The 113877-nt window shown below is 58.7% G+C and carries 106 protein-coding genes, 4 tRNA genes and 2 pseudogenes (1 of these 112 only partly in view); 55 read left to right on the forward strand and 57 right to left on the reverse strand.

Going from position 1 to position 113877, the window contains the following annotated elements; genetic code table 11:
• Window positions 1–347: pseudogene (locus tag GOW31_RS06195) on the forward strand (hypothetical protein); the annotation flags it as partial.
• Between the two features lie 295 nt (window positions 348–642).
• Here GOW31_RS06195 and GOW31_RS06200 read toward each other — a convergent pair.
• On the reverse strand, window positions 643–1197 hold the full coding sequence (locus GOW31_RS06200) for a cupin domain-containing protein (RefSeq protein ID WP_171120957.1): 555 nt from the start codon (window positions 1195–1197) through the stop codon (window positions 643–645).
• Window positions 1198–1352: 155 nt separating this feature from the next.
• Between GOW31_RS06200 and GOW31_RS06205 the strand changes: the two genes are divergently transcribed.
• From GOW31_RS06205 to GOW31_RS06240, 8 genes are all read left to right on the forward strand, one after another.
• Entirely contained in the window at window positions 1353–2675 is a 1323-nt protein-coding gene (locus tag GOW31_RS06205; protein ID WP_171168719.1) for an aspartate aminotransferase family protein, read from the forward strand.
• Between the two features lie 34 nt (window positions 2676–2709).
• Entirely contained in the window at window positions 2710–4221 is a 1512-nt protein-coding gene (locus tag GOW31_RS06210) for a CoA-acylating methylmalonate-semialdehyde dehydrogenase (RefSeq protein WP_171168721.1), read from the forward strand.
• Window positions 4222–4246: 25 nt separating this feature from the next.
• Window positions 4247–5356: an alanine dehydrogenase gene (ald, locus tag GOW31_RS06215; RefSeq protein ID WP_171168723.1), complete on the forward strand. Its 1110-nt coding sequence runs from the start codon at window positions 4247–4249 to the stop codon at window positions 5354–5356.
• A 104-nt stretch (window positions 5357–5460) separates the two neighbouring features.
• On the forward strand, window positions 5461–6450 hold the full coding sequence (gene dctP, locus GOW31_RS06220) for a TRAP transporter substrate-binding protein DctP (RefSeq protein ID WP_171169283.1): 990 nt from the start codon (window positions 5461–5463) through the stop codon (window positions 6448–6450).
• Between the two features lie 99 nt (window positions 6451–6549).
• Window positions 6550–7137: a TRAP transporter small permease gene (locus tag GOW31_RS06225; RefSeq protein ID WP_171168725.1), complete on the forward strand. Its 588-nt coding sequence runs from the start codon at window positions 6550–6552 to the stop codon at window positions 7135–7137.
• Window positions 7134–8426: a TRAP transporter large permease gene (locus tag GOW31_RS06230; RefSeq protein WP_171168727.1), complete on the forward strand. Its 1293-nt coding sequence runs from the start codon at window positions 7134–7136 to the stop codon at window positions 8424–8426. Before GOW31_RS06225 ends, GOW31_RS06230 begins: the two co-directional genes overlap by 4 nt.
• A 139-nt stretch (window positions 8427–8565) precedes the next feature.
• A complete protein-coding gene (locus GOW31_RS06235) occupies window positions 8566–8976 on the forward strand; it encodes a universal stress protein (RefSeq protein WP_171168729.1) in 411 nt (136 codons plus the stop codon).
• Between the two features lie 228 nt (window positions 8977–9204).
• Window positions 9205–9837, forward strand: coding sequence for a tyrosine-type recombinase/integrase (locus tag GOW31_RS06240; RefSeq protein ID WP_171120940.1), 633 nt, complete (start codon window positions 9205–9207; stop codon window positions 9835–9837).
• A 197-nt stretch (window positions 9838–10034) separates the two neighbouring features.
• Here GOW31_RS06240 and GOW31_RS06245 read toward each other — a convergent pair whose 3' ends face one another.
• Both GOW31_RS06245 and GOW31_RS06250 read right to left on the reverse strand, forming a co-directional pair.
• The gene (locus GOW31_RS06245; RefSeq protein ID WP_171168731.1) at window positions 10035–11669 is read right to left on the reverse strand and encodes a sulfatase-like hydrolase/transferase; all 1635 of its coding nucleotides are present in this window, start codon (window positions 11667–11669) and stop codon (window positions 10035–10037) included.
• A 15-nt stretch (window positions 11670–11684) separates the two neighbouring features.
• Window positions 11685–11864 (reverse strand): hypothetical protein, encoded by a 180-nt coding sequence (locus tag GOW31_RS06250; RefSeq protein WP_171168733.1) that lies wholly within the window; start codon window positions 11862–11864, stop codon window positions 11685–11687.
• Window positions 11865–11928: 64 nt separating this feature from the next.
• Between GOW31_RS06250 and GOW31_RS06255 the strand changes: the two genes are divergently transcribed.
• The 3 genes from GOW31_RS06255 to GOW31_RS06265 all read left to right on the forward strand — a co-directional run bounded on the left by GOW31_RS06255 (window position 11929) and on the right by GOW31_RS06265 (window position 15879).
• Entirely contained in the window at window positions 11929–13377 is a 1449-nt protein-coding gene (locus GOW31_RS06255; protein WP_171168736.1) for a tetratricopeptide repeat protein, read from the forward strand.
• Window positions 13378–13696: 319 nt separating this feature from the next.
• Window positions 13697–15217, forward strand: coding sequence for a serine protease (locus GOW31_RS06260; RefSeq protein WP_171168737.1), 1521 nt, complete (start codon window positions 13697–13699; stop codon window positions 15215–15217).
• 266 nt (window positions 15218–15483) lie between these two features.
• Window positions 15484–15879 (forward strand): nuclear transport factor 2 family protein, encoded by a 396-nt coding sequence (locus GOW31_RS06265; protein WP_171168740.1) that lies wholly within the window; start codon window positions 15484–15486, stop codon window positions 15877–15879.
• Between the two features lie 629 nt (window positions 15880–16508).
• Here GOW31_RS06265 and GOW31_RS06270 read toward each other — a convergent pair.
• The 16 genes from GOW31_RS06270 to GOW31_RS06345 form a co-directional block, all read right to left on the reverse strand.
• Window positions 16509–16583: transfer RNA gene (locus GOW31_RS06270), tRNA-Phe, on the reverse strand.
• A gap of 79 nt (window positions 16584–16662) precedes the next feature.
• Window positions 16663–16845, reverse strand: a complete 183-nt coding sequence (locus tag GOW31_RS06275; protein WP_171168742.1) for a DNA gyrase inhibitor YacG — start codon at window positions 16843–16845, stop codon at window positions 16663–16665.
• Window positions 16842–17864, reverse strand: coding sequence for a ribonuclease E/G (locus GOW31_RS06280; protein ID WP_171168744.1), 1023 nt, complete (start codon window positions 17862–17864; stop codon window positions 16842–16844). The genes GOW31_RS06275 and GOW31_RS06280 overlap by 4 nt, the downstream gene beginning before the upstream one ends.
• On the reverse strand, window positions 17861–18439 hold the full coding sequence (locus GOW31_RS06285) for a nucleoside triphosphate pyrophosphatase (RefSeq protein WP_171168746.1): 579 nt from the start codon (window positions 18437–18439) through the stop codon (window positions 17861–17863). Before GOW31_RS06285 ends, GOW31_RS06280 begins: the two co-directional genes overlap by 4 nt.
• Before the next feature lie 11 nt (window positions 18440–18450).
• Entirely contained in the window at window positions 18451–18669 is a 219-nt protein-coding gene (infA, locus tag GOW31_RS06290) for a translation initiation factor IF-1 (protein ID WP_005978431.1), read from the reverse strand.
• Window positions 18670–18760: 91 nt separating this feature from the next.
• A complete protein-coding gene (locus tag GOW31_RS06295) occupies window positions 18761–19636 on the reverse strand; it encodes a carbon-nitrogen hydrolase family protein (RefSeq protein WP_171168748.1) in 876 nt (291 codons plus the stop codon).
• Between the two features lie 67 nt (window positions 19637–19703).
• Window positions 19704–19973, reverse strand: coding sequence for a DUF4242 domain-containing protein (locus GOW31_RS06300; protein ID WP_152458857.1), 270 nt, complete (start codon window positions 19971–19973; stop codon window positions 19704–19706).
• 63 nt (window positions 19974–20036) lie between these two features.
• On the reverse strand, window positions 20037–20630 hold the full coding sequence (locus tag GOW31_RS06305) for a GNAT family N-acetyltransferase (RefSeq protein WP_171168750.1): 594 nt from the start codon (window positions 20628–20630) through the stop codon (window positions 20037–20039).
• On the reverse strand, window positions 20623–21021 hold the full coding sequence (locus GOW31_RS06310) for a ketosteroid isomerase-related protein (protein ID WP_171168752.1): 399 nt from the start codon (window positions 21019–21021) through the stop codon (window positions 20623–20625). The genes GOW31_RS06305 and GOW31_RS06310 overlap by 8 nt, the downstream gene beginning before the upstream one ends.
• 2 nt (window positions 21022–21023) lie before the next feature.
• Window positions 21024–21476 (reverse strand): low molecular weight phosphatase family protein, encoded by a 453-nt coding sequence (locus tag GOW31_RS06315; protein ID WP_171118521.1) that lies wholly within the window; start codon window positions 21474–21476, stop codon window positions 21024–21026.
• Window positions 21477–21479: 3 nt separating this feature from the next.
• Complete coding sequence (locus GOW31_RS06320) at window positions 21480–21959, reverse strand: UPF0262 family protein (RefSeq protein WP_171168754.1); 480 nt, start codon at window positions 21957–21959, stop codon at window positions 21480–21482.
• A 98-nt stretch (window positions 21960–22057) separates the two neighbouring features.
• Window positions 22058–23359, reverse strand: a complete 1302-nt coding sequence (gene hisD / locus GOW31_RS06325; protein WP_171168756.1) for a histidinol dehydrogenase — start codon at window positions 23357–23359, stop codon at window positions 22058–22060.
• Window positions 23360–23420: 61 nt separating this feature from the next.
• Window positions 23421–23942, reverse strand: a complete 522-nt coding sequence (locus GOW31_RS06330) for a GNAT family N-acetyltransferase (RefSeq protein ID WP_171168758.1) — start codon at window positions 23940–23942, stop codon at window positions 23421–23423.
• On the reverse strand, window positions 23943–24419 hold the full coding sequence (locus GOW31_RS06335) for a DUF2948 family protein (RefSeq protein ID WP_152458869.1): 477 nt from the start codon (window positions 24417–24419) through the stop codon (window positions 23943–23945). It lies immediately after the preceding gene.
• Window positions 24416–25684 carry a UDP-N-acetylglucosamine 1-carboxyvinyltransferase gene (gene murA, locus GOW31_RS06340; RefSeq protein ID WP_171168760.1) on the reverse strand — a complete coding sequence of 423 codons (1269 nt, stop codon included), beginning with the start codon at window positions 25682–25684 and terminating at the stop codon, window positions 24416–24418. Before murA ends, GOW31_RS06335 begins: the two co-directional genes overlap by 4 nt.
• Before the next feature lie 6 nt (window positions 25685–25690).
• Complete coding sequence (locus GOW31_RS06345; protein WP_171118532.1) at window positions 25691–25846, reverse strand: hypothetical protein; 156 nt, start codon at window positions 25844–25846, stop codon at window positions 25691–25693.
• Between the two features lie 83 nt (window positions 25847–25929).
• Here GOW31_RS06345 and GOW31_RS06350 point away from each other — a divergent pair.
• From GOW31_RS06350 to GOW31_RS06360, 3 genes are all read left to right on the forward strand, one after another.
• Window positions 25930–26004: transfer RNA gene (locus GOW31_RS06350), tRNA-Thr, on the forward strand.
• Between the two features lie 79 nt (window positions 26005–26083).
• The gene (locus tag GOW31_RS06355; RefSeq protein WP_171168762.1) at window positions 26084–26713 is read left to right on the forward strand and encodes a DUF6538 domain-containing protein; all 630 of its coding nucleotides are present in this window, start codon (window positions 26084–26086) and stop codon (window positions 26711–26713) included.
• Window positions 26714–27205: 492 nt separating this feature from the next.
• Entirely contained in the window at window positions 27206–27475 is a 270-nt protein-coding gene (locus GOW31_RS06360) for an HlyU family transcriptional regulator (RefSeq protein ID WP_171168764.1), read from the forward strand.
• A 323-nt stretch (window positions 27476–27798) separates the two neighbouring features.
• Here the strand turns inward: GOW31_RS06360 and GOW31_RS06365 are convergent, their stop codons facing one another.
• Window positions 27799–29514 carry an adenylate/guanylate cyclase domain-containing protein gene (locus GOW31_RS06365; protein WP_254441653.1) on the reverse strand — a complete coding sequence of 572 codons (1716 nt, stop codon included), beginning with the start codon at window positions 29512–29514 and terminating at the stop codon, window positions 27799–27801.
• A gap of 366 nt (window positions 29515–29880) precedes the next feature.
• Here GOW31_RS06365 and GOW31_RS06370 point away from each other — a divergent pair, with 366 nt between their 5' ends.
• The 3 genes from GOW31_RS06370 (at window position 29881) to GOW31_RS06380 (ending at window position 33546) form a co-directional block, all read left to right on the forward strand.
• Window positions 29881–30186, forward strand: a complete 306-nt coding sequence (locus GOW31_RS06370; RefSeq protein WP_171168766.1) for a hypothetical protein — start codon at window positions 29881–29883, stop codon at window positions 30184–30186.
• A 343-nt stretch (window positions 30187–30529) separates the two neighbouring features.
• On the forward strand, window positions 30530–31849 hold the full coding sequence (locus GOW31_RS06375; RefSeq protein WP_171168768.1) for a hypothetical protein: 1320 nt from the start codon (window positions 30530–30532) through the stop codon (window positions 31847–31849).
• A 1079-nt stretch (window positions 31850–32928) separates the two neighbouring features.
• Window positions 32929–33546 carry a DUF4329 domain-containing protein gene (locus tag GOW31_RS06380; RefSeq protein ID WP_171168769.1) on the forward strand — a complete coding sequence of 206 codons (618 nt, stop codon included), beginning with the start codon at window positions 32929–32931 and terminating at the stop codon, window positions 33544–33546.
• Between the two features lie 560 nt (window positions 33547–34106).
• On the opposite strand, the gene GOW31_RS06385 is transcribed toward GOW31_RS06380, so the two are convergent.
• The 4 genes from GOW31_RS06385 to GOW31_RS06400 all read right to left on the reverse strand — a co-directional run bounded on the left by GOW31_RS06385 (window position 34107) and on the right by GOW31_RS06400 (window position 37030).
• Complete coding sequence (locus tag GOW31_RS06385) at window positions 34107–34343, reverse strand: hypothetical protein (RefSeq protein WP_171168771.1); 237 nt, start codon at window positions 34341–34343, stop codon at window positions 34107–34109.
• A 78-nt stretch (window positions 34344–34421) separates the two neighbouring features.
• A tRNA-Met gene (locus GOW31_RS06390) sits at window positions 34422–34498 on the reverse strand.
• A 72-nt stretch (window positions 34499–34570) separates the two neighbouring features.
• On the reverse strand, window positions 34571–35557 hold the full coding sequence (locus tag GOW31_RS06395; protein ID WP_171168773.1) for an alpha/beta fold hydrolase: 987 nt from the start codon (window positions 35555–35557) through the stop codon (window positions 34571–34573).
• Complete coding sequence (locus GOW31_RS06400) at window positions 35558–37030, reverse strand: NAD(P)/FAD-dependent oxidoreductase (protein ID WP_171168775.1); 1473 nt, start codon at window positions 37028–37030, stop codon at window positions 35558–35560. It abuts the gene before it with no gap.
• A gap of 225 nt (window positions 37031–37255) precedes the next feature.
• Between GOW31_RS06400 and GOW31_RS06405 the strand changes: the two genes are divergently transcribed.
• The 4 genes from GOW31_RS06405 to GOW31_RS06420 all read left to right on the forward strand — a co-directional run bounded on the left by GOW31_RS06405 (window position 37256) and on the right by GOW31_RS06420 (window position 41457).
• The gene (locus GOW31_RS06405) at window positions 37256–38803 is read left to right on the forward strand and encodes a trimethylamine methyltransferase family protein (RefSeq protein WP_256368781.1); all 1548 of its coding nucleotides are present in this window, start codon (window positions 37256–37258) and stop codon (window positions 38801–38803) included.
• A 72-nt stretch (window positions 38804–38875) separates the two neighbouring features.
• Entirely contained in the window at window positions 38876–39979 is a 1104-nt protein-coding gene (locus tag GOW31_RS06410) for a mandelate racemase/muconate lactonizing enzyme family protein (protein WP_171168779.1), read from the forward strand.
• Between the two features lie 15 nt (window positions 39980–39994).
• Window positions 39995–40726 carry an SDR family NAD(P)-dependent oxidoreductase gene (locus GOW31_RS06415; protein ID WP_171169286.1) on the forward strand — a complete coding sequence of 244 codons (732 nt, stop codon included), beginning with the start codon at window positions 39995–39997 and terminating at the stop codon, window positions 40724–40726.
• Complete coding sequence (locus GOW31_RS06420) at window positions 40723–41457, forward strand: SDR family NAD(P)-dependent oxidoreductase (RefSeq protein ID WP_171168781.1); 735 nt, start codon at window positions 40723–40725, stop codon at window positions 41455–41457. The genes GOW31_RS06415 and GOW31_RS06420 overlap by 4 nt, the downstream gene beginning before the upstream one ends.
• Before the next feature lie 10 nt (window positions 41458–41467).
• On the opposite strand, the gene GOW31_RS06425 is transcribed toward GOW31_RS06420, so the two are convergent.
• The 5 genes from GOW31_RS06425 to GOW31_RS06445 are packed head-to-tail and all read right to left on the reverse strand — an operon-like array spanning window position 41468 to window position 46112.
• Window positions 41468–42808: an FAD-binding oxidoreductase gene (locus tag GOW31_RS06425; protein ID WP_171168783.1), complete on the reverse strand. Its 1341-nt coding sequence runs from the start codon at window positions 42806–42808 to the stop codon at window positions 41468–41470.
• Window positions 42805–44301 (reverse strand): aldehyde dehydrogenase, encoded by a 1497-nt coding sequence (locus GOW31_RS06430; RefSeq protein WP_171118561.1) that lies wholly within the window; start codon window positions 44299–44301, stop codon window positions 42805–42807. Before GOW31_RS06430 ends, GOW31_RS06425 begins: the two co-directional genes overlap by 4 nt.
• Before the next feature lie 5 nt (window positions 44302–44306).
• Window positions 44307–45224 (reverse strand): dihydrodipicolinate synthase family protein, encoded by a 918-nt coding sequence (locus GOW31_RS06435; RefSeq protein ID WP_152458886.1) that lies wholly within the window; start codon window positions 45222–45224, stop codon window positions 44307–44309.
• A gap of 7 nt (window positions 45225–45231) precedes the next feature.
• The gene (locus tag GOW31_RS06440) at window positions 45232–45942 is read right to left on the reverse strand and encodes a GntR family transcriptional regulator (protein ID WP_171118563.1); all 711 of its coding nucleotides are present in this window, start codon (window positions 45940–45942) and stop codon (window positions 45232–45234) included.
• A complete protein-coding gene (locus GOW31_RS06445) occupies window positions 45939–46112 on the reverse strand; it encodes a hypothetical protein (protein WP_171168785.1) in 174 nt (57 codons plus the stop codon). The genes GOW31_RS06440 and GOW31_RS06445 overlap by 4 nt, the downstream gene beginning before the upstream one ends.
• Between GOW31_RS06445 and GOW31_RS06450 the strand changes: the two genes are divergently transcribed.
• Entirely contained in the window at window positions 46111–47061 is a 951-nt protein-coding gene (locus GOW31_RS06450) for a GlxA family transcriptional regulator (RefSeq protein ID WP_171168787.1), read from the forward strand. The two genes, GOW31_RS06445 and GOW31_RS06450, sit on opposite strands and share 2 nt — an antisense overlap.
• 464 nt (window positions 47062–47525) lie before the next feature.
• On the opposite strand, the gene GOW31_RS06455 is transcribed toward GOW31_RS06450, so the two are convergent.
• Window positions 47526–48095: a DUF2796 domain-containing protein gene (locus GOW31_RS06455; RefSeq protein ID WP_171168789.1), complete on the reverse strand. Its 570-nt coding sequence runs from the start codon at window positions 48093–48095 to the stop codon at window positions 47526–47528.
• Window positions 48096–48344: 249 nt separating this feature from the next.
• On the opposite strand from GOW31_RS06455, the gene GOW31_RS06460 reads away from it, so the two are divergent.
• From GOW31_RS06460 to speB, 10 genes are all read left to right on the forward strand, one after another.
• Entirely contained in the window at window positions 48345–49616 is a 1272-nt protein-coding gene (locus tag GOW31_RS06460; protein ID WP_171168791.1) for an imelysin family protein, read from the forward strand.
• A gap of 86 nt (window positions 49617–49702) precedes the next feature.
• The gene (locus tag GOW31_RS06465) at window positions 49703–49996 is read left to right on the forward strand and encodes a bacterioferritin-associated ferredoxin (RefSeq protein ID WP_171168793.1); all 294 of its coding nucleotides are present in this window, start codon (window positions 49703–49705) and stop codon (window positions 49994–49996) included.
• On the forward strand, window positions 49944–50429 hold the full coding sequence (gene bfr / locus GOW31_RS06470) for a bacterioferritin (RefSeq protein WP_152458892.1): 486 nt from the start codon (window positions 49944–49946) through the stop codon (window positions 50427–50429). The genes GOW31_RS06465 and bfr overlap by 53 nt, the downstream gene beginning before the upstream one ends.
• A 16-nt stretch (window positions 50430–50445) precedes the next feature.
• The gene (locus GOW31_RS06475) at window positions 50446–51936 is read left to right on the forward strand and encodes a di-heme oxidoredictase family protein (protein WP_371813718.1); all 1491 of its coding nucleotides are present in this window, start codon (window positions 50446–50448) and stop codon (window positions 51934–51936) included.
• Window positions 51937–51939: 3 nt separating this feature from the next.
• On the forward strand, window positions 51940–52950 hold the full coding sequence (locus GOW31_RS06480; RefSeq protein ID WP_171168797.1) for an imelysin family protein: 1011 nt from the start codon (window positions 51940–51942) through the stop codon (window positions 52948–52950).
• Window positions 52951–52952: 2 nt separating this feature from the next.
• The gene (locus GOW31_RS06485) at window positions 52953–54038 is read left to right on the forward strand and encodes a DUF1513 domain-containing protein (RefSeq protein WP_171168799.1); all 1086 of its coding nucleotides are present in this window, start codon (window positions 52953–52955) and stop codon (window positions 54036–54038) included.
• Window positions 54039–54139: 101 nt separating this feature from the next.
• A complete protein-coding gene (gene speA, locus GOW31_RS06490; protein ID WP_171168801.1) occupies window positions 54140–56029 on the forward strand; it encodes a biosynthetic arginine decarboxylase in 1890 nt (629 codons plus the stop codon).
• Window positions 56030–56054: 25 nt separating this feature from the next.
• Window positions 56055–57278, forward strand: coding sequence for a saccharopine dehydrogenase family protein (locus GOW31_RS06495; protein WP_171168804.1), 1224 nt, complete (start codon window positions 56055–56057; stop codon window positions 57276–57278).
• A 106-nt stretch (window positions 57279–57384) separates the two neighbouring features.
• Entirely contained in the window at window positions 57385–58554 is a 1170-nt protein-coding gene (gene nspC, locus GOW31_RS06500; RefSeq protein WP_171168806.1) for a carboxynorspermidine decarboxylase, read from the forward strand.
• Complete coding sequence (gene speB / locus GOW31_RS06505) at window positions 58551–59393, forward strand: agmatinase (RefSeq protein ID WP_171168809.1); 843 nt, start codon at window positions 58551–58553, stop codon at window positions 59391–59393. Before nspC ends, speB begins: the two co-directional genes overlap by 4 nt.
• A gap of 39 nt (window positions 59394–59432) precedes the next feature.
• On the opposite strand, the gene GOW31_RS06510 is transcribed toward speB, so the two are convergent.
• Entirely contained in the window at window positions 59433–60035 is a 603-nt protein-coding gene (locus GOW31_RS06510) for an HD domain-containing protein (protein WP_152458899.1), read from the reverse strand.
• A gap of 101 nt (window positions 60036–60136) precedes the next feature.
• On the opposite strand from GOW31_RS06510, the gene GOW31_RS06515 reads away from it, so the two are divergent.
• On the forward strand, window positions 60137–60970 hold the full coding sequence (locus tag GOW31_RS06515) for a LysR family transcriptional regulator (RefSeq protein ID WP_171168811.1): 834 nt from the start codon (window positions 60137–60139) through the stop codon (window positions 60968–60970).
• Between the two features lie 3 nt (window positions 60971–60973).
• Here GOW31_RS06515 and lptF read toward each other — a convergent pair whose 3' ends face one another.
• The gene (gene lptF / locus GOW31_RS06520; RefSeq protein ID WP_171168813.1) at window positions 60974–62113 is read right to left on the reverse strand and encodes an LPS export ABC transporter permease LptF; all 1140 of its coding nucleotides are present in this window, start codon (window positions 62111–62113) and stop codon (window positions 60974–60976) included.
• A gap of 218 nt (window positions 62114–62331) precedes the next feature.
• Here lptF and GOW31_RS06525 point away from each other — a divergent pair, with 218 nt between their 5' ends.
• The gene (locus GOW31_RS06525; protein WP_171168815.1) at window positions 62332–63258 is read left to right on the forward strand and encodes an alpha/beta fold hydrolase; all 927 of its coding nucleotides are present in this window, start codon (window positions 62332–62334) and stop codon (window positions 63256–63258) included.
• Between the two features lie 427 nt (window positions 63259–63685).
• On the opposite strand, the gene GOW31_RS06530 is transcribed toward GOW31_RS06525, so the two are convergent.
• Window positions 63686–63761: transfer RNA gene (locus GOW31_RS06530), tRNA-Trp, on the reverse strand.
• Window positions 63762–63902: 141 nt separating this feature from the next.
• On the opposite strand from GOW31_RS06530, the gene GOW31_RS06535 reads away from it, so the two are divergent.
• Entirely contained in the window at window positions 63903–64607 is a 705-nt protein-coding gene (locus GOW31_RS06535; RefSeq protein WP_171168817.1) for a DUF374 domain-containing protein, read from the forward strand.
• On the opposite strand, the gene GOW31_RS06540 is transcribed toward GOW31_RS06535, so the two are convergent.
• The 5 genes from GOW31_RS06540 to GOW31_RS06560 form a co-directional block, all read right to left on the reverse strand.
• The gene (locus GOW31_RS06540) at window positions 64604–64849 is read right to left on the reverse strand and encodes a MoaD/ThiS family protein (protein ID WP_152458904.1); all 246 of its coding nucleotides are present in this window, start codon (window positions 64847–64849) and stop codon (window positions 64604–64606) included. The two genes, GOW31_RS06535 and GOW31_RS06540, sit on opposite strands and share 4 nt — an antisense overlap.
• Window positions 64842–67097, reverse strand: coding sequence for a xanthine dehydrogenase family protein molybdopterin-binding subunit (locus tag GOW31_RS06545; protein ID WP_171168819.1), 2256 nt, complete (start codon window positions 67095–67097; stop codon window positions 64842–64844). The genes GOW31_RS06540 and GOW31_RS06545 overlap by 8 nt, the downstream gene beginning before the upstream one ends.
• Window positions 67097–67576 carry a (2Fe-2S)-binding protein gene (locus GOW31_RS06550; protein WP_152458906.1) on the reverse strand — a complete coding sequence of 160 codons (480 nt, stop codon included), beginning with the start codon at window positions 67574–67576 and terminating at the stop codon, window positions 67097–67099. The genes GOW31_RS06545 and GOW31_RS06550 overlap by 1 nt, the downstream gene beginning before the upstream one ends.
• Complete coding sequence (locus GOW31_RS06555) at window positions 67573–68439, reverse strand: xanthine dehydrogenase family protein subunit M (protein WP_171168821.1); 867 nt, start codon at window positions 68437–68439, stop codon at window positions 67573–67575. The genes GOW31_RS06550 and GOW31_RS06555 overlap by 4 nt, the downstream gene beginning before the upstream one ends.
• A gap of 125 nt (window positions 68440–68564) precedes the next feature.
• Window positions 68565–71777, reverse strand: coding sequence for a reductive dehalogenase (locus tag GOW31_RS06560; protein WP_171168823.1), 3213 nt, complete (start codon window positions 71775–71777; stop codon window positions 68565–68567).
• Between the two features lie 75 nt (window positions 71778–71852).
• Between GOW31_RS06560 and GOW31_RS06565 the strand changes: the two genes are divergently transcribed.
• Entirely contained in the window at window positions 71853–72755 is a 903-nt protein-coding gene (locus GOW31_RS06565) for a LysR family transcriptional regulator (protein ID WP_171168825.1), read from the forward strand.
• On the opposite strand, the gene GOW31_RS06570 is transcribed toward GOW31_RS06565, so the two are convergent.
• The gene (locus tag GOW31_RS06570) at window positions 72746–73597 is read right to left on the reverse strand and encodes a LysR substrate-binding domain-containing protein (RefSeq protein WP_171168827.1); all 852 of its coding nucleotides are present in this window, start codon (window positions 73595–73597) and stop codon (window positions 72746–72748) included. The two genes, GOW31_RS06565 and GOW31_RS06570, sit on opposite strands and share 10 nt — an antisense overlap.
• 103 nt (window positions 73598–73700) lie before the next feature.
• Here GOW31_RS06570 and GOW31_RS06575 point away from each other — a divergent pair, with 103 nt between their 5' ends.
• Window positions 73701–74402, forward strand: a complete 702-nt coding sequence (locus GOW31_RS06575; protein ID WP_171168829.1) for an SDR family oxidoreductase — start codon at window positions 73701–73703, stop codon at window positions 74400–74402.
• A gap of 2 nt (window positions 74403–74404) precedes the next feature.
• On the opposite strand, the gene GOW31_RS06580 is transcribed toward GOW31_RS06575, so the two are convergent.
• From GOW31_RS06580 to GOW31_RS06590, 3 genes are all read right to left on the reverse strand, one after another.
• Window positions 74405–75676 (reverse strand): FAD-binding oxidoreductase, encoded by a 1272-nt coding sequence (locus GOW31_RS06580; protein ID WP_171168831.1) that lies wholly within the window; start codon window positions 75674–75676, stop codon window positions 74405–74407.
• A gap of 190 nt (window positions 75677–75866) precedes the next feature.
• Window positions 75867–77024, reverse strand: a complete 1158-nt coding sequence (locus GOW31_RS06585) for an acyl-CoA dehydrogenase family protein (protein WP_171118646.1) — start codon at window positions 77022–77024, stop codon at window positions 75867–75869.
• Between the two features lie 139 nt (window positions 77025–77163).
• Window positions 77164–77727, reverse strand: a complete 564-nt coding sequence (locus tag GOW31_RS06590) for a TetR/AcrR family transcriptional regulator (protein WP_171168833.1) — start codon at window positions 77725–77727, stop codon at window positions 77164–77166.
• A gap of 292 nt (window positions 77728–78019) precedes the next feature.
• Between GOW31_RS06590 and GOW31_RS06595 the strand changes: the two genes are divergently transcribed.
• Entirely contained in the window at window positions 78020–78484 is a 465-nt protein-coding gene (locus GOW31_RS06595; RefSeq protein ID WP_170346132.1) for a nuclear transport factor 2 family protein, read from the forward strand.
• A gap of 10 nt (window positions 78485–78494) precedes the next feature.
• Window positions 78495–79115, forward strand: coding sequence for a pyridoxamine 5'-phosphate oxidase family protein (locus GOW31_RS06600; RefSeq protein ID WP_171168835.1), 621 nt, complete (start codon window positions 78495–78497; stop codon window positions 79113–79115).
• Between the two features lie 388 nt (window positions 79116–79503).
• On the opposite strand, the gene GOW31_RS06605 is transcribed toward GOW31_RS06600, so the two are convergent.
• Entirely contained in the window at window positions 79504–80199 is a 696-nt protein-coding gene (locus GOW31_RS06605; RefSeq protein ID WP_171168837.1) for a THxN family PEP-CTERM protein, read from the reverse strand.
• 256 nt (window positions 80200–80455) lie between these two features.
• Window positions 80456–81115, reverse strand: coding sequence for a TetR/AcrR family transcriptional regulator (locus GOW31_RS06610; protein WP_171168839.1), 660 nt, complete (start codon window positions 81113–81115; stop codon window positions 80456–80458).
• Window positions 81116–81180: 65 nt separating this feature from the next.
• On the opposite strand from GOW31_RS06610, the gene GOW31_RS06615 reads away from it, so the two are divergent.
• The 8 genes and pseudogenes from GOW31_RS06615 (at window position 81181) to GOW31_RS06650 (ending at window position 92161) form a co-directional block, all read left to right on the forward strand.
• On the forward strand, window positions 81181–82497 hold the full coding sequence (locus GOW31_RS06615; RefSeq protein WP_171168841.1) for an NAD(P)/FAD-dependent oxidoreductase: 1317 nt from the start codon (window positions 81181–81183) through the stop codon (window positions 82495–82497).
• On the forward strand, window positions 82494–83396 hold the full coding sequence (locus tag GOW31_RS06620) for a bile acid:sodium symporter family protein (protein ID WP_171168843.1): 903 nt from the start codon (window positions 82494–82496) through the stop codon (window positions 83394–83396). The genes GOW31_RS06615 and GOW31_RS06620 overlap by 4 nt, the downstream gene beginning before the upstream one ends.
• Entirely contained in the window at window positions 83393–84325 is a 933-nt protein-coding gene (locus tag GOW31_RS06625) for an SDR family oxidoreductase (protein WP_171168845.1), read from the forward strand. The genes GOW31_RS06620 and GOW31_RS06625 overlap by 4 nt, the downstream gene beginning before the upstream one ends.
• Window positions 84322–85086 carry an SDR family oxidoreductase gene (locus GOW31_RS06630; RefSeq protein WP_171168846.1) on the forward strand — a complete coding sequence of 255 codons (765 nt, stop codon included), beginning with the start codon at window positions 84322–84324 and terminating at the stop codon, window positions 85084–85086. Before GOW31_RS06625 ends, GOW31_RS06630 begins: the two co-directional genes overlap by 4 nt.
• 78 nt (window positions 85087–85164) lie before the next feature.
• Window positions 85165–87633: a heavy metal translocating P-type ATPase gene (locus tag GOW31_RS06635; protein ID WP_171168848.1), complete on the forward strand. Its 2469-nt coding sequence runs from the start codon at window positions 85165–85167 to the stop codon at window positions 87631–87633.
• Window positions 87630–88019 (forward strand): Cu(I)-responsive transcriptional regulator, encoded by a 390-nt coding sequence (gene cueR / locus GOW31_RS06640; RefSeq protein ID WP_171118663.1) that lies wholly within the window; start codon window positions 87630–87632, stop codon window positions 88017–88019. Before GOW31_RS06635 ends, cueR begins: the two co-directional genes overlap by 4 nt.
• A gap of 95 nt (window positions 88020–88114) precedes the next feature.
• Window positions 88115–88993, forward strand: a pseudogene (locus GOW31_RS06645) (NAD(P)-dependent oxidoreductase); the annotation flags it as partial.
• 102 nt (window positions 88994–89095) lie between these two features.
• Window positions 89096–92161: an aminotransferase class III-fold pyridoxal phosphate-dependent enzyme gene (locus tag GOW31_RS06650; protein WP_171168851.1), complete on the forward strand. Its 3066-nt coding sequence runs from the start codon at window positions 89096–89098 to the stop codon at window positions 92159–92161.
• A gap of 50 nt (window positions 92162–92211) precedes the next feature.
• Here the strand turns inward: GOW31_RS06650 and GOW31_RS06655 are convergent, their stop codons facing one another.
• Window positions 92212–92688 carry a hypothetical protein gene (locus tag GOW31_RS06655; RefSeq protein ID WP_171118670.1) on the reverse strand — a complete coding sequence of 159 codons (477 nt, stop codon included), beginning with the start codon at window positions 92686–92688 and terminating at the stop codon, window positions 92212–92214.
• Window positions 92685–92852 carry a hemin uptake protein HemP gene (gene hemP / locus GOW31_RS06660; protein ID WP_083445319.1) on the reverse strand — a complete coding sequence of 56 codons (168 nt, stop codon included), beginning with the start codon at window positions 92850–92852 and terminating at the stop codon, window positions 92685–92687. Before hemP ends, GOW31_RS06655 begins: the two co-directional genes overlap by 4 nt.
• 206 nt (window positions 92853–93058) lie before the next feature.
• Here hemP and gph point away from each other — a divergent pair, with 206 nt between their 5' ends.
• Window positions 93059–93718: a phosphoglycolate phosphatase gene (gph, locus tag GOW31_RS06665; protein WP_171168853.1), complete on the forward strand. Its 660-nt coding sequence runs from the start codon at window positions 93059–93061 to the stop codon at window positions 93716–93718.
• A gap of 754 nt (window positions 93719–94472) precedes the next feature.
• Here the strand turns inward: gph and dld are convergent.
• From dld to GOW31_RS06685, 4 genes are all read right to left on the reverse strand, one after another.
• The gene (dld, locus tag GOW31_RS06670) at window positions 94473–96152 is read right to left on the reverse strand and encodes a D-lactate dehydrogenase (protein ID WP_171168855.1); all 1680 of its coding nucleotides are present in this window, start codon (window positions 96150–96152) and stop codon (window positions 94473–94475) included.
• A gap of 18 nt (window positions 96153–96170) precedes the next feature.
• On the reverse strand, window positions 96171–97322 hold the full coding sequence (locus GOW31_RS06675; protein WP_171118676.1) for an alpha-hydroxy acid oxidase: 1152 nt from the start codon (window positions 97320–97322) through the stop codon (window positions 96171–96173).
• Window positions 97323–97334: 12 nt separating this feature from the next.
• Window positions 97335–99404: a TRAP transporter large permease subunit gene (locus GOW31_RS06680; RefSeq protein WP_371813720.1), complete on the reverse strand. Its 2070-nt coding sequence runs from the start codon at window positions 99402–99404 to the stop codon at window positions 97335–97337.
• A gap of 114 nt (window positions 99405–99518) precedes the next feature.
• Window positions 99519–100568, reverse strand: coding sequence for a TRAP transporter substrate-binding protein (locus GOW31_RS06685; RefSeq protein WP_152458932.1), 1050 nt, complete (start codon window positions 100566–100568; stop codon window positions 99519–99521).
• A gap of 334 nt (window positions 100569–100902) precedes the next feature.
• Between GOW31_RS06685 and GOW31_RS06690 the strand changes: the two genes are divergently transcribed.
• On the forward strand, window positions 100903–101676 hold the full coding sequence (locus GOW31_RS06690; RefSeq protein ID WP_152458933.1) for a FadR/GntR family transcriptional regulator: 774 nt from the start codon (window positions 100903–100905) through the stop codon (window positions 101674–101676).
• Window positions 101677–101790: 114 nt separating this feature from the next.
• On the opposite strand, the gene GOW31_RS06695 is transcribed toward GOW31_RS06690, so the two are convergent.
• Window positions 101791–102303 (reverse strand): hypothetical protein, encoded by a 513-nt coding sequence (locus GOW31_RS06695; protein ID WP_254441664.1) that lies wholly within the window; start codon window positions 102301–102303, stop codon window positions 101791–101793.
• 84 nt (window positions 102304–102387) lie between these two features.
• Complete coding sequence (locus GOW31_RS06700) at window positions 102388–102870, reverse strand: Lrp/AsnC family transcriptional regulator (protein WP_152458934.1); 483 nt, start codon at window positions 102868–102870, stop codon at window positions 102388–102390.
• Window positions 102871–102978: 108 nt separating this feature from the next.
• On the opposite strand from GOW31_RS06700, the gene putA reads away from it, so the two are divergent.
• Together putA and GOW31_RS06710 are read left to right on the forward strand one after the other, a co-directional pair.
• Window positions 102979–106377, forward strand: a complete 3399-nt coding sequence (gene putA, locus GOW31_RS06705) for a bifunctional proline dehydrogenase/L-glutamate gamma-semialdehyde dehydrogenase PutA (RefSeq protein ID WP_171168856.1) — start codon at window positions 102979–102981, stop codon at window positions 106375–106377.
• A 42-nt stretch (window positions 106378–106419) separates the two neighbouring features.
• A complete protein-coding gene (locus tag GOW31_RS06710; RefSeq protein WP_171168858.1) occupies window positions 106420–107163 on the forward strand; it encodes a rhomboid family intramembrane serine protease in 744 nt (247 codons plus the stop codon).
• Window positions 107164–107181: 18 nt separating this feature from the next.
• Here the strand turns inward: GOW31_RS06710 and GOW31_RS06715 are convergent, their stop codons facing one another.
• A complete protein-coding gene (locus GOW31_RS06715; RefSeq protein ID WP_171118687.1) occupies window positions 107182–107967 on the reverse strand; it encodes an inositol monophosphatase family protein in 786 nt (261 codons plus the stop codon).
• Window positions 107968–108065: 98 nt separating this feature from the next.
• Entirely contained in the window at window positions 108066–108971 is a 906-nt protein-coding gene (locus GOW31_RS06720) for a LysR family transcriptional regulator (RefSeq protein WP_171119037.1), read from the reverse strand.
• 94 nt (window positions 108972–109065) lie between these two features.
• On the opposite strand from GOW31_RS06720, the gene metF reads away from it, so the two are divergent.
• A complete protein-coding gene (gene metF / locus GOW31_RS06725) occupies window positions 109066–109932 on the forward strand; it encodes a methylenetetrahydrofolate reductase [NAD(P)H] (protein ID WP_171168860.1) in 867 nt (288 codons plus the stop codon).
• Between the two features lie 230 nt (window positions 109933–110162).
• The gene (locus GOW31_RS06730) at window positions 110163–110828 is read left to right on the forward strand and encodes a J domain-containing protein (RefSeq protein WP_171168862.1); all 666 of its coding nucleotides are present in this window, start codon (window positions 110163–110165) and stop codon (window positions 110826–110828) included.
• A gap of 49 nt (window positions 110829–110877) precedes the next feature.
• On the opposite strand, the gene GOW31_RS06735 is transcribed toward GOW31_RS06730, so the two are convergent.
• On the reverse strand, window positions 110878–111396 hold the full coding sequence (locus GOW31_RS06735; RefSeq protein WP_171118692.1) for a YHS domain-containing (seleno)protein: 519 nt from the start codon (window positions 111394–111396) through the stop codon (window positions 110878–110880).
• 235 nt (window positions 111397–111631) lie between these two features.
• On the opposite strand from GOW31_RS06735, the gene yghU reads away from it, so the two are divergent.
• Window positions 111632–112510, forward strand: coding sequence for a glutathione-dependent disulfide-bond oxidoreductase (gene yghU / locus GOW31_RS06740; protein ID WP_171168863.1), 879 nt, complete (start codon window positions 111632–111634; stop codon window positions 112508–112510).
• Window positions 112511–112570: 60 nt separating this feature from the next.
• Here yghU and GOW31_RS06745 read toward each other — a convergent pair whose 3' ends face one another.
• Window positions 112571–113359, reverse strand: coding sequence for an SseB family protein (locus GOW31_RS06745; RefSeq protein ID WP_171168865.1), 789 nt, complete (start codon window positions 113357–113359; stop codon window positions 112571–112573).
• Window positions 113352–113877: the 3' portion of a uracil-DNA glycosylase family protein gene (locus GOW31_RS06750; RefSeq protein WP_253283471.1), read on the reverse strand. 86 nt of this gene lie beyond the right edge of the window; only the last 526 of its 612 coding nucleotides appear in the window; its start codon lies beyond the right edge, outside the window — the gene reads right to left on this strand; it ends in the stop codon at window positions 113352–113354. Before GOW31_RS06750 ends, GOW31_RS06745 begins: the two co-directional genes overlap by 8 nt.

Consider the following 113877-nt stretch of genomic DNA (forward strand, 5'->3'; position numbering starts at 1 on the left):
AGATGGACGACTTTTACGCCGCCCGCAGCAAGATCATCCCGCCGCTACCGTGGTCGACTTTCTCACCGCCGTTCTCACCCAATGCCGAGGACATCATCGCTGGCGTAACCTCGACAAGTCAGAAAGAGCTGGAGGCCGGCGCAAAACGAAACACCGAGATCATCGCGCGTGTCCTAGAGCCGTATTCGAGCGCGATTGAAAGCTGTGACCTGACTGTTGATCAGTACGCGGACTTCATCCAGCGTTCTTCAACAGCGGCCAAGTACAGCGCAAAGAACAAGAAACACTTGATAGAATTGCTGTCCGCTTTGCGAATGTCGGCGTTGAAAGTAACCAGCAGCGATTAGACGGGCTCGGCCCCAAGCAGACCTCGAACAGAAAACTGAAATTCTGCGTTAGCAGCCCACACAGGACCTTCACCGAACACACAAATTGCCGGAGCCGCGCCCGCATTCCAGTCATTTCAGTCATTCGTTACAAGAGCGAAATCCGACAAGAGTTCGCCGTTCGGGACCGCGCAAGAAAACCGACAAATGGCCCCTAGTTGTAAATGTCGACTTCATCTCGACATTCCGAGTCTGTTGTCGAAATTGACCATCCTGCGAAATATTGAAAACGCTCACAAAGAGCTCTTTCATTTAGTCAGAACGACGAAGGAGTGCAGGCGCTGATCACTTTGCATGGCGTATCGCCGGCATTCCGAAACCTGTGTGGCAATATGCTTGAGAAGTAGTACGCGTCCCCGGGACCCAGAACCCTGGACTGCCCATCTACCGTTACTTCAAGACGGCCCTCTATCACAACCGCACATTCCTCTCCTTCATGCGACAGTTCAGATCGACCCGAGTCGGCACCGACATCGTACTCTTCTATGAGCATCTGGAGCTTTCTGTCTCGGCGCTCACCTGCGACAAGTAAATAGGAGACTCCAGGTGATCCTAGGTCGCGCATTCTTTCGTGCGGGTAATAAAACGACTCCTCGTTTTGTAATTCAAAACTGAAAAAAAAGCCCAAATTGACGTCTACTGAGGCAAGAATCTTCTTTAGCAAAGCCACAGAAGGTTGGGTCGAACCGCTTTCGATTTGAGAAATCGTCCCGCTACCCACTCCCGCGCGTTTGGCCATTTCACGTTGACTGAGGCCTTTGGTCGTCCGAATCAACTTTAGACGACGGGCTGTTTCGAGATCTGATGACAAAACCGTTACTCTAGTGCTTTCTTGCTTTGGATCGAAAGCATTCTAGGGGCGCAATGATTTTTTTCAATAACTTACAGATTAAAATAAAACCGGATGTGCGGAAGGTCTGAACTCTGCAAGAATTTGTCATCAAATGAAAATCTGCTTCGCGAGGAATGGACGTGCTCGATCAACCCAACACAATGTCATCGTTCTGGATGCCGTTTTCGGCCAATCGTGATTTCCTTCGCGAGCCCCGAATGATCCAGGCGGCCGAGGGGATGTATTACACCAGTTCTGATGGCCGGAAGGTCTTGGATGGTACCGCCGGGCTGTGGTGCGTCAACGCGGGTCACCGGGATCCACTGATCGTAGAAGCCGTGCAAAAACAAGTGCACGAGCTGGATTATGCCCCGAACTTCCAGTTCTCCCACCCTCAGGCGTTTGAGTTGTCAGCAAAGCTGACAGCGATGATGCCTGAGGGAATGAACCACGCTTTCTTCACAAATTCTGGTTCCGAGTCCGTCGATACGGCTCTCAAAATCGCGCTGCATTACCACCGGATGCGCGGCGATGGCACACGCACACGTTTGATCGGGCGCGAGCGTGGTTACCACGGTACCGGCTTCGGCGGCATTTCAGTGGGCGGCATCGTGAAGAACCGGATGCATTTCGGGACGCTCCTGACAGGGGTGGATCATCTGCGCCACACGCATGATCCAGAGAAAAACGCCTTTTCACGCGGCTGCCCGGATCACGGCGCTGAACTGGCGGATGATCTGGAACGGTTGGTCGCGCTTCACGATGCATCGACCATTGCGGCAGTGATCGTTGAGCCGATGGCCGGGTCCACCGGTGTGCTTCTGCCGCCGAAAGGATACCTGCAGCGGCTACGCGAAATCTGCGACCGCCATGGCATCCTGCTGATTTTCGACGAGGTCATCACCGCCTTTGGTCGTTTGGGGGCCGCGACAGCATCGGAGTATTTCGATGTGAAGCCGGACATCATCACGACGGCCAAAGGCCTGACCAACGGTGTCATTCCGATGGGAGCGGTCATCGTATCCGAAAAGATATATGACTCGGCGATGGAAAACGCCGATGCGTCGATTGAGCTGTTTCATGGCTATACCTATTCCGCCAACCCGGTGTCCTGTGCCGCCGCGCTGGCTACGCTGGAAAGCTACAAACAGAACGATCTTTTCCGCCGCGCTGCGTTGCTGTCGGGGCCTTGGGAGGATCAGCTTCACAGCCTCAGGGATCTGCCGAATGTCATCGATATTCGCAATCTGGGACTGGTGGGCGCGGTCGAGCTGGCACCACGAGAGGGCGCACCGGGTGCGCGAGGCTATGATGCGATGAAACGGGCCTGGGACGCGGGAATAATGATCCGTGTCACAGGTGACATCATCGCCTTGTCGCCACCACTAATCATCTCGGAGCCCGAAATAACGACACTTTGTCAAACACTTGGAGAGGTATTGGCTGACTTGCCATAACCCCTGACTTCTAACCCCAAAAAGGACTGACATCATGAAAGATGCATCCCCGATCGCTTTGATCGGCCACTACATTAATGGCCAAATCACTGCTCCTTCCGGTGAGAATACTCAGCCGGTTTTCAATCCCGCAACCGGAACGCAAACCGGTGAGGTGTCGCTGGCGACTGTACAGACCGTCGACGACGCAGTGGCTGCAGCAAAAGCCGTGTTCCCGAAGTGGTCGAACACGCCTCCGATCCGCCGTGCCCGCCTGATGAACAACTTTCTAGCGCTGGTACGCGAGCACAAAGACGAACTGGCGCGCGCCATCACGGTTGAGCATGGCAAGGTGTTCACCGACGCCCAAGGCGAAGTTGAGCGTGGTATTGATATCATCGAGTTTGCCTGCGGCATTCCGCAACTCCTCAAGGGCGATTACACGGAGCAGGTCTCCACTGGCATGGACAACTGGACAACGCGTCAGGCGTTGGGCGTTGTGGCTGGGATCACTCCCTTCAACTTCCCGGTCATGGTGCCGATGTGGATGTTCCCGATCGCCATCGCCGCAGGCAATACCTTTATCCTGAAGCCGTCTCCGACCGATCCGTCGGCCTCTCTGCTGTACGCGGATCTGATGCAGAAAGCCGGTTTCCCCGACGGAGTGTTCAACGTGGTTCAGGGTGACAAGGTTGCCGTGGATGCGTTGCTGGAGAACGACGACGTCAAAGCCGTGTCCTTCGTCGGCTCGACGCCAATTGCGAACTACATCTACGAGGTCGGTGCGCGCCACGGCAAGCGCGTTCAGGCTCTGGGCGGCGCGAAGAACCATATGCTGGTGATGCCGGATGCCGACATGAACAAAGCCGCCGACGCCCTGATCGGCGCGGCCTATGGTTCGGCCGGAGAGCGTTGCATGGCCATCTCGGTTGCCCTGCTGGTTGGCGATGCCGCCGACAAGCTGATGCCTGTCCTGAAAGAACGCGCCGAAACCTTGAAGGTCAAGAACGGTCTTGAGTTGGACGCCGAGATGGGCCCGATTGTCACCGCCGCCGCGCGGGATCGGATCAAAGGGTACATCGACTCTGGTGTCGAAGAAGGTGCGGATCTGCTGGTCGATGGCCGCGACTACGCTGTCGAAGGGCACGAGGAAGGCTATTTCCTTGGCGGCACCCTGTTCGACAACGTCACCCCCGACATGAAGATCTACAAGGAAGAGATCTTTGGCCCGGTCCTGTCCTGTGTCCGCGTTTCGAGTTTTGCTGAAGGTCTGCAACTGATCAACGACCACGAGTTCGGCAACGGCGTGTCGTTGTTCACCCGTGACGGCAACGTTGCGCGTGAGTTCGGCAAGCAGGTTCAGGTCGGCATGGTCGGTGTAAATGTTCCGATCCCGGTTCCCATGGCCTGGCACGGCTTTGGCGGCTGGAAGAAGAGCCTGTTCGGCGACATGCACGCCTATGGCGAAGAGGGCGTTCGTTTCTACACCAAGCAGAAATCCATCATGCAGCGCTGGCCCGAAAGCATCTCGGAAGGTGCCGAATTCGTCATGCCGACGGCAAAATGATCATCCGATCCAAGGAGTGAAGAACATGTTCATTGGTGTTCCCAAGGAAATCAAGAACCACGAATACCGTGTTGGCCTGACCCCTGAAAGCGTCGCCGAACTGGTTTCTCATGGTCACAACGTCATCGTCGAGACCAACGCCGGCACAGGCATTGGGGCTGATGATGATGCCTATCGTGCCGCTGGCGCGGAGATTGCCGAAACCGCAGCGGATATCTTTGCCAATGCGGAGATGATTGTGAAGGTGAAGGAACCTCAGGCTGTTGAACGCGCTATGCTGCGGGAAGGTCAGATCCTTTACACCTATCTGCATCTGGCCCCCGACCCGGAACAGACCAAAGATCTGGTCGACTCGGGCGCTGTCTGCATCGCTTATGAAACCGTCACCGACGACAATGGCGGTCTGCCCCTGCTGAAACCGATGAGCCAAGTTGCCGGTCGCATGTCGATCCAGGCCGGTGCCGGTGCGTTGGAGAAAGCAAAGGGAGGCCTGGGCGTGCTGCTGGGCGGTGTGCCTGGTGTGAAACCAGGCAAGGTCGTGATCATCGGTGGCGGTGTTGTTGGGTTCAATGCAGCTCAGATGGCCGTCGGCTTGCACGCGGACGTGACCATTCTGGACCGCAATCCGGCAGTTCTTGAGAAATTGGAGAACCATTTCGAGGCGTCGGCCAAGGGTGTCTATTCGACCAAAGCCGCATTGGAGGAAGAAGTCACCAATGCCGATCTGGTTGTTGGTGCGGTTCTGATCCCGGGTGCTGCTGCTCCCAAGCTGGTCACACGCGAACTGATCTCAAAAATGAAACCCGGTGCGGTCGTCGTGGACGTGGCGATTGACCAGGGCGGCTGCTTTGAAACGTCCAAAGCCACCACTCACGCCGAGCCCACATATGTTGTCGACGATGTTGTTCACTACTGTGTCGCCAACATGCCGGGCGCAGTCGCCCGAACGTCAACCTACGCGCTCAACAACGTCACGCTGCCGCACGCTCTGGCTATTGCCAACAATGGTTGGAAGCAGGCGCTTGCGGACAACCGTCATCTTATGAACGGCCTGAACGTGGCCCACGGCAAGGTGACGTACAAGGCTGTGGCCGATGATCTCGGATACGAGTTCGTCGCCCCGGAACTTTGCTGAATTGAAGCAAAGAATTGTCCCGTCGCGCGCAATGCGGCGGGACGCACACCACTGAGGAGGAAACCTTAATGATTACGAAGATTAACCGCCGCGCCCTCGGCGCGATGGGTGGCGCTGTTTTGCTTGCTGCAACCACACTCTCAACAGCAGCCGCAGCGGAAGACATTACACTGCGCTTTGCCGGCGTGTTCCCGATTGACCATCAGGGCACGAAAATGATGGAGCAGGTCGCAGCGGATGTCGCGGCAGCAGACGTTGGCCTGAAGATCGAAGTATTCCCGGCAAACCAACTGGGTTCGGGTGAGGCGCTGTTCGAAGATGTTGCACGCGGCAATATCGACCTGGCATCGGCGTTCATCTATGCCGATACCGATCCACGCCTGGAATTCCTGTCAATGCCGTTCCTGCTGGGCGGCTGGGATGACATGGAAAGCACGCTTCTCAACATGGATTCCGAGTTTAACGCCATCCTGCAAGAGATCACCGACGAATACGGTGTGCGGGTAATGGCGCAGAACCCCGAAGGGTTCATCGGCATCGTTTCGTCGCAAGAACCTGAAAACTGGAACACCTTTGACGACAAGGGCATGAACATTCGCGTCTGGTCGTCCAGCGTCGTGAAATCAATGGTTGAAGAACTAGGGTATCAAGCGACAACCATGGCATGGGGCGACATTTTCCCCGCACTTCAGGCCGGCATTGTCGATGGAGCAATCTGCTGCACCAAGACCGCGACCTATTCCATCTTCGCCAAATCAGATGTTGGCACCCACTTTGTCGAGTACAACTCAATCTCAGAACTGACGACTTTCTACGCGTCGCAGCGGACACTCGACAAGCTGAACGACGAACAGCGCGCCGCGCTTCAGGCCGCGATGACAAAGGCGTCCGAAGACTTCTTTGCCTACAATCGTGAAAATGACGAAGTGTTCGGCCAGAAATTGCTCGACAAAGGCTATACCATCCTGCGCCTGAGCGACGAAGAACAAGCTGCGATGGCCGCTCATGTCCAGGAAACGGTCTGGCCCGCGATGGCACAAAACGTCGGTCAGGACATCATCGACCGCCTGCTGGCAGCAAAAGAACAGCAATAAACACTGAGATGAAGGGCCAGCTAATCAGTTGGCCCTTTTTTCGTCTCTAGCTCAACAAAGGGAGGGAGAAAGATGTCTAGCACTGAAGCAGAGCGTCCGTTGGTCGTCGAAAGCGCGGAAAAGAAGAGCTCGCAAAAAATCACCGATGAGCTACCAGTTGTTATTGGGTATCCACTGAAAGCAGTGGCTTTTGCCATGAGGCAGATCGTTATGTTTGCCGGTTTCCTGATGGCGTTCACATTTGGGGCAGTTGTTGTCATCCGGTATGGATTTGGCGGTGATCTGTTTGCCTACGAAGAATGGCTTTTGGGCATTAGCATCATCGGCTTTTTTGCAGGTGCTGTTCTGGCCTCTGCCCGCAACCTGCACATCAACGCGGACATTCTTGGCATTGTGATCCAAAACCCTCGGTTGATTTGGTGGCGCGGCTTTGTCGTGCTGACCGTCGAGATCCTGGTGATCCTATTCCTCATGTACGCCTGTTATGTCTCGCTGCTTGATGACTTCTCATTCCCCCGGCTGCGCGCAACCCCGGTGCTGCGCATTCCGTTTGTCACCTGGCGGATTGCGATCATGATTGCCTTTGGCTTCATGGCAATGTTCACGGCGGCATATTTGTACGTGCATATCCGCAAGGGACTTGGTCTTCCCTTGAGATCAGAAATGCAAAAAGGAGAAACCCAATGATCATCGGAGGAAGTCTCCTTATCGTCTGCTTTATGCTGCTGTTGGGCGTCAGCGTTTATGTAGCATTCGGATCGGTTTTGATTTTCATCGCCCTTGTCGGAGATCAATCCATCACCGGCTACTTGCCCACCGGCTCTACAGGTATCCGCTCACTTGTACTTCTGGCGATCCCACTCTTCATGATCGCCGGAGGCATCATGGAGAAAGGTAAAATCGCGGCCCCTCTTGTCTCTCTGGCTGAAATGTTCATTGGCCATATCAAAGGAGGACTGAGCGCGGCTGGGGTGTTGGCCTGCGGTGTGTTCGGCTCCATTTCCGGCAGTGCAAACGCAACGCTGACCTGCATAGGCGGCATCATGATGCCCCATCTGAAAAAGGCCAACTATCCGGGTGGGCAATCTGCGGCTTTGATCGTCGCGGCCAGCCCCTTGGGTCTGTTGATCCCACCGAGTTCGTCGCACATCCTTTATGGTTGGGTTGCACAGCAGCATGTACTAAAGTGCTTCTTGTCCACCGTCATTCCGGCGATCATCCTGATCACCCTTTTGATCGTCGTAAATCAGTTCCTGCTTCGGAAGTATGACGACATAAACCTGACGGAACGTCCTAAACCATTTCTGCCGACATTCGGAGTACAGGCGCGCCTGGCCGGGCCTGCGCTTATGATGCCACTGATCATTCTGGGCGGAATCTATGGCGGCATTATGACGCCAACCGAGGCTGCGGGTATCGCAGTGGTCTACTCGATCCCGATCGCGATCTACTTCTACCGTGGACTGACCTGGAAAACACTGGCTCAGACAATCCAGAATTCCGGTGTTACGATTGGCGTGGTCATGGTCATGATCTTCATGGTTCTGATCGTGTCAGACAACCTGATCTCACAGGGTGCACCTCAGTTGGCCAAAGATCTGGTTTATTCCGTTTCGGACAATCCAGTTGTGATCCTTCTGATGATCAACGTCGTGATGATCCTGATCGGAATGCTCATGGATGATATCTCCGGTCTGCTTTTGGCAACACCAATCCTACTGCCCATCGCGCAGAGCACCGGCATGGATCCTATCCATTTCGCGGCCGTTATTGGCGTAAACTTAGGTATGGCGAACATCACCCCTCCGACTGCACCTCTGCTCTATCTTGGTGCGCAGGTCTGTGATGAACCGGTTTCGCGCATGCTGTGGCCGACTTTGATCTTCATAGTCTTTGCCTGGCTCCCAACGCTGATGTTGACAACTTTTGTACCAGAGTTGGCCCTGTTCCTGCCGGACCTCCTGCTCAGCAAATAATGGGCGGAAAGCGCCAACGCACAAGACAAAATGCACGCACCCCATTCCAATGAGTGGGGTGCCAGAGCGCTCTCTCAACGATGACGTGGGAGAGACTAGTTCGCAGCAGAAATCCTAAACCTAAAAATAGAGGTCTGAAATGTACAAAAACATCCTAGTCGCGCTGTCTCTGGAACACGGCATCAGTGAACACGCAATGTCGGCGGCGCATGCTCTAGTATCCGAAGGCGGAAAAATCACTGCCGCGCACATCCATGAGCCCCCAAACAGACAGATAATGTACTATATGGATGAAGGGATCGCAGAAAAATCTCTCCAAAAAGCAAAGGCGCGTTTAGCCGAGCGCTTAAAAAACGAAACCGAGGTTTCCTCTGTCTTGATCGAGAGCCAATCGGCTGGGCGGGCTATCACCGAATACGCCAACAAATATGGCATCGACTGTATCGTCCTTGCTTCGCATAAACCTGGGATGAAAGAATTCTTTTTGGGTTCAACAGCCGCTCTCGTCGTTCGACACGCTCAGTGTTCGGTGCATGTACTCCGAGTGTGACGCTGGCGCCTGCAACATGCCAGTAACTTTGCCCTGTGAATTCTGCGGTGATAAGCAGGTCTCACCGCGACCAAGGTCTGCTTTGCCGTCTACAAGAATTTCACTTTGCGGCATTTAAGAGGTAGGGCTCGCAGCCGACCTCGGCGGCAACGCGGCATCCTGTGATATCCTCTCTCGTCAACGTCGGGTTGTCGTTGTGGGCGGGCATGGCGGATCGGAGGATCAGTTATGGAAACACCAAACTTACCTGCCATTCGCGCTCTTCGCCCAGCTTGGAACAAGGGACGCATCGTCGGTCAGAAACGGCCGTTGAAACCCAAACACGTCTGGGCAATTCGAGTAAGGTTAGAACTCGCAGAAAACCATCGCGACCTCGCTCTCTTCAATATGGCCATCGACAGTAAGTTGCGCGGCTGTGACTTGGTGAAAATGAAAGTCGTAGACATCATGGCTTCTGGTCAGATCAAGGCGCGGGCTTCGGTGTTACAAAGCAAAACTCAGAAGCCTGTCCGCTTCGAGATTTCTGAAGGAACTCGAAGCTCAGTCGAGAGGTGGATGGAAGACGAGCTCATGGTCGGGTCTGAATACCTTTGGCCAGGACGTTTCCATGAGCGTTTACACATTTCAACGCGCCAGTATGCGCGGATCGTGCGTGATTGGGTCACGTCTATAGGTTTGGAAGCAAGCGCTTATGGCACACATTCAATGCGGCGGACCAAGGTCACCCAAATTTACAAAAAGACGGGCAATCTGCGTGCGGTGCAGCTCCTACTCGGGCACACGAAGATGGACAGTACTGTTCGGTATCTCGGTGTTGAACTTGAGGATGCACTTGCAATAGCAGAGGCCATTGAAATCTGAATACTGCGGGTCGCTCTCGCGGGCGGCCCATAGCCGACCTTCATGGTGGTTCTGTGAATCTGCGGCCGCAACCCGCATAGCCGCCTTTCGCCGCGACTGCTCGAATTCGATAGTGACCAAGGTCTCAAGTGCAAACCAAGCAGACATTTTGTTGATGGAGCCATTTGCAATGGCTCCAAGCTTCCCTTAAACGAAACTTACCAGTCCACTGTCTTTTGTGGCGTATACTGCGGCGTCAGTTCGGGATCGAAGGACGTGTCAAAATCACGGTAGAAACTGCTCACTGACCGATGCGGATAATCTTCGATCAGCAGCATGTGTTCCTGAATCATCTTGGTGATGCCCGGGCCCGCCCAAATTCCGTTTTGCGCCTCATTTGGGAACCGCTCGGCGGGATCATGATACAAATTGAAAACCTCGTAGAAATGAAAGTTGGGATTCCTCGGCTTCAGGTTCAGTTTGACCTGATCCTTGCGCACCGCCTCCAAGTTTTGGCGATTGTAGTGGAAGACATAGTCGCGACGCCCGTTGCCCTCTCCAAGCAGGAACAAACCAGATTGGTCGACACCGTCGATCACCCGGTCGCCGGGCACCTCCGAGAGCACGCCACCGATGCTTGCCCATGTGGTAAAGAAGTCCGTGATCTGGACGATGTCGAGCGGGTCTTGCCCCGGCTCGATCATGCCGGGCCACCACGCGATCGCCGGCACGCGGATGCCGCCTTCCCGCGTTTCCCCCTTGCCTCCTTGGAGTAAGGAGTAACCGCCGTGCGGGTGCACCGTGTACATGGGTCCATTGTCCGAACTCCAAACCACCAAGGTGTTCTCTGCGATCCCAAGATCGACCAGCGTTTTCAGAACGCGCCCGACATTGTAGTCATGTTCCACCATTTGAGCTGCGGTATTGGTTTCAGCAGGTGTGTCGCGAAAACCCGGGTGAGCGCCCCAGAAATGATTACCCTTGCCCCAGAAGTTCACAAAGAACGGCTGATCCGTGTTGGCGCGGCGCGTGATGAACTCGATGACGTTATCCGCGACCTCCGTGTCGTAAGTATTGTACCTTTCCATTGAGTATTCATAGACAGGTTCCGGCTCCTCGCCTTTCTTTGCCCGCATGACGCCGCCGGTGTCATAGGGAAATCCCTCAGGGCCGGGCGAGTGCATCAAAGCGCGCTGTGTGAATCCGCCAATATCGTCATCTTTGGAAGCGTTCTTGTTGTTAACCCACCAAGGAGGATTTCCTTCCGACCATTCCGCCTCGTCGAAACCTTGTTCTGTCGGATGGTTGCCGTCGTCGTCGCCCAGATGCCACTTGCCGAAAAAACCAGTGTAGTAACCCGCGTCCGACAGCAACTCGGCGATTGTCACCTCATCACTGTGCAAACCAGTTCCGCTCTCGCCCGGTAGCGTGATGTTATAGACGCCGTTTCGGATGGGATGACGCCCGGTCAGAACCGCGCCACGCGACGGCGAGCATTCGACCTCCGAATAGAAGGACAGAAACTTCATGCCCTCTTCCGCCATACGGTCCAGGCTGGCTGTTGGCGCTCCACGAATTTTGCCGCCGCCATACACGCCAAGTTCTGTGTACCCGACGTCGTCGGCCATGATGTAGACAATGTTGGGTTTCTTTCCGAACCGCGCTTCGAGAGCCACCAGCTTTTCGCGCACAGTGGCGTCATCGTCAGCCCAGGCGAGACCGAATTCCTGCTCCATCCGGACAAACTCTGCGTCATGGACGATTTGATCTGCCGCCATCGCTGCAAAGGCCGCGCCACTTATCGCTATCGACAAGCCCAAAGCAGGCTGGGTTCTGTTTCGTATGATCCACATCGTGCAATCTCTCCTTCAATCGTTGTCTCGTATTTCAACGGCCTCTATTCGCCGCTGGAGTTCTTCGATCAATTCCGAAACGATGGAGGTGGCGGGTTCGTCTTTTGAAACTTCGTCAAACCCGTACGATCCGGCAATCTCTTCCAAATCGTCGAAGACTTCACCAATGCGACTGTCGAACTGACGGCTCTTCACATACTTTACAAAAAGTCCTGGGTTATATCGTTCAAGAAAGGTCACGTGCCTCCAAATCGTCTGGTTGGACACGCTCAGACTTGCGGGTAAAATATCCGTCAGGGAAGTAACTTACCCTAAAATCGCCAGTAAGCTCACGCACTATCTGTTTGAAAATATGACCGAAACCAAAGGAAACAGCACCTGCCGCGACAAGAGCGGAAACGACCTCAGTGTCGAAGAAAAACGTGCTGCTGTGGCTTCGGTGGTGGAAAGTCGGATATTCGCGAACTCGCCGCGTCTCAAGGAATTCCTGATTTACGTGACGGAGAAATCTCTGTCCGAGGAGGGGGCGGACCTCAGCGCCAAGTCCATAGGGTTCCATCTCTACGGACGGGATACCGTCGACGAGACAAACTCCGCTAACTTCGTTCGCGTTGAGGCGGGACGGTTGAGAAGGTCATTAGATGACTACTACGACAGCGATGGCCGAGCGGACGCGGTTCGCGTTCAAATACGCAAAGGCGGCTACGCACCCACATTCGAGCGTCACGTCGTTTCAGCGCAATCTCCGGCCGCCGACGGCACAGCCAGACCACTTCTCAGTGGAGGTCCGAAAAAACTTCGCTTAGTGCTTTTTGCGTGCGTACTGCTGGCGGTAATCGCACTCGGAGTTTTTGAGGTGCTCCGTCCCGGTCCGCGTCCGGACGATGCCGAACTCGCGGCCCGCGTCGAGCGTCAGGCGCTCATGGAGCAATCGCCTGCGGCATTGGAAGCCGCCAATATGGCCTTGCAGGCCAGAGGTCTAATCTATCCTATTTTCGACGCGCATCGACAAATGTTGACCACGGAATTGTTCCGCGCCGCGATTGAGATCGATCCGAACTCCGCGTTGCCCTATGCGGGGGCGGCCCAGACTCTCGGCTCGCTTGCGCTTCTGTCAATCGCTGGCGCCAGGCACGACAATTTTTTGGCTGAAGCCCGCGAAATGCGCGATCGGGCGTTAGAACTCGACGCGGATCACGAATGGGTGCAATCAGCAGCAGGCTGGGTGGCGTTTGTGGAACGCGATTTCGAAAGTGCCATGAGGTATTCCGAACGCGCACTGTCGCTCGCACCTGAAAATGGCAACGTGCTGGACTTCTATGGCGTTGTCGCAGTCGCGTCTGGAGAGTTCGAAAAAGGATTACAAGCAGGCGACCGTGATCGCCCAAGAGAAGGTGAAAACACGCGTTTTGCGTACTTGAACATACTGGGAGCGGCATATTTTCATCTTGGCCTATACCACGAAGCAATCTCTGCATTTGAAGAGGGTAACGCAAGTGGTGGTCCGGTTTCCGCTCTTGGGGTCGTGTACTTGGCCGCTGCTTACTCCTCCGTCGGTAGGGAGCAGGACGGGCGCCGCATGATCGATCAAATCGAAAAAAGTTGGCCGGGGTTTCCAATAGAAGAGTTTTTGACGCGACTTCATCGCGAGCCAGACACAGCGCGACAGTTGGTCAAAAAGCTGCGCTCTGTCGGATGGTCGGAGTAGCTTTGGCAATTGCCAAGCGAACCACCCTGGCGTAGGCTTGAAGGGGGTCGACAAGAATGACCACTCTCGGCTCGTTTCAGATATCCAAGGCAGCGCGGCATCTCTCGGCCATGACACATTGGCCTCGCCGCTGGCGGCCCTTAGCCGACATTGGGTTTGATGTTCGGATGCTGCGTTAGCAGCTCACTTAGCTGACATTCGTCCACGGTGCAGCATTTCAATTGGAACCCAAGTCAGCACCGCAGACCTAAGTGGCAATCCACTATTGAAACGTGGATCAGCCTTTGGTTGACTGAAACACCAGCGGCTACGCATTTTAATGGGTTCGCAAATTAACCCAAAATCGGATTTCTCAATGACAGGCACCGAAAGCGACGGCCAAACATATTCAGCTCCCATAATCGATACAAATCCGAAGATAGCAAATCTGGCACTTTCTTGGCGCACCCCGCGATATAGTGCCGAGGATGGGCTCGGCCCCATGGGTAGTATGCATGAAGCGGGCTCGTCGCTTGTTGCGATCAGCAAAGAAACCCCAGCAGGCACCACCGTCATCGGAAGCGGTGTAATGGTTGCCCGAGGACTGTTGCTGACGGCCACTCATGTTTTGGATGAGTTCAGAGGGTTAGGGTTTGGTCCGGTGTGTATGAGCTTTTTACCTAAGGGCCCTCGCGTATGGTTGCCATACGCGTCAACAACAGTGAGCGGCCAGAGCAAATATGATCCTAACCATAGCGTCGTCTCTGACATTTCCCTTGTTAGCTGCACCCTAAACTCGGATGCCATACCGGAGGAACCGCTCATGCTGACGCCCATGCGAGTGGCATTGCCGCTCATCAGGCAACGCCTCTGGGCCTTTGGTTTCCGTCATCAGGCCATTTCGGAAAATATCCCGTTAGTCACCCCCTTTGTATCTTCAGGTCGCGTGTCAGGGGCGTTTCCCTATGGGCGCGGCGAGCGCATGCCTTCGCCTTGCATCGAAGTAGACATGGACACACTCGGCGGAATGAGCGGTGGGCCGGTTGTGAATGATAAGGGCGAATTGATTGGAATCGTGTCATCATCCTGGGAAGGCGGGCCTTCCTATGTCACGTTAATCTGGGACGTGCTTAGAACAACAGTTGATACACCACCGGGTCTATTTGAACGCTTTGAAGAAATCAGCTTGATAGGCGCGTCAAAGCTGCGGGCCGCGCGGGTTTTGGGCGAAGTTCAAAATAAGCCTTGGGGGGATGTGATTATTAAATTCTCCGAGGAAGAGAGCGACCTTTTTGAGCAATCGAAATCCTATTTTGCCAATGATGAAGCGCTTCCGAAGGACCCGCACAGGTTCACTTCAGCCAAAGTGGAAGGTTTTGCAGAGAGGTATGATGAACAACTTGAAGAATTCGTCGAGCAGGCAGCTGAAGCCGAACTCTTGGCACTTCCACTTGCAGCATGTTTGTCCTTCCTTAAAGCAGGCGACGTTCCGGCACGCTTTCTAGATAGTATTTCGCAGGTCACGGCGGAGGTGTTGGAGGGGATCGAGGACTTTGAAATTATTTCCATCCGTGACGAGGGCAGCGGTTTCCTGAAATTGCGCTGCTATTTTCATCTTCGCACCGTTGCATGGACTGCCTCTATGCCCCAGCGGGCCTATGAAACACTCGACAATTCGTTCAGCGATAGATTTATGTTGGCGCAGGGGCATGCAGACAATGTCGATTTGGAGCTTATACAACGATGCGTGTTTCAGGCAGAAATGAACTTTAAGCTTGCCACCGAAGCATTCAGTTCATTCAATCTCATTTGGCTTGGGGTGCGTCATCGGAAAAAAATAGTAGTAAAGGGCAGTCCATAGCGCCGCAAACGAACGGTATCCGCCGCCTGCTCTACGTTCTGATGCGGCCCACAGCCGACATTCGGTATCTCTCAGATTTCACCTATCGGCTTCCCGAAAGCTGCCGTTCGTTCAAAACGCAGAAATTTCAATGAGCGGATGGCCGTGAGGCAAACAAACCTGCCATCGTTGAGAAGCGCTGTTAAGCAAACTTGATTGCTTTCAGAGGCCCGACTAACGTTTCTGCAACCATGTGTTTTCGCGATTTTTAGGACATGTAAATATAGATGATACCGGATGTACAAACCGCCCGCCGCATAGCTCAAGATCATTGCGCTGCATGGACAAACCAGGCGCCTGGCGCTGTTGCCGGAAGATATGCTGAACTTGCAATCATGATAATGAACGGTGGCGACCCAATGAGGAGCCGGACGGAGATTGGCGACATGGCGGCGGGTTTTATGGCTGACTTCCCTGACCTCGTTCTTAACCTCGACATGGTTCTCGTCGCCGATCACCACATGGTTTATGCGTGGACTTTCGAAGGCCATCATAAAGAGACTGGTAACCATGTTCGTTTCTCGGGCTGGGAAGAATGGGACTTAGACGACAACCTGAACGTCACCAAATCGCTCGGTTGGTATGATGGTGTGGATTACGAACGCCAAGTTGCGGGAACATGACCATATCCGGCGCCAATTCGCGCACTGTACGCACAGTCATATACGGCAAGTCAGACCCACATGAGGCGTTGTGAGCGCCTCCAATGGATCGCATGGGTTATTCAAAACGCAGACACCTGCGATGAAATAGATGTTTGGGAAAACAAACGAAAAGGCCAAAGAAGCGTTCTCCTCTGGTATCAGGAAGATTTCCTCGTCGTCTTGAGGGTGAGAAACGGATACTACCTGCTAAAGTCAGGATACTGCATCGAGTATGAGAGCGCCCGGCGAAAAAAGCGCAAAGAGAGAGATGCCTATTTCCAGCGCATCACTTAAAACGGCAAAGGCCGTCGCACAAAGTGCAACGGCCCTCGTTTCTCTTTCCACACTTGGTAGATGAGATGACTGATATATGTGCTATGAGCGTGTGAATGTCAAGTTAAGGCTCCGCTCCAACCAGAAGTCGGTAAAGGCAAACGGTCTCTTCTTCTGACTTCGCCAGAACGCAGTCATGCACGACCCAACCGGCGATTCACAAGTGCTGAATGTTAGTCCATAATGATTTGCAGTCCCGGTGCAGTCCCGGGCAATCAACCAATGAGGTGCAGAAAGGGCTAAACCGTCAACGCATTGCTTTTCTTGAAGAAAAGTGGTGCCCGGGGGCGGAATCGAACCACCGACACGAGGATTTTCAATCCACTGCTCTACCCCTGAGCTACCCGGGCACGGGAACGACGTTCGTCGTTGGGTGGGGGCCTTCTATGACTTGCTACCAGCGGTGTCCAGAGGCTTTTTTACATTTTTTCAATGTGGTCGCTTTGGCGTGAAGTCCTGCGTGTCATCCTCGACTTCAAGGTCCTCTTCGCGCTGCGACGGAACCGAGTAGGACCCGTTCAGCCATTTGGCCAAATCAATGTCCGCACACCGCCTGGAACAAAACGGACGAAACTTCTGCTCGGTCTCGCCTCCGCAAATCGGGCAGCTCATTTCAGGATCTCCATCACAGGAACTCGACCACGCTTTCGCTGCAACTCAAAGTGGCCCAGCGGGGTCCAGCCTGCAAGAATCGTCTCGTCCGGGTCTGATCTGAACGCGGCACGCAAAGCGGATTCAAACCCGCGGCGATCCTTCTTTGGCATGGGCGCGAGGTCCAGCGTAATCTGACCAGCCAGCCCACGTACGCGCAAAGCACGGGGCAGCATCTTGGCGCAGGCGAAATTGGCCTTGGTGCCCGCCGCGAGCGAGGTGTCCGCTCCGGTGTTCACATCCACGGCGACCAATGCGCGTGTGGGTTCGATGTAAAGATACCCTCCGCCCGGTAAAGGCTCGGACGCTCCACGCATCGTATCCAGCGCATCCAGAACGCCGTGGGTTTCGAACCCGCCCGCCTGGGTCACGACTTCGGCCGGGTCGGTCCAGTCGCGCCAGGCAAGGATATGGGGGCTGTCACCCTCGCTGAGAAGTTCAGGCTCGGTCCCGTCGTCATTCATCACCTGCTCGGCCTGCGTCAACATGGCCGAGATGTCTTCCGAGATCTCTTCGGCATCCGCACCCGCGCAGCAGGAGCGCAGGATCAATCCATAGGCGCTGTCACCCATCTGCTCGTGCGCGATTTCAAGCAGTTGATCTCGTGTGTCCTCGTCCTTGATACTGCGCGAAATGTTCAGGCCCGGAGCGTCCGGCGTAACAATCGCATAGCGGCTTTTGAAGAGGATGCGATTGCTCACCGGTATGGCTTTGCCGGGCTCTGCAAAGCCGGTGACTTGTACCAACAACAGGGCGCCGGGACCCAAGCCTTTGACTTGTCGCAGGAACGCAGGGCCATCTGGCGTGGTCAGGAACATTCCGCCCTGCCCCTTGACCGGGCGGTCAGCCCGGGCGCGGTAGATCGTGCCGGGCGCGGGTGCGTCTGTGGCGATCAAGAAGTCATCCAACTTGCCGTCGACCATCAGCGCAGCCGCTTCGCGGCCTTGGATGTGGTCCAGAACAATGGTGCGACCTTTCATGATGCCTCTCGATACAGTGGATAGCCGATGCCTTGCAGCAAGGCTGCGGTCTCGGACAGGGGCAGGCCGACGATGCCGGTAAACGACCCCGAAATCCATGGAATAAAAGCCCCTGCGGGCCCCTGAATCGCATAGGCGCCTGCCTTGCCGCGCCAGTCTCCGGTCGCCAGATAGGCGTTGATCTCGACATCCGACAGACGTTTGACCTTGACCTGTGAGACGACATCACGCTGTAGCACACGGTCTCCGCGTCGGACCGCAACCGAGGTGATCACGCGGTGACGACGACCAGACAGGGAATGCAGAAACTCCGCCGCCTGCCCCGCATCCTCGGGCTTTCCCAGAATCCGACGCCCCAAGGCCACGGTGGTATCTGCACAGAGGGTAACGTCACCTCTATCCGCCTGAACAGCCTGCACTTTTTGGCGCGTGATGCGGTGGCAATACGGAACCGGAAGCTCGCCCTTCAAAGGCGTTTCGTCGATGTCAGGAGGGCAAATGGCATCGGGCCGCACGCCAAGCTGGTCCAGCAGGTCTAGCCGTCTTGGGCTGCCCGATCCGAGAATGAACGCCATTGCGGCAGGCGTTACTTGAAGCGATAGTTGATCCGACCCTTGGTCAGATCATATGGGGTCATCTCGACCTGAACCTTGTCGCCGGCCAGAACACGGATGCGGTTCTTGCGCATCTTGCCTGCCGTATGTGCGATGATCTCATGGCCGTTTTCCAGCTCGACCCGAAACGTCGCATTAGGCAGGAGTTCCTTCACGACACCGGGAAATTCGAGCGTATCTTCCTTGGCCATGTTGTCTCCATCATTACGTTGCACCCCCAGAATCTGCGGGGGTGTGCGCTTAAATGAGCCTATTTCGGCCTTATTTCAAGGGCGGAATCACCTAAAGAGCGGATATTGTGACCGATTCGACTCGGGCGGCCTGTTCCTCCCAATGGGTTCGGTTCAGCACGTGACCGTCCGCGCGGACCTCGGCGATGGCTGACAGGTCGACATCCGCATAGGTCCAGCCCGGCTGATTCAAAGTGCCTTCGGCCAGCACACCGGTGGCCGGAAACCCCTTGTCGGGCGGGCCAAAGACGCCTCCGGTCCCGGTGTTCATATCCACCGCCTCGGACCATTCGTTGTTCCCGACCAGCGAGGCCATGACTGTAACGCATTGATTTTCCAAAGCTCTTGACATTGCGCCAATCCGCACGCGCCAGTAACCCGAAAGCGCTTCGGTACAGGATGGCGCAAGAATCAGGTCTGCCTCGCTCAGCGCGCGGCCCAGCAACGGAAACTCGCTGTCATAACAGATCAACACACCGATCTTGCCCAGCGCGGTGTCGAAAAGCTTGAGCGGACCACCGGGGGCGATGTCCCAATCCTCGCGTTCGAACCGGGTCATAATCTGTTTGTCCTGATGGTCGAAACTGCCATCCGGCGTGTAGAAGGCGGCACGGTTCACCGGACGCCCGGTTCCATCAACAACCGGCGCGGACGCACCCAGAATGTAGGTTTTGTACGTCTTGGCGAGGCGGGTGTGCAGGTTTTGTACATCCACCATCCGGTCGGACACGGCCCGGATCGACCGCTCCAGATCGCCCGCCACGTCGGCCCCGTCCAGGGTCGACAGCTCCATCGCGCCGTATTCGGGAAAGACCAACAATTCGGCCCCCTGCCTTGCGGCCTGGGACACCCACCCCTCAAGCTTGTCTTCGTATTGTGCCCAGCTATCCAACCAGTCGAGATCATAGGCGGCAGTTGCGACTTTCATGGCAGCGTCCCCGTGCGGTCAAATTCGCATGACCTTAGTCGCGGACGCAGACCGGAGTACAGCCCAATTACCCTGCGGTCGTCGGATCGATGATCGTGGTCACTTCGGTGATCGTGTTGGCCGGGAACCCGCTGAGTTCCGCATGCTTGTGGATCGCGTCCTCGCTCTCGGCCAGATAGATGCAAAAGGTCTTGTCACCAGCAACATAGGAATGCTCCCACTGCACGCCGGGTATTTGCGCCAGCGCTTCGTTCGACTTCGCAGACGCGCCGCACAGTTCGTCACCGGACATGGAACCGACACCCGGAAGATCGCGTTCGATAACATAGCGTTTCATGGCAATTCCCCCACAGAAAACCCAACACTACCATGATTCGGGAGTTTTTTCTGCGTTTGGCGTTCAGAGATCCCGGATCCAGAACTGAAGGGGTTTTTTCGATTCGCCTTCTTCGCCAATATCTTTCCACGAAAACTGTGCGATCGCACCGGGCAAAGGCGTGTATCCCCGCGCGCGCCAGAAGGCATCCAGCGGGCGGTAATTGTCGGGCCGCATCGGATGATCTGCCGGGCGTTGTACGCCGCAGAATGCGCATTTGGTGAAACCCAGCGCGCGGGCATGGGCTTCGCGGGCGTCGAAGAACCTGTGGCCGACACCCTGCCCGCGATAGTCGGGCAACAGCACCGATTCGGCGCAATAGAAGATGTCATGCAGGTCAAGCCCGGTGCCCTCGAAGGCCGCCGCGAAATCTTCGGCGTGGTCGGTCAGGGGGGCGCCGGTTGACGCGCCGATCAGACGGTCGTTGTCGAATGCGCCCACCACGATGGCCTTGTCGCTGTCGCGGTAGGATTGCAGGTATTTCCGTTCATATTCCAGGTCGCCATCGTAAAGATACGGCCAGGCGTGAAATACCTTGATCCGCAGCCGGGCAACGTCATCAAGGGCGGCTTCCAGTGCCGCTCCGGTCAGGGGGCGGACGCCGGTGACCTCAGCCATTCGAAACCTGCTTGGTCCAGTCCGCCAGGTTGTAGAAAGTGGTGACGCGGGTGATCTTGCCATCCTTCAGGTCGAAGAACGAACCGGCAGGCAGGCGGTACGTCTGGCCATGCGCATCCGCCAGGCCGTCATCGGTTTCCAGATAGGTTCCGTTGACGATGAATTCGGCTGCTGCGCGGGTGCCGCCTTCGGCTTCGAACACGACGATGTCGGTCAGGTTTTCTTTGTAGCAGCGATTCATGTGCGCGCAGAACGCGGCGAACTTGTCCTTGCCGATGCGGATCTGGCCTTCGTTCACGTGATGGGCCACGTCATCGGACAGGCAAGCCAGCATGGCATCCACGTCACCGGCATTGAAGGCTTCGAAATAGGTTTTGACGGTCTGGTTCATGGTCACTCCGTAGGTTCGCCCCAGCGGTCTTTCAGATGTTTGATGATCTGATCGCGGGTCTGTCGGTAGTGATGTAGCTTTTCTTCGCGGGTCTCGCCCAACCCGGTAGGGTCCATTATTGGCCAATAATCGACATCGAGGTGAAAAACCCGGGTCAGTTCCAGCGCCCGGCGCTGACTGGCGGGCGAAAGCGCCACCACCAGATCGAACGAGCTTAGATCGTCGCCCCATTCCTGCATCTCGTCAAAGGACCGCGAGCGGTGACGGGACAGTTCCACACCCACCTCGTGGCAAGCCGCGATGCAGAACCCGTCAATTTCCAGATCGTTGTGCACGCCTGCGGACTGCACATAGGTGCCCGTGCCGTAAAACTTCTTCATCAGCCCCTCGGCCATCGGAGATCGAACCGAGTTGTGGTCGCAACAGAACAGGACCGACTGCGGCAGAGGCTTCACCCGTCAGCCCCCGAAATGCAGCACGCAGATCAGCGTGAACAGGCGCCGGGCGGTATCGGTATCCACTTCTGCCTTTCCCTCCAGCCGTTCCTGTAGCACGCGGCTGCCTTCGTTGTGGATGCCGCGGCGGGCCATGTCTATGGTCTCGATCTGGCTGGGAGGCAGCGACTTGACCGCGTCGAAATAGCTTTCGCAGATCTGGAAGTAATCCTTGACCACCTGCCGGAACGGGCCAAGCGACAGGTGAAATTCGGCGGCTTTTTCATCCTCTTCCGTCGCGATATCAAAGACCAGCCGTTTGTCGCGGATCGACAGTTGCACGTGGTAAGGCCCATCAGGAATGACGCGGTCATCCCGATTGGGCAGCGAAAAGCTGTTGTCTTCCAGCAGATCATAGATGGCAACCTTGCGTTCCTGCTCGATCTCAGGGGTCGGCGGCGGCAGGTTTCGGTCATCCAGTTCGATATGCGAAATGCGGGTCATCGTTATGGCTACAATCCTTTTGTCAGCACAGACCTATATCAACGGAATCCAGTCGGCAACGCAGAGAAGAGCCATATGTGTCCGGTCTTTGCATCATTTCAGCCATTCAGGCGGTTCAGACGCGCTGTGACAGAAAGGCCGTGCGCCTCGAGGCTTTCTGATTGCGCCAGCTGTTCAGCGGCGGGCCCGATGGCGCGCAGGGCCTCGGGGGTCATCTGGCTGAGCGTGGTGCGTTTGAGAAAATCCATCACGCTGAGCCCGGACGAGAACCGCGCGGACCGGGCCGTTGGAAGCACGTGGTTGGGACCGCCGACATAGTCGCCGATGGCTTCGGGCGTGTACTGGCCCAGAAAGATGGCCCCGGCGTGGATGGTTTTTTCGCTCAGCGCCACCGGGTCTGCGACGCAAAGCTCCAGATGTTCCGGGGCGATACGGTTCGACAGGATTGCAGCCTGGTTCAGATCACGGACGGTGATGATGGCGCCGAAGTCGCGCCAGCTGGCCCCGGCGATGGCGCGGCGCTGCAAGGTTTCGAGGCGTTTTTCGACCGCCTTCGCGACGCTTTGGCCAAAAGCGGTATCATCCGTGATCAGAATCGACTGCGCGCTTTCGTCGTGTTCGGCCTGGCTGAGCAGGTCCAGCGCGATCCAGTCGGGGTCGTTGTCCTTGTCAGCGATGACCAGGATTTCCGATGGGCCCGCAATCATGTCGATGCCGACCTTGCCGAACACCCGCCGTTTGGCCGCCGCCACAAAGGCGTTTCCCGGCCCGGTGATCTTGTCGACCGGCGCGATAGTGTCGGTGCCATAGGCCAGCGCCGCCACGGCCTGCGCGCCGCCGATGCGATAGACCTCGTCCACGCCCGCCAGTTGCGCGGCCAGCAGAACCAGTGGATTCACCAGCCCGTCCGGCGTGGGCACAACGATGGCCAGCCGTTCGACCCCCGCCACCTTGGCCGGGATGGCGTTCATCAGAACCGAAGACGGGTATGAAGCCAGCCCGCCGGGCACATACAACCCGGCGGCTGAAACGGCTGACCAGCGCCAGCCCAGTGTGGCCCCGGCCTCATCCGTCCAGCTTTGGTCGCTGGGCATCTGACGTTCGTGATAGGCCCGGATGCGGGCGGCGGCCAGTTCCAGCGCCGCGCGGTCTTCGGCCCCGACTTGCGCCACCGCGTCTGCGATCTCCTGCGCGCTGAAGGCCAGCGTTTCGGGTGTCAGCTCCAGCCGGTCGAATTTCGCGGTCAGTTCAATAACCGCCGCGTCGCCCCGGTTGCGGACATCGTCGATGATCTGCGCCACAACCGCGTCCACATCCGGGCTGTCCTCGCGCTTGGCAGACAGCAGGGCCTGAAAGGCGGTTTCGAAGTCGGGTGATGTGGCGTCAAGGAAAACGGGCATGATCTGGCACTCCGGGCGTTGCGCCACGGGACATATCGCCCACGGGGCGCGGCCTCAACCCTCAGCCCTGGGGGTGCAGCGATTTGCGCATGGCAAAGCAGGACAAATCCTGACGGTCACTGCATTGACCAGTGGCCTTCCAGCCGTGGCGCAAATAGAATTCCCGTGCCGTCTTCGTGCCGTCCAGATGCACCTCGGTACAGCCGCACGCAGCCAGTTGCCGTTCCAGCCGGTTGAGCAACGCGGCCCCCACCCCGCTGCCAACGTGTTCCGGGTCAACATAGAGCAAGGTGATCTTGCCGGTTTCGAACAACCCACCGACCGCGGCCACCTGCCCTTCACGCTGGGCCAGCCAGATCTGGGATCCCGGCTTGAACCAGCCCCGGATGGTCGCCGGGTCTTTGTTCGCGGTCCATTGTTCCAGATGGTCGGGATCGTTGTTGTGATCGGCCACACAAAGCTGCGTGATCGACCGGATCAGCACGCGGCTAATGTCGAACACATCGAACACCGTCGCCGGACGCAGGGCAATACCCTCGGGCACATTTGAAAACGCCTGAGAAATGCCGCGCTTGTTCTGCATCTATTCGGGGTGCTGCGGCGCCCGGCCGGATGGGGCCCGATACGGGCGCGTGACGTCCTTGAGCGTGGCATCCAACGCCTCGACCTTCAGGCGGATCGCGCCGTCACCCGCCAGGGTCAGCAAGACCTGGCCCGCGCCATCCTCGCCGGGTTCGAACTCGACGGACAGCAGCGACATGACCATGTCCTTCTCGCTGCGATCAATGCCCTGGCTGGCCACGGACAGAACGGAATCGAAGACCAGCACCGACTGCACCCGTTCAAACGGGCGGTCACGGCGGGCGGCGGCATCCTTGTCTTCCCAGCGAAAGCGGTTCAGCAACAGGCCAAAGCGGCGGTGCGACGGTTGCCATTTCATCTCGGTCACGGGAAAAACCGCATCCTGCACGAGGGTCGAGATCACCTTCAGATCTTCTGCATCCTCAGCCCCCAAATTCAGCGGGGCTTCGCGCCCGTCTTCAAAACTTGCGTCCGTCATTCGCCTTTGATCCGTTCGATTTTTGCGCCCACGCCTTCCAGCTTGCGAACCACATGTTCATATCCGCGGTCCAAATGATAGACCCGGCTTACCGTTGTCTCACCTTCTGCCGCCAATCCGGCAAGGATCAGCGACACCGAAGCCCGCAGATCCGTCGCCATCACCGGGGCGCCTTTCAGGGTTTCGACACCCGTGACGGTGGCGGTGCCGCCGTGCACCTCGATATTTGCACCCATGCGCACAAGTTCCGGGGCATGCATAAAGCGGTTTTCGAAGATACGCTCTTCCAAAACCGAGGTGCCTTCGGCGGTGCACATCAGCGCCATCATCTGCGCCTGAAGGTCGGTCGGGAAGCCCGGGAAGGGTTCGGTCACCACATCCACAGCCTGCACACGGCCGTTCTTGCGCGCCACTTTCAAGCCGTTTTGGGTTTCGGTGACACTGACCCCCGCCGCGTCAAGCTTGGCCGCGAAGGATTCAACCAGCGCCATGCGCCCGCCCAGCAGTTCGACCTCGCCGCCGCAAATCGCCGGGGCCAGCATATAGGTGCCCAGTTCGATCCGGTCGGTGACAACCTGATGGGTGGCACCGTGCAGCCGGTCGACACCCTGAATTTCTATGGTCGAGCTGCCCTCGCCCGAAATCTGCGCACCCATCTTGCGCAGGCATTCGACCAGATCGACGATCTCGGGCTCGCGCGCGGCGTTCTTGAGCACCGTGGTGCCCTTTGCCAGCGTAGCCGCCATGACGATGTTTTCGGTGGCTCCGACCGAGGCAAAGCGCATCTCGTGCACCGCCCCTTTCAGGCCGCCCGGAGCCTTGGCGTGCAGATAGCCGTCCTTCAGCTCGATCTCGGCGCCCAGCGCCTCGAGCCCTTCCACATGCAAGTCCATTGGACGGGCACCAATCGCGCAGCCACCTGGCAGAGAAACAACCGCCTGCCCGAACCGCGCCAGCAAGGGACCCAGCACCAGATTCGAGGCTCGCATCTTGCGCACGATGTCATAATCCGCCGTTTGGCTGGTCAGGTTGTGGCTCGACATCGCGATCACTTGACCATCTTGCAGCGACGACACCTCGGCCCCCAGCGATTGCAGCAGAGCGGTCATGGTCTTGATGTCGCTTAGGCGTGGTGCGTTCGTCAGCGTCAGCGGTTCTTCGCTCAGCAAGGTCGCAGGCATCAGCGTCAGACACGCGTTTTTGGCCCCCGCAATCGGTATCTGACCATTCAGCGGGCCGTTGCCCGTCACCAGAATCGAATCCATCTGCTCTTATCCCTTGTCCTTGTCGGCCTTGTCCCCAGAGGTCGCCCGCGCCTTGGCCTGCGCCTTGCGCCGGGCCATATTGGCCTTCAGCGCCGCTTTCAGCCGCTCTTCGCGCGCATCCCCGGATTTGCCTTGTTTTTTGGGTGAATTTTTATTCGTCATGATCTTTCTCTACAGGAGGTGAAAAAAACCGTCCAGACACCCTTGCGCCGCGTTTCGTTTGAGTCTAATCACCCGCCCACAGCGCTGCTGTAGCTCAGAGGTAGAGCACTCCCTTGGTAAGGGAGAGGTCGAGAGTTCAATTCTCTCCAGCAGCACCATGATTTCCTCATATTCATCAAAAACTTACGCCAAACCAACGGCTTGCACTTGCAGACTCCTACACAGGAGCCCTACACAGTGACCCTTGCCATGCCTACACCAGTCAAAGACAAAAAAAGCGGAATCTACTACGTGAGGGTGCGCGTTCCGGCGGACCTGAAAGGAATCGTTGGCCGTGCCGAGGTGTCAAAGTCACTACGCACCAGAGACCCATCAGAGGCCAAAGAGAGATTTGCGGCTGAATACAGGAAAATTCAAAAGCGATGGGCGTCCTTTAGGGCAAAGCCTGAACCTCTCCCTTTGAAAAAGATCGTTGCTCTGTCTGGTCGCGTGTATTTCCACCTGATGGAAATGCTAGAAAATGAACCGGGTGAACCTGCGATATGGGAACAGGTTTTGCGCCTGAGCCAACAGGCGGAAGCTGTCGAAGGCGGTATGGAAAAATGGTACGGTGTGGTCGCTGACGAGATACTGGCGGAAGAAGGTATTGCTATAGACAAACCGACGCGTGCGCGATTGCTACGTGAAGTTCACCGGTCTTGGACGCAGGCGGCTAGCCAGCAGTTGAAGAGAGCGGAAGGCGATTTCACCCCAGACCCTCAGGCTACGCGCTTCCCTGAGTGGGAACCCACAGCCTCGCCAAAAGTGGCAATCGGATGCAATGGTTTTCGGGCATGGCACAGTCAGACCCGGAGCGCATCTTGTTGAATACATGCCGATCGGCAGTCACCACACTTGGTACGGGCTTTTATTCGTCAAAGGGCTGACGGGATTTACAGCGTTCCTTGTGCCTTTGTCAGTTCATTTCTGGGTCGTCACGCTGGACGCAATAAAGTGTGAACGTGGCAAGCTTCCGCTGGGACTACTACTTACCATTGTCCTCCTTACTTTTGGAGAAAACGTTGAGATTCAGACCTATTTGCTCTGGCCAGGCCTCCTAATGCTCGGATGCCATCTCAGAGACGTCAAATCGGTAAATCGGGGAAACTGACATGTAGGCTGGTTTGTTGAAACGCAAGCGCGGTGTTTGCCGTTGCTTTTCAAGGGCGGATCCTTCGCCGCTTTTTTTGGGGGCATTGTGACTCTGAACGGTGCGCGCTTCCGAACCCTGGAACCAGTGACCTGACCGTGCAACGCCCTTCACTCCGGCCTTGAGCGGCGCTAGTCTCTGCCCTGAACAACGCTGAAAGGAGCCACCCGATGTCCCTCTTCTCAAAACTCTTCGGCGGCGTTGAGAAGTCCAAGCCGGATCCGGTTACTTACAAAGGGTTCGAGATATTCCCCGACCTGATGGCCGAGGGCAGCAAATTTCGCCTGATGGCCCGTATCGAAAAGACCATCGACGGAGATCGAAAGACACATACGGTGATCAGGGCGGATGTCTTCGACACTCGGGATCAGGCCGAAAGCTTTAGTATAGCAAAGGCGAAACAGGTCATTGATGAGCAAGGCGACAGCATTTTCAGCTAGGGAGGTCCTAGCTTGAAGCCTGATCTACGAGCGGAACCGATGAGCATGCTTATGCGTATAATTCTGAACGCATTCCATAGGTTATCATTTGTCAAACTTTGTTCGGCGAAGAAGTCTTTGTGCAGCAGTTTATCTGCCCTGTTATTTTGTTAGCTGCCATCGCAAAGCGCATAAAGCAGGCAATTGCGTAAAACACTGGAATGCAGGTTTTCCCCAGAGCGGAAGATCGGTCATATTTGTCGGGCTTTAGCTTCGAACCCATAGCCGATGCGTTGGGTGTCACTTTCCAGGAAAAATCGCTTTACCGGAAATCCGCGCGGCACTTATTCGGGCAAGCCGGCCAAACGCAGAGACGCGCAGTCTTTCTCCAATCGTTCTGCATCAGAGAAAAGCTGGGTTTTTGCCCAGTCTGATATGGAAAACTGAGGGCGGTATTTCATCACATTCCGCGCCTCATCTCGAGCGCCCTCAACGTTACCCGTTTCCATATGTACGATAACGAGGTCGAGATGCCCAAAGCCTTCAACTCTTTGACCATATTCGGTGAATGCCTTCTTGGCTTCCTCGTATTGACCGTCGAGCCGAAGTGCCAAACCCAGAACGCCAGCATACCAGCCGGGATAGTGAGGGTTGAGAGTAATGGCTTGCCGCGCCACGCGGATCGCTTCTTTTGCCTGCCCATTGAATGCCAATGTAATCGACAGCCTTGCAGCCACATCAGCGTGGTTTGGATTTAGCTGCAGTGCCTTGTTGAACTTCCCGATAGCAGATTCCAGTTTACCGTCGATTGCATCCGCGAAACCCGCAATTGCGTGAGCCTCTGGGTTGTAGCTGTCTATCTCCAGAGCACGTCGAGCGCAGTCGCGGGCCTCTGCCAGCGCCGCATTTCGGTCTGCTACAAAACCGTGCCTTGCTTCGACAGTACAAATGAACCCCAAAGTGCAATATGGCGCGGAGTAGCCAGGATCCAGGGAAATTGCCTGTCGAGCAAACCGACGAGCGTCAGCCTGTGCTTCCTTAGTTATTCTGCGCGAGGCTTCCACAGCTTGCAGCTGAGCAGTCCAGGCATCCAGATGTTTAGTACCCGAACCTCTGAAACGGGCCATCTCGCCCGCCAGTAATTCGACTTGAAGTTCAGTCGCAATTCTCAGGGCAATTTCATCCTGAACCTCGAATACGTCTTCTATCAGGCGATCAAACCGGTCTGCCCAAATGTGCATTCCGGACTTCGCATCGATGAGCTGCGCGGTAATTCGCACACGACTACCGCTTTGGCGGACACTTCCCTCGAGAACAAGATCGACGCCCTGCTCCAGTCCAACTTGTTTTACGTCTACCGAACGCCCCTTGTAGACGAACGTAGAGTTGCGCGCGACGACCAGTAAGTTCGGGAGTTTTGACAGAGTGGTAATTATCTCTTCGGTAATGCCATCGGCAAAGAATTCCTGATCGGGGTCAGAAGAAAGATTGTCAAAGGGTAGAACGCCGATCAGCAATGACTTCGAGTGACTGGCTGGCGTCACTCGCGGTGGTGCGGAACCGGGTGGCGACCATTGGAATACTTCGACAGGTGACAGGGCATTCTTGAACTGCCGTTCGCCAGCGCGGTGAAATTGCTCGGCGAGCCTCTCATCAAGGCTGCGATGGACGACATCGGAAATCAACACAGCCTCTTCGTCGGAAGCCTCTTGTAGCCGCGAGGCTATATTGATCCCATCGCCGAAGATGTCATCTTCGTCAAATACGACATCTCCCAGATGAACGCCCACGCGCAGTTTAAGCGAGGACTGGGCTGACACTTGGCTTTGAAGATCGAGGGCGCATCGCACGGCGTCCGAGACCGAACTAAACTCGACGATCCATCCATCGCCCATTCTCTTTACGATATTGCCGCGATGATCGCTAACCAATGGATCGAACAACTCTCGACGCAGGACACGGAGTTCGCTGAGAGTCCTGTTCTCATCCGCCTTTATCTGGCCCGAGTAGTTTACTACATCGGCCGAGAGTACTGCGGAAAGTCTGCGGTTCCCGTTCATGTCTATTCGTAACGCACAACGCGTTGCTTGGAAAAGACATCTTATTTCTTAGAGACGCTGCACAAACGCCGACCGGCCACTTTTTGGGCAAACCTGTTCCAATCAAAAATTTTCTAAAAGACCGTGGTTTGCAAGAGTCTGTCGTAGTTGACTGAGCCTACCCAACTGATCTGGTCCATGGGAGTATTGAGGAATCTGGGGCATGGCATGTCCCGTCTTGATGCAATCAGGCAGATAGTCGGCGCTTAGCAGCCCCACCACCCCTGAAGTAACAAGAACGGTGGAATGGGTGTTGATCAATAGAAGGAACCGGAGCCGCTTCAGAATGAAATCGAACGGCTGAAACGCGCAGTTTCAAATCAGACCTTGGACAAACTGATCCTGACGGTGACGGCCATCCGTTGCTCGACGAGCGAAGAGAGAGGCTCCTGCAAAAACAATGGGAAGGTTTGCGTCGACAAGATCGGGCGCGCCCTGCCAGGGGAACTAGGAAAAGAGTTGTCAAAGCCAACCTGCATCGATGGGTTCATCCGCGCCTGCAATCGAGAACGTCGCGAACTCAACGCATTTGGCAAACCGGTCGGGAAGGAGTTCGAATTCGCAGCAGCAGAAGCCACCAAGCTGCTCAAGCGGCGTAGTGGAGGATTCATCAATCATTTTTTAGGTGTTTGAAGGAAATTCAAATCTAGAGTTAAACGGATTTTCGTTTCTCTGGCTCGAAAAACCGCAAACAGTTTGAAACCGCAGCAAAAGCCTGCCTCTAATGCCTGCTCCTTGGATCCGGGTTGTACAGAAAATACCCCTGTCACGCTCCACGCGTTGTGCCTGCTACAAAGGCCTGTCTTTCGGGAAGTTTTCGTTTTGGCTATTTTTCATTGCGTTAAGCTTGCCAACCAAACGAATTATACCTGCAAGTACATTTCACGACCAACCAGATTCGTCTCTTTTTTGGTTTTCGTGCTAGAGTAATTTTCTGAACAAGTTCTACTCAACACTAACCTCCTCAGGTGGCCGCATGTCTGCGCATTGTCAAAGTATTCGGGATGAAATTGAGACGCTTGAGCAAAGTATTGAACTTCTCGATATTCAGATTCAAAACACTGTTGACCCAATACAAAAGTCTGCGCTTTTTCGATTTAGAAAGCAGTCGCTGTCACTGCTTCAGCGAAAAAGGGGGGCTCTTAAGGCGTGTGAAGAGAGCGGCCCCCCATTGCCGCAAGTTCCGGCGGATATGTCAGATTTCGGTTCTGAGGTGACTCAAGGTATCCCCGGTTACGAGCTTGTCGCGGGTAAAGATACTCTTGCAAGAATATTTGTTGGTCGCCGCCCACCCGTAGTTGTTATGGCATCAGAACTTTTGGATGACGCGGATTCTGACTATTCGTCTAAAGCCCTCGGATTTGATCTGAATTCCCTTCCAATCCATTCGTTGCCCTTCAATCCAGCCCGGATTGATTATGCCGAACTTGAGATTTCCGGCCCATCTGGGACAACAGTTATTCCAGGTGATATTGGTGATGGCGTATTCTCAAATGATACCAAGAGTTTCTCCGAAGACGACAATATCAACTTCTATATCCGCGGTCGGGAAATCTCAAAGCCTGGACGGTATCGTTTTACTGCACGGCTTTATCGCAACGGTACTCTTGTCGGCGAAAAGTCTCTTGGGCAACCACAGTTTCATCCGACGAAGGATCTGCGAATTCTTGTTGTCGTTGAGATCTTTCCCTTTCCTGCAGAGAAATGGGAAATTCTCTTTCAGGCTCTGGAGGACTTGTCTCGAATTTTTCCTATTCGATCAGGTTTGGCGCCTCTGGATGGGGATCAGGAAGCCGGGCTGCGCTACCGAATTGAGCCGATACCAATTGATTTCGCGTGGCCTGATCGGACTCCCGTTGCGCAGCGCCTCGCCGCATTTAACCAGGAGCAGTCTGCTGCTGGCAGGCCGGATCAGGCCGAGCATGTCCTGACAATACGCACTCAACAACCCGGAGAAATGCCGCTTGGCGGAAGTGCCCAATCTGGACCAAACGGGAGCATCGCGGGTGTTACTCTGAATGTGGACCCTCCTATGGATAATTCGTTCGGCACCTTAGTTTCCCACGAAATTGCGCACAACTTCTTGACTGTGCCTCACGTTGGTGACGAGGGCGTAGCGCTCAATGAACCAGCTGCATTCGATTTAGTCGCTCGCAAATCAGTAGGGAATCCTAGGGCGTTAATGTACCGGATTTACAATTTAACTCCCAACGGAACTGCGTTTCTTGTTCCAGACTCTTGGCGCACCATCCGAGAACGCCTGCTTACTAGGTCCAGCACAGGCAATGACGAGTGATTTGACTTCGGGTATTTGGCGACCGTGAGTTTGATGTGATTTCCTTGTGTGCTGGTGGTTTGCCGAAGGATGAACTGCGTAGTTCTGCTATTCAAAACTGGGGTCTTTCGCTTTGAACCGAAAACCGGCCAAGAGATTTGGAGACTGCTTAACCGAAATCGAGAAAATCTGGGTCACGCCGGAGGTATACCAGACCCAGATATTTTGGGCGATAGAGACCTTGGTGATTAATGGAGAGGGCCTAAGCGACAGGCTGGCTGTCTAAACAATTCAATACTTCAAGTTCACATCACGCCTGAAATAGACCCGCGCTGCAAGCAAGCTAGAGGGGACAAGAGCAACGCGGGCCCCCCGAAGGGTGGTAGTAAAACGGATGTAGCGTTGTGGCCTGCACCGGCCCCGTGTCGTAGCGCCGCAGGCAAGAAAAAACCCGCGCTGCTGAGGGATAGGAGCAAGCGCGGGGCAAGTGTTCGGGGTGACAGGTGTACGCCGCTGCTGGCTGATCGGATCAATCTTGCAAACACTTTGCGCAGCACGACAGACCGGATCATTGGAATAGTACTTCCGTTTGCAAAGAATTGGAGCAACTTAGATGCAGGATTTACTTGATGTTTTTTGGGTGGCCGCGTTTGTTTGTCTGCTCGCATTCGCCTTCATCGCGGTTTTTTGTTCGGCTGTCCCTGAAACGCACAGGTTGCGAGCAATTGGTTGTGTTGGGTGTTGTTTGCCTATGCTGCTGCACCGGTTCTTTCGAAAAGACTAACGGAGCGGAACGGCTTGAGATTCATGGTTGAAACAGGTCGCAGTTGTTAACGTTGTTTGGTTCCACGGTAACGTTGATAGCGGCAGGTAGAGCGGCTTATTCGCTGTACACGCAGCGGCCCAAGCGACCGAAGACAACGCAGATAGATTAGTGTCGAACGATAAGGCGGACTGGAAAACACAGGGAAGGCACAAAAGGACGTCCAGGAGTTTGCAACAGCGATGGATGGATTGCCTTTGTCGCAGTCGGCACCTTTCTTCAGGCTATCCCTACAGCGTTAGCGCTGCTTTAATAAGTTCATAATAAGGAGCAAAACATGATTGAGTTTAGCATTATTGCGTTGTCAGGACTTTGCCTTCTTTTTACGGCTCGTCAACTTGGTCTCGCAGTAGGCAAATGTGAAGCCGCACGCCGCCTTCGCTATACTTTAGTTGTCTTGATACTCTGGCCACCCGCGGCCACCCTGGCCCAATCACAGGAAGAAATCAGCGTAGCGAAAGCGACACTGTCTAGCCTACAGGGTATTTCTTTCAACAATGACACAGAGTATTGCGGCTACCTTGCATATGACCCAGCCGGGAAACTTGTTGCTACTCCTGCTCAACGTGGCGACAACAAAAGCTGCGTTTGGGATCAAGCAGAAAACGGTTTGGTGCTTGTTTTATCTTACCACACGCACGGGAGGTTCGACCCGGAATATAGTTCGGAAGTTCCAAGCGTTGCAGACATTGAGGCCGATGAAGACGAGGGCATCGACGGCTTTGTGTCAACTCCGGGTGGACGTTTGTGGTACGTCGATACGGAGCGAATGGAAGTGAGACAAATCTGCGATATCGGATGCTTGCCAAAAGACCCTGGTTTCGTTCCGGGTTTGGAAGGGGAAATCTCATCGGTTTACTCTTATGAAGATCTTCTCGAATACGAGAGTAACTAGTTGGGGCAAAGAACCCGCGAAACCGTTACCTTGCTACGTTACTGAAGACTACAAGTAAGAGGATCCGAGGAAGAGAGCGGTTGACACTCGCGTGAACGGTTCTTTTCCCCTCGGGTTTTCCTGCGCTGATAACACTCGGTCTTCTTGCTCTTGCGAAGACTGAAGGCCAATCACCATCGTTGAGGAAACTGAAGCTATGTTGGCGTCCCACCCACCCGAAGTACTGTGTGTAAGGCGGGATGAGCCACTAGCTGCCTTTGCGACATTTTCTTCGATCCTCGCGCAGCAAGTCGCAGACGGCACAGTTCGGACGTTCAGTTCCGCTGGGTGAAAAGGGAAAACGCCGACAAAGTGAAATTTCGCAGCGGCTGCGTCAATCTCAGCAATGATAAACTTCAATAAGTCCTGCCGCACGGATAATGGGCCGACAAAACTTGTGCTCATTCATAGATCGCCGCGAGTTATCCTTGGCTCTGTCCCGGCTCTTTCTTCTATCCGTTCTTCACCAGTTGTGGACGTTCACCAGTTGTCATTGTCCAATAGATTGCCAGATCGAGAGATCAGATCTGGTCGAGGAGCACGTCCGTGGATCTGTACAACGCTTTTTCTATACCGTCCGAGGCCTCTAAAGCTTGGAGGTGTACGTCTTGTAGCTTGCAGTTGTCGAGGAAAATCGCGTTGTCCAGCGCTACCGCCAAACCAGCAGCTTGATAATCCACACCGAGCACTACGCTACTGGATTCCTTAAGTGATCCATTTTGAATCATTTTTCCTTCCAATTGGTTTTGAAAACCCAAGTGGTGGTAATGATGGCAGGGCAACCTAAAGACAGAACATGAATTGCTTCTGAAATCAGATGTTGGACTTGAGAGATTTGGTAGCGGAGGAGGGACTTGAACCCCCGACACGCGGATTATGATTCCGCTGCTCTAACCAACTGAGCTACTCCGCCTTGAGTGAGAGGCGATTTAAGCGAGGGGCCCGGGAGGGTCAAGAGGGAAATCAACCAACCTCAAGATTTCTTTCACGCCTGCTCTGATGGCTTGTCCTGCAAGGATGTCTGGGGGGATGTGGTCGCTTCGGTCATCCTGCGGATGAAGGCGGCGCAGATTTCGGGCTCTGTGATCGGAATCATGTGGCCGAACCCGTCCAGCCCTTCGAAACTCAGCCCGAATTCGGTCATTGTCGGCCCGTGCAGCGGCGGCGACAGTATCGCGTCCTGGCGGCCATACAAGATGCCCCCTGGGACGGTCAGATTCGGATAGCGCGCGACCTGCGCGTTGATACTGGCATCGACGCCGGCGACGTCCTGAGAGGCCGTGACAAAGGCGGAGGGCCGCAGGCCAAGCGCGCCACCTGCCCGGTCCAGAAAGTCATCAGGCGGGGTTTCCGGGTCAAACGCGGCACTTAACGTGTGCGGCGCGGTTTTGGACGCAAGGGGAACGGCGAGCGTGTTGCCGATCAGGCTGCGCATCCATTCGGAGCGGATCTCAAGCGGTTTGAAGATCGCCGGGGTTTCGGGCAGTTTATGCGTCAGCGGCGCCAGTAGCGCCAGACCGGCGACCCGGGCCGGGTGGTCCAGTGCCATCGCCAGTGAAACCGCGCCCCCCAGTGAATGGCCGACCAGAACGGCGCGGTCCACGCCTTTTTTGTCCAGAAACTCGGCAATCATGCCTGCCTGGTGGGGCAATTGCGCCAGCTCGGCCATATCGCGCGTTGAATACCCGCATCCCGGCCGGTCCAGTGCGATAACGTGGTAGTCGTCGGCCAGAAGATCCACCAGCGCATAGGTAAAGTGCTGTAACTGCCCGGCCAGGCCATGGATCATAACGATGGTCTGCGCCTCGGGGTTTCCCTTTTCCACATAGTGGATGCTGCCGCCATGAACGGGTGTGATCTGACCCAGCTGCGGCACGGTTTCAAGACCGCGGCGCGTAATCTTCCGTGTCCAAAGGTTCATGACAAACAGGAAGGCGACAAAAACGGCGATTACGATCAGAACGGTTGTCATTCAGTTTTCTCCATTGCCAAGGGCGGCGGGTCTGTATTGCTCCAACCCTGATTGTGCCATGCGTTTCTGAAACTCGGCAACGGTGCCGGGCCACAAGGTCGTGTTTCGGCCTTCCGCATCCATGTACCAGGATGTACAACCTCCGGCCTGCCAGACGCCGTCCGCGTGGCGGCTGTGCATTTCCCGCGTGAACGCCGCCTGTTTTGCGGCGTCAGGAGTGATTGCGGACAACCCTTCGCGCTGCATCTCGCTCAGGACCCGGCCGATATGGCCAACCTGGGCCTCGATCATCAGCACGACCGAGTTGTGCCCCAGCCCGGTATGCGGCCCCAGAAGCAGGAAGAAATTTGGAAAACCCGCAACTGCGGTACCCAGATGCGCGCACATGCCATCCGACCAGGCAGAGCGCAGCGTCAGCCCGTCCGTACCGGTAATGTCCAGACGCTCGACAACGTCGGTTACGTGAAACCCGGTGCCCCAGATCAAGACATCCGCCTTGGTCCGGGTGCCATCCGCCGCGATGATCGTGTCACCCTCGATACAGGCGACGCCCTTCGGAACAACGCTGACATTGTCGCGGGCCAGGGTCGGGTACCAATCGTTCGAACTCAGGATACGTTTGCAGCCGATCCGGTAGTCGGGGGTCAGAATCCGCCGTTCGGCCGGATCGGTGATGGCGCGCTCCAATGCCTTTCGCCACATTTTCAAAGCAAAATTCACCGCGCGTTCCTCACCACGAAACACGCGGTGGCGAAATTCGAAGATCATGAATATCAGCTTGCGCCGAATGCGGGGCAAAATGGGAAGCCAAGCGTAAAGGCTGCGCACCCAGGGCGCAATCGGACCGTCCGGGCGCGGCATCACGTAAGGCGCACTGCGCTGAAAGATCGTGACGTGGCCTGCAATCTTGGCGATCTCGGGTACAAACTGAACGGCGGATGCGCCGGTTCCAACGACCGCCATGCGCTTGCCGGTCAGATCGACATCGTGATTCCATTCGGCCGAGTGGAAACTGGGCCCCGAAAAACTGTCGGCGCCGGGGATATCCGGGATGCTGGGATAATGAAGTGCACCAATGGCCGAGACCAGAAACCGCGCCGACCAGTACTGGCCATCCATCGTTTCAACTTGCCAGCGCGTTCCATCCCACCTGGCCGATTTCAGCTCCTGCCCGAAATGGCACAGGTCATACAACCCTTCCTGACGCGCGACATTTTGCAGATAAGCTTGGATTTCCGCGCCACCGGCATATGCGCGGCTCCATTGCGAGTTGAGATGGGTCGCCATGGAATACAGATGCGACGGCACATCACAGGCGACACCGGGATAGGTATTTTCGCGCCATGTCCCCCCGATATCATCGGCCTTTTCCAAAATCGCGATATCCTTGATGCCGCGCTTGCGTGCCTCAAGCGCCATCGTCAGTCCGGCAAACCCGGCGCCGACGATCAGCATCTCTGTTTTGTGGTGCATGAGTGAGTGCCTTCTGAAACAACCCTGCGTTTATCTGTTGCAGATGTATGCACTTGCCTGGCTGTGAAGTAGGTCACACAGGTAACAATGACCCGGCGTCTTTTCGTTACGCAGGGACAAATTATTTGGAATGACCCGTGTCGCTTATTGCAAGCACATATCGCAATCAGAGAGGTGGTTGCGCCGCGAATCCGTCAGTTTGTTTCAAAATTGGAGGATTGCCCCTTGACCACTCGCACTGCCACGCGTTCCGGCGGACGTTCTGCCCGCCGAGCCCAACGCACCGCTCCAAATTTCGACATGCTGCCGGGCCTGACCCGAGGCATTCCCGTTTGCGAAGTCATGGACGCAACCCAGGTCGAACGCATCGACAATGCGGCGATGGACATTCTGGAAAATGTCGGCGTTCAGTTCCGCGACCCCATCGCGCTGGAAGACTGGAAAAAAGCCGGAGCCAAGGTTGACGGCGAACTGGTCTATCTGGACCGCAATATGGTGCGCGAGCTGATCTCGACCATTCCGGCGCAGTTCACCTATCACGCGCGCGATCCGAAAAAGAACCTGGCGCTGGGGGGCAAGCACGCGATCTTCGTGCCGATGACCGGCGCGCCATTCCTGCGCGATCTGGACGATGTACGCCGCAACCCGACGCTGGATGATCTGGCGATGTTCCACAAGCTGTCGCACATGATGCCGGCGCTGCACAGCTCGGCCCATCACATTGTCGAGCCCTACGACCACCCGATCAGCCAGCGGCACCTGCGCATCACCTATTCGTCGATGAAGTACTCGGACAAGACCTTCATGGGCATGACCACCTCGCCCAGGAATGCCGAGGATGTGATGGATATGTGCGATATCCTGTTCGGCGAAGGTTTCATTGACGATCATCCGGTCACCACCGGCAACTGCAACGGCAACAGCCCACTGGTGTGGGACGAAACCATGCTGGGTGCGATGCGGGCCTTCTGCCGCCGCAATCAGCCGGTTCTGTGCTCGCCCTTTGTGCTGGGTGGCGCAAACACCCCGGCATCGGTGCCCGCGACCGTGGCGCAGCTGACCGCCGAGGCGCTTTCGGCGCTGGCCTATACGCAGGTGATCCGCAAGGGCTGTCCTGCGATCTGGGGGCATTACCTGTCGACCGTTTCGATGAAATCCGGCGCGCCGATGGCCGGCACGCCCGAGATCAGCCTTATGAACTTCATGATCGGCCAGATGGCGCGCTTTTACGACGTACCGTGGCGCACTTCGAACACTCTGGGTGGGGCCAAGACCTTTGATGCACAGGCCGGGTACGAATCCGCCACGACGCTCAGCGCGGTCATTCACGCCGGGGCCAACTATATCTGGCATTCGGCAGGCTGGAACGAGGCGGGCATGCATTGTTCGGTCGCCAAGTTCATCGTCGACGCCGAACAATGCGCGATGGCTTACCGGATGGCGGAAGGTCCAAAGTGGCACGATTTCGATCAGGCCCTGGCAGCGGTTCCGGATGTGGGGCCCGGCGGGCATTATCTGGGTCATCCGCACACGCAGGACAACTTTCAAACCGCGTTCTTTATGCCGGAGCTGTTCGACAACAACTCGATCGAACAATGGGTCGCCGAAGGCGAAGTTGAGATCACCGAACGCGCCCTGAAACATGCACAGAAACTATTGGCCAAATATGAAGAACCAAAGCTGGACGAGGCCAGGAACGAGGCCCTTCTGGACTATATCGCCCGCCGCGAAAGGGAAATCCCGGCGGCGGACGAGTTGAACCAAACATACTGATCCACACTCCCCGTACTTGCCCACCCGTCATCCGGGTGGGCCCTTTTTTCCGGTCAAGACACGTAAGCCAAGATGAAGATCGCCGAACTGCATATCTACAGCCACGACCTGCCGGTCAAAAACGGACCCTATACTATGGCCAACGCTCAGGTCTGGGCGCTGGATACCACGCTGGTCAAAATCGTGTCGGACAACGGTCTGATCGGCTGGGGCGAGACCTGCCCGGTTGGCCCGACCTATGCCGAGGCGCACGCCGCCGGGGCGCGCGCCGCTCTGGTCGAAATGGCCCCGGGCCTGATCGGAACAGAGGTCCTGCCTCTGGCCTTGCATCGCCGGATGGATGGGCTGTTGAACGGTCATGGTTATGCCAAGGCCGCCATCGACATTGCGGTGCACGACCTGCTTGGCAAACATTTGGGCGTTCCGGTTTCCGACTTACTGGGCGGAGCGGTTTCGGACAAGGTGCCGTCCTATTTTGCCACGGGCGTCGGTGCACCCGACGACATCGCGAAACTGGCTGCCGAGAAAATGGCCGAAGGCTACCCGCGTCTGCAAATCAAGGTCGGAGGCCGCCCGGTCGAGGTCGACATCGAAACCATTCGAAAGGTTTGGGACGTGGTCAAAGGATCGGGTATGCGTCTGGCCGTTGACGGCAACCGGGGCTGGACCACACGAGACGCCCTGCGGGTCAGCCGCGAGTGCCCCGAAATCCCCTTCATCATGGAACAGCTTTGCAACACAATCGAAGATCTCAGGAAGATCCGGCCTCAGGTCACGCATGGCATCTATATGGATGAAAACAGCACCAGCCTGAACACCGTGATCTCGGCTGCGGGCACCGGTCTGGTCGACGGGTTCGGCATGAAGGTCACCCGCATCGGCGGCCTGCATCCGATGCGCGCCTTCCGCGACATCTGCGAGGCGAGCAACCTGCCCCATACCTGCGATGACAGCTGGGGCGGGGATATCATCGCCGCTGCATGTACCCATATCGGTGCAACCGTTCGGCCCGACCTGCTGGAAGGCGTCTGGCTGGCTGCGCCATATATCGAAGGCAACTACGATCCTGAAAACGGCATCCGGATCGAGGGCGGGCATATCGCGCTGCCAACCGGGCCGGGGCTGGGCGTGGTTCCTGATGAAAGCCTGCTCGGCACACCTGTCGCATCGTTCTGAAAAATGGATGACGTTATGAACCTGAAAGGAAAATCGGCTCTGGTCACTGGCGCGGCTGGCGGCATCGGGGCGTCAATCGTTCAACGCCTGCGCAACGCCGGGGCGCGGGTCGCCGTCGCCGACCGGGCTGTCGATGCCATCGAGGCCGAGGCATATCTGCCCGGTGATCTGCTTGTTCCCGAATATGCAGACCAGCTGCCCGGCGCAGCGGCGTCCGCATTGGGCGGGCTTGACATCGTGATCAACAATGCGGGCGTCATCACGCGCGGGTCGGTCACGGATACGACTGATGCGGATTGGTCTCTGTCATTGGGTGTCAATGTCGAAGCCCCGTTCCGCATTTGTCGTGCGGCAATTCCGATCATGGCGGACGCTGGCGGCGGGGCCATCGTCAACACCGCGTCCTGCTGGGGGCTGCGCCCCGGCCCCAATCATGCGGTCTATTGCATGACCAAGGCGGCCATCGCGTCCCTGACCCAGTGCATGGGCATGGATCACGCCCATCAGGGTATCCGCATCAACGCCGTTTGCCCGAACGAGGTGAATACCCCGATGCTGCGATCAGGCTTTGAAAAGCGCGGCTTTGACCCCGATACAGCCGTGGCCGAACTGGGCCGGACCGTGCCGCTGGGCCGGATCGCCGAGCCCGATGACATCGCCGATGTCATCATGTTCCTTGTCTCGGACGCGTCGCGTTATGTTTGCGGCACGCTCGTCGAGGTCAACGGAGGAAAACCGGTATCATGAAACGGTTCGACGGAAAGGTGGCACTGATCACTGGCGGGCGCAGCGGCATCGGCAAGGCCATTGCCCGGCGTTTGCACGACGAAGGCGCACGGGTCTTTACCGCCCAACGTGGTGAGGACACCGAATTTCACGGCATCGCTGCAGATTTCACCCTTCCCGACGGCCCGGCACAGGTGGTCGGCGAAGTGATCGCGAAAGCCGGGCGTCTGGACGTGCTGGTCAACAACGCCGGCATGATGCAGGAAGCCTCGGTCGAGGGAATGAGCCTTAAGGACTGGCATCTCAACCTGACGGTGAACCTGACCGCCCCGTTCCTGATGATCAAAGCCGCGCTGCCGCATCTGCGCGACACAAAGGGCGCAATCGTCAACACCGGATCCATCGAAGGCCTGGGCAGCAATCCCGGTCACGCCGCCTATTGCGCATCAAAGGCAGGGTTGCACGGCCTGACCCGCGCCGTAGCCGTGGATCACGGGGGCGAAGGTATCCGCTGCAACGCCGTCGCGCCCGGTTGGATCGATACCGAATTGAACGAGGGTTTCATCGAATCCATGCCCGACCCGTCCGCATTCCGTCGCGACATCGCCAAGATCCACCCGGTTGCCCGAACGGGACGGCCCGAAGAAGTTGCCGCGCTCGTCGCGTTTCTGGCGTCCGGGGATGCGGGTTTCATCACCGGGCAGGTCTATACGGTGGACGGTGGGCGCATGGCCAAGCTGAGCTTGCCCTGACGCCTACGCGTCATTCCTTGCCGGACCGCCATTCTTTCCAGATCAGATAGCTGTTCGCCCCAAGCGAGGCGAATGGCTCGGGCGGCAAACGCGGAAGATCCGGCTGCGCCAGAAAGTGATCCGCGATCTCTGATCCGCCTTGCAGCGCCAGCTCTGCGATGCCCATGCCTTGCAGGGTGCCGCGGGCGATGCCCAGGCCGTTCTGACAGCAGGCCGAGAACACGCCATCCTCCAATTCGCCAAAGGCCGCAGACCCATTGCGGCTGAGGCACAGCATCCCGGCCCAGCGGTGCTCCATCCGAACATCCGGCAGATGCGGAAAGCGTTCCCGGAACTTCCGGTCATGCACCCAGCCGGCATTGCGCAACCGCATCCGGCTGGTTTCGATCGTCGGGTGAAAACTGGATCCGGTGCGGATCAGAATGCGATCCCCGTAGCTGCCCGAAATACGCCGGACCGAGGTGCCCATCGGATCCGCCGGGGTGACCGACCAGCGCGGTTGCCCGCCCAGTGTCTTGATCTGTGCCTCGGTCAGCGAGGTCGTGATCGAGGCGTAGAGGCAGATATGCATCAATTGCCGTTGGTAAAATCCGAAGCTTTCCAGATGGCCATTGTTGGCCAGAACGATCCGCCCGGTGCTGACTTTGGCCTTGGCGGTGTTGACCACCCAGCCCGCGCCCTGCTTTTCAAAGATGACGACTGGTGAGTTCTCGAATACGTTAACTTGGCCAGCCAGTTGGCCCGACAACGCCCGTACATAGGCTGCGGGCTGGATCATCACCGTCCCCGGCGCAAACAGCCCCGAAACATAATGCGGGCTGCCCGTAATCTCTTGCATCTGCTTTTGGTCATACAGCGTGTACGGCTCACCCAGTTTGGTCAGATGCTCAGCGAAGGCGCGGTTATGGGCGTCTCCTGCCCGTGTGGCGGCAGCATTGTATTTTCCGCAAGGGTCGAACATTTCCTGCGGCAGGTCGCAATCGGCGGCGACCTCGGTCGCGAAAGCGATGGCCTTGCGGTTCAGGGCAATGGCGGCGCGATCCGCTTCCAGCCCATCGCCTGCGTAATTGTCCGAGGCCAGATCATGCGGCAGGTCGATCATGAACCCCGAGTTCCGCCCCGCCGAGCCATCGGCAAATCGGCCCGCTTCCAGCACGGCGATCTTCAGCGAAGGGTCCAGTTGGTGCAATCGCCGCGCCACCGTCAGCCCGGCAAACCCTCCGCCGACAATGGTGATGTCGGCGGTCAGGTCCTGTTCGAGCACCGGCAGAGGCTCCTGGGGCGGCAGGATGGCATTCCACCCTGCCGGACCGGTCTGCCGCGGTAGTCTTTTGGCCTCGTATCGTGTCAATCCACGGCCTCGTCGGCATCGTCTGCAAGATCGATCCAGATAGTTTTCAGCTGGGTGTACTGATCATGCGCATGGATCGAGTTGTCGCGCCCGCCAAAGCCCGATTGCTTGAACCCGCCAAACGGCGTGGTGATGTCGCCTTCGCCAAAGCTGTTTACGGTCACGGTGCCCGCCCGGATGGCCCGCGCGCCGCGAATGGCCCGTTTGGCGTTGGCGGTGAAGATCGAGGCACACAAGCCATAGTCGGTGTCATTGGCTATCTTGATGGCCTCGTCAAAGCCCGACACTTCGATTACCGACAGGACCGGGCCGAAGATCTCCTCGCGCGCCAAAGTCGAGTCGTTGCCAGGCACTTCAACGACGGTGGCCTCGACAAAGCCTTTATCGGCCTTGCCACCGATCACCACCTTTTCAGCCTGATCGAGATATCCGCAGACCTTGTTATAATGCCCTTCGCTGACCAGCGCGCCCATGCGGGTTTCAGGATCCAGCGGGTCGCCGATGTTCCACTGTTTGGCGTGATGCGCGATGCGGTCCAGCAGTTCGGCTTTCACGTCTTTGTGCACGATCAGGCGCGACGAGGCCGAGCAGTTCTCGCCCATGTTCCAGAACGCACCGTTCACCACATGCGCCGCCACCCGGTCGAGGTTTTCGGCGTCGTCCATGACGATGGCAGGGTTCTTACCTCCCATCTCAAGCACCACTTCCTTGGCGTTGCTTTCCGCCGAATAGGTCAGGAACCGTTTGCCCGTCACCGTCGAGCCGGTGAAGGACACCATGTCGATATCCATGTGCCGCCCGATGGGTTCGCCCACATCGGCACCTCCACCCGGTACGATGTTCAGCACGCCACGGGGAAGACCAGCCTCCATCGCCAGTTCGGCCAGGCGCAGCGCGGTCAGCGAGGTTTCAGCCGCGGGCTTTACAACCACTGCACATCCCGCCGCCAAGGCAGGCCCGATCTTCCACGCCAGCATCAGCAGGGGGAAGTTCCACGGCAGAACCAGCCCCACTACGCCGATGGGCTCTCGCACGACCATGGCGATATGGTCGTCGCTGGCGGGTGAGACCTGATCGTAGATCTTGTCGATCGCTTCGGCATGCCATTTCAGACAATGGATGGTCTCGGGCACGTCCACGGTTTCGCAGTCATAGATGGTCTTGCCACTGTCGAGGCTTTCCATCACAGCCAGTTCGCGGGCATTGCGGGTCATCAGCTTGGCCAGCCGGATCAGCACGTCCTTGCGCTCGGACGGGTGCAGTTTCGACCAGCGGCCATCGTCGAAGGCCTCACGCGCCTTTTCGACCGCAAAATCCACATCCGCTGCGCCGCAGGATGCGATATCGGCAAGCTTGTCGCCGGTGGCCGGATTCACGCTTGCAAACGTCTCACCCGAGATCGCCGGGCGGAATGCCCCGTCGATGAACGCCCCGGTCGGCAGGGTCAGGCCTGCGGCGATGGATTTGTATTCGTCCTGTGTCAGCAGATCCATGTCTCTTACCCTTCCGCCACGATGTCGGCGATTGTCTTTTTCAGCACGCGCGTGACCTGTTCCAGCGCGCGTTTGTCGTCCTTGTTCAGGCCCTTCAGCGGAGGCCGCATAGCGCCGGCATCAATTCCGTTCATGGTGACGCCATGCTTGATGGTCTGGATGAACTTGCCACCCTGTTCCAGCACCCGCATCAGCGGCATCATCGCGGACATGATCCGGCGGCCTTTGGTGAAATTCCCTTCGACCACGCAGGCCTGATACAGAGCCACGTGTTCGGCAGGCAGGAAGTTCGACCCGCCGCACACCCAGAACGGCGCACCCCAGGCAAAGAATTCGAGCGCCTGATCGTCCATTCCGCAACCAAGCTGGATATGCGGATAGTCGCGGGCCAGCAAATGCACCCGGTTGATATCGCCCGAGCTTTCCTTGATGCCGCAGAAGTTGCGGCTGCGGCCCACACGGTCAAGGAACTCTTCGCCCATCATCGTACCGGTGCGGTGCGGGTAGTTGTACAGCATAACAGGCAGATCAGCGGCCTTGTCGATGGCCAGCGCATTCAGCGCGTTTTCCCGATCAGTCGGCACCGAATACGGCGGGCTGGCCAGCAGGATCGCATCGGCGCCGATTTCACGCGCGCCGGCGGCAAGGGCAATCGAATCCGGCGTCAGCATCGCGCCTGTGCCAACCACCAATGGCAACCGGCCCTTCAACTGCTCATGCGTGAACCGGGCCAGTTCCACACGTTCGTGGACGGTCTGGGCATAGTTCTCACCGGTCGAACCACCCGAGATCAGGCCATGCACGCCGTTTTCGATCAGGTATTCGATCACGTCGGACAAGGCGTCCCAATTCACGCTGCCATCGTCGTGATAAGGCGTGACCACAGGGGTATAGATCCCCTCAAACTTGAAAATCGGGTTCATTCCGTCCTCATGCAGGTTTCGAAAGGGGCGGGATTCCCATCGGGACATCCAGCGCGTCAGGCATCACGAACATCTCGATCTGATCGCGTGACAGGTTCCAGTGATCTTCGGCCAGCCTGGCCGCCGTCGCTTCATCGCGCGCCTCGATGGCTGCGATGATCGCATCATGCTGTTGGCTGGCCAGCGACAGGTTTTCCGACATTTCACCGGTCTGTGGCCGATAGAACGTCATGCCGATCCGAGCGTGATCGATCAGCAACCGGTTGAACGACGGCAGCAGGTAGACATTGCCGGACATTTCGCCGGTCACGTCATGAAAGCGGTTGTTGGCCAAGGCTCGGTCCTCGCCGGACCCAGACCGAAGGGCCGCCTTGAACGCCTGCTGGGCCTCTTTCAAATCATTGATCTGGGCGTTCGACGCATTCAAAGCCGCCAAACGCAGGATCGCTCCGTATACCATGGGCGCGGCAAGGAAGAAGTCGCGCAAGGTGGTGTAGGACATCTCGGAAACCCGGGCGCTGCGGTTTGTCCGCAGATCCAGATAGCCTTCGCCAGCCAACTGTCGAAACACTTCGCGCAGCGGCGTGCGCGACAAGCCGAATTCCTCTGACAAATGCGCCTCGTCCAGATCGGCGCCCGGGCGCAGGCGCAGCGTAAGGATGGACACTCTCAGGTGCTCTCTCAGCGCGCTTTTTCGAGACTTGGCTTCGTCTTTCATGCTTTGGCCTCATCCTTCTGTTCGGCGAACGCGGTCGAATCGCGTGCGGTCACGGTTTTGTATTCCATAAAAATACAACTTGTATACAATAAAAATTCGTGCAGCATAGGAGCCTGCGAAATAGACTCATGTTCTGGGCTTTGTCCCAACTTGCAAACGGTACTGCTCATGCCTCAGACGCGGCACATCACTTTCATCCTTGTCGAGGAGTTCTCGCACCTTGCGTTTTCATGCGCGGTCGAACCCTTGCGGATCGCCAATCTTGTGAGCGGCGAAGAACTGTACCGCTGGTCCTTTGTGTCCGAACATGGCGAGCAGGCCGTGTGCTCGAACGGATCCATCACGCTGGTGCATTCCGGCCTTCAGGGTCTGGCCAAATGTGATCAGCTGTTTGTTCTGTCGGGCATTCACATGCGTGACCACGTCACCCGCCCCCTGCTTGCAACCCTACGCCGCGAACGCGCGCGCGGCACGAAAATCGGCGCCCTGTGCTCGGGGGCATGGGTGCTGGCCGAGGCTGGCTTTCTCGACGGAATGCAAGCGGCAATCCACTGGGAATATCACGACGCGTTCATGGAAGCCTTTCCCGAGGTCAACCTGGTACGCAGCGTGTTCGTGGCCGATGAAAAGCACATTACCGCATCTGGCGGAACGGCAACGGCGGATCTGATGCTGCACCTGATCGAACGCGATCACGGTGAAGAACTGGCCATCGATGTGGCGGATCAGATGGTCTACAACGCGGTACGCAATGCCACGGCCAAACAACGGGTTTCCCTGCAATCGCGCAACGGAATGCGCAATGCGCACCTCGCCAAGGCGATCAACATCATGCAGGACAGTATCGAAACCCCGGTTTCCCCCTCGTTCATTGCAGAAGAGCTTGGCATTTCAACCCGACAGCTTGAGCGGCTGTTTGGAAAATACCTCAACACGTCGCCCAAGAAATACTTCATGGAAATGCGGCTGGAGCGCGCCCAGAAACTGTTGCTTCAGACCGAAGCATCCGTCACCGAGGTTGCCGTGGCCTGCGGCTTTGAAAACCCGGGCCATTTTTCGCGCGTCTACCGGTCAAGCTTTGGCGTCACCCCGCACGCGCAACGCAACAAGATCGACTGACAGTATCGGGTAGTGGACTTGTCGAAAACGATACGGCAGGGGATGCCGCGCTTTGTCGGCCCATGACGGGCCTGAACGGGCATCCCCCTAACCCTGCCGAGATACCCCCTCATTAAAACCGGACTAGTCAACAGATCGGCAGGATGATGTACCAATAGATTTGGATATTGGCATAAGTTTTGCGAGAACTTGTCATACATGCGATTCTTGTGCCCTTATTCGTTAATCTTTGCCTCAATTGGAGACTTTTGATTCAGCGAAGTCCGGCAACCTCAAAGTCCATAACCACTTGTGAAAAAGAAATAATTTTTGAGTTTCGCTCATTGCTGCATTCAAGGACCGCACTGAGGAGCAGTTTTCCGCCTTCAATCCAGCGTGTTCGTTTTCTGTGCAGCCCCAGGCATGGGCAAGGCAATCTTGGCTCAACTGCTTCGGTTGCGCGCTTCAAAACGTCAAACGGGCGTTCAAGCACCATCTCTATGGAATTGCGTTATATCGAGACTGGGCGCGGCGCGCGTGATTTCATGGGTGCTGGTCGCCGCGCCTGACCCGACGCGAACGTTCAGCTTCTCTGTCCCGCTGAACCGCTGGAAATACGCAAATTCCATCGTGGTCAGCGCATCCATATCCTGACATTGAACAACGTAGTCAGCTTGGAATTCCGAATGTTCGCCCGTTGCAAATGACGTGCCCCCCTCGCCCGCGTTATCCTGCTGCCCCGGAATATCATGCGTCAGGATCACGTTTGCAGATGCGGTAAAGCACACGGCGTCGGGCGGGACGACAAACAGATCCAGTGGTTTGGACAGTTCGGAAATCGCGATGGCGACACGCGTACGATCGTCATCATTTGCCACCGGGGTCTCGAACCCGATTATGTCAATGCTTGGAACCTTAAGGGACAGCGTAAATTCCGTGTCCGTAAACACGATTTCCAATTGACCGGACCCATGTTGATGGGTGGGCGTGATCTGCGTCGCCTGAGCGGCAAGAGCTGCCGGAAAAAGAGACAACGCCAGAACAGAGCACTTCATTAACCAAAAACCGCCTTTAACAGAATCACAACAGTGATTTTACCGCGAATCACCTGCCACGCAACGTTAACCCTCGGATCGGAGCTCGCCAGATTTGGGGAGAAGCGTGGGATTCAACCATCATTTGCTATATCCGACAATAAAACTCAGGTTGACATTGCCGACTAAATAACTCAGTTATTTCTTCGCGAAACCCGCGGTACATCCCCGCGCGATCCGACAGTTCTGACAGGAAAGCACCGAAATCCTATGACCAAGTTATTCACCACTGCCAGCGCCCTGACATTTTGCATGGCAACCGCCGCAATCTCGGGTGATGCCCCCACCAAGGCAGATGTACTGAACACCTATGCCAATATTGCGGAAGCCAAATTTGAGGACAGCCTGATTTCAGCCAGGAAATTGCAGGATGCGGTCAACGCACTGATCGCCGATCCGTCGGACGCAACGCTGAACGCGGCGCGCGCGGCCTGGGTTGCTGCGCGTGTCCCCTATCAGCAGACGGAAGTCTATCGCTTCGGCAACGCCATCGTTGATGACTGGGAAGGCAAGGTGAACGCCTGGCCTTTGGACGAAGGTCTGATCGACTATGTCGACGCGGCCTATGGCGGCGCGACGGACGAAAACGAATTTGCCGTGCTGAACGTCATCGCCAACCCCAGCTTCCAACTGTCGGGCGAGACCATTGATGCCAGCGAAATCACCCCCGAACTGCTGAGCGACACCCTGCACGAAGCCGATGGTATCGAGGCGAATGTGGCAACCGGCTATCACGCCATCGAGTTCCTTCTGTGGGGTCAGGACATGAACGGCCATGGCGCCGGTGCCGGCAACCGACCAGCGACCGATTATGCGCAGGGCGAGAACTGTACCGGCGGCCATTGCGACCGTCGCGCGCAATATCTGAGCGCTGCGACCGAACTGCTGGTCAGCGATCTGGCCTGGATGGCGGATCAGTGGAAAGACGGCGGAGCGGCGCGCGCAGCCCTTATGGAGAACGAAGCAGCAGGCATCAGCGCGATCCTGACCGGCATGGGCTCTCTCTCGTATGGTGAGCAAGCCGGCGAACGGATGCGCCTTGGCCTGATGCTGAACGATCCTGAAGAAGAACATGACTGCTTTTCTGACAACACCCACAACAGCCATTACTATGACGGGTTGGGCATCCAGAACGTCTATCTGGGCAGCTATACCCGCATTGATGGCACCCCGGTTTCGGGCGCATCTCTGGCCGATCTGGTCATCGCCACGGATCCGGCGCTGGATACCGAGATGAAAGCGAAACTGGCCGCCACCATGCAGGCCCTGGGCAAGATCAAGACAACGGCCGAGGCGGGATTTGCTTATGACCAGATGCTTGAGCGCGGCAACGAAGGCGGCGAAGCCCTGATCATGGGCGGCGTCAACGGCCTGATCGATCAGACCAAAACGATCGAACGCATCGTAACTGCGCTGGAACTGGACGGGGTCGCGTTTGAAGGGTCAGACAGCCTGGATAACCCGGACGCCGTCTTCCATTAATCTTCAAGCGGGCCGGAGAGGGTTTCTTTCCGGCCCGAGCAACCCTTTCTGATCGTCTGTAAAGGCGGCGAAACGAGCCAAGACCAATGATTGTCTGCCACTGCACCAACATATCCGACCACGACATCCGTGTCGCCATCGACTGGATGCGCACGGCGGATCCGCGGACCATCATCACCCCCGGCAAAATCTACCATGCCCTTGGCAAATCGGCGGATTGTGGCGGGTGCATGCCGTTGTTCCTAGACACGATGCGGGCCAGCGGTAATCTGGAAGTCCCCATGCAACTCCGCACTTTGCGTGCCGGAGCAACACAGGAGAAGGCTGATGAAAGGCGATCCGAAGGTCATCGAATATCTGAACAGGTCTCTGCGGCATGAGCTGACTGCCGTCAGTCAATACTGGCTGCATTACCGCCTGCAAGAAGACTGGGGCCTTGGCCATATGGCCAAGAAAAGCCGCGAGGAAAGCATTGAAGAGATGGGCCACGCGGACAAGCTGATCGAACGGATCATCTTTTTGGAAGGTCACCCCAACCTTCAGAAACTGGACCCGTTGCGGATCGGTCAGACGCCGAAGGAAACGCTGGAATGCGACCTGGCGGCCGAGATCGACGCCAGGGCACTTTACAAGGAAGCGCGCGAATATTGTCGGGAGGCCGGCGACTTTGTCTCCATGTCGCTGTTCGAAGAGTTGATGTCCGATGAAGAGGGACACATCGACTTCCTCGAAACGCAGCTCGACCTGTATGAAAGGATCGGCGAAGCCAATTATGCGCAACTCAACGCATCGAAAATGGACGAAGGCGAATAGCCTTCTTGCCTTGTCGGTGGTCGCCCTGGCGGCCACCCCCTCCCTGTCAGCCGAGCTGCGGGACCTGCATCTGAAATTCACCCCCCGCACCGACGAGGAACGCGCCCGCATTGCGGCCGTGACCGCGCGCCCGCAGGATTATGGCGTGTCGCAGCCGTTCGAAGAACTCTCTGCCGGGGCGGCGACTGTCCGGGTCCGCAACGACGCGGATGCGTTTTCGCAACCCTCGGGCAATCTGAGCTTCGAGCAGGAGCTGGATTTCAAGGTCGGCAACGGGTTGTTCAAGAAAATCTGGGTGTCGTCACCATCATCCACATTGGCCTCTGACGGGTTGGGGCCGCTGTACAACGCGCGGTCTTGCCAGCGTTGCCATATAAAGGATGGGCGGGGGCACACACCCAACGGCCCTGATGACAACGCGGTCTCGATGTTCCTTCGGGTCTCGATCCCCGGTGCGCCGGAAGACGGGTATGCCGGGATCGAAGACTACATCGCCACCCGGCCCGAACCCAACTATGGCGGGCAGATGCAGGATTTCGCGCTTGCCGGACATCCGGCGGAATATCGGCTGGATATCTCTTACGAAGAAGTCCCCGTTGAACTTTCTGACGGCGAGACCGCGTCACTGCGCCGCCCGTCTTACAGGGCCGCTGACCTGGGCTATGGCCCGCTGCACCCGGATGCGATGCTGAGCCCGCGGGTCGCACCGCAGATGATCGGGCTTGGCCTGCTGGAGGCGATCCCGGTCGAAGACCTGCTGGCCCGGGCTGATCCCGATGACGTGGATGGGGATGGCATCTCGGGCCGTCCGAACATCGTCTGGTCGGTTGAATACGGCGCCCCGATGATGGGCCGGTTCGGGCACAAGGCAGGCATGCCGACGGTCATGGAGCAATCCGCCGCAGCCTTTGCCGGGGATATCGGTATTTCAAGCCCGCTGTACCCTGCACCTCAGGGGGACTGCACGGACTTGCAGGTGAACTGCGTCGAGGCCCCGCATGGCGACACCGATACCCGCGCGTTCGAGATCGATCAGCAGGGCATGGACCTGGTGGATTTCTACAGCCGCAATCTGGGCGTGCCCGGCCGCCGTGATGTCGACGACCCCGAGGTGTTGCGCGGCAAAGAGGTGTTTCACACGATCGGCTGCGCATCCTGTCATACTCCGGCCCATGTCACCCACCGGCTGGAAGATCGGCCCGAGCACAGCTTTCAGCTGATCTGGCCCTATACCGACCTGCTGCTGCATGACATGGGCGAAGGTCTGGCGGATCACCGCCCCGAGGCCCGCGCGACGGGGCGCGAATGGCGGACGCCGCCTTTGTGGGGCATTGGTCTAACCGAACGCGTCTCGGGCCACACGCAGTTTCTGCATGACGGGCGGGCACGCAATCTGCTCGAGGCGATCCTGTGGCACGGCGGCGAAGCCCAGGCCGCGCGCGATGCGGTTGTGTCGATGCCGAAAACTGACCGCGGCGCCCTAATCCGTTTTCTGGAGAGCCTCTGACCCATGCGTATTCTTACCTTTGTTGCCGCGTTGATGATGCCGCTTGCCGCACAGGCGCAGGACCGCGCACCCATCCTGATGGACGTTGCCGAGATACATATCCTGCCCAGGTTCGACAAGCTGCCGGAAACGACCGGGGCTCTGGTCAGTGCTTCGCGGGTGGATTGCGATCCGACCTCACCGGCGCTGCGCGCGGCTTATGATGCGGCCTTCGACAGCTGGATTTCCGCCAGTCACCTGCGGTTCGGTCCGACCGAGGTTGATGATCGTGCGTTTGCCATGGCGTTCTGGCCCGACACGAAAGGGTTCACCACCAAAGCCCTGTCCCAGCATATCGCAACCGAGGATGACGCCGTGCAACACCAGGAAGCCTATGCCGAGACATCCATAGCCGGGCGCGGGTTCTTTGCGCTCGAACGGATGCTGTTCGATCCCGCCTTTGCAGAGCAGGGCAATGCGGATTACCGCTGTGCGCTGATTCAGGCGATCGCGGCGGATATTGATGCCAACGCGCGGGCGATGGCCGATGACTGGCAAAGCTATGCCCCCGGCCTGACCCGGCCCGGCGAGAACGGCCGCTACCGAACGCAGGACGAAGCGATGCAGGAACTGTTCAAGGCTTTGTCCACGGGTCTTGAATTCACGGCCGACACTCGGCTTGGTCGCCCATTGGGCACGTTCGACCGCCCGCGCCCGAACCGCGCCGAAGCGTGGCGGTCGAAGCGATCCTTGCGCCATGTCGAGCTTTCACTGATGGCCCTTCGTGATCTTGCATCGCGATTGGCCTTTGATCATCCCGATATCGCCGCGGATCTGGATGCTGCCTTTGCGCGCGCCATCGAGAATGCCCAGGCCATTGACGACCCGGCGCTGGCGGGCGTTTCGGATCCGCAGGCCCGGTTCCGTATCGAGGCCCTGCAACAGTCCATCCACGATATTCGCGCCATTGCGTCGACTGAACTTGGCCCGACCCTGGGCATCAGCGCAGGCTTCAATTCACTGGACGGGGACTGACCATGACATCGCGCCGCCGTTTTCTTGCAGGGCTTGCTGCAACCTCTCTGCCTCCGATCCATGGATGGGCCTCGGTGGGAAGGCCGGAGTTTCTGGCCGCAGGGCTGTTTCCGGATGGTTCGTATCGACTGGCCGGGCTGGATGCACAGGGAACGCTGCTGTTTTCCGTGCCCCTGCCCGCGCGCGGTCATGCGGCGGCGGCACATCCGGTCAAACCACAGGCCGTGGCCTTTGCGCGCCGTCCGGGCACCTTTGCCGTGGTGATTGATTGCGTGACGGGATCACCGATCGCGCGGCTGACGGCGCCGGAAGGCCGGCATTTTTATGGTCACGGTACTTTTTCAGCCGATGGCGCGATTTTCTTTGCCACCGAAAACGATTTCGAAGCCGGAGAAGGTATCATAGGCGTCTGGGACGCCGAAACCTTTGCGCGCTTGGGTGAATTCCCCTCCGGCGGCGTCGGGCCGCATGACATGCGGTTGATGCCGGGAGGGAAAACGCTTGTGATTGCCAATGGCGGGATCGAAACCCATCCCGAAACCGGGCGCACGAAGCTGAACCTGCCGACGATGAAGCCCAACCTGACCTACCTTTCCCTGTCGGGCCTGGTTCAGGAGCAGGTGTCGCTGACGCCCGTGCTTCGCAAGAACTCGATCCGCCATCTGGCGGTCCGTCGCGACGGGCTGGTGGGCTTTGCGATGCAGTGGCAGGGCAGCAAAGCCGAACATCCGCCCTTGCTGGGCCTGCACCGTCAGGGGGAAAACCCGCACCTTCTGTCAGCGCCTGAGCAGGATCAGAGCACGCTGCAAGGCTATGCGGGCAGCATCGCGTTTTCGGCGGATGGTGCAACCGTTGCCATCACCTGTCCACGCAGCAATGCGCTGCATCGGTTCGACGTGGCCAGTGGCACATTCAGCGATGCGTTCGAGCTTGAGGATGTCTGCGGGCTTGGATCGGGCCCGAACGGCTTGGTTTTCACCACCGGAACCGGTGTGTTCGGCGCGTTGGCCACTGCGCACCCCGAGATCCGGACCCGCGCGAAGTGCCAGTGGGACAATCATCTGGTCCCGATCGCCCCAGCGGCATGAAACTCGGATTTTTCCGTCACATAGTTTAGGCTTGGAAGAATCAAACAGCTGCCGTATTGGCGGGCGCGAAACTGGCACCCCTACGTTAAGGACTGACTTGATTGAAACAGACGCCCGACGCACCGCATTCCATCTACGGAGTTGAGAAATGGGGCAAAGGCCTCATCGAGGTGACGGAGCAGGGCGAAATCGGTCTGCGCAATCCCTTGGCTCCCGAGGTTGGCGCGATCAGCCTGCCCGGTATTCTCAGCGATCTGGACGACCGCGGCATCAAGGCCCCGATGGTTCTGCGCGTGTCTTCCTATCTGGAACACGAGATCGCGCATCTGAACGAAAGCTTCCGCGAAGCTATCGCCCGCGTCGGTTACAGGGGCAGCTATCGCGGCGTGTTCCCGATCAAGGTGAACCAGCAAGCCCAGGTCGTCGACCGGATCGTCGAATTCGGCAAGAAGTACAACTATGGGCTCGAGGCCGGGTCCAAACCCGAACTGGTGATCGCGCTGGCACATCGGCTGGCCAGCGAAGCGCTGATCGTCTGCAACGGCGTCAAGGATGCCGAGTTCATCCAGCTGGCCATCCTGTCCCGCAAGATCGGGTTCAACACGGTGATCGTTCTGGAAAGCCCGAAAGAGGCTGACACGGTGATCGAGGTCTACAAGGAATTGGAGGTCGAACCGCTTATTGGCGTGCGGGTCAAACTCACCAACCAGATCAGCGGCAAATGGGAAGAAAGCTCGGGCGACCGTTCGGCTTTCGGTATGAACACCGATCAACTGGTGGCCACGGTGGACAAGCTGCGCGACGCGGGCCTTCTGCATTGCCTGAAGTTGCAGCACTCGCATCTGGGCTCTCAGGTGCAGGACGTCAACGACGTGCGCCGCGCGGTGGGCGAGGCCTGTCGCTATTACACCGAACTGACGCGCGAGGGCGTGCCGCTGACCCATCTGGACCTCGGCGGTGGTATGGGGGTGGACTACACGGGCGAGAAGAAGGCGGCCGAGAACTCGATCAACTACACTGTCGAGGAATACTGCGCCAACGTGGTGGAAACCGTGGCCTATGCCATGGACGAGGCCGAGGTGGACCACCCGACGCTGGTCACCGAAAGCGGCCGCGCGGTGGTGGCGACGTCGTCGATGCTGGTGTTCAACGTGCTGGAAAGCACGCTCTATGATGCGCCCAACGGCCCCGAGGTTGAAGCCGACGATCACCACATGGTTTCAGACCTTGCCGCGGTGCACGGCTATCTCAGCAAAGACCGTCTTCAGGAATGCTGGAACGACGCCACCTTCTATCGCAACGAATTGCGCGCCCTGTTCCGCCGTGGATATGTAGACCTGCGCCAGATGGCCCGGGCCGAACGCATCTACCTGTCGCTGATGGCCCGCCTCAAGGCGCTGGCGGCCAGTGACGATCTGGAAACCGACGTGGACGACCAGCTTGAGAAAGTGGCCGATATCTACCACTGCAACTTTTCGCTGTTCCAGTCCTTGCCCGACGTCTGGGCCATTGACCAGCTGCACCCCATCGTGCCCTTGCAGGGCCTGAACCAAACACCCGACCGCCGCGCAGTCCTGTCCGACATCACCTGCGACAGCGACGGCAAGATCGACCGGTTCATCCTGGCCGACGGTGTTTCACCCAGTCTGCCGGTGCATACCCTGCCCGAAGATGATGAATATTTCATGGGCGTCTTTTTCGTCGGCGCCTATCAGGAAACGCTGGGCGATCTGCATAACCTGTTCGGCGACACCAACGTCGTCACCATCGACCTGCGCGCTGACGGAGGGTTCGACCTGCTGCACGAACAAGAGGGCGACACGATCAGCCAGGTGCTGTCCTATGTCGAATTCGACCCCACCGACTGCGTCGCCGCCTTCCGCAAAATGGTGGACGAGGCGATCTCGACCGGTACTCTGAAAGCCAAGGACCGCAAAACCCTGATGAGCGCCTATCGCGACTCGATCAACGGCTACACCTATTACGAATAACCCCCTGTGAGAGGAGATTACCCCCATGGGTTCACTTAGTGGCAAAACACTGGTTGTCGGCGCGGGCGGCGTATCCCACGCCGCCGTGCACAAGATGGCGATGAATTCGGACATCTTCACCGAAATCACACTGGCCAGCCGGACCAAGTCGAAATGCGACGCCATCGCCAAATCGGTGAAAGAGCGCGTGGGCGTTGACATCGCCACCGCCGAGCTTGACGCCTACAAGGTCGAAGACACGGTCAAGCTGATCAAGGAAACAGGCGCGGAAATCCTGGTGAACCTGGCCCTGCCCTATCAGGACCTGGTGCTGATGGACGCCTGCCTCGAGGCCGGGTGCCACTATCTCGACACTGCGAATTACGAGCCCGAGGACGAGGCCAAGTTCGAATACCACTGGCAATGGGCCTATCAGGACAGGTTCAAACAGGCCGGCCTGACCGCGATCCTCGGTTCGGGTTTCGATCCGGGTGTTACATCCGTCTTTGCCAAGTGGCTCAAGAAACACAAGCTGGACACGATCCGCCAGATCGACGTGCTTGACGCCAATGGCGGCCAGAACGATCAGGAATTCGCCACCAACTTCAACCCGGAAATCAACCTGCGCGAAGTCCTGGCCGAAGTACGCCACTGGGAGAACGGCGAATGGAAGCACTCTCCCGCCATGACCCACAAGGTCGAGTTCGACTTCCCCGCCATCGGCCCCAAGAACATGTACCTGATGTATCACGAGGAGCTGGAATCGCTCAGCACCCATTTCCCCGAGATCGAGCGCGCCCGCTTCTGGATGACATTCGGCGATGCCTACATCACCCATGCCAAAGTGCTGGAAAACGTCGGCATGACCCGCATCGACCCGGTGATGCATGACGGCAAGGAAATCATCCCGATCCAATTCCTGAAAACCCTGCTGCCCGATCCCGGCGATCTGGGCGCCGAAACCAAGGGCAAGGCCTGCATCGGCGACATCGCCACGGGTCAGGCCAAGGACGGCTCGGGCGAGAAAACCTACTACATCTACAACATCTGCGACCACGAGGAATGCTATGCCGAGGTCGGCAGCCAGGCCGTCAGCTACACCACCGGCGTCCCCGCGATGATCGGCGCGGCACAAGTGCTGAAAGGCAACTGGCGCGAGCCGGGCGTGTGGAACATGGAACAGCTCGACCCGGATGATTTCATGGACATGCTGAACGAACACGGCCTGCCGTGGCAGGTCCACGAACTCGACGGGCCCGTCGACTTCTGATCCCTCGGGGCGGTCCGCGCGACCGCCCTGCTTCATCTGGCTGAAAATATCCCGGGGGGTCCGGGGGGCAGGCCCCCCGGCCTTTTCACAATCGGAGACGCCCGACATGTCCGACATGATGACCACACAGGCCGGAGACGCCGGAGCCTTCCGCTACTTCGACCTGACACGCGTGCCGTCACCCTGCTTCGTCGTCGACGAAAAGGCGGTGGAGCGAAATCTGGCGGTTCTGGCCGATATCGGTGAGCGTTCCGGCGCACATGTCCTGTCCGCCCTCAAGGCTTTCTCGATGTTCGCGCTGGCCCCTCTGGTGCGACAGTATCTCGGCGGCACTTGCGCCAGCGGCATCTACGAGGCCCGGCTGGGCCGCGAGGAATATGGCGGCGAGGTCGCGACCTTCTGCGCGGGCTACAAGGACACCGATATCGACGAAATCCTCGCACTGTCGGATCACATCATCTTCAACAGCCCCGGTCAGAAAGACCGCTTTCTTGCCAAGGCACAGGCCGCGGGGCGGCAGGTCGGGCTGCGCATCAACCCTGAACACTCCGAAGGCGAGGTCGCGAAATACGACCCCTGCGCCCCGTGTTCACGCCTCGGCACCCCAGTCAGCCAGCTGGACGCCAAGGCGTTGGAGGGCGTGGATGGCCTCCACATGCACACGCTCTGCGAACAGGGGTTCGAGCCTCTGGCGCGCACCTGGGCCGCTGTCGAACCGAAACTCGCCCCCTTCCTGAACGGCCTGAAATGGCTCAATTTCGGCGGCGGCCACCACATCACCCGCAGCGACTATGACCGCGACGGGCTGGTGGAGTTCATCAAACACATCCGCGCCAAATACGGCGTCGAGGTCTATCTGGAACCCGGCGAGGCCGTGGCGTTGGATGCGGGCATCCTGGTGGGCGAAATCCTCGACCTGCCGCACAACGGCATGGATCTGGCGATCACCGATATCTCGGCCACCTGCCACATGCCCGACGTGATCGAGGCCCCCTATCGCCCCGCCCTGATGGACGAGGCCGAAACCGGCCACACCTATCGCCTGGGCGGCCCCTCGTGCCTGGCGGGCGACGTGATCGGCGACTACACTTGGGCCGAGCCGCTAAAAATCGGGCAGCGCTTTGCCTTCCTCGATCAGGCGCATTACTCGATGGTCAAGACCAACACGTTCAACGGCGTGCCCCTGCCCACCATCGCCCTGTGGAACAGCGAAACCGACGACCTAAAAATCATCAGGCAATTCGGCTACAGCGACTTCAAAGAGAGGCTTTCATGAGCATTTTCCTCGACAGCGAACTGACCGAGACCGAACGCAGCGAAGACGCGCGATTCCGCGTGATCCCGGTGCCGCTGGAACGCACCGTATCCTACGGGTCCGGCACCGCCAAAGGCCCCGAAGCGATCATCGAGGCCAGCAATGAACTCGAACGCATCACCGGCCACGCCGAACCCTGCGTCGAAGGCATCTTTACCGAGCCCCCGCTGGATTGCGACGGCCCGCTGCCGGACGTTATGGAGCGCCTCGCCCAGCGCACCGAGGCCGCCATCCGCGCCGGCAAGGTGCCGGTCACGCTGGGTGGTGAACACTCGCTCAGCTATGGCGCGGTCATGGGTGTGACTCGCTCGCTAGGCCAGCCCCTCGGCATCGTGCAGATCGACGCCCATGCCGATCTGCGCAACGCCTATCAGGGCGAAAAACACTCGCACGCCTCGGTGATGCATCTGCTGGCCGAGGAAGGTATCCCACTGGCCCAGCTCGGCGTGCGCGCCTTTTCCACCGAGGAAGCAAAAAGCCGTCTGAGGAACCGCGTCTTCCACGTGGATGCCGAAGAGTTGGTCACCGGCAACATCCATGCCGTCGACCTGCCCGAGGATTTCCCCGAACTGGTCTATGTCAGCTTTGACGTTGATGGGCTGGACCCGGCGCAGATGCCCGCGACCGGCACGCCCGTTCCGGGCGGGCTGGGATACTATCAGGCGCTTCGCCTCGTCGAACACGCCCTGAAGGGCCGCCGCTGCGTCGGCTTCGACGTGGTCGAACTGGCCCCCGACGGCAATGCCGCCTGGGATTTCACTGCGGCGCAGATCGTCTATCGCCTGATGGCGAGCTGCTAAACAGGCAGGCGGGCCGGGCTGGCCCGCCTGATCCGGTTCCTAGCCGGTTTTGCCGTCATCGGCGGTTTCGTTCAGCTCCATATGGCCTTCGCCCCTGTTCAGGACGCGGCGCAACATGGGTTCGAAGAACTCCAGCGGCTTGGTCGGATAATTCGGGTCGAACGCCTTCTGATCGTATTCATGGCAGAAATAGCGACAATCTTCCCAATAAGGACTGTCGCGATATTTGTCGCGCGCGTTGCGGTCGCCGCCCAGATGGTGGTTGTAGTAATATCCCTGAAACACGCAATGATGCTTGAGAATCCAATACGTCTTTTCGCTGACGTAAGGCTTCATCATCGCCGCTGACAGCTCTCCGTGATTGTAGGGTGACAGGATATCGCCGGTATCGTGGATCAGCGCCGCCACCACCAGTTCCTCATCCGCACCGTCCTCGTAAGCACGTGTCGCGGCTTGCAGGCTGTGCTGGTAGCGGTTCACCGGATAGGGCGTCCATTCTTCGTCCAACGAGCGGATGGCATCGAGGATGCGGTCTGGCAGGGCCGCATTATACGCCTCTTCGTACTCCATCACGGCATCCCAGTCGGCCTTGGTGGCTGTCTCGAAACTGGTCCAGGTGGGTTTGTGGCTTTTGTCCAGCATGGCTGATCCTTTTGCATGTGTCCTGAGCGAAAGCGTAGTTCGAAACCAGCCTCCAAAAAAATGAATTGATTTTATCACAATGATCAAAAAATACTTTCGACATGCATTTCAAAGCTCTGGAAACTTTTCTCTGCGTGGCCGAAGCCGGTGGCTTTCATGCCGCCGCTCGCAAGTTGAATGTGACGCAGACCGCTGTCAGCGCGCGTATTCGCCTGATCGAGGAGGAAACCGGCAGGGCGCTGTTCACGCGCGGTGCCGGCGGAACGGCGCTGACCGAGTTCGGCCAGCAGTTCAAACCCTATGCGGAACAGATGTTGTCCCTTTGGGGCTTTGCATCGCGCGACCTGCCGGTACAGGCACAGAACCGCCCGGCGCTGCGGTTGGGCGGCCAACTCAGCATCTGGGATCCGTTGCTGGTGAACCTGGCGGTTCGGTTTGAACAGCGCTTTGGCAAGTTGCTGTTGACGCTGAACTATGACCACGACCTGAACATGGTCGAAGCGGTGGCAACCCATGTGCTGGACGCGGCGATCACACATGAAAAGCCGGCGGACCGGCGTGTCACGTGGTACGCGCTTGAACCCGAGCTTTTGTCCCTGGTCCGGACGCCAAAGACTGACGGCACGGACGATGACATGATCTTCGTCAACCTTGAACTGGGCGAGGTCTATCAGGACCATGTCAGATCGGCTGCGCGGCGGGCGTCGGGTCAGACAGTTTTTCTTGGCAATTGCATGATGGCGCTGCGATATATTCTGCACCGAGGCGGAAACGGCTATTTCCCCGATTACGTCATTTCCGAACATCTGGCCTCGGGTGCTCTGGAGCGGGTCGAGGACAGTATCAGCTTGCCGCTGCCCATGTATCTGGTCACCCGCGGTGATCGCGAGGAATTTGACGACATTCACAGCTGTTTGGTGGATCTTCGCGGCTAGAACTCAGGCCGGCGTCGGCATGATCTGCGGCGCGCGCTGCCGTTTTCGCATCAGCGGCCGACCGGCAACAAGCAGGAAGAGGCCCGAGATCAGCACCCCTATGATTGCGGGAAGGTACAGCAGAAACCAAAGCTCCGGGTCATCGATCACCATTGGGGAAACAAACCCGCGCACACCTTCAAGCAGGACAAGAATGGTGAAGGCGCCCAATATCTGCGGCCACAATCCAAACCGGGAAAAACTGCCCAGCATCAGGGTGGAATACCCGGCCAGGGCCACGGCGATGCATATCGCGATCCACGAGAACCGCTGGTGCAGCTCTTCGATCAGCTTGCCTTGGCTGAACCCTTCCGTGGCTGAAACCTCATCCCGGTTGCGGATCAGGTCCGCCGTTGGAATAGCTTCGAGGCTGCGCCGGGCCATCGGATTTGTATTCGTCAGTTCCGAGATGTCGTAGGACGCGTCCTGGAACAGGGTCGATGACAACACTTTGCCTTCCTTGTTCAGGCGCAATGCAACCCCATCAACCATCACAAGGTGGATGCCGGCATCATTGTTGACCAGATAGGCGGTTACGCTTGAATAGCTGACCGCGTTTTCAGGATCGCGGCGGTCAGACACGAAAACTTCGTGGAGTGTGCCGTCCAGATCAATGCTGCCTATGTAAACCGTGACACCTTCGGCGGGGTGCAGAAACTCGCCTTCGTTCAGCAGTTGAGCCGTCACATCTCCGGCCACTTCGGCTTGCCGGATTTCCAGCTGTTCCACCGAGGCCGGGCGCAGGAACACGCTGATGATCGCCATCATCACCCCGGTAATCACACCGAACAGCAGCACAGCCCGGGCAAGCCGCCAAGGGCTGGATCCGGTGGCCAGCATAACCGTCAGTTCACTTTCGCGGCTCAGGCGATTTGTGGCATAGACGGCGGCGGCAAACACCGCCATGGGCATGACCGTGCGGATCAAGGTCGGCAAAGTCAGCGCGGTGAATTCCAGAAAGACCATTGCCGACTGCCCACCGCTAATGACCCTGTCAAACAGGCTGACAGACCGGGTGATCCAGAACACACCGACAAGCACCAAGGTGAAAAAGCCAAACAGAATCAGCAATTGCCGCAGGAAATATCCATCAAAACGCGACATGGGGCCTCGTGCGTGTGTTCGTTTGCAGCGGACACTAGGGCATTAAGCCGGCAGAGGAAACAGGCATTGGACGTCAGGATGCCCCTGTATGCAACCTTGGCGCATACCGGCTTCATCGCACATCCCCGTTTTGGCACCAGAAGGGCCGGGAGATTACGCTTTGTGAAAACGGCGGCTCATGGCACATTTTACGGATTGATTAGAATGGAGTTTGAATAATGGCACTGTTTTTTTCCCGCCGCACCTATAACGCGCAGAAGAAAAAGTTCACGTTTAAGCCGGCGGCAAAGACCAGATATGTTCACATCACCCAGCAAAGCCCCGGTGGAAAAATTCGTAAGGGAAGTATTGTCAAAAAAGCCAAATGGCTGGATCTCGTGCGACAGGAGGGCGGGGATTCGGCCGTCCTGATCTATGTTCACGGCTTCAACACCAGCCAGAAGGACATGCTGGACCGGCTGGGGAAAATAGAAACCAATCTCAGGGGCAACGGGTATCAGGGCGCGGTTGTTGCCTTTGACTGGCCCAGCGACGGATCGGTGCACACCTATGACTCGGACCGCTCCGATGCCAAGGCGGTGGCACCGCATCTGGTGGGGGACGGAATCTTGCCGCTGTTGGGAATGTCGCCACGCCCCAAGGTGCATCTGATCGCTCATTCCATGGGAGCGTTGGTGGTACTGCGCGCATTCTCTGACTTCGGGGATTCGGCCGGGCCCGGCAACAAGATATGGTCGGCGGATCAGGTCATGTTCGCGTCAGCGGACATCGATTCAGAATGGCTGGAAAAGGGCGCATGGGGCGATCTGGTCCTGAAAAAACGGTGCAAGCGATTCACCAATTACTACAGCCGGAAAGACAAGGTGCTGGCCCTGGCCGGCGGGATTGTTCACGGCGGTCGGCGTCGCGCCGGTCGTGTCGGGATGCCGAAGCTGACCTCGAAAGGTCATTGGGATATTTTTTGTGACCACCAATATCAACGAGACGTCCCCAAAGGACAGCGCAAGATGATGAAGTCGCATCGCTGGTGGTTCGACAGCGGCGGGTTTTATGAGGACCTCGCCCTGACGATCGACGGCCATTCGGCAAAAACGATGCCGACCCGGCACAAGACAAATATCGGGGATCTGGCGCTGCTGGCCTGACTGACCGGCCGCCACACGCCTTTCTCTGGTGCAAAGCCCGATTTTTAGGGTTCTGCTCAATTACCGGCTTTGGGCAGAGTCCCTGCACGTTCTGACGGCGTCACTATGCGTTGCTGACCAGAAACGGAAAGGGCGCGCTCGACCACAAGCGCGCCCCAGTCACAAGGGAGAAACTGAAAACCTGCGTTCTGTGCAGAACCTGAACGCCAACTCTTTGACATTCTCAGACAACCAGACTTTCCAACATCCGTCAGTGACGCTGTTCACACTCTGGGCCGGAATTTTTTGATGGCGTATAGGGTTTGGTTGCACTGCGGCTCACAAAGCCTGCGCGCGTTCTGATTTCCGGTTCGCCCCGGCCATAGCCGAAAGCCGCACGCGCTGTAAACGCGCCAAGCACGATTGCCGATTGGTGTTTTGATGCGGATGGCAGGGGCAGCAGGGTTCGAACCCGCGACCTACGGTTTTGGAGACCGTCGCTCTACCAACTGAGCTATACCCCTGTGGTGAGCCCCAGATATGACAGCCGCGCGGCGGACTCAAGAGGCTTTTTCGATTTCCACACCACTATCTGAGCCGACAAACAAGTTGCGCAAAATGTGCAGTGCGCTAAGACAAGGTCCGGTCAGCAAAAGGAACCCCGTGTGAACCTCCGCAAGAAGATCGCAGACAGCGAAGCCGTGCTGAACTGGGTGGCCCGCCGGATTGCCACTTACATTCGATTGGTCAACCGAAACACACGCTGGCAGCGCATCGGATACGAAGAACTGGATCAGCTGGCCGAACAAGGTGAGCCGGTCATCGTTGTGCTGTGGCATCAACGGCTGGCGCAGTCGCCCTATTTCTTCCCGCTGGACAAGGGGCGCATCTGTTCGATCACCTCCTCTGCCCGGGCGGGCAGCATGGTGGGCCGGGTACAAAAGCTGTTTGGCATGGACACGATCGCCATGGCCAGCAAGACACGCCACGTCGCCTTGTCACGTCAAGTTCTGGGCAAGATGAAGCAGGGTATCTCTATTGGGATCGCGGCAGACGGACCGCGCGGGCCGGAACGGGTTCTGTCGACGGTTCCGCTGGTATGGGCGCGCACCTCGGGCAAGCGCGTATTCGGTATCACCTTCTCCACGAAACATGGTCGCGAAGCGGGAACCTGGGATCACCTTCTGATGCCCCGCCCCTGGCGAAATGAAGGCGTGTTTCTGTGCCGGGAATGGACTGAAACGGTGCCCCGCAAGGCCAGCGAAGAGGAAATCGAGACCCTGCGCCTGAGCCTGGAGCAGCACATGAACGACATCACGGCAGAAGCTGACCGGATGGTCGGGCGCGAGCCCTGGTCACCTGACGCCTAACCGCCCCTGAGACGTTGCATCAGATAGACTTCGCTGCCTTCGGGAATCGGCTCGGTAAGCCCTGTGGCAATGACACGCCCGTCGATCGCGATGGAGACCCCCGCGTCAATGGGGGCCTGCAACTGCGGGTGGGCCCGGACCAGAGCCCGCAAAAGCTCTCCGGTGGTTTTGGCCTCGACCTCAACCACTTGCTGGCCCCCGGTCAGTGACCGGAGGCCGGACCAGAGGTGGACCTCAACCATTTTCCTTCAGGGCCGCCAGAATGCGCGGCGGAGACATCGGCAGTTGCTTCATCCGAACACCCGCCGCATTGGACACCGCATTGGCGATGGCGGCCAGGGGCGGCACGATGCCCGTCTCGCCCACGCCGCGCACCCCGAACGGGTGGCCCGGGTTGGGCACTTCGACGATCACCGTGTCAATCATCGGCAGGTCACTGGCAACGGGAATCCGGTAGTCAAGAAAGATCGAGTTCTGCAACCGGCCATCTTCGCCATAGATGTATTCCTCGTTCAGTGCCCAGCCGATGCCCTGCGCGGCGCCACCCTGATACTGCCCTTCCACATAGGTCGGGTGGATCGCCTTGCCGGCATCCTGAATGACCGTGTAGCGGGTGATCGATGTCTTGCCGGTTTCCGGATCGACCTCGGCATCGACGATATGGGTGCCAAAGGATACGCCCGCGCCTTCGGGGGTGGCTTCGAAATGGCCCGAAATCGGGCCTCCGGTCGATCCCATATCCGCCGTGATATCGGCCAGAGGCAGCGGGTCGAAATCCCCTGCATTGGGCCCCGAGGGTACCGCGCAGCCGTCTTCCCATTTCACCGCATCGACCGGGATGCCCCACTTGGCCGCCGCACGTTCGCACAGTTTCTCGACCGCGTGTCTTGCGGCCTTGATCGTCGCGAGGCCCGACGCGTAGGTCACGCGCGAACCATGGCTCACGTCGTTGTAACCCAGCGTCGCCGTGTCGGCGATGGTCACGCGGATGTTTTCATACGGAATGCCCAGAACCTCGGCCGCCATCAGAGCCATGGATGCGCGCGACCCGCCGATGTCGGGTGTTCCGACCATCAACTGCGCCGAACCATCCTCGGACAGTGCCAATGAGACGCTGGTCTCTCCGCCGTGGTTGAACCAGAAACCGCAGGAAACCCCGCGCCCCTGCCCCGGCTTCAGCGGGGCCGAGTAATGGGGATGCGCTTTGGCAGCCTCAAGGGTTTCGACCAGACCGATGCGTTCGTAGGTCGGGCCATAGCTGGCCTTCGTGCCTTCATGCGCGGCATTTTTCAGACGCACATCAATAGGATCAAGGCCCAGCTTGTTGCAGAGCTCATCAATGACGGATTCAACGGCGAAGGCGCCCATGGGTGCACCCGGCGCGCGGTAGGCAGCCTGTTTCGGACGGTTCGACATCACATCGTAACCGATCTGCTTGACGTTGGGCAGGTTGTAGGGCGCAAAGGCACACATGGCCGTCATATCGCCCGGGGCGCCGGGGAAGGCCCCTCCTTGCAGGCGGAAGACACCCTGCGCCGCCGTGATCGTGCCGTCTTTCTTCATGCCGATCTTCACGTCCATCGACGCCGAAGAGGTCGGCCCGGTGGCACGGAAAACCTCGGACCTGGTCATCACGATCTTGACCGGACGGTTGGCCTTGCGGCTGAGCGCCAGCGCGACGGGTTCGATGAACACCGTGGTCTTACCGCCGAAACCACCGCCAATTTCAGACGCAGTCACGCGCAGTTGCGAGGTTTCGATCCCCAGCAACGCCGCACAGGTTTTCTGCGCGATCCAGTGGCCCTGAGTTGTGCACCACAGCTCACCCTTGCCGTCATTGCCCAGCATGCCCAGACAGGCGTGCGGTTCGATGTACCCCTGATGGGTCGCCTCGGTCACAAAGCTGTCTTCGATGACCAGATCGGCCTCGGCAAACCCAGCCTCGACATCGCCGTGCCCGCTTTCGTGATAACGCACGACGTTCGGGTGCATCCCTTCCGGCACCGAATAATCCGCAGCACCTTCCCGGATCACCGGCGCATCCGGGGCCATCGCTTTGTCCACATCGGTGACGTGCGGCAGCACCTCGTATTCGACCTCGATCAGTTTCAGCGCGTCACGTGCCGCCAAGGCAGATGTGGCCGCCACCGCAGCAACCGCGTGCCCGTCATAGAGCGCCTTTTTCCCCGCCATGACGTTTTCCAGCACATTCCAGAATTCACCTTCGAGCCCGGGCTTGAATGGGACATCGGTGAAATCGGCTCGAGTCACGACGGCTTTGACGTCCTTCGATGCCTCGGCTTTCGAGGTATCAATCCTGACGATCCGGGCATGGGCATGGGGTGAGCGCAGAATCGCGCCGTGCAACATGCCGGGGGCCGAGATATCCGCACCGAACTTGGCCCGGCCCGTCACCTTGTCCAGACCGTCAGGGCGATCGGGGCGGGTGCCAACGAAGGTGAAATCAGTTTTGCGATCGTCCAGAGCCATTATGACGCCTCCCGCATCTCAGCGGCCGTGTCCATCACGGCGCGAATGATCTTGTCGTAGCCGGTGCAGCGGCACAGGTTGCCCGCCAGCCAATAGCGCGTTTCTTCCTCGGTCGGATTGGGGTTCTTCTCCAACAGCGACTTCGCCGCCACCAGAATGCCCGGGGTACAGATGCCGCATTGAAGCGCGGCATATTCGATCATCTTCTTCTGCAACGGGTGCAGGATGTCACCATCCGCAATCCCTTCGACGGTCTCGATCTGCTTGCCTTCGGCTTCGACACCCAGCATCAGGCACGAGCACACAAGGCGGCCATCGACGGTGACCGAACACGCGCCGCAATCACCAGTGCCGCAGCCCTCTTTGGCGCCGGTCAGGTTCAGCTTGTCGCGCAGACAGTCCAGCAGGGTTTCGCGCGGGTCGCACAGGTATTCGACTGCGTCCCCGTTCACGGTGGTGGATACGTGGAGCTTGCTCATGCGTTTTCTCCCTTCGCGCGGGCATAGGCGATCTTTGCGGCACGCTTGGCCAGAACGCCAGCGACTTCGGTACGGAACGCGATCGTACCTCGTTTGTCATCGATCGGATTGCAGGCGGCCGACGCGGCCGCGGCCAGTGCGTCAAGGGCGGCATCGTCCAAAGTGCTGCCGATGATCGCTTTGGCACAGTGTTCAACCAACAGAACGGTCGGTGCCACGGCACCCAGCGACACGCGCGCCTCGGTGATGACGTCACCATCCAGACGGAGGTTCACACCAACGCCCACCACCGCAATGTCCATTTCGGTACGGGGGATGAAACGCAGATAGGCGTCGCCCCCATTCGCACCACGGGCAGGGATGTTGATGGCCGAGATCAACTCGCCCTTCGCCAGCGAGGTCCTGCCGGGCCCGGTCGGGATGTCCTCGACCGCAACGTCACGCGTGCCATCGGGGCCGGTTACGGTGACGGTCACGCCTGCGGCCACCATGGCGGGCACGGAATCAGCCGCAGGTGAGCCATTGCACAGATTGCCCGTCAGCGTCGCGCGGCCCTGAACCTGAGTTGAACCGATCAGGTCCATCGCCTCGACCACACCGGGCCAGTCGCGGCCAAGCTCGGGGTGCTCGCTCATCTCGGCGCCGGTAACGGCCACGCCGATCGTCCAACTGCCGTCGTCGTTGCGGGTAATGTTGTGTACACCGTTGATTTTCTTGATGTCGATCAGCGTATCGGGCGTCACCAGCTCCGAGCGCAGTTGCACAAGTACATCCGTACCGCCCGCCAGAAAACGTGTGATGCCCGTCGCGTTCGCGGCCAGAGCCGAAGCTTCGGCAAAGCTGGCGGGGCTGTGATAATCCATGAAGCTACCTCGTACCTGTTGGTCAGGAATATCTGGGTTCGCGGCGACGTTAATTCACCCCTCGTCCGGCGTCCATGGGCCGAGCGACCAAAATTCAACTTCCAAATGTCGCTTTTGGACAGGGTTCAGAGATCGATCTCGATCACCCCATCAGGTTCCGCCGCGCGGCTTTGGCACAGGATCATGGCGCCTTCGCGCTGTTTGCGGGACAAAACGAAATCCCGATGCTCGACCTCGCCCGAAATGACACCGCATTTACAGACGCCGCAGATGCCGTCTGCGCATTTCACATCCACATGAAAACCGGCTTCGTTCAGAACTTGCGCCGCGTCCTTGTCTGCGGGCACGGGCAGTGTCCGGTCCGAACGCGCAAGCTTGAGCTCAAACGCGTGGTTTTCATATTCAGGCGTTTCAGGAACCGAGAAGTATTCCAGATGACGTGCCTCTTTGGGAAAGCCCTGCTGCTCGGCCGCCTGAATCACGCCGTCCATGTAACGATCCGGCCCGCAGGTATAGACATGCCATCCATCCCGGTAGCCGGACAGAATCACATTCAGATCAGCGCGGGTGCCTTCATCCGAGAAATGGTAATGAACGCGATCCGCCCAGGGCATGGCGGCCAGGTCATCCAGATACCCCGCCCCGCCCCGTGTGCTGGCCGAATAGTGCAATTCGAACTTGCGGCCCAGCGCATGCAGGCGATGGGCAAATGCGATCATCGGGGTGATTCCGATGCCGCCACCCATGAGGAATGTTCTGGTTGCCGTTTCATCCAATTCAAAGTGGTTGATCGGTTTGGACACGAAAACCTTTCGGCCCTCGGTAAAGATGCGATGCAACAGCGCTGACCCGCCACGCCCGTCATCCTCGCGCAGCACGCCGATCTGATAGGTCGTACGATCCGACGGGTCGCCCGACATGGAATATTGCCGCAGAAATTCCGGCGCGACCAGGACGTCCAGATGTGCGCCCGCTGTCCATCCCGGCAGGGGCGCACCGTCCAGCGATGCAAATTCGTATTTCGTGACATCCGCCGTCATCTTTTCAACCTTGGTCACGGCGACCCGCATCACAGGCGCATCACCGGCGATCTGATAGCGATGGATGATCGACATGTCCCCGCTTGCCTTGCGGGCCTTGTACTCGTCGGCCGTCACCATGGCCTCATAGGCTGCAATCCCGGCTTCTCGGTCCATTGCAAAGGGATAGGGCCAGGGGTGCGGAGCCAGATAAGCGGGATAGACGGCCAGGGTCTGATCCTCGTATTTCAGGTCCAGATCCTTTTGCAGATCGCGCCGGTTCAACGGGTGCGTCGTGGGGCGATAGGCGCCGTCGGGCTGCAACTCGATATCCCACCACCATTTCTTGATGTCGTTCAGCCCGCCATTGCCGACCGCATCGTCCAGCCTGGCCAGCGCGGGCGCGGCGGCGGGGATGTTCATCGCAGCCCAGCGGAAGGGGCGTTCAGCGAAGAGACCTTCGAGGTTCCACGGGCAGGTCTTCATGCAGCGCCCGCACATCGCGCCGCCCGGGGTCGTCACACGGTACGTGGCGCATTTCTGGCTGTCGGATTTCCAGATTTCGTAACCGTTGAACATCAGCTTCGGTCCGGCGGTGATCGCGCCCGAGGGGCATTCGCGGGCGCATTTGTTGCAGGACTCGCAAAAGGTTTGCAGGCCGAAATCGATGGGTTTGTCATGCGTCATCGGCATGTCGGTCGTCACCACGCCTGATTTCAGGCGCGGGCCCAGATAGGGGTTCAGGATAACTTCTCCGATCCGGCTGACCTCACCCAACCCCGAGAGCAGCAACAGCGGCGGTTGCAGCACCTCGCCATCCATCACCGTATGCGCCTTGGCCTTGTAGCCCAGGTTGCGGATCTGCTGTGCTATCACGCCGCCCAGCAGCGAAAAGCGCAGATAGGCGCGCATGGATTGGGCGACGCTGATCCAGTCGTCACCGCTGGCACCTTCCATCGTTTCATAGCCCTGATCGATGATCATGCTGATGGCCTGATCATGCGGCGGCACGATTTCTTCGCCCGTGGCGTCATGAGAATACCACGCCCATTCCGGGCAGCGGCTGAGGCCCACCGCATCGACCCCCAGGAAATAGGTCGCCGCCTTGATGTTCGCCGCATTGCGCTCGGCATCGGTGGATCCGGCGACCTCGGCGCTTTCACCATCCTGCAACAGAACGAATGCACCCAACGCGCGACGCTGGGCAAAGCTGGGCGCAGCCTTGCGCACGTAGTACCCGCCTTTCGCGGCGTCCTGCAATGACTTGCCCATGTCGCCGAACTGGGCGCGGGCGAACATGTCGGCGCGCTTGGGAACGCGGGCAACATTCTCTTCGTCGATATAGGTTGTCGGAGCCTCGACCCGTTTGAGCTTTTCGAAGGGATGGGCCCCGTCCACATAGCGTCGTTTGGCATATGGGTCACGGTTGAGGGCGTTCTTGGCAAATTCCGTGCCCAGCCACCATGCCGGACCTTGGGTTCGAAACCACGACTGTTGCGCCATGGGCCTCAGCGGCCGGTCATGCGCGATGGGCATCTCTGTCGTCACGGCTGCAAGGCAAAACCGGGTGCCCAGCCAAGGCGCAACCAGCTGGTCGCCCTCGACCGAGGCCAGACCGGCGGCCACGGCCAGCTTGCCCAGATCAACTTCGGACGACATCATGCTGTGCGCGCGGGCGTCAAAACCCAGCAGTCGGATATAGTTGGCGATGACCACGGCATTCTCGGTTGCCAGCAGGCAGGAACGATGATCCCGCGCGTCGATGATCCAGTCCGCACCGGGTTCGGAAGGGTCAGGGTCGCGGTTATGTTCGTAAAGAAAGACGATGGCGTGACGGTGGTCGTTAATCGGCTTGGGCGCGGCCTCCATACTGTCTTTCAGATCGGCCATGATGAGATCGATCCCAGAGGCCAGCGTTTTGGTCTGGCGCGTGCGCAGCGCGTGGGCAAGCCGGTCGATATCGGGGTTGCGGCGTGGTTCGTCCAGCAGTGCATCCGACGGCAACGGCCCACAGCCCATCATCGATGCGTCGTTGAAATACCCAAATGCCTTCAGATGGTTTGCGCGCTCCTGCGGATCTGAGGGGATCTCGGATGCAATCGGGTTCACCAACCCGTCGCGGATCGCGTCCAGCATCGCCTGAAACTCGCCCATGGCGTTGACGATGCTGTCGGGCCGTTCCGGCCGGTGGAAACTCAGTTCGCCCATGGCGGGCACGCGCGACAAATCCGGCATGGTATCTTGTCGGGCCAAACGCTCCAACGGGTATCGCCCCATGTGAACGGGCCGGTTCTTGTCCGAGAAAAAGCGGATTCCCATTATGCGCCTCCTGTTGCCATCCATCCCCTACCCCGTCATGGACAGCGAAACCATTCATGCATAATCATAAGTGGTATGAAGAAAATCGATTTCACCGATCTCGACGGCAGGGTTCTGCGCACCTTTCTGACCATTCTCGAGGAAAGCTCGGTTTCGAAAGCTGCGGATCGGCTGGGCGTCACGCAATCGGCCATCAGCCACACGCTGGCCAAGCTCCGGCTGGTGCTGGGCGACCCGTTGTTTGTCCGTTCCGGTCAGGGCCTGACCCCGACCGAGCGCGCCTTGTCCCTGAAGGAGCCCGCGCAAAAGGTGCTGGACGGAATGCGGGCGCTGACCGAAGGGCGGCCGTTCGACCCGCAGTCCGAACAGATCAGGATCCGCATCGCCACCAATGACATGCCGCGCGAGTTGATCTTTCCGCAGCTGCTTCGAGAAACACGTGCCGAAGACGCAGGTCTGCGGCTGGAATTCATTCCTTCAGGCGTGCCCGACCCCGAGCTGCTGCGCAGTGACAGATGCCAGTTGATGCTGACCCCGTTGCCGCCGGACGGGCCGGATATCTTTCAAAAACGCCTGATGACCAGCCCGCTGATGCTGTTCTATGACGCCACACAGCGCACGCCCCCGGACAGTTGGGACGCCTATTGCAACTGCGATCATGTCGAGGTTCGCTTTGCCGATGGCCGCAATGCCCGCGCCGTCATGCGTGGCGTCGATCAAAGCCAGATCAGGCCAGCGGTGGTGACCCTGCCTCATTTCAACGCCATCCCGGCCTTCATACTGGGCAGCGACCTGATCTCGACCGACACGGCGCTGATGAAACAGGGCCCGCTGGCCATGCTGGATTGCGCGCCACTGCCGTTCGAATGCGCGTCGGTGTCGATCTACATGGTCTGGCACCAGAGGTCGGCCAATGACCCGGCACATCGCTGGTTGCGGGCCCGGATCGAGGCGATCGCCGCGTCTCTTCAGACCTGAGACAACAGCCAGTCGCGCATGATCCTGACCAGTTGCGGCTGGCGCGGCTTGCGGGGCGCAACCACGTAAAACCCCAGATCTGCAACCAGGACATCCGCGAGCGGCTGAACAAGACGGCCCGAGGCCACCTCGGGCACGACAAGAGGCGCATTGGCCAGTGCTATCCCCTGCCCCGAAACTGCGGCATCGATCGCAAGGCTGGTCTGGCTGAAGCTCATCATTCTGGGCTTTCCACTTACGCCCACCCGTTCAAGGAACAAGGGCCACAATCCGTGGGTATCGTTCAGCAATACCTGCTTCATCAAGTCAGAAGGGGTGCTGACTTCCCTCGCCATGGCAGGGCTGCATACCGGGATGAATTCGGTCGAGAACAAAGGCACCGCTTCCAGTTCAGCCGCAAACGGCGCTCGACCCTGCCTGACAGCCAGATCGACGCCATCCGAACTGAAATCCGCCAGACGCTCGCGCGCATCCACCTGAACCGAGATGTCCGGATACAGGTCCGTGAAGCCCGACAAACGCGGCACCAACCATTTCGAGGCAAAGCTGGGCGTGACCGACAATGTGATCCGCCGGTCCGGAGACAGGTCTTCGACGGCCTCTTCGATCAATCTGAAAGCACGCCGCAGCGGCGCGTGAAACCGCCGCCCGGATTCGGTCAGTCGCAACCCACGCGGCAGGCGATCGAACAGAACCTCGTCCAATCGTGCTTCAAGCCCGCGCACCTGCTGCGCGACGGCACCTTGTGTAACGCCGAGTTCCTCGGCGGCCAGTCGAAAGTTCAAGTGACGGCCAGAAGCCTCGAAAGCGCGCAAGGCGTTTAGGGGTGGAAGGGCGGTCATGCTGTTATCCTGTAGATTTTCTACAGAATAGAGGCAGCAGAACTGATTGGTCAAACCACTGTCCGACGGCCATCTTGGGATCAATTGAAAACGGAGATGTCAAATGGAAAAAGTAGCACTTATCACGGCGGGCGGCAGCGGCATGGGGGCGGATTCCGCCCGGAGGCTGGCGGCGGACGGGTTCAAGGTCGGCATTCTGTCCTCCTCGGGCAAAGGGGAAGCTTTGGCAAAGGAGCTGGGCGGCGTCGGCATTACCGGCTCGAACCAGTCCACCGAGGATTTGCAGAAACTTGTCGATGCCGCCATGGCCCATTGGGGGCGCGTTGACGTTCTGGTCAATTCCGCCGGTCACGGCCCCCGCGCTCCGATCCTTGAACTGACGGATGAGGATTGGCACACCGGCATGGATGTCTATTTCCTGAACGCGGTGCGCCCCACACGGCTTGTGACCCCGATCATGCAGGCGCAGGGGGGAGGCTCGATCATCAACATCTCGACCTTTGCCGCGTTCGAGCCGGATCCGGTTTTCCCGACCTCGGGCGTGTTCCGGGCCGGGCTGGCCGCCTTCACCAAGCTGTACGCGGACAAGTATGCCGCCGAGAATATCCGCATGAACAACGTCCTTCCGGGCTTCATTGACAGCCTGCCCGAGAAGGAAGAATTTCGCAGCCGCATTCCAATGGGGCGCTATGGGCGCAGCTATGACGAGATCGCCTCGGTCGTCGCTCTGCTTGCCTCGGAAGGCGGCGGTTACATCACCGGACAGAATATCCGGGTGGACGGCGGTATAACCCGGTCTGTCTGAACTCAGACCCGCGCCCTTATCAGATGCGTCAGCGCCGCGCCGGATTCAAAAAAGGCGCGGCGCACGCGCGTCCAGTTTTCGCGGTGTTCGGACACGGCAGGAACCGGTAGAAGCGAGGGATCATCCGCCAAAAGGCTCTCGGCCGTCATGCGGCCGAACACCGTGCCCGGGCCGATGCCGCGACCGGAATACCCATGTGCGGCCAAAGCGTTGGGGCCGATCTGCGTGATCTTTGGAATATGATCCGATGTCATTGCGATCCGCCCGTGCCACCCGTGTTCGAACGGCTGGTCGGCCAATTGCGGATAGAGCTCGGCCAGCTTGCGCCGGACCCAACCGGAATGTGCAACCCGACCGGCATGTCCCAGATCTCCCATGCCGCCAATGATCATCCGCCCGGCCTGATCCAGCCGGAATGACGTCATGATCAGCCCGGTATCCCAGCACCCTTCTTTCCTTGGCAGGATACTGGCGCGCAAATTTTCGGTCAGCGGGGCCGTGGCGTACTGGAAATAGTAGACCGGCACATAGGCAGGCGCGGTCTCCGGCAGCGCAAGATGATAGGCATTCGTCGCCTGAATGACCGATCTTGCCCGAACCGTCCCGCCCGGTGTCATCAGAACCCAGTGCCCAGCCTCATATGCCATGGTCTGCACGGGGCTGTGGGTATATACCCGTGCCCCGGCCTGTGACGCCGCGCGCACCAAACCCACCGCATAGGCCAAAGGCTGGATGGTTCCCGCCCGTGGATCGAACAAGGCACCGTGAAAGGCCTGGCTACCGGTGCGTTCACCGGCCTGGTCCGCCGACAACAACTCAACCGGTGCTCCGGCTTCGCTCAACTGCGCATGACGCGTTTGCAGGTCCTTCAAACCCGACGCGGAATGAGCGCAATGCAGGGTTCCGTTGCGCACGGGCTCACACGCTATGTCATATTCATCGATCAAGGCAAACACATCCGACGGCGCCTTGGCCAGCAAGTCGATCAAACGGTTCCCCGGTTCAGTACCGATATGCGCACGGATGTCGTCCGGCGGCAGCCACAGCCCCGCATTGACCAGACCGACATTGCGCCCCGAACCGCCAAACCCGATCTCCTGCGCCTCGAGCAGGCAGACCGACGCGCCGGCGCGGGCTGCGGTCAAAGCCGCTGAACAGCCGGTGTAGCCACCTCCGATGACAGCCAGATCAACCGCTGCGTCAGCGGTCAGGGGCGGTGCGGTGACTGTCTCGGCGCAAGTGGTCTGCCAAAGGGATTGTTCGGGATCGTTCACGTCGGACCTCTGAGTCTTGTCGGCGGATCATCATACCGATACCCCCCCTTTGCAAGCCGCCTTTTGACCCGTGCTGCGACAACGAAACAGGCACGGCAGGCAAGGGCTTTGCCCAAGCCTGCCGGGCCCAACCGGAGGAGTCATTCCGTCAGGAATGAAGACGACGGGCGGGAGAGCCCGCGTGGTGGGCTCAGACGTCGAGCGATCGCGCGATCAGCTCTTTCATGACCTCGTTGGTGCCGCCATAGATCATCTGCACCCTGGCATCCGCGTAAAGACGCGCAATCGGGTATTCCATCATGAACCCGTAGCCGCCGAACAGTTGCAGGCATTCATGCATGATCTCGTTTTGCACCTCGGATCCCCAGTATTTGGCCATCGAAGCAGTTGCCGCGTCCAGTTCGCCTGCTTCCAGTTTCCCGATACAATCATTGATGAAACTGCGCAGAACCTCGGCCTTGGTCTTGCATTCCGCCAGTTTGAACCGGGTATTCTGAAAATCCATCACCCGCTGCCCGAAGGCTTTGCGTTCCTGCACGTATTTCACTGTTTCGGCGATGGCGAAATCGATCGCGCCCAGCGCCATGATCGCGATATTCAGCCGTTCCCACGGCAGCTGTTTCATCAGCTGATAGAAACCCTGCCCTTCCTCGGGGCCCAACAGGTTTGTCATCGGCACTTTGACATCTTCGAAAAACAGCTCGGCAGTGTCATTGCCTTTCATGCCCAGTTTCTTAAGATTCCGCCCCCGGCGAAAACCTTCACACCCGTCAGTTTCCACCACGATCAACGAAACGCCGCGTGCACCAGCGGTCTTGTCGGTCTTGGCGGCCACGATGATCAGATCCGCAGTCTGTCCGTTCGTGATGAAGATTTTGGACCCGTTCAACCGGTAGGAGTTGCCGTCCTTCTCGGCCGTCGTCCGCACCGCCTGTACGTCCGAACCGGTACTGGGTTCGGTCATTGCCAGCGCGCCGACCAATTCACCCGACGCCAGTTTGGGCAACCACTTCTTCTTCTGATCTTCGCTGCCATAAGCGGTGAGATAGTGGGTCACGATCGACTGAATGCCATAGCCCCAACCCGCATCACCCCGCGCGCCCTGTTCGTAGGCCGTGATGGCGTCAAAGCCCATGCCGCCGCCGACGCCGCCATATTCTTCAGGGATCGCACCCGCCATCAGCCCGGTTTCGCCGGCCTTTCGCCAGAAATCGCGATCCACAACGCCGTTTTCAACCCAGGTTTCGATATTGGGCGACAGTTCGTCATCCATGAACCGACCCGCCATATCCGCGAACATGCGGTGTTCATCAGTGACCCATGCCGCAGTCGAAGTGAAAAGTGACATTGAACGCCCTCCAATCGGTCTTTCCGAAAAGGCTAGCGCCGTGTTCGGTTCACGCCAATCCTTGTGACGCCGCGTCCCTTTGAGGAACAACGCAACGTCTCGGCCTGCGATGTCAGAGAACACCTTTTGGCTGGCGGGGTTAAGCCAGTGCTTTGGCCAAAAGGTGCTTGGCCGCATCCTTGGCGTCTTCCGCCGGATCGCAGTTCTTGAGCAGGACGGCGGAAACGATGGCTCCTTCCTGCAACAACACGATCTGACTCGCGAGCTTCCGAGGATCATGCGCGCCGGCCTGCCGGGCTATGGCCGTGAAGTGTTCCAGCAAAAGCTGTTTGTGTTCGGCGGCCTGCACATGGATCGGGTGATCCTTGTCCTGATACTCGGCCCCGGCCTTGATGAACATGCAGCCCCGGAACCCGTCCTCTTCGAACCACTCTTTCAGGGCATCGAAGCTGACGAGGATCTGCTCGGCCGGTGTTTCCGCCATCTCGTCGATGCGTTGAAAGAACCAGTTGCGAAAGTTCTCATCCCGCAGGCGCAGCGCGGCGACAATCAGGTCTTCCTTGGTGCGGAAATGCTTGTACATCGACGTCTTGGACACGCCCGTTTCCACAACCAGCTTGTCCATGCCGGTTGCGTGAAACCCGTCGCGGTAAAAGACCTTCAGGGCCTTGCTGACCAACTCATCCCGTTTGTTTGGGCGCATGATTCGGCTCCATGGTGTACCGTTCTGTACATATTACCATGGAGCGTGAAGTACAATGACCCCAGGCCAAAGCATTGTTTTGGAATGGTTTTGCCAGACGCCCAGTCTCATCGTGAAATTTCTACTTGCAAAGGCTTACAGATCAGTACACCTTATTCGTAAGTTAACCGATCTGTACACCATGGGATTTGACCGATGAAACGTCGCGCCAGCATTTTTCCACCTCAGTACGTCCCCTTCCTTCTGACCATGGCTATTCTTGCCGCCTCACTCACCTGAAAGCCTTTGCAAAATGTCCAGACCCCCTCTGCCCCCGTTCACCGCCGAAACCGCCACTCAAAAAGTGCGCATGGCGGAAAATGCCTGGAACAGTCGTGACGCCGACCGCGTGACGCCTGCCTACACCGACGACAGTCAATGGCGGAATCGGGCTGAATTCCTGTCCGGCCATACCGACATCCACGCCTTTCTGACCCGCAAATGGCGGAAAGAGCTGGAGTACCGCCTGATCAAGGAACTGTGGGCCTTTGCCGGAAATCGCATCGCCGTGCGCTATGCCTATGAATGGCGCGACGACAGCGGTCAGTGGTTCAGATCCTATGGGAATGAGAATTGGCAATTCGCCGATGACGGGCGCATGTCACATCGCCATGCCTCGCTCAACGATCTTCCCATTGCCGAAGGCGACCGGCTGTTCCATTGGCCCCTGGGCGAACGCCCTGAAAACCACCCCGGATTGACCGAACTGGGTCTTTGAAAGGACATTCATGCCCCGCGCTTTTGCCGAACTGACGTTCACTCCCGCTGTCCGCGCCCATCAGGAGAGGATGGGATCGGCCAGAACCTATACCAAGTTCATTGAAGGTGGTCCCCAGCAAGGCCATCTGATCGGAGGCCCCGAGAAAGAGTTCATTCAGGCACGGGACGGGTTCTATCAATCCACCGTGTCCGAGACCGGCTGGCCCTATGTGCAGTATCGGGGCGGGCCGACAGGGTTTCTGAAAGTGCTGGGGCCCCAGACCATCGGATATGCGGATTTTTCGGGCAACAAACAGTATATCTCGCGCGGGAATCTGGACGGCAACGATCGTATTGCAATGATCCTGATGGATTACGCCAACCGACGCCGTCTCAAGATCCTTGGGCGCGTAGAGTTCACGGAAGGCGAAACAGCGGCCGCCACCCTTTACCCGGAAGAGGCCGAGGGACCGGCCGAACGGGCCGTGATCATCCGCGTCGAGGCATTGGACTGGAACTGCCCAAGCCACATCACGCCGCGCTTCACCGAAGCAGAGTTGCGCCCTCATCTGAACAGGCTGGGGCAGCAGTTGGCAGAGTTGCAGGCGGAAAACCAAAGGCTGAAACAGCAATTGGCAAAGTCAGGTTGACGTTTCAGCCCTCACAGAATTTCCGGATTTCAAGAAAAGGGAGTGTCGCAATGGTTCGCTCGGTCTTTCACCTCTCGGCGGCTTGCCTTGCCGGTACTGCCCTGATCATTCTGATCATCATGTTCGGTTTTTTCGCTTCACCCAGTGCGGTACGAACATCGCCGCCATCGGTATTCAGCAAGATTTTGTTCGAACATTTGCAGCAAGAATGATGACCGAGCGTCACTGCGGCAGGAACCCGGCAAGCGCGCTTGTCGTTTCAAGCCAATGCCATCAACTCGGGCCCACGGGGCGCATAGGCTGAAAGACTGAAGAACCTGGCCTAAGAGCGGCCCGGTTCCAGGTCTGCTCTCACCACCAAGAATGATGAGAGCATTAATAAGCCAGATCAGGCCGTGCTGCGCTTTTTCCGCCGCCCCATCACAAACAGACCGCTGATGCCGCCAAGAAGCAGCCAGCCAGCTGCGGGCAGCGGCACGGGGGCTACCGTGTATTCCCCATACAGCGTTGCGACGTTTTGCATGTTTTCCGTTGTGCTGAAGCCGTTCGAAATGGTGCTGCCGCCGTCCTGAGAGAACCCGAGGACCGAGAACACATAATTCTGTCCACGAAAATTAAAGCTCTGAGAGCCCAAATTGTTGGTAATGGTCACGATGTCATCACAAGGGGTCGAATCCGCCGGGCAGTTCGTTGGACGATTCAATGTCTCGTTATGCGTCAGGGCAAACGACGAAGACACCAAAGGGCCACCGCTGATCAATATGTCAACAAGAAGGTCGACGGAGCTCAGTGTTGTTCCCGTGATCGGGAAATTCAGATGCGAGAACTGACCCAGAGCAAAAGCAGTTCCAGGCATCAGACCTGAAATTGGCGTGCCAGTTGGCGTGAAATCGTAACCACTCGAGCTGCTGCCACTTCCCCAGCGAAGAGAAATCGTAGAACCAGAGGTGCTTTCAGTAACGCCGGAACTTGGATTTACGTTTTGCCAAGAGGGCGAGATGCTGGAAATGGTCAGCGCCGACGCACCGCTTGCGGTCATCACACCTGCAACAGCGATCGCAGCTATGTTTCGTATGAATGTCATGTGCCCACCTTACGTATGAATACTCGTTACAAACCACTCTGGGAAAGAGTAGCACAACAGGATCATATTCCTAGCTCACGCGCCACATTGACGCCACGTTTTCACCTTAATCAAGGCGAATGACGCCCCAAAGAGCGTCAAAAAGGACACAATCATCTAGCCTGCGCCAATTGTCCAACTTTTGGAAACAGATACTTAGGATACAAGGCGCCAGCTCAACGATTGAACACACAAGTGGGCGCCGCGTGATGGTTCATCAACGGTCGGATCGTACCATTGCTTCGATACCGGCGGCGCAAAAGTCCACCAGACGTTCCATGCCTGATACGTCACCGCCCTGCGACAGGGCTTTGACCCGCCATCCGCTGTTGAGATGGGCCAGCATCGCCGAGACCGAATAAACCTGGCCACTTGCCAAAACCGCAGGATCGACATCCGGGTAAAGCGTGGCGATCTCGGTGATGAACAGCTGGGCGGTAGGGTCGAAACATTCCGCTGCGATATCGCGCCACCTGGGGTCAACCGATACGTGGGCCACCAACCGCCCATATGCCATCCATCCGGGCCCACCCGTTTCTGCCAGGTCCACATAGGGTCGGATAAAGCTGTCCAGAATGCTGTGAAGCGTCAGCGGAGCGACGGCCTTGGCCGTGTTCAACGCGTCGATCCGAAGCTGCGCCAGCGCGTCCGCGCGCCGCGCCACGGTTTTGTAAAACAACTCCTCCTTGCCACCACCATGATGGTGCACAAGACCAATCTGAACCCCCGCCAAGGCCGCGATATCCCGGATCGACGCACCCTCGAATCCCCGTTCGGCAAAGACGGTTTCAGCCGCATCCATGATCCGCGCCTTGGTTTCAAGCGATCGCTTGGACGGTGCTCTTTGCCTTGGTTTTTCTATGTTTTTTGGACTCATGAATATTATCTTGCCTTATTTTGGTCGTTCGTTCAAGTTAAGCATCACGAACTTCGGGAGGGTTCATGACACAGACGCGCAACGCATTCGCCTTGATCGGGGCGGGGCCGATGGGTTTGGCGGCAGCCAAGGTGCTCAAGGAACAGGGCATCGCCTTTCAGGGCTTCGAATTGCATTCGGATGTGGGCGGTCTGTGGGATATCGATGCCCCCAGATCAACCATGTATGAATCGGCGCATCTGATCTCTTCAAAGCGCATGACCGAATTCGAGGATTTCCCGATGGATGAGGCTGTGGCCGAGTACCCCTCGCATCGGGCGATGCGCGACTATTTCCGGTCCTTTGCCGATCGTTTCGGCCTGCGTGAAAGCTACTGGTTCAATGCAGAAGTCACCCGGATCACTCCGCTGGGCAAATCCGGTGACGGTTGGCGTGTTGGCTGGCGGGACGCCGAAGGTGAGCATCAGGCTGAATTCGCAGGGGTACTGATTGCAAACGGCACCTTGTCGGAACCGAATATGCCCAGCTTTCCTGGCACGTTTGACGGCGAGTTGATCCACGCCTCGCAATATCGGTACCCCAGTCAGTTCGACGGCAAGCGCGTGTTGGTCGTGGGCGCGGGCAATTCCGGCTGTGACATTGCGGTTGACGCAATCCATCACGCAGAACGCTGCGATCTGTCCATGCGGCGCGGCTATTACTTCGTGCCGAAATACGTTTTCGGCAAACCGGCCGACACGATGGGCGGCAAGATCCGCCTGCCGATGTGGTTGAAGCGCAAGCTGGACAGCCTCATCCTCAGTTGGTTTGTCGGTGATCCGCAGAAATACGGCTTTCCCAAGCCCGATTACCAGCTGTACGAAAGCCACCCGGTGGTCAATTCGCTGGTCCTGTATCACGCGGGCCATGGCGACCTGCGCATTCGCCCCGATATCGACCGCCTGGAAGGCAAAACCGTGCATTTCAAGGACGGCACGCGCGAAGAATATGACATGATTCTCGCCGCGACCGGATACAAGCTGCACTATCCGTTCATCGACCGGGGCCTGCTGAACTGGCAGGGTGATGCCCCACATCTGTACCTGAACGCGATGCACCCCGAACGGGACGATCTTTTTGTGCTGGGCATGGTCGAGGCCACGGGTCTGGGCTGGCAGGGCAGGCACGAGCAGGCCGAAATGGTGGCGCGCTATATCAAAGGTCTTCAAAAGGGCTGCCCGGTGGCGGCCGATCTGAAGGCTGCAAAACAAAAAGACTATAAGCGCGCCACCGGAGGCATGAGCTATATCGATCTGCCGCGAATGGCTTACTACGTCGACAAGGCCACCTACAGAAAGGCTGTCACCGGGTGGATCGAACGGCTGCGGAAAGCCACGGTATGAGTGGTATCGACGAAATTACGCTGAATTTCAGCCCGGCCTCTCTGACGCTGTTGAATGCGATACTGGCGATCGTGATGTTCTCGATTGCCATCGATCTGACACCAAGGGATTTTGATCGCCTCAGGCGTGCGCCGAAGCCAGTGATCGTCGGGCTGGTATCCCAATTCCTGGTCCTGCCGGCGCTGACTTTTGCGCTTGTGTGGGTGACGGCCCCGCGACCGTCAATTGCGCTTGGGCTGATCCTTGTCGCAGCCTGTCCGGGGGGCAATATCTCGAACTTCATTACGCACCGCGCCGGTGGCAATGCGGCGCTGTCGGTGTCGATGACCGCCTTTGCCACCATTGGCGCGATTTTCATGACGCCCTTCAACATTGCGCTTTGGGGCGGGTTGTATCCGCCGACACGCGCGATCCTGCAACAGACCCAGATTGACCCGGTGCAAATCACAATCCTTGTCGGGTTGATGCTGATCCTGCCTCTGGTCCTGGGCATTGCTCTGAACCAGTGCCGCCCGGCCCTGACCGCACGGTTGCGTGCGCCGCTGCAATACCTGTCGATGGGTATTTTTGCGGCTTTCATCTTACTTGCCCTGGGCGCGAACTGGGGGTTCTTCCTCAGCTTTGCCGGGGCTGTTGCCGGGCTTGTGATCCTTCACAACGCCCTGGCGCTGGGGGGCGGTTGGGTTGTGGCCACTCTGACCCGGCTGTCCCCTTTCGATCGCCGTGCCATCACCATCGAAACCGGCATTCAGAATTCCGGCCTTGGGCTGGTGCTGATCTTTGCCTTTTTCCACGGGCTGGGCGGCATGGCCGTCGTGGCCGCGTTCTGGGGCATCTGGCACGCGATCTCGGGGATTGCCCTGGCGTCGGTCATGGCCCGAACCGAGGCCGCGCGATGAGCCGTATCCTGATCACGGGCGCCGCCGGTATGGTCGGGCAGGCACTGTTGCCCGAACTTAAGGGGCACGATGTTTTTGCAACGGATATCAAACGCCCCGACAGCATGCCGGAAAACGTCCACTATCTGCCCATGGATGTGACGACCGACGCGCCCGCACGTGTAATCTGCAAAGTGAAGCCTGAAGTCATTGTGCATCTGGCCTCCATCGTGACGCCTCCGCCAAAAATGGAACGCGCGGCAGCATATGCGGTTGATGTCGAGGGCACCCGCAAGGTGGTGAACGCGGCCCTTGCCAACGGAGTGCGAAGATTGGTGGTCACATCCTCGGGTGCGGCCTACGGCTATCACCCGGACAACCCCGTGCCCCTGCGCGAGGGTGATCCGTTGCGCGGCAACCCCGAGTTCCCGTATTCCGATCACAAAAGGCAGGTCGAAGAGATGCTGGCCGACGTTCGCAAAACCGCCCCCGATCTGGAACAGGTCGTGCTGCGCGTGGGCACGGTTCTGGGGGCCGGGTCCGAAAACCAGATCACCGCCCTGTTTCACAAACCCCGCCTGCTGGCCGTGGTCGGCAGCGAAAGCCCGTTTGTGTTCATTTGGACGCATGATCTGGCACGCATCCTGAAGCGCGCGGCAACCGACGGGCCGGATGGCGTTTACAACGTCGCCGGGGACGGCGCGATGGGCGTGACCGATCTGGCGCGTGCGATGGGGAAACCGGTTCTGCGCCTGCCCGCTTGGGCGCTGAAATCGGCTTTGGCCGCTGCACGTCCGCTGGGTCTGTCCCGCTATGGGCCGGAACAGGTGCGATTTCTGCAATATCGACCGGTTCTGGACAACACCGCCCTGAAATCCGACTTCGGTTACACGCCGGAAAAAACCAGCGCCCAGGTATTCGCGCTCTGGCAAAAGCAGGCGGGGCTATGAAGACGGCTGTCATATCCGGCGGGGCGGGCGGTTTGGGGCGGGCCCTCAGCCATGCTCTGCAAAGTCGCGGGTGGCGGGTAGTGCTGCTGGATCTCGATGTTTCAGGTCTGGACACCGGGCCGAACCAGTTGCCTGTTGGCTGCGACCTGACGGATCCCGACCAGCTTGCCAGAGCAACCCAAAAGGTGATCGCGACCAGCGACAGTATCGATCTGGTCATCTACAACGCCGGTGTCACGCAAATCCGGGGCTTTGAAAAGTCCGACGCGGCCAGCCACCGAACTCTGTTTGACATCAACTATTTTGCGGCCGTTGAAATGGCCCGCGTGTTCTTGCACCCGGTTCGGGCGTCAAAGGGGACACATCTGGCCATCTCATCGGTGGCCGGGTTTGCACCGCTTTACCATCGGACGGCCTATGCTGCCTCGAAACACGCGCTGGAGGGGTTCTTCAAATCGCTGCGCTCGGAAGAAGCCCCTCATGGCGTTGAGGTTCTGATCGCTGCGCCGTCCTTTGTGGCCACCAACCCCGGCAACGCACAAGAGCAGGCGGATGGCACAGCGCGGCCCGGATCGGCGAAGGACGGGATGGACGAGATGAGCCCCGAGGCCGCCGCCGAAACGATCCTGCGCGGGTTGGACAAATCGCAGCCCATGATCCCGGTTGGCCGCGTGGCGCGCCTGTCCTGGTGGCTCAACCGTCTGTCACCGCGCCTCTATCAGCGCATGATGGAACGAAACGTGCGCGGCTCGGGGCACTAAAAAACTGCCCCAGGCCCTTGACCTTCCTGTCACTGGAACCCCCATCTGGTGAGTAAGGAAACTTCATGGGCGAGTCGCATGGCGCAAAAAGCACTGACAGAGCTGAAAATCACGGGCATGGGATGCGCATCCTGCGTGGGACGCGTTGAAGAGGCGCTGCGTGATGTGCCCGGGGTGGAAACGGCCTCGGTCAACTTTGCAACCAAGTCCGCACAGGTGGCTTTTGACGGGCCGGTTTCGGCGCTGACCAAGGCATTGGACGCGGCAGGGTATCCGGCCGAGACCAGCCGGGCTGATCTGATCATTGAAGGTATGAACTGCGCCTCATGCGTGGCCAAGATCGAGCGCGCGCTGAAGGCCAGCCCCGGTGTGATCGAAGCGCAGGTCAATCTGGCGACACAAACTGCCGCGGTGACTTACGCTGTTGGGACAACGACGCCACAGGCGCTGGCACAGGTGGTCACCGACACCGGATACCCGGCGCGGCTTCAAGCCGCTTCGACACCCGAAGACCGCGCAGACACTGAAACAGCAGGGCTGACCCGGGCCACGCTGCTGGCGGCCGCTCTTGCCCTGCCCGTGTTCATTCTTGAGATGGGTGGGCACATGATCCCCGCCTTCCACCATTGGGTACACGCCACCATCGGCACGCAGACCAGCCAGTTGATTCAGTTCGCCCTGACAACGGCCCTGCTGCTGGGACCCGGTCGTGTGTTCTATCGCAAGGGCATCCCGTCGTTGCTGAGGGGCACGCCGGATATGAACGCGCTGGTCGCGCTGGGAACCGGTGCGGCCTATCTGTATTCGGTCGTAGCCACATTTGCCCCCGGCGCGTTACCGGTCGGAACTGCCAACGTCTATTACGAGGCGGCGGCTGTGATTGTCGTTCTGATCCTTCTGGGCCGGCTGATGGAGGCGCGCGCCAAGGGCAAAACCGGGGCCGCGATTCGTAAACTGGCGGGCCTTCAGCCCAAAAGCGCGCGGGTCGAAATCGATGGCCGGATAGAAGACCGCCCTATCGCCGAGATTGCGGTGGGCGACATCCTGCACATCCGCCCGGGCGAACGTGTGCCGGTGGATGCCGAAGTGCTCGAGGGCACCTCTTACGTCGATGAAAGCATGATCACGGGCGAGCCGATACCCGTTGGAAAATCAGCCGGCGCGGCTGTTGTCGGAGGAACCGTAAATGGCACCGGCGCCTTGCGGGTTCGGGCGACGCGCGTGGGAGGCGACACGGTGCTGGCTCAGGTCGTTCGCATGGTGCTGCAGGCGCAGGGGGCCAAGCTGCCGATCCAGGGCCTGGTCGATCGGATCACATATCGCTTTGTCCCGGCGGTCATCCTGGTCGCCGTGATCGCCGTCGCGGCCTGGCTGATCTTCGGCCCAAGCCCCGCCCTGCCGCTGGCGCTTGTCGCCGGGGTTTCCGTGCTGATCATAGCCTGCCCCTGCGCCATGGGTCTGGCCACTCCGACTTCGATCATGGTCGGCACCGGGCGCGCGGCCGAACTGGGGGTTCTGTTCCGCAAAGGTGACGCCTTGCAGCAGCTTCAGCAGGCACGCGTCATCGCGCTGGACAAGACCGGGACCCTGACACTGGGCCGTCCAGAACTGGACAATGTTCTGACGGCGAACGGGTTTGACAGGGATGAGGTCGTGCGGCTGGCCGCCGCCCTCGAGGCGCGGTCGGAGCACCCGATAGCTTCGGCGATCACCCGGGCCGGGCCTGCGGCGCTGCCACAGGCGACGGACGTCCTGTCGCTTACCGGGCTTGGCATGCAGGGGCTGGTTGAAGGCCGAAACGTGTTGATCGGGTCGCACCGGCTTATGCAACAACGCGGGATCGACCTTGGCCCCCTGGCAAGCGAGGCAGAGGCCCGCGCCGCCGAAGGGGCTACACCATTGTTCGTCGCATTGGATGGGCAGGCCGCAGCCACGTTGTCTGTGTCCGACCCGGTCAAACCCGGCACAGAAGAGGCGCTGGAGCGGCTCCACCAAATGGGTCTGACCGTGGCCATGGTCACCGGAGACAACGCGCGCACCGCGCAGGCCTTGGCTGATCGGCTGGGGATTGATCACGTCACCGCCGAAGTGCTGCCCGACGGCAAGGTGGATGCGATCACCGCCTTGCGGGACCAGTTCGGTACGCTGGCTTTCGTCGGCGACGGCATAAATGACGCCCCGGCGCTGGCAACGGCTGACATCGGCATCGCCATCGGGACGGGCACCGATGTGGCCATCGAAACGGCTGATGTCGTTCTGATGTCCGGCGATCTGCGCGGGGTTGCAAATGCAACCGAGATCAGCCGCAGAACGATGCGGAACATACGCCAGAACCTGGGATGGGCATTCGGTTACAATGTCCTGCTGATCCCGGTCGCCGCTGGTGCGCTGTACCCGTTCGGAGGCCATCTGTTGTCTCCGGCACTGGCGGCGGGCGCAATGGCGCTTTCGAGCGTATTTGTCGTCTCGAACGCGCTGCGTCTGCGTCGCGTTCAAGCCAGCGTGCCGGAAACCCCGATCCCGCCCGCCAAGGAGGTGCACGCATGAATATCGGAGATGTGTCCGCCCGCACCGGCCTGCCTGCAAAGACGATCCGGTACTATGAAGACATCGACCTGATCAAACCGCTGCGCGACGACAACGGCTATCGCCGATTTCGCGATCAGGATGTGCACAAGCTGAACTTTCTGGGCCGGGCCCGGGCTCTGGGATTCACCATCGGGGATTGCCGGACATTGCTGGCGCTTTACGAGGATGAAACCCGCGCCAGTGCAGATGTGAAACAGGTCGCGCGGGATCATCTGGCGCAGATCGAAGCCAAGATCGCCGACCTGAACGCGATGCGCGAGACGCTGAGCCACCTGATCGACGCCTGCGCCGGGGATGACAGGCCGGATTGCCCGATCCTGCAGGATCTGGGCGGGAAGGGCTGACTTGGGGTTGCCCTTTGGGCGCAGCTTTGCTTTGTCTTCGCCAAACATTTCGGCCAGGCACGCACCGCTGAAGCCGACCGAACAGCGGAGAGGATCTCAAAATGGCAAAAGTCGCGTTCCTTGGCTTGGGCGTCATGGGCTATCCCATGGCTGGGCATCTTCACGCCGCAGGTCATGACGTCACCGTCTACAACCGCACAGCTGCCAAGGCCGAAGCCTGGGTAAAGCAGCATGGCGGATCGATGGCGGCCACCCCGAAAGACGCGGCTGAAGGCGCCGAATTTGTGATGGCCTGCGTCGGCAATGACGACGATCTGCGCATGGTTTGCACGGGCGAGGACGGCGCATTTCGCGGCATGTCCAACGGGGCTGTTTTCGTCGACCACACCACGGTTTCTGCAAAGGTCACACGGGAATTGTACGCTGCCGGCCAATCACAGGGTATCGCCTTCGTGGACGCGCCGATCTCGGGCGGCCAGGCAGGCGCCGAAAACGGTGTTCTGTCAATCATGTGCGGCGGAGATCAGGCGGCGTATGATGCGGCTGAACCGGTGATGCAGGTCTATGCGAAGATCTGCCGCCGCATCGGGGACAGCGGCGCGGGCCAGATGACCAAGATGTGCAACCAGATCGCCATCGCAGGGTTGGTTCAGGGCCTGAGCGAAGCATTGCACTTCGCCGAAAAGGCCGGGCTGGACGGAAGGGCCGTGGTCGAGGTGATCAGCCAGGGCGCGGCGGGCAGCTGGCAGATGGCAAACCGGTATGAGACCATGCTGGATGATCACTTCGAACATGGCTTTGCCGTCGACTGGATGCGCAAGGATCTGGGTATCTGTCTGGATACCGCCAATGAAACCGGTGCGTCCCTGCCCGTCACCGCTCTGGTCGATCAGTTTTACAAGGATGTGCAGAAACTGGGTGGTGGCCGCTGGGACACCTCGTCGTTGATCAAGCGCCTGCGGGCCATGGGGTAACGCGGGGGGCTGTCTGCCCCCCATCGCGCCAAGGCGCGATTCCCCCCGAGGATATTTTGGCCAGATGAAGAGGGCTCCGGCGCGATCGGAGCGGAGACGGGAATGGACGATTTGAGTGCTTTTTGGACGGCCGCGCTGCGGCAGCTCTGGGGGTTGGACGCCCGTTTGACGCGGTTGGATGGTGAATATGATCTGAACTTTCTGGTGCACGCCACCAATGGTCAGGATTATGTGCTGAAGGTCATGCGGGCCGGATGCGAAGCGGATCTGGTTGATCTGCAAAGCAAGGCGCTGGCGCATATCGCTTCTGAGGCACCGGGGTTGCCGTTTCCCAAGGTATTCCCTGATCTGACCGGCGCAATGCTGCCCGAGATTGCCGATTCTGAAGGACAGCGCAGGCTGGTTTGGCTGTTGGAGTGCCTGCCGGGCCAATGTTACGCGAAGGCCGCCCCAAAATCCGAAGAGCTGATCCTGAAACTGGGCCGCGTATTGGGGGCAACCGACCGGGCCCTGGAAGGGTTTGAGCATGAAGGGTTGCACCGGACCGGTTTCAAATGGGACCTGATGCAGGCGGGCTGGATTGCTGACAAGTTAAACGCGATCTATGACCCCGCGCGGCGGGCGCTGCTGACGGAAATCTGTGAGGGGTTCGCTGCAATCGCGGATGTCCTTGCGGATCTTCCGAAACAGGCCATCCACAATGACGCCAATGACTACAACATTCTGGTCGAAGGGGAACTGAGCGAGCGGCGGCGGATCTCGGGCCTGATCGATCTGGGCGACATGTGCGCCGCGCCGCGCATCTGCGATCTGGCGATTGCCGGCGCGTATGTCGTGCTGGATCACCCCAAACCGGAACGGGCACTGGCTGCGTTGGTAAAGGGCTATCACGCGGCCAATCGGCTGCGGGCGGATGAGGTTGACCTGATCTGGCCGTTGCTGAGGATGCGGCTGGCCGTGTCGGTCGTCAACTCGACCCTGATGGCGGCCGAGAATCCGGATGATCCCTATGTGACGATCTCTCAGGCGCCCGCTTGGCGGTTCCTTGAGAACACATCCGTCAATGGCGGGCTGATGTCGGCGCGGTTGCGGGCGGCTTGCGGCTTGCCCGTGGTTGATGGGGCTGAACGCATCCACGCCTATCTTCAGGAACACCGGGGACATTTTGCCGACATGTTCGGCCAGGACCTGGGCGGTGTGCCCATGGGCTCGCTTTCGGTCGAAAACTGCGTCTGGCCGCAAGACCCATTCCACATGCCTTTGGCCGAGGCCGCGCGCGTTGGCGAGGAATACGGGCAGGACCTGTGGCTGGGTTACTATAACGAGCCCCGCCTGATCTATGCCGAGCCGGGGTTTCGCAAGGGTCCGTGGAAAGCCTCGGACCGGCGGACGGTTCATCTGGCCGTGGATGTGTTTGCGCCTGCCAGGACGGTTCTGCATGCACCGATAAGCGGCCGGGTCGAAGTGGTCGAAAACCGCGACCAGCACCTTGATTACGGCGGGGTGATCATCCTGCATCACGAAACGCCTGAAGGCGACCCGTTCTATACGCTCTATGGCCATCTGGATCCGGAATGCTGTGACCGGCTGAAACCGGGCGACCCGGTGGCACAGGGGGCCGCGTTTGCGCGGTTGGGCGATGCCGGCCAGAATGGCGGATGGGCCCCGCATGTGCATTTCCAGCTGGCCCTGACCACCGATGGCATGGAAGCGGACTGGCCCGGTGTCGGAGACCCGGACGAACTGGAGCTGTGGCACGCGGTCTGCCCGAACCCGGCGGCGTTGCTGAACCTGCCGGATGACAAGGTGTTCTATCACCCCACTGACAAAGCGGACATCCTGCACAAACGGCGGGCGCATTTCGGGGGCAACCTGTCCCTGACCTATGACGATCCGGTGATGCTGGTGCGCGGCTGGAAGCATCACCTGTTCGACGAATGGGGACGCCCCTATCTGGACGCCTACAACAACGTGCCGCATGTGGGGCACGCGCATCCACGCATTCAGGCCGTGGCTGCGGACCAGTTGAAGCGGATGAACTCGAACACCCGCTATCTGCATCCGGCACAGGTGGAATTTGCCGACAAGATCCTGTCGAAGATGCCGGATCACCTACAGGTCTGCTTTTTCGTCAATTCGGGAACCGAGGCAAACGAACTGGCCCTGCGGCTGGCCCGCGCCCATACCGGCGCAAAGGGGATCGTGACGCCGGATCACGGCTATCACGGGAACACGAACGCTGCGGTGGCGATCTCGGCCTACAAATTCAACAAACCGGGCGGCATCGGGAAAGCCGACTGGGTTGAACTGGTCGAGGTTGCCGATGACTATCGCGGGTCATTCAGGCGTGACGATGCGGACCGGGCACAGAAATTTGCTGATCTTGTCGATCCGGCGATTGCCGCCCTCCGGGATCGGGGACAGGGCGTGGCCGGGTTCATCGCGGAAACCTTCCCGTCGGTCGGCGGCCAGATCATTCCACCCAAAGGCTATCTGCCTGCGGTTTACGAAAAAATACGTGCTGCGGGGGGTGTTTGCATCGCCGATGAGGTGCAGACAGGTCTGGGACGGCTGGGTGAGTATTACTTTGGCTTCGAACACCAGGGCGCGGTTCCGGATATCGTGGTGATGGGCAAGCCAATCGGAAACGGGCACCCGCTGGGCGTGTTGGTGACAACCAAAGAGATCGCGGACAGCTTCAACAACGGGATCGAGTTCTTTTCGACCTTTGGCGGTTCAACCCTGTCCTGCCGGATCGGCAAAGAGGTTCTGGATATCGTCGATGACGAAGGGTTGCAGGACAATGCCCGCCGGATGGGGGATCGTCTGATGGCGGGGCTGCGCCAGATCGAAGCCGACTTTGGTTGCGTTGGCGACGTGCGGGGTATGGGGCTGTTTCTCGGCGTGGAACTGATCAACCCCGATGGAAGCGAAGGCACCGAGATTTGCAGCTATGTCAAAAACCGGATGCGCGATCACCGCATCCTGATCGGCAGCGAAGGGCCCAGGGACAACACCCTGAAAATCCGCCCGCCCCTGACCATCGAGGCCGAGGATGTTGACATGATCCTGTGGGCGCTGCGGGATGTGTTGTCCGAGGTGGGCGACTTTACCCCTGCCCCTGTTTGCGATCATGACCATCACCATGCCGGATGCGGGTGCTGCTGAACGAAAAAACCCCGGCGCATCGCCGGGGTTCAACCGTTTCACACACAGGGTCAGTGGAGCACGGCCGAGGGGGTCTGGTGGCCGGTGGTCGGCATTTTGAAACCTGCGGTCATACGTCTGAGAGTCAGCCCCAGTTCTTCCGACAGGGATGCCAGCGCGGGGGCAAAATCCGGACGTACGATCAAAGACGCCAGCATCATCGCATCTTCACGCGCCCCTTCGGACGCTGCCGCGATCATCTGTGCAAAGCAATTCTCATCCGCGCCAAGGCATGCACATCCAAGACCATGCCGGATCAGGGGGCGACGGCCATGGGCGGCGCATAGCGAGCACAAGCGATCCAAAGTCAGCATTGCCGCACGCCCGCAATCCGCGCCCAGCGCGACTTGGAAATCGCTGGCAGCGTCGGCACGACCGCCCTCGCCTTCGCTCCACATCCGCAGGTACATCACGGCACCCGCTTCGATGGGATCGAGATCGGCAAGGCGGCCAACCGCTGCGCCGCCGCGCTTTAAAGGCGCGCTCATTTCGTCAGGATCAGTTTGCCTGCACGGGTGATGCGCAGGGTATAGAGTTGATCGCCAAGTTCTATATGGGCCAGGTTGCCGCCCTTGGTCAGATCCTCGGCCTTGTGCGCGGGAAGCATCGAGACAGCGTAACCTTGGGTTGGGGTCGGGTTCTGTACGTTCATCGGGACATCTCCAGAGCGTTTCGGCATGGTGCCATATCTATCGCGTTTCAATTGATTTGGCTGACCCCGAAAGGGCTGGCTTTCTGTTCCTGTCGCTTAATCTGATTATTTTAGTAAGGATTGTCAAGCATCGTTTTGAAACAGGCGATTGCCCCCCGGTACAGGGCGGGTTAGGTCTTGGGTCGGGCGATGAAGGGCAAGCAAACATGACCGCAGCAGTTGTATTCGATCTTGACGGAACGCTGGTGGACAGCCTGGGCGATCTGGCGGCGGCGGCCAACCGCACGCTGAACGACGTTGGGCATGATCCATTGGCGACGGATATCATCAAAGGATTCGTTGGCAACGGTTTACCCAAGCTGGTCGAACGCATGATCCGGCATTGCGAGCTGCCGCTGGATCGCCACGCGGAACTGACCCAACTGACCCTCAAACACTACAATTCCGCGGCCAGCGAAACGACTGTTCCCTACCCCGGCATCCCAGAGGCATTGGCCAAATTGCAGCAAATGGGATGCGTTCTGGGCGTCTGCACCAACAAACCCGAAACACCGGCGCGGCATGTGCTGGAAGCACTGAACCTGTCCCGGTATTTCGACGCGGTTCTGGGTGGCGACAGCCTTTCGACGCGAAAACCGGACCCCAACCATCTGTTCGCAAGCTTCGATGCGCTTCAGGCGTCCGGCCCGCGTCTGTTCGTCGGCGACAGCGAAGTTGACGCGGAAACGGCTGCGCGTGCGAAGATCCCGTTTTTGCTGTTTACAGAAGGATACCGGAAAACACCGGTCGCCGAAATTCCACACACCGTGGCCTATGGCGCATCACAAGATTTGCCCGCCCTCGTCGCCGAATTGATCAAAAGCTGACGCCGGGCGCAAAGATCATCGCGCCCTTCGACGCCCGTAACGATCCGCATGGCCACTGATCCCGACTGCCATGACCCCAAAAAGTTAAGAGGGGCCGGCCGAGGGGGTGTGGCCAGCCCCTCATCGGGGAAAGTTAATACCGTGTGTGTTTGTGTGGTAAGTACGGTAAGTTATGTTTACCCCTGTTTGTCGCGGCGCGAAATTGGGGGTTTCCCGTAGTTCCCCAAAAAATGCGAAAAATAAGGGAAAAATGGCGTTTTTCCGGCCCCGGTCATCTGCAAATTTTCGCATGCAAGACGGGCTTCTGGGCCGCAGCTTCGCGGGGATGATCTGCAAGCCGATTGCAAGCCAAGGGTAACCCTAGGAAAACCTGTCAGAAATCACGCGACCCTGAAATTACCTGAACAGAAAGGTGCTCTGCCAATTGACCGCATGAAACCGCCGGTTCAGATCCCGGACAGCCTGACAATTGCGTGTGTGTGATACTCAAAACCAAACGATCTGCGCCAAACGCGGCTGAATTCCGCGCCTCAACGCGAGATTCCTTGCCGACTCCGTCGACCCCGACTGCGCTTTCCGAATCTTCCCTACACCTGGCACGCGACGTTCAATCGGTTCTAGCAGCCTTCTGCGCGGCAGATGCGTGCCGGGTTGCGCTCAGGATATCAAGCTGTCGGGCACCAACACCCTGTTCATCACAACCCGACGAATCTGTCGGCCGTTTTCACAGCACCCTGCCGCGCAGGAAAACCGGCTATTGGTAATTCTTCGCCTTGGACATTTTGCCGATACCCGGATTGAACGCGTTGGTCGGGTCACAGCATTTGTAATGTGCCGCCAGGTCCGGCTTGGCCTTGTAAAGGTGCCCCACGTTATGTTCAGCAGGGTATTCCGCGCCGCGTTCGTCAAACAGTTTCAACATTGCGGCCTTCAGAGCTTTTGGGTCAGCCCCTTTTTTGACTATGTAGTCCTGATGCATCACGTGGCAAATGAAGTGCCCGTAATAGAGTTTGTGAACCAACTGGTCTTCGATCTCAGGCGGCAGCTTCTCTAGCCAGTCCTGGTCGTTGCGGCGCAGTGCGACGTCAAGTGCAATGATATCTTCGACGTCGTCCGAATGGATCGCCATGTAACGCACCGCCGCGCCTGCCGCCGCAAAACGATGAAGGCCTGCGATCCTGGCCTCGCGCGCATCACATTCGAAAAATCCGCCGTCCCGGTCACTCAGAAATCGCGGCAACCACTCAGCGGCCTCGGACACACCTTCATCCTTCATTTTCAGGATGAGGTGATGTTCGTATTTGTCGCGGAAGTCCGTCATCCGTTTGGGCAGGACACGGGGCCACAAAGCTATTGCTGCCTGCATGAAACGATCAGTGAAATTTCGCAAAAACGGAATGCGCCGCAGGCGTGCATCCACGGCGCCTTTCATCGCAAAGAACATCGGCAGACGGTCCGTGCCAAGCTTGTCGATCATCACGACCGTGTCCTTGCCATAGCGTGCTGCAATATCGAACGCTTCGCGATGCATGTATTCGGCCGAAACCGGCAGCGATTTGAACTCTGACAATATGTGGCGCCGCAGGTCCGCCAGATCGTCGGGATTGTTGGTGCCCACATAGAACACCTTCTCGACCTCGTTCTTGGGAAAGGTGTCAAGGCGCACGGCAAAAACGGCCAGCTTCCCGGCCGAGCCCGAAGATTCGAAAAGCTTGGCCTTGTCCGCATTGAACCGCGCAGGCGTTTCCGCATTCACGTCCCGCACGATCTGTGCGTAGTCGCTGGCCGACGCGCGTTTGTTGGTTGCCCCGGGATTGCGTTCGAACCTGCCTGCATCGAGGTTTGCAAGGATCTCTTCCGGCGTGCTGCCCAGATCGATGCCCAGATGGTTGACCAGTTCCAATTCACCCTGTTCGGTGATTTGGGCATAGACGGAAAGTTCCGTGTAAACCGGACCGCGCTCTACCAGAGAACCGCCGGAATTGTTGCATACCCCACCCACGATCGACGCGCCGATGCAGGACGAACCGATCACCGAATGCGGCTCGCGTCCGAACGGGGCCAACAGTTTTTCCAACGCAAAAAGCGTGGCGCCCGGAAAGCTGACGATCTGCTCTGCGTCGTTCAAGGGCACCAGAGTATCCATCCGACGCGTGTTGATCAGAACTACGTCACGGTCATAGGTGCCGGACGGCGTAGACCCTTCGGTCAGGCCAGTATTGGCCGCCTGCATGATGACGATCTTGTCGGCTGCAACGCAGGCTTGCAGGATCTTCCATTGCTCCAGCAGGGTCCCCGGCTGAACGACGCACAGCGCCTCACCCTCGCCCGAGCGGAAACCGCGCCGAAAGCGCTCTGTCGCGCGCTCTCCAATCAGCACGTGACGCGTACCGACGATAGAGCGGAAATGTTTGATCAACGCGTCATTGGTCATATCGGCCCCCGTTTCGGGTTAGGGATTGCGGAAACGAATATTTTCGCGGCTGAGCTGGCCAACACTGGTGACACCCATCAGCTTCATGTCGCGCTCGATCTCGGCACGCATCAGCCCAAGGGCCCGTTCGACCCCAGCCTGCCCTGCGGCAGCCAGAGGATACAGGTAGTGCCGCCCGATACCCACGGCTTTGGCCCCGATCGACAGCGCCTTAAGCACATGGGTGCCACGCTGAATGCCGCTGTCCATCATCACGTCCAGCTTGTCGCCGACGGCATCGACAATCTCGGCCAGTTGATCGAACGGCGTGCGCGATCCGTCCAGTTGGCGGCCACCGTGGTTCGACAGGATGATGCCGGTGCAACCGATCTCAGCCGCTCGTTTGGCATCCTCGACGGTCATGATCCCCTTCAGGCAGAACTGACCATCCCAGTCGCGCACCATCTGCGCCACGTCATCCCAGTTCATCGACGGATCGAGCATATCGGTGAAATACCCGCCGATCGAGCTGGCCCCACCGCCCATATCCACATGTTCTTCAAGCTGAGGCAGCCGGAACTTTTCATGGGTGACATAGTTGATGCCCCACATCGGCTTGATCGCAAACTGTATCATGCCGCCCAGCGTCAAGCGGAACGGGATCGAGAACCCCGTGCGCAGATCACGCTCGCGGTTGCCGCCGGTGATGCTGTCGACGGTCAGCATCATGACCTCGACACCGGCCTCTTTGGCACGCTGCATCATGGCGGCGTTCAACCCGCGATCCTTGTGAAAGTAGAATTGATAGACCTGCGGGTTCTTGTGTTTTTGGCGCAGCTCCTCCAGCGAGACGGTTCCCAGAGAGGAAACTCCGAACATGGTGCCGTATTTCTCGGCCGCCGCCGCGACGGCGCGCTCACCCTGATGGTGGAATAGGCGTTGCAACGCGGTGGGTGAGCAATAGACCGGCATGTCCAGTTTCTGCCCCATCACAGTGACGGACATGTCCACGTCCGAAACCCCACGCAGGACCGAAGGCAACAGATCGCAGCGGTCGAACGCCTTGGTGTTTTCCCGGTACGTCACCTCGTCATCCGCGCCACCGTCGATGTAATTGAAGATCGGCCCCGGCAGTCGTTGCTTGGCCAGCCGCCGGAAGTCGTGGAAGTTATGACATTGGCTCAGGCGCATCCGATAAGCTCCTTAGTAGGCGACCGACGGCAACCAGGTGGCAAGGGTCGGCCACAGAAACACTAGCGCCAATCCGGTCAATTGCAGCAGGACAAATGGGATGATGCCCTTGTAGATATGCGTCAGCTTGATCTCTGGTGGGCAAACACCTTTGAGATAGAACAAGGCAAAGCCAACGGGCGGCGTCAGGAAGCTGGTTTGCAGCGTCACCGCAACCAGGATCACGAACCACACCAGCGCCGGTTCATCCAGAACGCCAAAGCCGGGGATGTCGATGCCCAGACCGTTCACGATGGGGCGCATCAGGGGCAGCACGATCAGCGTGATCTCGATCCAGTCCAGTACGAAGCCCAGCAGGAAGACGATGAACAGGATGAACAGAATTGTCCCGCTGGCGCCAAAGCCGGTGGATTGCACCACGTGTTCGATCAGCTCATCCCCGCCCAACTCGCGCAGGACATAGGAAAACACAGTCGCACCGAGGAAGATCGCAAAGATATAGGCGGTGGTGTTGAAGGTCGACACCAACACGTTCCACAGTTTGGCAAAGGTCAGCTTGCGATAGCCCAGCGCCAGCAGGGTCGCACCCAAGGCACCGATGCCGGACGCTTCGGTTGGTGTGGTCATACCGGCAAAGATCGACCCCAGCACGGCCAGGATCAGCATCAGCGTCGGGATGACTGCGATCAGCACGTCCTTCACGGCTGCCCAGTCGGGGGCTTTCGCGCCTTCGGGTACGGGGGCCGCGTCGCGTTTCACCAGAGCCAGAATGAAGATGTAGGTCAGATACAAGGCGCCGATGATCACGCCCGGGAAAACCGCGGCCATGAACAGGTCTCCGACGGACAGCGCCATCTGGTCGGCCATGATCACCAGCATGATTGAGGGCGGGATCAGGATACCCAGCGTGCCAGAGGCCGAAACCACGCCCGCCGCCAGCGTCGGCTGGTACTTCTGCTGCATCATCGACGGCAGCGACAGCACGCCCAGCAGAACAACCGAGGCACCAATAATGCCGGTCGAGGCCGCCAGAATGATCCCGATCAGGGTCACGGTGATGGCCAGTCCTCCGCGCACCGTCCCGAACAGGCGCTGCATCGAGGACATCAGACGCTCGGCCACTCCGGATTCGTCCAGCATCAGCCCCATGAAGATGAACATCGGCAGGGCAACCAGAACCGCGTTGGACATGGTCGCGTAGACCCGGTTCACCACCGCGCCAAGCGTCAGATAATCAAGCCCGGTAAAGGTGCTTTCCAACCCGGTCCACAGCATCAGATCGTTGTCGAACAGATAAGCCAGACCGCAATAGGCGACGCCGACACCGGCCAGCACCCACGCCACCGGGTAACCGGTGAACAAAAGCGCGATGAAGGTCAAGAACATCGCTATGACCAGCTTTTCCTCGGTCGTTTCGACAAGGAAGGTCAAGCCAACGCAGACGGCTGCGAATACCGCCAGCACCAGAAGAATACGGCGCAGCGGCGCGCCTTCACGTTCCGAGGCCGGCCCGTAGATCAGCGCGTGCCCGTCATGGATCAACCGTGCCAACGCGGCCAGCGCCAACAGCACAAAGCTGATCGGAATCACCGCCTTGAAAGCCCAACGCGCAGGCAGGCCGGTGGGGCTGTCCGAGCGTTCGTTGACGCGGAAGCTTTCGTAGAAATAATCATAGCCCTGATCGACCATCAGATAGATGAACGGGGTCAGCAGGGTCAGGATGCCGATCACCTCGATGATCCGCTGCGCGCGGCGCGAAAGCTGCATATGCAGGACGTCCACACGCACATGGCTGTCGGTGATCAAGGCATACGAGATGCCGATCATCGTGACGATTCCATAGAAATGCCACTGGATCTCATCCAGTTTCGGGTAGTTCTGGCTTAACAGGTAGCGCAGCGAGACCTGTGCGAAGATCGCGCCCATCAGCAGGACATTGGCCCACATGACGACATGACCCACAGCCTTGACCCCGGCGTCGATCGCGACGGCGATTTTCTGGCGGTCGGAATCGGGGTGTTCCAGGATGCCTTCATAGGCTTCGACCGGATCGTTGAGGTTCTTTTGGGTGGTCATGGTCATTCCTCGCTCAGCAACCCGGAATACGGGTAGTGAAAGGTTAGAAAGTCCGAAGATCGAAAAGCAGGAACCGGAGCGGCGGATCGGGCCGCCCCGGCAACGTCAGTGAGGGAGAGATTACTGACGTGGGAGGAAGGCGTTCGTCTTCCAGAGGTTATAGCCGTCACGGAATTCGTTCATGTCGGCCAGAACCTTGGCAAAGAAGGCATCATTGGCGGCTTCTTCTGCGGCAACCTCTTCCCAGGTCGCGCGGAAGGTATCCAGCATCTCGGGCGACCACTGCTTGATGGTGACGCCGTTGTTTTCAACGTTGTCGATCAGGGCCGCGTGCTGGATGGCTTCGCCTTCGGCAAAGCTGTCCGCCATCGAAGCCTTGCAGGCGCTTTCGATGATTGCCTTGTGCTGATCGCTGGTTTCGTTCCAGACGTCCTTGTTGATCAGCAGTTCAAACACGGTCGCCTGCTGATGCCAGCCCGGGAAATAGTTGAACTTGACCAGCTTGTGGAAGCCCAGGCGCGCGTCGATGGCAGGCATTGAAAACTCGGTCGCGTCAATCGCGCCTTTTTCCAATGCGGGGAAGATCTCGCCACCTGGCAGCAGCGAGGTCGCCACACCCAGTTTTTGCATCACCTTGCCGCCCAGACCAAAGAAACGCATCTTCAGCCCGTTCAGGTCCTCGGGCGAATTGATTTCGGACGCGAACCAGCCCGAGGTTTCCGGCGCGATGATGGCACAGGGCAGTACTTTGACGTTGTAACCGGCCTGATCATACATCTCCTGATACAGGGTCATGCCGTTGCCATAATACAGCCAAGCCATGTATTCGCCCGCCTCGGGGCCGAACGGCACGGCCGAGAACAGCGGCGCAGCCGGGATTTTTCCGGCCCAGTAACCAGCCGTGGTGTAACCCGAGTTGATCTTGCCGGTGGACACGGCGTCCAGAATTTCGAAGGGCGGCACCAGTTTTCCCGGCTCGTACACCTTCATCTTCAACGTGCCACCGGACATCAGTTCCAGCTGATCAGCCACACGTGGAATAGGCGAACCCAGGCCCGGCAGTTCGGTCGAAAAGGCAATCGGTGTTTTCAGCAGCAGCTTGTCCGCCGCAACTGCGGGGGCGGCCAGCAGGCTGGCGGCCACGGCCAGGCTTGTCAGGGTCTTCTTCATGAAATCTCCTCCAGGGTTGGTCGGGTTTTCTCCGATCAGTGGCGCAGGCTCTTCCAGCGCCGCTCCGGTGGTAAACTAACTTTACCAGCTTAAACCAGTCAATAACTTTCTTTACCACTGGCGCTAACCGAAACTGGAATCTCGCCTTCTACAAGCCCTGCAAAATCCCGATATGACTGCCCCAAAAACCAACAGATTCTCCAAAAATCATTCAGAAACAGACACCTAATTCACGTTCGGGAAGAACAGCCTCGCGCTTGAAATCTGAACGGATATGGTTATCTTTGTTTACCAGTTATTCTGGTTATTTCAGCGTCACACGGGGCAATATCTCATGAACACCACGGCGATTTTTGAACCGGTTGGACACGAATCGCTGGCTGATGCGGTGGTTTCACAGGTCGAGGACCTGATCGCTTCGGGCATCCTGAAGCAGGGCCGGAAACTGCCTTCCGAGCGTGATCTGGCCGAGATGTTGCGCGTGTCGCGCCCGAAGCTGCGCGAGGCCCTTCAGGTGCTGGAAGAACGCGGGCTGGTCACAACGCAACACGGTGAGGGGACATTCGTCGCGGCCCTGACCGGACAAGCCATGATGCCCGCGCTTCTTGCTTTGTACGAACGCCACGAGCCGGCTTTCTTCGACTATCTGGAGTATCGCCGCGAGCAGGAAGGTTTCGCGGCCCGGCTTGCCGCACGTCGCGCCACCAAGGCAGACAAGGAACGGATTTCCGAGATCCTTGATGAAAACGAGCGTGCCTGGCAGGAGCAGGACGCCAAGGCTTCGCAAGAGGCGGACTTTGCGCTGCATTCCGCGATTGTGGATGCCAGCCAGAACGCGACCCTGATCCACATGATGGCGTCGATCTACGAACTCACCCGCAAGGGCGTTTTCTACAATCGCGACTTCCTGCGCACGATTGACGGGACCGGCGAAAAGTTGCTGCAACAACATCTCGAACTTGGACGCGCGGTGATCGAAGGGGATGAGAAGCGGGCCGAAAAAGCGGCAAAGGATCACATCGACTTTGTTGAAGAATCTTTCAAACTCGGGATCGAGCAGCGGCGACGCGAAGCCATGGCCGAAAAGCGCCGGATACTGTCACGCTGACGGCTTTGCCTCCCATTTGCCCTTCTGATTACGGGGCCAAAGTCCCCGAGGTGGCCGCGAAAGGCACCTGTTTGGCGATTTGCGACCGGCGTCCAAACTTGCCCGATCCGGCTGTCAGATATCTTCTCCGGGCGGCTCCAGAAGGCCGCCTGGCTCCAACAAGTCCCGCTCGGACAGCCACGGGTTGAGCTCAAGCGCCTCGGACAGTGCTGCGCGCGCGTCTTCCAGGCGTCTCAACCCCAACAGGGACAAAGCCCGCCCACTCAGCGCACCGATATGGTTTGGCGACATTTCGATCGTGACATTCAGGTCGCGCAATGCCGCGTCAAAATCCTGCCTCAGATAGTTTACGAAAGCACGCTGATTGTAGCCTTCGGCGTAATCCGGGCAATATTCGACAAGTTGGTTGAAATCGTCCAATGCGCCCGACAAATCCCACGCCTCTCGTCGCGCCATTCCCCGATCCAGCAGGGTCTGCGATCGGGCATCCGGCGCGTCTGTCCAAAGTTCCCACATTTTATTCGAAATGACGCGGGCGTCGCTTTGCGATTGCGCCTTTTGGACCTGCTTGATCAGCGCATCCACCCCTTCGATATGATCCGGAGCCGTGGGGCATGTCTCGGCCATGGCCGAGCATGAACACGCGATCAAAAAAAACGTTGCGGCATAGGTTCGCATCACGAAACAAGGGTGGGCCATAATTCCACCGCGTCAAGGCTGATGTTCAAAACCGCCCAGCATACCGGTTTCCTTCACGGCCTCCATCGCAACAAAAGTTGAGGTATTGGCGACATGCGGCAGAGACGAGATCTTCTCGGCCAATACACGGCGGTATTCCGACATCGTGGCGGTGCGCACTTTCAGAAGATAGTCAAAATTGGACGCGATCATATGGGCCTGCTCGACCTCGGCGGTTTTGCGGACGGCTGCGTTGAACTCGGCCAGCGCCTTTTCGCGGGTATCGGTCAAACGCACCTCGACAAACGCGACGTGATCCAGGCCCAGCCGGATCGGATCCAGCATCGCCCGATAGCCCGTGATCACTCCGCTCGCCTCCAGCCGTTTGAGCCGCGCCTGCGTCGGAGATTTCGACAGCCCGATCTCGCGCGCAAGATCGGCCACCGAGATACGGCCGTCCTCGGCCAGAATCCTTAGAATCGACCGGTCAAACCGATCAAGATCAGGAAAACTCATTTGAACTGTCCGCTGCCAAAAATTCAGGTCATTCTCCTTCAATTACATCAAACTCAGTCCGTTGTCCTGATTTTTCCGCATTATATTATCACAAAGACCGGAGGACATATGTCACACAGCCTGCGCACCCTCATCGATACTTCCACCTATGCCGATCAGTCGGCAGTTCTTGAGACACTGATCTCTCAGGCCAGCCTGACGGACACGGATCGCAGCGCCATCGGCGCCGCGGCTGCGCAGCTTGTGCGCGATATCCGGTCCAGCACCTCTCCGGGGTTGATGGAGGTGTTTCTGGCCGAATATGGCCTGTCCACCGACGAAGGCATCGCCCTGATGTGTCTGGCCGAAGCGTTGCTGCGCGTGCCGGATGCCGACACAATTGACGCGTTGATCGAAGACAAGATCGCGCCCTCCGATTGGGGCAAGCATCTGGGGCAATCCTCGTCCTCGCTGGTGAACGCCTCGACATGGGCGCTGATGTTGACCGGAAAGGTGCTGGACGAGGGCAAGGCGTCTCCGGTCGGGGCGCTGCGCGGTGCGATCAAGCGGCTGGGCGAGCCGGTGATCCGCACTGCCGTGGCACGCGCGATGAAAGAGATGGGCCGGCAGTTCGTTCTGGGGGAAACCATTCAGTCCGCCATGGACCGCGCACGCGGGATGGAGGAAAAAGACTATACCTATTCCTACGATATGCTGGGCGAAGCGGCCCGAACCGAAGCGGACGCGGCGCGCTATCACCTGTCCTATTCCCGCGCCATCTCGGCCATTGCCGAGGCCTGCACCCATGACGACATCCGCTCCAACCCGGGCATTTCGGTAAAACTGTCCGCCCTGCACCCCCGTTATGAGCTGGCACAGGAACAGCGTGTGATGGACGAGCTGGTGCCGCGGCTGCGGGCGCTGGCCCTGCTGGCCAAGGCGGCCGGAATGGGCCTGAACGTCGATGCAGAAGAGGCGGATCGCCTGTCGCTGTCGTTGCAGGTGATAGAGGCGGTGATGTCCGACCCGGCCCTTGCCGGCTGGCACGGGTTTGGCATCGTGGTTCAGGCCTATGGCCCGCGCGCAGGCCTGGTACTGGATACGCTGTATGGCATGGCCGAACGCCACGATCGCCAGATTATGGTGCGATTGGTCAAAGGCGCCTATTGGGATACCGAGATCAAACGCGCGCAGGTAGAAGGGGTGGATGGCTTTCCCGTCTTCACGCACAAGGCGGCAACCGACGTCTCCTATATCGCCAATGCACGCAAACTGCTGGGCATGACCGATCGGATCTATCCGCAATTTGCCACGCACAACGCGCACACGGTCAGCGCCATCCTTCACATGGCCAAAGATCAACCGTTCGAATTTCAGCGCCTGCACGGCATGGGCGAGACCTTGCATCAGATCGTGATGGACAAGCAGAACACCCGGTGCCGCATCTATGCACCGGTGGGGGCGCATCGCGACTTGCTGGCTTATCTGGTTCGGCGCTTGTTGGAGAACGGTGCGAATTCATCCTTCGTCAACCAGATTGTGGACGAGGATGTGCCACCGGAAGTGGTCGCCGCCGATCCGTTTGTTGCGATCCGGACCCCTCCGCCCGCACTGCCGACCGGGCCGGAATTGTTCCAGCCTGAAAGACCGAATTCCAAGGGTTTTGACCTGCATCACACACCAACCCTGGATCAGATTGATGCGGCACGGGATCAGTTCCGCGCCCATCACTGGTATGCGCAACCCTTGCTGGCCGATGCGGCCAAACCCGATGCGGATGAGCCGGTGATCAATCCGGCACGGCCGCAGGACAGGCCCGGCGCGGTGGCCCCAGCCAGCGCGGCGGATGTGGAAATGGCATTGGCCTCGGCCAACCCCTGGGATGCCCCCGCTGCCCAACGCGCCGGCATCCTCAATGCCGCAGCCGATCTTTACGAAGCCCATTATGGCGAGTTGTTTGCCCTGCTGGCGCGTGAGGCTGGGAAGTCGCTGCCCGATGCGGTGGCCGAACTGCGCGAGGCGGTGGATTTCTTGCGTTACTATGCAGCCAACATCCCCGATGCCGAACCCGCGGGGATTTTCACCTGCATCAGCCCGTGGAACTTCCCGCTGGCGATTTTCTCTGGGCAGATCTCTGCTGCGCTGGCAACCGGAAACGCAGTTCTGGCCAAGCCTGCGCCCCAGACGCCCCTGATCGCACATCGTGCCATTCAGCTTATGCACGAGGCGGGGGTACCACGCGATGTGCTGCAACTGTTGCCAGGTGGGCCCGCCGTGGGTGCGGCGCTGACGTCGGATCCGCGCGTCTCGGGCGTGGCCTTCACAGGGTCAACAGCCACCGCGCTGAAAATCCGTGCGGCGATGGCCGGATCCATGCGCCCCGGTACGCCGCTGATTGCGGAAACCGGCGGTCTGAATGCAATGATCGTCGACAGCACCGCCCTTCCCGAACAAGCCGTGCAGTCGATCATCGAAAGCGCCTTTCAGTCGGCGGGCCAGCGCTGTTCCGCCCTGCGCTGCCTGTATTTGCAGGAAGACATCGCCGATGACGTTCTGACCATGCTCAAAGGGGCGATGGATGCGCTGTCGGTCGGCGACCCCTGGCTTTTGTCGACGGATTGCGGACCGGTGATCGACGAACAGGCCCGTCAGGGCATCGTCGAGCATGTGACCAAGGCGCGCCACGAAGGGCGGGTGCTGAAAGAGCTTCCGTTGCCGCCCGAAGGTATCTTTGTTGCGCCGACACTGATCGAGATCTCTGGCATCGCCGCGCTGGAACGCGAGGTGTTCGGCCCGGTGCTGCACGTCGCCCGGTTCAAGTCGCAAGAGATCGACAAGATCATCGCCGATATCAACGCCACCGGATACGGCCTGACCTTCGGCCTGCACACCCGCATCGACGACCGCGTGCAGCATGTGACCGAGGCGATCCATGCGGGCAACATCTATGTGAACCGCAACCAGATCGGCGCCATCGTCGGGTCTCAGCCCTTTGGTGGCGAAGGATTGTCAGGCACGGGCCCCAAGGCGGGCGGGCCGAACTACATGATCCGGTTCTGCGCACCCGACCGTCAAAGCACGGCGGATACCTGGGGCGCCGTGGCTGATCTGCCTGCTGCACAAGGTCAACCTGCGCCGGTCAAAACCCGGTCCCTGCCCGGCCCGACCGGTGAATCGAACCGCCTGAGCGAGTATCCCCGTCCGCCTCTTCTGTGCTTGGGACCCGGAGAGGCCGCAGCGCGTGCGCAGGCCGATGCTGTACACGCGATGGGTGGCACCGCCATTCAGGCGACCGGGATGCTTGACTTGCACCGGTTGGAAAACCTGACCGGCATTTCGGGCGTGTTGTGGTGGGGAGATGACGAAACAGCGCGGCAGATCGAACAGCATCTGGCGCGCCGCGACGGCCCGATTCTGCCGCTTATGCCCGGCAAGCCCGACCGCGCGCGTGTTCTGGGTGAACGCCATGTCTGCGTGGACACGACCGCGGCGGGCGGAAACGCCGCGTTGTTGGGAGGTGCGGCATAAGCTTGCCTTGACGCTGGACGCACAAAAGCCCAGCGTCACGGCATGTTTCCGATCCGCGACCATAACCCCTCGGGGCGCACACCTTATGTTGTCTATGCCTTGCTGGCGGCCAATATCCTGATCTTCCTCAGCTATGTTGGGATCATGGATGATGGGCCGCGGATCGGCAGGCTGTTTTTCGACTACGCCATTATTCCGGCGCGGGTCAGCGACGGGTTTGGGCTGGAAACCCTCGTGACATCCATGTTCCTGCACGGGGGCTGGATGCACTTGGCGGGCAACATGCTGTTTCTGTGGATCTTCGGTGACAATCTGGAAGACGAGATGGGCCATCTGCCCTTCCTGCTGTTTTACATGGCGGCAGGAATCGGCGCGGGCCTGTTTCACGTAATCACCGGGCCCGAGTCCCAAGTTCCCACTGTTGGGGCCTCGGGCGCGATTGCGGGCGTGATGGGCGGGTATCTGTTGCTGTTCCCGAAAGCACGGGTCGATATCCTGCTGATCCTGGTCGTCTATTTCAGGGTCTTTACCATTCCCGCCTTCATCATGCTGGGCGTCTGGCTGGCGATACAGTTCTTTGGCAGCGTCACCAGCAATCCGGACGAAGGCGGCATCGCCTATTGGGCCCATACCGGGGGGTTTGCCGTTGGCCTGATCCTGTGCATACCGCTGTGGCTGAGACGCGGCGGAATTCAGTTCTGGGATCGAACCCATGGACATCCGCCCCACCCGGAGGCGAAGTACAAGTTGTCACAATCCCGCATTCCGCGCGTTCCGCGCCGCTAAAGCCGGTTCAAAGGGCGCCTAGCCCCGGATCACCTTTGCGAACTGATCGAAGATCGGTTCGTTTGAACAGATCACTTCACCATCTTCCAGCACGTTGCCTTCAGGGTTCAGCGCCTGCACGAAGCCGCCAGCCTCTTTGACGATGATCACACCGGCGGCCAGATCCCACGCATTCAGGCGGCGCTCCCAGAAGCCTTCGTACCGGCCCGCGGCTACATATGCCATATCCAGCGCGGCGGCGCCCCAACGACGCACACCGGCGCAGGCGGGCATCAGACGCGCCAGATCCTGCAAAGTCGCAGGCAGATCCGAGCGGCCACCAAAGGGCAAACCGGTCGCGAAGACCGATTCAATCATGCGATGACGACCCGACACGCGAATACGGGTGTCGTTCATCCAGGCGCCTTCACCCTTTTCAGCAAAGAACATCTCGTCCTTGGCGGCGTCATAGATCACGCCGGCAACGATTTTGCCCTTGTGTTCCAGGGCTATGGAAATCGCCCAATGCGGCAGGCCGTGCAGGAAATTGGTGGTGCCGTCCAGCGGATCGACGATCCAGCGGCGGGTCGGATCCTCGCCATCGATGGAGCCGCCCTCTTCGGCCAGCCAGCCATAGGTCGGCCGTGCGCCCAGCAGCTCTTCTTTCAGGATGGCTTCGGCGGCGATGTCGGCCTTCGAGACGAAATCACCGGCACCTTTCATCGACACCTGCAGATTCTCGACTTCACGGAAATCCTTGACCAAAGAACGCCCCGCCTTGCGCGCGGCCTTGATCATGATGTTGAGATTTGCGCTGCCAACCATTGTCAAAAGGCTCCTGTCCGGTCAAACCGCGCGTATACTGCCGCAATGCGCCCTTGCCAAGAGGAATGATGCGCATAACAGACCCGCAGGAAACGCCGTTACTGGGATTGCAGCTTGCGCGCTTCTTCCCGGGCCAGTTTCACCAGTTCCTGCACAAAGGGTTTCTCCAGATCTTCCGACCGGACCGCGGCATAGAGACGCCGTGTAATACCCTCTTTCGTCAAGGGTCTGGTGACGTAGTCCGAGTTGTATTTGACCTCGCGCACAACCCAATCCGGCAGCACTGAAATGCCCCGGTTCGATGCAACCAGCAGCAGAATGACGGCGGTCAGTTCCACCTGCCGGATCGTTGCAGGCTCAACCCGTGCCGGGATCAACAGCTGGCTGAACACATCCAGACGCGTGCGTTCCACCGGATAGGTGATCAGGGTCTGGCCGCGAAAATCCTCGGCCTCGACAAAGCCTTTCTTGGCCAGGGGATGGGTCGAAGCGGCCACAAACACCGCGTTATAATCAAAAAGTTCGACAAATTCGACGCCCGGCAGGTCTTCGGGATCGGACGAGACCACCAGATCGACCTCTTCCTTCTGCAAGGCCGGAAGCGCGTCGAAGGCCAGACCGGGGCGGATATCGACATCGACGTCACCCCAAGATTTCCTGAAGGATTCGAGCACCGGGAACAGCCATTCGAAACAGGCGTGGCATTCAATGGCTATGTGCATCCGCCCTGTGCGCCCGTCCCGCAGCGAAGAAAATTCATTCTGGGCGGCTTCGACCTGCGGCAGGATCTGCTCGGCCAATCGCAACAGGCGCAAACCGGCAGCCGACAGTTTCATGGGTTTGGAACGGCGCAGAAACAGCTCGACCCCGGCCTGATCCTCCAACCCTTTGATTTGATGGCTCAATGCGGACTGGGTGATGTTCAACTGATCCGCAGCGCGGGCCAGCCCGCCGCATTCATGGATCGCCTTGATGGTGCGCAGGTGCCGGAATTCAATATGCATTTCAAACAGCATTCATGTTGTTGTTGAGTAATATGAGTTTGTTTCACAATGCTCGCCATGGCACAAGAGGCTCAGTTGATCCAGTGAGGCCACGATGTCCAAACCTGAAATTTCCTTCGAGTTCTTTCCGCCCAAAACTTTGGAAGCCTCTTTCCGCCTTTGGGACACGGTCCAGACATTGGCCCCTTTGGATCCCCGCTTTGTTTCCGTCACCTACGGCGCTGGTGGCACGACGCGTGAACTGACACGCGACGCGGTTTCGACCCTTCACAAGTCATCGGGCCTGAACGTGGCCGCTCATCTGACCTGTGTCGATGCTTCGCGGCAGGAAACGCTGGAGATCGCAGACACCTTTGCGCGCGCCGGCGTGCAGGACATCGTCGCCCTGCGCGGCGACCCGCCGAAGGGTCAGGACAAGTTTGTGCCGCACCCCGACGGGTTTTCCAGTTCAGTCGAACTGATCGAGGCACTGGCCGAAACCGAAATGTTCAGCATTCGTGTCGGGGCCTATCCCGACACCCACCCCGAGGCCGCAAACATGGCTGCGGATGTGGACTGGCTGAAGGCCAAGCTGGACGCAGGCGCAGACGAAGCGCTGACGCAGTTCTTTTTCGAAGCCGAAACCTTTTTCCGGTTCCGCGATGCTTGCGTCAAGGCCGGCATCGACAAACCGATCGTGCCTGGCATCTTGCCGATCGAGAACTGGGCAGGTGCTCGCAACTTCGCCAAGCGCTGTGGCACGCATATTCCCCAGTGGGTCGAACAGGCGTTTGAAAAGGCGGTGCGCGACGAGCGTGAGGATCTGTTGGCCACGGCAATCTGCACAGAGCTGTGTTCAGACCTGATCGAAGGCGGCGTGGACAAGCTGCACTTTTATACCCTGAACCGTCCCGAACTGACGCGCGATGTCTGCTTTGCACTGGGCATTACACCGAGCGTTGAGTTGGAAAACGTCGCCTGACTTTCAAAAAACCCAATGATTCGCCCGGGTTACGTTTACGCCCGGGCGTTTGTCGTTTCAGAAGATGTGTACTGTTTCACAACCCCGCCCGTAAAACGGTGCCTTTGAGGGACAATTGAATCTCAGCATCGCGATTGTTGTCCCCAGCCCGGCAAATCATCCCTGAAATTTGACAAAACTATGACTGTGACCACACTGGTTCTGTGTAGTTTGTAAAGAGTGTTTTGAGTATGGAACCTGTCGATAAAGTGCGGGCGCGCGCGGATGCGTTGGCGGATCTGGGGTTGAGTCCCTGCGCCGGTTCCCAAGCGATCAGGGACGCCTGGAGGCAGATCGCCTTCCATTCACATCCTGATCATACGGATGGGGACAGTTCCGGTTTTTCGCGCGCCAAAGCGGCTTATGATTTTCTGCGCAAGGAAGGGTTGGTTACAAAAGGTGGTGCCAGTTCCGGCCCTCCGCAACCGCGCCGCCCCCGTTTGAAAAAGCGCATCATCGAACTTCCGCTGGAAGATATCGCCGCCTGCAAGGCGATTCTGAATCCCGACCAGAGGTTGCCGCAAATGCACGATGAAGCCGATACTCAGGACACATCTGATGCATGTGTCTCGGATCACGTTCCCGACGCGGTCGGGTGTTACGGGCGGCATCTGACCTATTTTGTCACCACGCCCGTGCATCATGGGGCAAATCGCGTGGCCTTGCCAACGACCGTCCTGACCAACGCGCGTCACACCGAGGCTGAAATTCTGAGCTTCCAGTCAAAAGATACCGGCGCCGGAGAAGTCATCATCCCCGATACGATCCGCGAACGGAAGTTTCCGGGGGCCAAAAGTGTACGGATCAGGTTTGATGCCGATCAGGATATTCGGGATCAATTCTGGCTTGCGGGGTAACGGCCTCAGCCCGGCTTGACCAGCCGGGCTTGGTTCTTTTGATGCCGGATCAGTTTGAAACCGGGCCTTCCGACGTGAATTTCGGGATCACATTGGTCGAGGCGTCGCTTGGTTCGATACCGGGCCAGTTGCCTTCGGCAAGATTGATATTGCCTGGAATGTCTTCCTCGAAAAATCCGACAACCACGTCGGTGATGTTGAGATACAGCTTGTCATCCACGATCCGCCACAGGTTTGGATTTGCAGGAACCTTGCCACCACGCGACACGCCGTAAGCGCAGTGCCCATCATATTGCGGCGCGTAGTATGCTGGGTTTTCAAGGAATTTGTCGCGGTTTTCCTCGGTCGCAAATGCCCAGGTCGCACCGTTGTACTCGGCGGTGATGTTGGTATTTCCACGCACACCTTCGGGCTGCGACTGGCCAACTGGCATCTGATCCAGGCTGCGATAGGCAACGACATCATAACCCGAAACAGCAAAACCTGTGCCGTCGATATATTGAGGGCCGGCAAAAGCCGGAACCGCCAGAGCTATGGCCGTAGCGAGTGTCAATGCAAAGCGTTTCATGTCGTCTATCCTTTTCGGGTCAACTAAATCCGTGATGCCTTGCGGCAGGTCTGACAGGACAATATGCGATTCCCAAGCGGTGCGTAGTCCCCCTAACGCCGCTGTGACCCGACACGAGAAAACGTGAGAGTTTGGCGGCGGATTGTTACAGAATACGCCAGTTGAGTAGGGTTGGACTCGGCGGTTTGCAATATTAGCTGTATGGCAGCCCTGACATAGGCAAGAAAGGCAAGAGATGAGCGACCAATCCTCGTATACCCCTCCAACGGTCTGGACCTGGGACAGTAAAAGTGGCGGACAATTCGCCAACATCAACCGGCCGATCGCCGGCGCGACCCATGACAAGGACCTGCCGGTCGGACGGCATCCTCTTCAGCTGTACTCGCTCGCGACACCTAATGGCGTGAAAGTCACGGTGATGCTGGAAGAGCTGTTGGCACTTGGTCATGAAGGCGCTGAATACAACGCCTGGCTGATCAACATCGGAGAAGGCGACCAATTCAGCTCGGGCTTTGTCGAGGCCAACCCGAACTCGAAAATCCCCGCGCTTTGGGATCGGTCGGGCGACAAACCTGTTCGTGTTTTTGAAAGCGCCTCGATCCTGTTCCATCTGGCTGAAAAGTTCGGCGCGTTTCTGCCCGCATCCGGCCCGGAGCGGACCGAGGTGATGAACTGGGTGTTCTGGCAGATGGGCAGCGCGCCGTATCTGGGCGGTGGGTTCGGGCATTTCTACGCCTATGCACCCGAGAAATGGGAATACCCGATCAACCGTTTCGCCATGGAGACCAAGCGCCAACTGGATGTTTTGGATCGTGAACTGGCGGAAAAAACCTTCATCGCGGGCGAAAACTATTCCATCGCGGACATGGCGATTTGGCCCTGGTATGGCCAGTTGGTTCTGGGCCGCCTTTACAGCGCGGCAGAGTTCTTGGACGTGGAATCCTACAAGAACGTCATGCGATGGGCCAAGGCAATCGACGCGCGCCCTGCGGTTCAGCGTGGCCGCATGGTCAACCGCGCCTTTGGCGAGCCGCACACGCAGCTTCACGAACGCCACGACGCCAGCGATTTCGAAACCCGCACGCAGGACAAGCTGGAAGCGGCGGCGGAATAAACATATCCCAGGCGCAACGACACGCGGTGCAGCTTGTGCCGCGTGTTTGCGTTTGGATGGTTATTTCAGAATGGGTGGGTTGTCCGGATTGCTGCCGGGGGCTTCGCGGACCGCTCCGGCAATTTGCGGCTGGGGCAGATCAAACCGAAGGCCCACCTTGGCCAGAAGCGCGGCGGCGGCCTCGCTTGCGGTGAAAAACCCGACATCCATCGCGCCTGCCTCAATCCCGGAAAAGGTCAGCGCCTCGGACGCGGCCTTGGCCAAAGCGGGCTCGGCCCCTTCAATCGCATCGACAAATCCCAACAGATGGCCCTGCGCGCCCGATTTGGACTTGGTGGCAACCAGATAGGCTGCGCTGGCAAGTCCGCCCGCCGTCGCCAGTTTCGCATCCAGCGCGGTCAGCAGGTTCTGCGGCAGACCGGCAGGGGGCAAAAACTCGGCAAGCTCTTCCTCGACCTCTTGCGGGCTGTGTTGCAACGTTTCAGCCAACCATTCCAGGGCTTCCGCCGGGACCAGCATGGAAGATGGCGCAGTCTCCAGGTTCAGACCAAGCCCGATGCCCTGCCCCGACAGCATCCCCGAAAGCACCCGCCCCGACAGCGCCACATAAGGCACGGGCCGCTCGGCAAACTGCGCCAGCCGGTCCTCACGATCAAAGGCCAGAACAAAGCGCCCGTCAGCCACATCGAACAATTCGGGCGAGATATTCTCGTCCCGCGCTTCTTCGGTCAGCATCAGAAACAGCTCGCTATCCGCAAGCCGTTCAAAGAAACGCAGACGGGCGGCATCACTTGTCGGGTCCGCCTGCATCGCGGCATGCGCAGTGTCCAACGCCGTGGATTCAGTCATTCAGCACCTCTTGGACCCGTGTACGCAAAACAGGCAGCAGTTCAGCCTCGAACCACGGGTTTTTCTTCAACCATGCCGTATTGCGCCAGGACGGGTGAGGCAAGGCAAAGACCCGCGGCGCATGGTCCCGCCAGTTGCGAACGGTGTCCGTCACCGACCCGCGCGCGCCAAGATGAAACTTGTGTGCATGACCTCCGACCAACACGGTCAGCGGCACACGCCCCAGGTCCTGCATCACCCGGTCGTGCCAGGTCTTGCGGCAAATCGCAGGTGGCGGAAGATCAGCATTGCGCGCATCATACCCAGGAAAGCAGAACGCCATCGGTACGATCGAAACACGGTCGCGATCGTAAAAAACCGACTCACCAATCCCCAGCCAGTGCCGCAGCCTGTCGCCGGACGGGTCGGTGAAGGGCCGCCCCGACTCGTGCACACGGGCGCCCGGTGCCTGCCCCGCGACAAGGATCGGTGTTCCGGGGCGGAACCAGACCACCGGGCGCGGCTCGTGTGCGGTTTCT

This window comes from Ruegeria sp. HKCCA0370 (assembly GCF_013033705.1).
Classification (GTDB): domain Bacteria; phylum Pseudomonadota; class Alphaproteobacteria; order Rhodobacterales; family Rhodobacteraceae; genus Ruegeria.

Excerpts from the sequence above, each read along its gene's own strand:
- GOW31_RS06205 (WP_171168719.1), top strand. The coding sequence starts at position 1,353 with ATGGACGTGCTCGATCAACCCAACACAATGTCATCGTTCTGGATGCCG.
- GOW31_RS06210 (WP_171168721.1), top strand. The coding sequence starts at position 2,710 with ATGAAAGATGCATCCCCGATCGCTTTGATCGGCCACTACATTAATGGC.
- ald (WP_171168723.1), top strand. The coding sequence starts at position 4,247 with ATGTTCATTGGTGTTCCCAAGGAAATCAAGAACCACGAATACCGTGTT.
- dctP (WP_171169283.1), top strand. The coding sequence starts at position 5,461 with ATGGGTGGCGCTGTTTTGCTTGCTGCAACCACACTCTCAACAGCAGCC.
- GOW31_RS06230 (WP_171168727.1), top strand. The coding sequence starts at position 7,134 with ATGATCATCGGAGGAAGTCTCCTTATCGTCTGCTTTATGCTGCTGTTG.
- GOW31_RS06235 (WP_171168729.1), top strand. The coding sequence starts at position 8,566 with ATGTACAAAAACATCCTAGTCGCGCTGTCTCTGGAACACGGCATCAGT.
- GOW31_RS06240 (WP_171120940.1), top strand. The coding sequence starts at position 9,205 with ATGGAAACACCAAACTTACCTGCCATTCGCGCTCTTCGCCCAGCTTGG.
- GOW31_RS06245 (WP_171168731.1), bottom strand. The coding sequence starts at position 11,669 with ATGTGGATCATACGAAACAGAACCCAGCCTGCTTTGGGCTTGTCGATA.
- GOW31_RS06260 (WP_171168737.1), top strand. The coding sequence starts at position 13,697 with ATGGGTTCGCAAATTAACCCAAAATCGGATTTCTCAATGACAGGCACC.
- GOW31_RS06265 (WP_171168740.1), top strand. The coding sequence starts at position 15,484 with ATGATACCGGATGTACAAACCGCCCGCCGCATAGCTCAAGATCATTGC.
- GOW31_RS06275 (WP_171168742.1), bottom strand. The coding sequence starts at position 16,845 with ATGAGCTGCCCGATTTGCGGAGGCGAGACCGAGCAGAAGTTTCGTCCG.
- GOW31_RS06280 (WP_171168744.1), bottom strand. The coding sequence starts at position 17,864 with ATGAAAGGTCGCACCATTGTTCTGGACCACATCCAAGGCCGCGAAGCG.
- GOW31_RS06285 (WP_171168746.1), bottom strand. The coding sequence starts at position 18,439 with ATGGCGTTCATTCTCGGATCGGGCAGCCCAAGACGGCTAGACCTGCTG.
- infA (WP_005978431.1), bottom strand. The coding sequence starts at position 18,669 with ATGGCCAAGGAAGATACGCTCGAATTTCCCGGTGTCGTGAAGGAACTC.
- GOW31_RS06295 (WP_171168748.1), bottom strand. The coding sequence starts at position 19,636 with ATGAAAGTCGCAACTGCCGCCTATGATCTCGACTGGTTGGATAGCTGG.
- GOW31_RS06300 (WP_152458857.1), bottom strand. The coding sequence starts at position 19,973 with ATGAAACGCTATGTTATCGAACGCGATCTTCCGGGTGTCGGTTCCATG.
- GOW31_RS06305 (WP_171168750.1), bottom strand. The coding sequence starts at position 20,630 with ATGGCTGAGGTCACCGGCGTCCGCCCCCTGACCGGAGCGGCACTGGAA.
- GOW31_RS06310 (WP_171168752.1), bottom strand. The coding sequence starts at position 21,021 with ATGAACCAGACCGTCAAAACCTATTTCGAAGCCTTCAATGCCGGTGAC.
- GOW31_RS06320 (WP_171168754.1), bottom strand. The coding sequence starts at position 21,959 with ATGACCCGCATTTCGCATATCGAACTGGATGACCGAAACCTGCCGCCG.
- hisD (WP_171168756.1), bottom strand. The coding sequence starts at position 23,359 with ATGCCCGTTTTCCTTGACGCCACATCACCCGACTTCGAAACCGCCTTT.
- GOW31_RS06330 (WP_171168758.1), bottom strand. The coding sequence starts at position 23,942 with ATGCAGAACAAGCGCGGCATTTCTCAGGCGTTTTCAAATGTGCCCGAG.
- GOW31_RS06335 (WP_152458869.1), bottom strand. The coding sequence starts at position 24,419 with ATGACGGACGCAAGTTTTGAAGACGGGCGCGAAGCCCCGCTGAATTTG.
- murA (WP_171168760.1), bottom strand. The coding sequence starts at position 25,684 with ATGGATTCGATTCTGGTGACGGGCAACGGCCCGCTGAATGGTCAGATA.
- GOW31_RS06345 (WP_171118532.1), bottom strand. The coding sequence starts at position 25,846 with ATGACGAATAAAAATTCACCCAAAAAACAAGGCAAATCCGGGGATGCG.
- GOW31_RS06360 (WP_171168764.1), top strand. The coding sequence starts at position 27,206 with ATGTCCCTCTTCTCAAAACTCTTCGGCGGCGTTGAGAAGTCCAAGCCG.
- GOW31_RS06365 (WP_254441653.1), bottom strand. The coding sequence starts at position 29,514 with ATGAACGGGAACCGCAGACTTTCCGCAGTACTCTCGGCCGATGTAGTA.
- GOW31_RS06375 (WP_171168768.1), top strand. The coding sequence starts at position 30,530 with ATGTCTGCGCATTGTCAAAGTATTCGGGATGAAATTGAGACGCTTGAG.
- GOW31_RS06380 (WP_171168769.1), top strand. The coding sequence starts at position 32,929 with ATGATTGAGTTTAGCATTATTGCGTTGTCAGGACTTTGCCTTCTTTTT.
- GOW31_RS06395 (WP_171168773.1), bottom strand. The coding sequence starts at position 35,557 with ATGACAACCGTTCTGATCGTAATCGCCGTTTTTGTCGCCTTCCTGTTT.
- GOW31_RS06400 (WP_171168775.1), bottom strand. The coding sequence starts at position 37,030 with ATGCACCACAAAACAGAGATGCTGATCGTCGGCGCCGGGTTTGCCGGA.
- GOW31_RS06410 (WP_171168779.1), top strand. The coding sequence starts at position 38,876 with ATGAAGATCGCCGAACTGCATATCTACAGCCACGACCTGCCGGTCAAA.
- GOW31_RS06415 (WP_171169286.1), top strand. The coding sequence starts at position 39,995 with ATGAACCTGAAAGGAAAATCGGCTCTGGTCACTGGCGCGGCTGGCGGC.
- GOW31_RS06420 (WP_171168781.1), top strand. The coding sequence starts at position 40,723 with ATGAAACGGTTCGACGGAAAGGTGGCACTGATCACTGGCGGGCGCAGC.
- GOW31_RS06430 (WP_171118561.1), bottom strand. The coding sequence starts at position 44,301 with ATGGATCTGCTGACACAGGACGAATACAAATCCATCGCCGCAGGCCTG.
- GOW31_RS06435 (WP_152458886.1), bottom strand. The coding sequence starts at position 45,224 with ATGAACCCGATTTTCAAGTTTGAGGGGATCTATACCCCTGTGGTCACG.
- GOW31_RS06440 (WP_171118563.1), bottom strand. The coding sequence starts at position 45,942 with ATGAAAGACGAAGCCAAGTCTCGAAAAAGCGCGCTGAGAGAGCACCTG.
- GOW31_RS06450 (WP_171168787.1), top strand. The coding sequence starts at position 46,111 with ATGCCTCAGACGCGGCACATCACTTTCATCCTTGTCGAGGAGTTCTCG.
- GOW31_RS06445 (WP_171168785.1), bottom strand. The coding sequence starts at position 46,112 with ATGAGCAGTACCGTTTGCAAGTTGGGACAAAGCCCAGAACATGAGTCT.
- GOW31_RS06455 (WP_171168789.1), bottom strand. The coding sequence starts at position 48,095 with ATGAAGTGCTCTGTTCTGGCGTTGTCTCTTTTTCCGGCAGCTCTTGCC.
- GOW31_RS06460 (WP_171168791.1), top strand. The coding sequence starts at position 48,345 with ATGACCAAGTTATTCACCACTGCCAGCGCCCTGACATTTTGCATGGCA.
- GOW31_RS06465 (WP_171168793.1), top strand. The coding sequence starts at position 49,703 with ATGATTGTCTGCCACTGCACCAACATATCCGACCACGACATCCGTGTC.
- bfr (WP_152458892.1), top strand. The coding sequence starts at position 49,944 with ATGAAAGGCGATCCGAAGGTCATCGAATATCTGAACAGGTCTCTGCGG.
- GOW31_RS06480 (WP_171168797.1), top strand. The coding sequence starts at position 51,940 with ATGCGTATTCTTACCTTTGTTGCCGCGTTGATGATGCCGCTTGCCGCA.
- GOW31_RS06485 (WP_171168799.1), top strand. The coding sequence starts at position 52,953 with ATGACATCGCGCCGCCGTTTTCTTGCAGGGCTTGCTGCAACCTCTCTG.
- GOW31_RS06495 (WP_171168804.1), top strand. The coding sequence starts at position 56,055 with ATGGGTTCACTTAGTGGCAAAACACTGGTTGTCGGCGCGGGCGGCGTA.
- nspC (WP_171168806.1), top strand. The coding sequence starts at position 57,385 with ATGTCCGACATGATGACCACACAGGCCGGAGACGCCGGAGCCTTCCGC.
- speB (WP_171168809.1), top strand. The coding sequence starts at position 58,551 with ATGAGCATTTTCCTCGACAGCGAACTGACCGAGACCGAACGCAGCGAA.
- GOW31_RS06510 (WP_152458899.1), bottom strand. The coding sequence starts at position 60,035 with ATGCTGGACAAAAGCCACAAACCCACCTGGACCAGTTTCGAGACAGCC.
- GOW31_RS06515 (WP_171168811.1), top strand. The coding sequence starts at position 60,137 with ATGCATTTCAAAGCTCTGGAAACTTTTCTCTGCGTGGCCGAAGCCGGT.
- lptF (WP_171168813.1), bottom strand. The coding sequence starts at position 62,113 with ATGTCGCGTTTTGATGGATATTTCCTGCGGCAATTGCTGATTCTGTTT.
- GOW31_RS06525 (WP_171168815.1), top strand. The coding sequence starts at position 62,332 with ATGGCACTGTTTTTTTCCCGCCGCACCTATAACGCGCAGAAGAAAAAG.
- GOW31_RS06540 (WP_152458904.1), bottom strand. The coding sequence starts at position 64,849 with ATGGTTGAGGTCCACCTCTGGTCCGGCCTCCGGTCACTGACCGGGGGC.
- GOW31_RS06545 (WP_171168819.1), bottom strand. The coding sequence starts at position 67,097 with ATGGCTCTGGACGATCGCAAAACTGATTTCACCTTCGTTGGCACCCGC.
- GOW31_RS06550 (WP_152458906.1), bottom strand. The coding sequence starts at position 67,576 with ATGAGCAAGCTCCACGTATCCACCACCGTGAACGGGGACGCAGTCGAA.
- GOW31_RS06555 (WP_171168821.1), bottom strand. The coding sequence starts at position 68,439 with ATGGATTATCACAGCCCCGCCAGCTTTGCCGAAGCTTCGGCTCTGGCC.
- GOW31_RS06560 (WP_171168823.1), bottom strand. The coding sequence starts at position 71,777 with ATGGGAATCCGCTTTTTCTCGGACAAGAACCGGCCCGTTCACATGGGG.
- GOW31_RS06565 (WP_171168825.1), top strand. The coding sequence starts at position 71,853 with ATGAAGAAAATCGATTTCACCGATCTCGACGGCAGGGTTCTGCGCACC.
- GOW31_RS06570 (WP_171168827.1), bottom strand. The coding sequence starts at position 73,597 with ATGACCGCCCTTCCACCCCTAAACGCCTTGCGCGCTTTCGAGGCTTCT.
- GOW31_RS06575 (WP_171168829.1), top strand. The coding sequence starts at position 73,701 with ATGGAAAAAGTAGCACTTATCACGGCGGGCGGCAGCGGCATGGGGGCG.
- GOW31_RS06585 (WP_171118646.1), bottom strand. The coding sequence starts at position 77,024 with ATGTCACTTTTCACTTCGACTGCGGCATGGGTCACTGATGAACACCGC.
- GOW31_RS06590 (WP_171168833.1), bottom strand. The coding sequence starts at position 77,727 with ATGCGCCCAAACAAACGGGATGAGTTGGTCAGCAAGGCCCTGAAGGTC.
- GOW31_RS06595 (WP_170346132.1), top strand. The coding sequence starts at position 78,020 with ATGTCCAGACCCCCTCTGCCCCCGTTCACCGCCGAAACCGCCACTCAA.
- GOW31_RS06600 (WP_171168835.1), top strand. The coding sequence starts at position 78,495 with ATGCCCCGCGCTTTTGCCGAACTGACGTTCACTCCCGCTGTCCGCGCC.
- GOW31_RS06605 (WP_171168837.1), bottom strand. The coding sequence starts at position 80,199 with ATGACATTCATACGAAACATAGCTGCGATCGCTGTTGCAGGTGTGATG.
- GOW31_RS06610 (WP_171168839.1), bottom strand. The coding sequence starts at position 81,115 with ATGAGTCCAAAAAACATAGAAAAACCAAGGCAAAGAGCACCGTCCAAG.
- GOW31_RS06615 (WP_171168841.1), top strand. The coding sequence starts at position 81,181 with ATGACACAGACGCGCAACGCATTCGCCTTGATCGGGGCGGGGCCGATG.
- GOW31_RS06620 (WP_171168843.1), top strand. The coding sequence starts at position 82,494 with ATGAGTGGTATCGACGAAATTACGCTGAATTTCAGCCCGGCCTCTCTG.
- GOW31_RS06625 (WP_171168845.1), top strand. The coding sequence starts at position 83,393 with ATGAGCCGTATCCTGATCACGGGCGCCGCCGGTATGGTCGGGCAGGCA.
- GOW31_RS06630 (WP_171168846.1), top strand. The coding sequence starts at position 84,322 with ATGAAGACGGCTGTCATATCCGGCGGGGCGGGCGGTTTGGGGCGGGCC.
- GOW31_RS06635 (WP_171168848.1), top strand. The coding sequence starts at position 85,165 with ATGGCGCAAAAAGCACTGACAGAGCTGAAAATCACGGGCATGGGATGC.
- cueR (WP_171118663.1), top strand. The coding sequence starts at position 87,630 with ATGAATATCGGAGATGTGTCCGCCCGCACCGGCCTGCCTGCAAAGACG.
- GOW31_RS06650 (WP_171168851.1), top strand. The coding sequence starts at position 89,096 with ATGGACGATTTGAGTGCTTTTTGGACGGCCGCGCTGCGGCAGCTCTGG.
- GOW31_RS06655 (WP_171118670.1), bottom strand. The coding sequence starts at position 92,688 with ATGAGCGCGCCTTTAAAGCGCGGCGGCGCAGCGGTTGGCCGCCTTGCC.
- hemP (WP_083445319.1), bottom strand. The coding sequence starts at position 92,852 with ATGAACGTACAGAACCCGACCCCAACCCAAGGTTACGCTGTCTCGATG.
- gph (WP_171168853.1), top strand. The coding sequence starts at position 93,059 with ATGACCGCAGCAGTTGTATTCGATCTTGACGGAACGCTGGTGGACAGC.
- dld (WP_171168855.1), bottom strand. The coding sequence starts at position 96,152 with ATGACCAATGACGCGTTGATCAAACATTTCCGCTCTATCGTCGGTACG.
- GOW31_RS06675 (WP_171118676.1), bottom strand. The coding sequence starts at position 97,322 with ATGCGCCTGAGCCAATGTCATAACTTCCACGACTTCCGGCGGCTGGCC.
- GOW31_RS06680 (WP_371813720.1), bottom strand. The coding sequence starts at position 99,404 with ATGACCATGACCACCCAAAAGAACCTCAACGATCCGGTCGAAGCCTAT.
- GOW31_RS06685 (WP_152458932.1), bottom strand. The coding sequence starts at position 100,568 with ATGAAGAAGACCCTGACAAGCCTGGCCGTGGCCGCCAGCCTGCTGGCC.
- GOW31_RS06690 (WP_152458933.1), top strand. The coding sequence starts at position 100,903 with ATGAACACCACGGCGATTTTTGAACCGGTTGGACACGAATCGCTGGCT.
- GOW31_RS06695 (WP_254441664.1), bottom strand. The coding sequence starts at position 102,303 with ATGGCCGAGACATGCCCCACGGCTCCGGATCATATCGAAGGGGTGGAT.
- GOW31_RS06700 (WP_152458934.1), bottom strand. The coding sequence starts at position 102,870 with ATGAGTTTTCCTGATCTTGATCGGTTTGACCGGTCGATTCTAAGGATT.
- putA (WP_171168856.1), top strand. The coding sequence starts at position 102,979 with ATGTCACACAGCCTGCGCACCCTCATCGATACTTCCACCTATGCCGAT.
- GOW31_RS06710 (WP_171168858.1), top strand. The coding sequence starts at position 106,420 with ATGTTTCCGATCCGCGACCATAACCCCTCGGGGCGCACACCTTATGTT.
- GOW31_RS06715 (WP_171118687.1), bottom strand. The coding sequence starts at position 107,967 with ATGGTTGGCAGCGCAAATCTCAACATCATGATCAAGGCCGCGCGCAAG.
- GOW31_RS06720 (WP_171119037.1), bottom strand. The coding sequence starts at position 108,971 with ATGCATATTGAATTCCGGCACCTGCGCACCATCAAGGCGATCCATGAA.
- metF (WP_171168860.1), top strand. The coding sequence starts at position 109,066 with ATGTCCAAACCTGAAATTTCCTTCGAGTTCTTTCCGCCCAAAACTTTG.
- GOW31_RS06730 (WP_171168862.1), top strand. The coding sequence starts at position 110,163 with ATGGAACCTGTCGATAAAGTGCGGGCGCGCGCGGATGCGTTGGCGGAT.
- GOW31_RS06735 (WP_171118692.1), bottom strand. The coding sequence starts at position 111,396 with ATGAAACGCTTTGCATTGACACTCGCTACGGCCATAGCTCTGGCGGTT.
- yghU (WP_171168863.1), top strand. The coding sequence starts at position 111,632 with ATGAGCGACCAATCCTCGTATACCCCTCCAACGGTCTGGACCTGGGAC.
- GOW31_RS06745 (WP_171168865.1), bottom strand. The coding sequence starts at position 113,359 with ATGACTGAATCCACGGCGTTGGACACTGCGCATGCCGCGATGCAGGCG.